Source organism: Pseudomonas sp. NBRC 111124 (genome assembly GCF_001320245.1).
Classification (GTDB): domain Bacteria; phylum Pseudomonadota; class Gammaproteobacteria; order Pseudomonadales; family Pseudomonadaceae; genus Aquipseudomonas.
The window spans coordinates 1-115,343 of record NZ_BCBA01000043.1 but is presented as its reverse complement, the minus strand read 5'-3'; the positions used below and the strand labels follow the sequence as shown (position 1 = coordinate 115,343).

88 protein-coding genes and 1 pseudogene (1 of these 89 running past the window's edge) are annotated in these 115,343 nt (G+C 59.8%); 45 read left to right on the top strand and 44 right to left on the bottom strand.

Annotated elements, in window-relative coordinates:
• Nucleotides 1-554 carry the 5' end (the start) of a cationic peptide resistance protein CprA gene (gene cprA, locus APH28_RS17985; RefSeq protein WP_060511663.1) on the bottom strand. It extends 595 nt beyond the left edge of the window, so 554 of the gene's 1,149 nt are visible here — the first part of the coding sequence; its start codon is at nt 552-554; the stop codon falls past the left edge of the window.
• A 498-nt stretch (nt 555-1,052) separates the two neighbouring features.
• Here cprA and APH28_RS17980 point away from each other — a divergent pair, with 498 nt between their 5' ends.
• Nucleotides 1,053-1,424, top strand: coding sequence for a hypothetical protein (locus tag APH28_RS17980; RefSeq protein ID WP_156340915.1), 372 nt, complete (start codon nt 1,053-1,055; stop codon nt 1,422-1,424).
• Between the two features lie 45 nt (nt 1,425-1,469).
• On the opposite strand, the gene APH28_RS17975 is transcribed toward APH28_RS17980, so the two are convergent.
• Together APH28_RS17975 and APH28_RS17970 are read right to left on the bottom strand one after the other, a co-directional pair.
• A complete protein-coding gene (locus APH28_RS17975) occupies nt 1,470-2,657 on the bottom strand; it encodes an MFS transporter (RefSeq protein WP_060511659.1) in 1,188 nt (395 codons plus the stop codon).
• Between the two features lie 124 nt (nt 2,658-2,781).
• Entirely contained in the window at nt 2,782-4,161 is a 1,380-nt protein-coding gene (locus APH28_RS17970) for an APC family permease (RefSeq protein ID WP_060511657.1), read from the bottom strand.
• Nucleotides 4,162-4,476: 315 nt separating this feature from the next.
• Here APH28_RS17970 and APH28_RS17965 point away from each other — a divergent pair, with 315 nt between their 5' ends.
• Nucleotides 4,477-5,970: an aldehyde dehydrogenase gene (locus tag APH28_RS17965; protein ID WP_060511656.1), complete on the top strand. Its 1,494-nt coding sequence runs from the start codon at nt 4,477-4,479 to the stop codon at nt 5,968-5,970.
• 71 nt (nt 5,971-6,041) lie between these two features.
• Nucleotides 6,042-6,542, top strand: coding sequence for a peroxiredoxin (locus APH28_RS17960; protein WP_060511654.1), 501 nt, complete (start codon nt 6,042-6,044; stop codon nt 6,540-6,542).
• Between the two features lie 49 nt (nt 6,543-6,591).
• Here APH28_RS17960 and APH28_RS17955 read toward each other — a convergent pair whose 3' ends face one another.
• From APH28_RS17955 to APH28_RS17945, 3 genes are read right to left on the bottom strand one after another with little or no spacing between them, the layout of a single operon-like run.
• The gene (locus APH28_RS17955; RefSeq protein WP_060511652.1) at nt 6,592-8,157 is read right to left on the bottom strand and encodes a DHA2 family efflux MFS transporter permease subunit; all 1,566 of its coding nucleotides are present in this window, start codon (nt 8,155-8,157) and stop codon (nt 6,592-6,594) included.
• Complete coding sequence (locus tag APH28_RS17950) at nt 8,154-9,290, bottom strand: HlyD family secretion protein (protein WP_060511650.1); 1,137 nt, start codon at nt 9,288-9,290, stop codon at nt 8,154-8,156. Before APH28_RS17950 ends, APH28_RS17955 begins: the two co-directional genes overlap by 4 nt.
• Before the next feature lie 44 nt (nt 9,291-9,334).
• Complete coding sequence (locus tag APH28_RS17945) at nt 9,335-10,126, bottom strand: SDR family oxidoreductase (RefSeq protein ID WP_060511648.1); 792 nt, start codon at nt 10,124-10,126, stop codon at nt 9,335-9,337.
• A 119-nt stretch (nt 10,127-10,245) separates the two neighbouring features.
• Between APH28_RS17945 and APH28_RS17940 the strand changes: the two genes are divergently transcribed.
• On the top strand, nt 10,246-11,187 hold the full coding sequence (locus APH28_RS17940; RefSeq protein WP_060511646.1) for a GlxA family transcriptional regulator: 942 nt from the start codon (nt 10,246-10,248) through the stop codon (nt 11,185-11,187).
• A 79-nt stretch (nt 11,188-11,266) separates the two neighbouring features.
• Here APH28_RS17940 and APH28_RS17935 read toward each other — a convergent pair whose 3' ends face one another.
• Nucleotides 11,267-13,807 (bottom strand): HWE histidine kinase domain-containing protein, encoded by a 2,541-nt coding sequence (locus APH28_RS17935; RefSeq protein WP_060511645.1) that lies wholly within the window; start codon nt 13,805-13,807, stop codon nt 11,267-11,269.
• Between the two features lie 63 nt (nt 13,808-13,870).
• Nucleotides 13,871-14,794 (bottom strand): LysR family transcriptional regulator, encoded by a 924-nt coding sequence (locus APH28_RS17930; RefSeq protein WP_060511643.1) that lies wholly within the window; start codon nt 14,792-14,794, stop codon nt 13,871-13,873.
• A gap of 103 nt (nt 14,795-14,897) precedes the next feature.
• Between APH28_RS17930 and APH28_RS17925 the strand changes: the two genes are divergently transcribed.
• The 3 genes from APH28_RS17925 to APH28_RS17915 all read left to right on the top strand — a co-directional run bounded on the left by APH28_RS17925 (nt 14,898) and on the right by APH28_RS17915 (nt 18,278).
• The gene (locus APH28_RS17925) at nt 14,898-15,650 is read left to right on the top strand and encodes an SDR family NAD(P)-dependent oxidoreductase (protein ID WP_060511641.1); all 753 of its coding nucleotides are present in this window, start codon (nt 14,898-14,900) and stop codon (nt 15,648-15,650) included.
• A 141-nt stretch (nt 15,651-15,791) separates the two neighbouring features.
• Nucleotides 15,792-16,430: a dTMP kinase gene (locus APH28_RS17920; RefSeq protein WP_060511639.1), complete on the top strand. Its 639-nt coding sequence runs from the start codon at nt 15,792-15,794 to the stop codon at nt 16,428-16,430.
• Between the two features lie 90 nt (nt 16,431-16,520).
• Nucleotides 16,521-18,278 carry an amidohydrolase gene (locus tag APH28_RS17915; protein ID WP_060511637.1) on the top strand — a complete coding sequence of 586 codons (1,758 nt, stop codon included), beginning with the start codon at nt 16,521-16,523 and terminating at the stop codon, nt 18,276-18,278.
• 294 nt (nt 18,279-18,572) lie between these two features.
• Here the strand turns inward: APH28_RS17915 and APH28_RS17910 are convergent, their stop codons facing one another.
• The 11 genes from APH28_RS17910 to APH28_RS17860 all read right to left on the bottom strand — a co-directional run bounded on the left by APH28_RS17910 (nt 18,573) and on the right by APH28_RS17860 (nt 34,488).
• On the bottom strand, nt 18,573-19,358 hold the full coding sequence (locus tag APH28_RS17910; RefSeq protein ID WP_060511750.1) for an ABC transporter ATP-binding protein: 786 nt from the start codon (nt 19,356-19,358) through the stop codon (nt 18,573-18,575).
• A gap of 11 nt (nt 19,359-19,369) precedes the next feature.
• Nucleotides 19,370-20,125 carry an ABC transporter permease gene (locus tag APH28_RS17905; RefSeq protein WP_060511635.1) on the bottom strand — a complete coding sequence of 252 codons (756 nt, stop codon included), beginning with the start codon at nt 20,123-20,125 and terminating at the stop codon, nt 19,370-19,372.
• A gap of 10 nt (nt 20,126-20,135) precedes the next feature.
• Nucleotides 20,136-20,888 (bottom strand): ABC transporter permease, encoded by a 753-nt coding sequence (locus tag APH28_RS17900; protein ID WP_060511633.1) that lies wholly within the window; start codon nt 20,886-20,888, stop codon nt 20,136-20,138.
• 197 nt (nt 20,889-21,085) lie between these two features.
• Complete coding sequence (locus APH28_RS17895) at nt 21,086-23,533, bottom strand: TonB-dependent siderophore receptor (protein WP_060511630.1); 2,448 nt, start codon at nt 23,531-23,533, stop codon at nt 21,086-21,088.
• A gap of 56 nt (nt 23,534-23,589) precedes the next feature.
• Nucleotides 23,590-25,833, bottom strand: a complete 2,244-nt coding sequence (locus APH28_RS17890; protein ID WP_060511628.1) for a TonB-dependent receptor — start codon at nt 25,831-25,833, stop codon at nt 23,590-23,592.
• Nucleotides 25,834-26,037: 204 nt separating this feature from the next.
• Entirely contained in the window at nt 26,038-27,096 is a 1,059-nt protein-coding gene (locus tag APH28_RS17885) for an ABC transporter substrate-binding protein (protein ID WP_060511626.1), read from the bottom strand.
• On the bottom strand, nt 27,093-28,157 hold the full coding sequence (locus tag APH28_RS17880) for an ABC transporter substrate-binding protein (protein WP_060511624.1): 1,065 nt from the start codon (nt 28,155-28,157) through the stop codon (nt 27,093-27,095). The genes APH28_RS17885 and APH28_RS17880 overlap by 4 nt, the downstream gene beginning before the upstream one ends.
• A 19-nt stretch (nt 28,158-28,176) precedes the next feature.
• Nucleotides 28,177-29,328 carry an LLM class flavin-dependent oxidoreductase gene (locus tag APH28_RS17875; RefSeq protein ID WP_060511622.1) on the bottom strand — a complete coding sequence of 384 codons (1,152 nt, stop codon included), beginning with the start codon at nt 29,326-29,328 and terminating at the stop codon, nt 28,177-28,179.
• Nucleotides 29,329-29,546: 218 nt separating this feature from the next.
• On the bottom strand, nt 29,547-31,397 hold the full coding sequence (locus tag APH28_RS17870) for an ABC transporter ATP-binding protein (RefSeq protein ID WP_060511620.1): 1,851 nt from the start codon (nt 31,395-31,397) through the stop codon (nt 29,547-29,549).
• Nucleotides 31,390-33,165, bottom strand: coding sequence for an ABC transporter ATP-binding protein (locus tag APH28_RS17865; protein WP_060511618.1), 1,776 nt, complete (start codon nt 33,163-33,165; stop codon nt 31,390-31,392). The genes APH28_RS17870 and APH28_RS17865 overlap by 8 nt, the downstream gene beginning before the upstream one ends.
• Before the next feature lie 90 nt (nt 33,166-33,255).
• Nucleotides 33,256-34,488 carry an acyl-CoA dehydrogenase family protein gene (locus tag APH28_RS17860; protein ID WP_060511616.1) on the bottom strand — a complete coding sequence of 411 codons (1,233 nt, stop codon included), beginning with the start codon at nt 34,486-34,488 and terminating at the stop codon, nt 33,256-33,258.
• Nucleotides 34,489-34,802: 314 nt separating this feature from the next.
• On the opposite strand from APH28_RS17860, the gene APH28_RS17855 reads away from it, so the two are divergent.
• The 7 genes from APH28_RS17855 to APH28_RS17825 all read left to right on the top strand — a co-directional run bounded on the left by APH28_RS17855 (nt 34,803) and on the right by APH28_RS17825 (nt 43,141).
• On the top strand, nt 34,803-35,864 hold the full coding sequence (locus tag APH28_RS17855) for an ABC transporter substrate-binding protein (RefSeq protein WP_060511614.1): 1,062 nt from the start codon (nt 34,803-34,805) through the stop codon (nt 35,862-35,864).
• A gap of 18 nt (nt 35,865-35,882) precedes the next feature.
• The gene (locus APH28_RS17850; protein ID WP_060511612.1) at nt 35,883-36,614 is read left to right on the top strand and encodes a class II aldolase/adducin family protein; all 732 of its coding nucleotides are present in this window, start codon (nt 35,883-35,885) and stop codon (nt 36,612-36,614) included.
• 84 nt (nt 36,615-36,698) lie between these two features.
• On the top strand, nt 36,699-37,886 hold the full coding sequence (locus tag APH28_RS17845; RefSeq protein ID WP_060511611.1) for an LLM class flavin-dependent oxidoreductase: 1,188 nt from the start codon (nt 36,699-36,701) through the stop codon (nt 37,884-37,886).
• A 10-nt stretch (nt 37,887-37,896) separates the two neighbouring features.
• Nucleotides 37,897-39,471, top strand: a complete 1,575-nt coding sequence (locus APH28_RS17840; protein ID WP_060511608.1) for an ABC transporter substrate-binding protein — start codon at nt 37,897-37,899, stop codon at nt 39,469-39,471.
• Nucleotides 39,464-40,540, top strand: a complete 1,077-nt coding sequence (locus tag APH28_RS17835; RefSeq protein ID WP_060511606.1) for an ABC transporter permease — start codon at nt 39,464-39,466, stop codon at nt 40,538-40,540. The genes APH28_RS17840 and APH28_RS17835 overlap by 8 nt, the downstream gene beginning before the upstream one ends.
• Nucleotides 40,533-41,360, top strand: a complete 828-nt coding sequence (locus APH28_RS17830) for an ABC transporter permease (RefSeq protein ID WP_060511604.1) — start codon at nt 40,533-40,535, stop codon at nt 41,358-41,360. Before APH28_RS17835 ends, APH28_RS17830 begins: the two co-directional genes overlap by 8 nt.
• Nucleotides 41,357-43,141 carry an ABC transporter ATP-binding protein gene (locus tag APH28_RS17825; RefSeq protein WP_060511602.1) on the top strand — a complete coding sequence of 595 codons (1,785 nt, stop codon included), beginning with the start codon at nt 41,357-41,359 and terminating at the stop codon, nt 43,139-43,141. The genes APH28_RS17830 and APH28_RS17825 overlap by 4 nt, the downstream gene beginning before the upstream one ends.
• A gap of 60 nt (nt 43,142-43,201) precedes the next feature.
• Here the strand turns inward: APH28_RS17825 and APH28_RS17820 are convergent, their stop codons facing one another.
• The 6 genes from APH28_RS17820 to APH28_RS17795 form a co-directional block, all read right to left on the bottom strand.
• Nucleotides 43,202-44,290 carry an LLM class flavin-dependent oxidoreductase gene (locus APH28_RS17820; RefSeq protein WP_060511600.1) on the bottom strand — a complete coding sequence of 363 codons (1,089 nt, stop codon included), beginning with the start codon at nt 44,288-44,290 and terminating at the stop codon, nt 43,202-43,204.
• Between the two features lie 26 nt (nt 44,291-44,316).
• Entirely contained in the window at nt 44,317-46,893 is a 2,577-nt protein-coding gene (locus APH28_RS17815; RefSeq protein WP_060511598.1) for a TonB-dependent siderophore receptor, read from the bottom strand.
• A gap of 184 nt (nt 46,894-47,077) precedes the next feature.
• Nucleotides 47,078-48,631 (bottom strand): ABC transporter substrate-binding protein, encoded by a 1,554-nt coding sequence (locus tag APH28_RS17810; protein ID WP_060511596.1) that lies wholly within the window; start codon nt 48,629-48,631, stop codon nt 47,078-47,080.
• Between the two features lie 4 nt (nt 48,632-48,635).
• Complete coding sequence (locus APH28_RS17805) at nt 48,636-49,835, bottom strand: LLM class flavin-dependent oxidoreductase (RefSeq protein WP_060511593.1); 1,200 nt, start codon at nt 49,833-49,835, stop codon at nt 48,636-48,638.
• Between the two features lie 12 nt (nt 49,836-49,847).
• Nucleotides 49,848-51,071 carry a lipase family protein gene (locus APH28_RS17800; protein WP_060511591.1) on the bottom strand — a complete coding sequence of 408 codons (1,224 nt, stop codon included), beginning with the start codon at nt 51,069-51,071 and terminating at the stop codon, nt 49,848-49,850.
• Nucleotides 51,072-51,082: 11 nt separating this feature from the next.
• On the bottom strand, nt 51,083-52,156 hold the full coding sequence (locus tag APH28_RS17795) for an ABC transporter substrate-binding protein (protein ID WP_060511588.1): 1,074 nt from the start codon (nt 52,154-52,156) through the stop codon (nt 51,083-51,085).
• 295 nt (nt 52,157-52,451) lie between these two features.
• Here APH28_RS17795 and APH28_RS17790 point away from each other — a divergent pair, with 295 nt between their 5' ends.
• Nucleotides 52,452-53,534 (top strand): sigma-54-dependent Fis family transcriptional regulator, encoded by a 1,083-nt coding sequence (locus tag APH28_RS17790; RefSeq protein WP_060511586.1) that lies wholly within the window; start codon nt 52,452-52,454, stop codon nt 53,532-53,534.
• 31 nt (nt 53,535-53,565) lie between these two features.
• Here the strand turns inward: APH28_RS17790 and APH28_RS17785 are convergent, their stop codons facing one another.
• Together APH28_RS17785 and APH28_RS17780 are read right to left on the bottom strand one after the other, a co-directional pair.
• Nucleotides 53,566-54,375, bottom strand: coding sequence for an alpha/beta fold hydrolase (locus APH28_RS17785; protein ID WP_060511585.1), 810 nt, complete (start codon nt 54,373-54,375; stop codon nt 53,566-53,568).
• Nucleotides 54,376-54,464: 89 nt separating this feature from the next.
• The gene (locus APH28_RS17780) at nt 54,465-55,364 is read right to left on the bottom strand and encodes a LysR family transcriptional regulator (RefSeq protein WP_060511583.1); all 900 of its coding nucleotides are present in this window, start codon (nt 55,362-55,364) and stop codon (nt 54,465-54,467) included.
• 107 nt (nt 55,365-55,471) lie between these two features.
• Here APH28_RS17780 and APH28_RS17775 point away from each other — a divergent pair, with 107 nt between their 5' ends.
• From APH28_RS17775 to APH28_RS17760, 4 genes and pseudogenes are all read left to right on the top strand, one after another.
• Entirely contained in the window at nt 55,472-56,134 is a 663-nt protein-coding gene (locus APH28_RS17775; protein WP_060511581.1) for an RraA family protein, read from the top strand.
• Nucleotide 56,135: 1 nt separating this feature from the next.
• Nucleotides 56,136-56,801 (top strand): RraA family protein, encoded by a 666-nt coding sequence (locus tag APH28_RS17770; RefSeq protein WP_060511579.1) that lies wholly within the window; start codon nt 56,136-56,138, stop codon nt 56,799-56,801.
• Nucleotides 56,798-57,427, top strand: a complete 630-nt coding sequence (locus tag APH28_RS17765) for an RraA family protein (protein ID WP_060511577.1) — start codon at nt 56,798-56,800, stop codon at nt 57,425-57,427. Before APH28_RS17770 ends, APH28_RS17765 begins: the two co-directional genes overlap by 4 nt.
• Nucleotides 57,424-58,631, top strand: a pseudogene (locus APH28_RS17760) (pyridoxal phosphate-dependent aminotransferase). The gene APH28_RS17765 and the pseudogene APH28_RS17760 overlap by 4 nt, the downstream one beginning before the upstream one ends.
• Here APH28_RS17760 and APH28_RS17755 read toward each other — a convergent pair.
• The 5 genes from APH28_RS17755 to APH28_RS17735 all read right to left on the bottom strand — a co-directional run bounded on the left by APH28_RS17755 (nt 58,628) and on the right by APH28_RS17735 (nt 67,735).
• Nucleotides 58,628-61,723: an efflux RND transporter permease subunit gene (locus APH28_RS17755; protein WP_060511575.1), complete on the bottom strand. Its 3,096-nt coding sequence runs from the start codon at nt 61,721-61,723 to the stop codon at nt 58,628-58,630. The pseudogene APH28_RS17760 and the gene APH28_RS17755 sit on opposite strands and share 4 nt — an antisense overlap.
• Entirely contained in the window at nt 61,720-62,838 is a 1,119-nt protein-coding gene (locus tag APH28_RS17750) for an efflux RND transporter periplasmic adaptor subunit (RefSeq protein ID WP_060511573.1), read from the bottom strand. The genes APH28_RS17755 and APH28_RS17750 overlap by 4 nt, the downstream gene beginning before the upstream one ends.
• Nucleotides 62,839-62,869: 31 nt before the next feature.
• Nucleotides 62,870-64,390, bottom strand: coding sequence for a TolC family protein (locus tag APH28_RS17745; RefSeq protein WP_082432326.1), 1,521 nt, complete (start codon nt 64,388-64,390; stop codon nt 62,870-62,872).
• A 117-nt stretch (nt 64,391-64,507) separates the two neighbouring features.
• Entirely contained in the window at nt 64,508-64,723 is a 216-nt protein-coding gene (locus APH28_RS17740; RefSeq protein ID WP_060511571.1) for a hypothetical protein, read from the bottom strand.
• A gap of 108 nt (nt 64,724-64,831) precedes the next feature.
• Nucleotides 64,832-67,735: an AAA family ATPase gene (locus APH28_RS17735; RefSeq protein ID WP_060511569.1), complete on the bottom strand. Its 2,904-nt coding sequence runs from the start codon at nt 67,733-67,735 to the stop codon at nt 64,832-64,834.
• A 168-nt stretch (nt 67,736-67,903) separates the two neighbouring features.
• Here APH28_RS17735 and APH28_RS17730 point away from each other — a divergent pair, with 168 nt between their 5' ends.
• The 7 genes from APH28_RS17730 (at nt 67,904) to APH28_RS17700 (ending at nt 76,571) form a co-directional block, all read left to right on the top strand.
• Nucleotides 67,904-69,562 (top strand): bifunctional 3-(3-hydroxy-phenyl)propionate/3-hydroxycinnamic acid hydroxylase, encoded by a 1,659-nt coding sequence (locus APH28_RS17730; RefSeq protein ID WP_060511568.1) that lies wholly within the window; start codon nt 67,904-67,906, stop codon nt 69,560-69,562.
• On the top strand, nt 69,562-70,209 hold the full coding sequence (locus APH28_RS17725) for a TetR/AcrR family transcriptional regulator (RefSeq protein ID WP_060511566.1): 648 nt from the start codon (nt 69,562-69,564) through the stop codon (nt 70,207-70,209). The genes APH28_RS17730 and APH28_RS17725 overlap by 1 nt, the downstream gene beginning before the upstream one ends.
• Before the next feature lie 154 nt (nt 70,210-70,363).
• Nucleotides 70,364-70,978: a TetR/AcrR family transcriptional regulator gene (locus tag APH28_RS17720; protein ID WP_060511564.1), complete on the top strand. Its 615-nt coding sequence runs from the start codon at nt 70,364-70,366 to the stop codon at nt 70,976-70,978.
• Nucleotides 70,979-71,066: 88 nt separating this feature from the next.
• Nucleotides 71,067-72,158 carry a 2,4,5-trihydroxytoluene oxygenase gene (locus tag APH28_RS17715; RefSeq protein WP_060511559.1) on the top strand — a complete coding sequence of 364 codons (1,092 nt, stop codon included), beginning with the start codon at nt 71,067-71,069 and terminating at the stop codon, nt 72,156-72,158.
• Nucleotides 72,159-72,251: 93 nt separating this feature from the next.
• Nucleotides 72,252-73,208, top strand: coding sequence for a fumarylacetoacetate hydrolase family protein (locus APH28_RS17710; RefSeq protein WP_060511557.1), 957 nt, complete (start codon nt 72,252-72,254; stop codon nt 73,206-73,208).
• A complete protein-coding gene (locus APH28_RS17705) occupies nt 73,208-75,109 on the top strand; it encodes an acyl-CoA synthetase (protein ID WP_060511555.1) in 1,902 nt (633 codons plus the stop codon). Before APH28_RS17710 ends, APH28_RS17705 begins: the two co-directional genes overlap by 1 nt.
• Nucleotides 75,110-75,254: 145 nt before the next feature.
• On the top strand, nt 75,255-76,571 hold the full coding sequence (locus APH28_RS17700) for an outer membrane protein transport protein (RefSeq protein ID WP_060511553.1): 1,317 nt from the start codon (nt 75,255-75,257) through the stop codon (nt 76,569-76,571).
• 76 nt (nt 76,572-76,647) lie between these two features.
• On the opposite strand, the gene APH28_RS17695 is transcribed toward APH28_RS17700, so the two are convergent.
• A complete protein-coding gene (locus APH28_RS17695) occupies nt 76,648-76,950 on the bottom strand; it encodes an IclR family transcriptional regulator C-terminal domain-containing protein (protein ID WP_060511551.1) in 303 nt (100 codons plus the stop codon).
• Between the two features lie 643 nt (nt 76,951-77,593).
• On the opposite strand from APH28_RS17695, the gene APH28_RS17690 reads away from it, so the two are divergent.
• The 4 genes from APH28_RS17690 (at nt 77,594) to APH28_RS17685 (ending at nt 84,581) form a co-directional block, all read left to right on the top strand.
• Entirely contained in the window at nt 77,594-81,244 is a 3,651-nt protein-coding gene (locus APH28_RS17690; RefSeq protein WP_156340913.1) for a hypothetical protein, read from the top strand.
• Between the two features lie 281 nt (nt 81,245-81,525).
• Nucleotides 81,526-81,864: a hypothetical protein gene (locus APH28_RS28680; RefSeq protein ID WP_156340912.1), complete on the top strand. Its 339-nt coding sequence runs from the start codon at nt 81,526-81,528 to the stop codon at nt 81,862-81,864.
• A gap of 72 nt (nt 81,865-81,936) precedes the next feature.
• Nucleotides 81,937-82,362, top strand: a complete 426-nt coding sequence (locus tag APH28_RS28675) for a hypothetical protein (RefSeq protein WP_156340911.1) — start codon at nt 81,937-81,939, stop codon at nt 82,360-82,362.
• On the top strand, nt 82,359-84,581 hold the full coding sequence (locus APH28_RS17685; RefSeq protein ID WP_156340910.1) for a UvrD-helicase domain-containing protein: 2,223 nt from the start codon (nt 82,359-82,361) through the stop codon (nt 84,579-84,581). Before APH28_RS28675 ends, APH28_RS17685 begins: the two co-directional genes overlap by 4 nt.
• Nucleotides 84,582-84,805: 224 nt before the next feature.
• Here the strand turns inward: APH28_RS17685 and APH28_RS17680 are convergent, their stop codons facing one another.
• Nucleotides 84,806-85,651 (bottom strand): YecA family protein, encoded by an 846-nt coding sequence (locus tag APH28_RS17680; protein WP_082432325.1) that lies wholly within the window; start codon nt 85,649-85,651, stop codon nt 84,806-84,808.
• Between the two features lie 495 nt (nt 85,652-86,146).
• Between APH28_RS17680 and APH28_RS29210 the strand changes: the two genes are divergently transcribed.
• Complete coding sequence (locus APH28_RS29210; RefSeq protein ID WP_060511543.1) at nt 86,147-86,356, top strand: hypothetical protein; 210 nt, start codon at nt 86,147-86,149, stop codon at nt 86,354-86,356.
• Nucleotides 86,357-86,629: 273 nt separating this feature from the next.
• Entirely contained in the window at nt 86,630-88,456 is a 1,827-nt protein-coding gene (locus tag APH28_RS17670; RefSeq protein ID WP_156340909.1) for a hypothetical protein, read from the top strand.
• Nucleotides 88,457-88,586: 130 nt separating this feature from the next.
• Here APH28_RS17670 and APH28_RS28875 read toward each other — a convergent pair whose 3' ends face one another.
• Genes APH28_RS28875 through APH28_RS17655 form a run of 5 tightly spaced genes read right to left on the bottom strand, consistent with a single transcriptional unit; the run spans nt 88,587 to nt 93,839 of the window.
• Nucleotides 88,587-88,949, bottom strand: a complete 363-nt coding sequence (locus tag APH28_RS28875) for a hypothetical protein (protein WP_256249847.1) — start codon at nt 88,947-88,949, stop codon at nt 88,587-88,589.
• 41 nt (nt 88,950-88,990) lie between these two features.
• Nucleotides 88,991-91,108, bottom strand: a complete 2,118-nt coding sequence (locus APH28_RS28195) for a hypothetical protein (protein WP_082432324.1) — start codon at nt 91,106-91,108, stop codon at nt 88,991-88,993.
• Entirely contained in the window at nt 91,095-92,216 is a 1,122-nt protein-coding gene (locus APH28_RS17660) for a tyrosine-type recombinase/integrase (protein WP_256249845.1), read from the bottom strand. The genes APH28_RS28195 and APH28_RS17660 overlap by 14 nt, the downstream gene beginning before the upstream one ends.
• Complete coding sequence (locus APH28_RS29205) at nt 92,191-92,574, bottom strand: hypothetical protein (protein WP_256249836.1); 384 nt, start codon at nt 92,572-92,574, stop codon at nt 92,191-92,193. Before APH28_RS29205 ends, APH28_RS17660 begins: the two co-directional genes overlap by 26 nt.
• Nucleotides 92,571-93,839: a site-specific integrase gene (locus tag APH28_RS17655; protein WP_060511536.1), complete on the bottom strand. Its 1,269-nt coding sequence runs from the start codon at nt 93,837-93,839 to the stop codon at nt 92,571-92,573. The genes APH28_RS29205 and APH28_RS17655 overlap by 4 nt, the downstream gene beginning before the upstream one ends.
• A gap of 1,029 nt (nt 93,840-94,868) precedes the next feature.
• On the opposite strand from APH28_RS17655, the gene APH28_RS17650 reads away from it, so the two are divergent.
• From APH28_RS17650 to APH28_RS17630, 6 genes are all read left to right on the top strand, one after another.
• The gene (locus APH28_RS17650; RefSeq protein ID WP_082432323.1) at nt 94,869-96,731 is read left to right on the top strand and encodes a Mu transposase C-terminal domain-containing protein; all 1,863 of its coding nucleotides are present in this window, start codon (nt 94,869-94,871) and stop codon (nt 96,729-96,731) included.
• Nucleotides 96,732-96,745: 14 nt separating this feature from the next.
• Nucleotides 96,746-97,633, top strand: a complete 888-nt coding sequence (locus APH28_RS17645) for an ATP-binding protein (RefSeq protein WP_060511532.1) — start codon at nt 96,746-96,748, stop codon at nt 97,631-97,633.
• Nucleotides 97,630-98,310: a hypothetical protein gene (locus APH28_RS17640; RefSeq protein WP_060511530.1), complete on the top strand. Its 681-nt coding sequence runs from the start codon at nt 97,630-97,632 to the stop codon at nt 98,308-98,310. The genes APH28_RS17645 and APH28_RS17640 overlap by 4 nt, the downstream gene beginning before the upstream one ends.
• A 188-nt stretch (nt 98,311-98,498) precedes the next feature.
• Nucleotides 98,499-99,326 (top strand): hypothetical protein, encoded by an 828-nt coding sequence (locus APH28_RS28670; protein ID WP_156340908.1) that lies wholly within the window; start codon nt 98,499-98,501, stop codon nt 99,324-99,326.
• Between the two features lie 771 nt (nt 99,327-100,097).
• Nucleotides 100,098-102,260 carry an ATP-dependent endonuclease gene (locus tag APH28_RS17635; protein WP_060511528.1) on the top strand — a complete coding sequence of 721 codons (2,163 nt, stop codon included), beginning with the start codon at nt 100,098-100,100 and terminating at the stop codon, nt 102,258-102,260.
• Nucleotides 102,261-102,322: 62 nt separating this feature from the next.
• The gene (locus APH28_RS17630) at nt 102,323-104,254 is read left to right on the top strand and encodes a UvrD-helicase domain-containing protein (protein WP_256249830.1); all 1,932 of its coding nucleotides are present in this window, start codon (nt 102,323-102,325) and stop codon (nt 104,252-104,254) included.
• 119 nt (nt 104,255-104,373) lie between these two features.
• On the opposite strand, the gene APH28_RS17625 is transcribed toward APH28_RS17630, so the two are convergent.
• The 4 genes from APH28_RS17625 to APH28_RS28665 all read right to left on the bottom strand — a co-directional run bounded on the left by APH28_RS17625 (nt 104,374) and on the right by APH28_RS28665 (nt 108,570).
• On the bottom strand, nt 104,374-105,321 hold the full coding sequence (locus APH28_RS17625) for an HNH endonuclease (protein ID WP_060511524.1): 948 nt from the start codon (nt 105,319-105,321) through the stop codon (nt 104,374-104,376).
• Between the two features lies 1 nt (nt 105,322).
• Entirely contained in the window at nt 105,323-107,644 is a 2,322-nt protein-coding gene (locus APH28_RS17620; RefSeq protein ID WP_060511523.1) for an AAA family ATPase, read from the bottom strand.
• Nucleotides 107,645-107,855: 211 nt separating this feature from the next.
• Entirely contained in the window at nt 107,856-108,149 is a 294-nt protein-coding gene (locus tag APH28_RS17615; protein WP_060511522.1) for a hypothetical protein, read from the bottom strand.
• A gap of 265 nt (nt 108,150-108,414) precedes the next feature.
• On the bottom strand, nt 108,415-108,570 hold the full coding sequence (locus tag APH28_RS28665; RefSeq protein WP_156340907.1) for a hypothetical protein: 156 nt from the start codon (nt 108,568-108,570) through the stop codon (nt 108,415-108,417).
• Here APH28_RS28665 and APH28_RS17610 point away from each other — a divergent pair.
• Complete coding sequence (locus APH28_RS17610) at nt 108,563-108,829, top strand: hypothetical protein (protein WP_156340906.1); 267 nt, start codon at nt 108,563-108,565, stop codon at nt 108,827-108,829. The genes APH28_RS28665 and APH28_RS17610 overlap by 8 nt on opposite strands.
• 142 nt (nt 108,830-108,971) lie before the next feature.
• On the opposite strand, the gene APH28_RS17605 is transcribed toward APH28_RS17610, so the two are convergent.
• The gene (locus APH28_RS17605; protein WP_060511519.1) at nt 108,972-109,601 is read right to left on the bottom strand and encodes a hypothetical protein; all 630 of its coding nucleotides are present in this window, start codon (nt 109,599-109,601) and stop codon (nt 108,972-108,974) included.
• Between the two features lie 497 nt (nt 109,602-110,098).
• Between APH28_RS17605 and APH28_RS29200 the strand changes: the two genes are divergently transcribed.
• The 6 genes from APH28_RS29200 to APH28_RS17570 form a co-directional block, all read left to right on the top strand.
• Nucleotides 110,099-110,344 carry a hypothetical protein gene (locus APH28_RS29200; RefSeq protein WP_256249822.1) on the top strand — a complete coding sequence of 82 codons (246 nt, stop codon included), beginning with the start codon at nt 110,099-110,101 and terminating at the stop codon, nt 110,342-110,344.
• Between the two features lie 129 nt (nt 110,345-110,473).
• Nucleotides 110,474-111,199, top strand: a complete 726-nt coding sequence (locus tag APH28_RS17595; RefSeq protein ID WP_060511515.1) for a metallophosphoesterase — start codon at nt 110,474-110,476, stop codon at nt 111,197-111,199.
• Nucleotides 111,199-111,555 carry a hypothetical protein gene (locus tag APH28_RS17590; RefSeq protein WP_060511513.1) on the top strand — a complete coding sequence of 119 codons (357 nt, stop codon included), beginning with the start codon at nt 111,199-111,201 and terminating at the stop codon, nt 111,553-111,555. Before APH28_RS17595 ends, APH28_RS17590 begins: the two co-directional genes overlap by 1 nt.
• Nucleotides 111,556-112,318: 763 nt before the next feature.
• Complete coding sequence (locus APH28_RS17580) at nt 112,319-112,744, top strand: hypothetical protein (RefSeq protein ID WP_060511509.1); 426 nt, start codon at nt 112,319-112,321, stop codon at nt 112,742-112,744.
• Nucleotides 112,745-112,782: 38 nt separating this feature from the next.
• Nucleotides 112,783-113,511, top strand: a complete 729-nt coding sequence (locus tag APH28_RS17575; protein WP_060511507.1) for a metallophosphoesterase family protein — start codon at nt 112,783-112,785, stop codon at nt 113,509-113,511.
• A gap of 264 nt (nt 113,512-113,775) precedes the next feature.
• A partial coding sequence (locus tag APH28_RS17570; RefSeq protein WP_218186520.1) for a KAP family NTPase occupies nt 113,776-115,343 on the top strand: 1,568 nt, incomplete at its 3' end.

Here is a 115,343-nt window from a genome sequence, read left to right as displayed (position 1 = left end):
CGTTCGATCTCGGCTTTGGAGGCGGTGTAGTCGACCAGTTGCTGCTCGGCGGCCGGGAAGTCCCACGACTCGCTGATCGGCGACTCGCGTTGTGGCCCGCAGCTCATCGCCGTGCCCACGTGCAGGAAGCGCTTGAGGCGCGTCGAGCGGCTCATCACTTCGGCAAAGGCGTAGGTGCCTTCGACATTGACCGGCCAGATGTTCGGGTTCTTCGAGAACGAAGCCACCGCCGCGCAGTTGATCACCCGGTCGATCTGCATCAGCCGCGGTGTGGCCTCGGCCAGCCAGCCGGTGTCGAGGAAGTCGCCGCAAATGATCTGGTCGGCGCGCAGGGCCAGGCAGTCGCGCTCGTCAACACCGTGTTGGCGCAGGTTGTCACGCAGGCGTTCCAGGCCTTGCTCACGGCTGTCGGCGCGTACCAGGAAACACAAGTTGGCGCTGCGGCCACTGGCAATCAATTGGGCCGTTACCGAACCACCGAGAAATCCGGTGGCGCCCGTCAATAGCAGATGTTCGTGAAGTTCGAAGTTGATGTGTGGGGCAGGCGCGTTCATAAACTTCCTCTGAAAAGTTTATTGGCTTATATCGAGGTTTGAGCTCGTGCCGGGAGCGCGCAGGGACTGGCGTTCAGCTCGGAGCGTGGCCGATTGTCAGGGCGTTGGGAGGGAAGTTGCAATTAACGAAATGCGGGTTTCATGTGAAACAAAAGTTAATGAAAGTTTGAGGCTTCATTAATTAAGTGATGCGCCATGCAACCATGACACAGCGGTTGTTATCAACCAGTGAGACAGATGTGAAAAATACCTTCGGTCAGCTGCGCCTGGGGCATGCGCGGCAGCTGCCACAGCACACCGACAAGCCGATGTCGGAGGTTGCCATTGCCAGCCGGTTTCCCGTTTCTCGTCATTCTAGCGGCGCGGCAGCGCCTCGGCCGAGGGCTACCCGCAAGCCCCCCCCGTAAGAATTTATTTTTCGCGTCGATGCCACTTTTTCGACATCACGACACTCCCACCCTTACGAGCTATCTCTTTCGCAGGGTAGGGGCCAGAAAAATGCCACTGACGTTTACGCCACAACAACAGCTGAGGGCCTGCGTAATGCAGGTGCTGTGCCCGCGGGCGGGTGAACTGTTCGCACGGATGAATGAAGCCTTGTCGGAAAACCCGGCGGCTTGCGAGCGTGAAGAACTTTCGGAAACCCTGTTGGCACGCATCGAAGACATGGTTGCCAAAAAGCCTCAGGCGACGGCCTTTTTTGCCTATCAGCTGCGCGCCTGGAGCAACGAGGGCTACCTGCCGCCGCACAGCGTCACGGCGATGTACATGATGGGCAAGGCATTGCACGGCAGTACGGGGGAGGCGGTGGAGCTGGCGCCCTCGACCAGGGTTTCGTTGCAGCGCTTGCTGGGTTGTGCCCAGCCTTGATCCCGGCCCCGTCGCGGCATGCCCGCGAAGAGGCCGAGCAAGCGGTCAGTGCCCGTCTTTCATGCGGCGTGCCACCAGGTAGATCACCAAGCCTGCCAGTGCGGTGGCCGCACCGATGTAACCGGTACTGGTCCAGCCCATACCGGCGCTGATGGCCATGCCGCCAAACCAGGGTCCCAGGGCATTGGCCAGGTTGAAGGCGGCGTGATTGGAAGCGGCCGCCAGGCTTGGCGCTTCATGGGCGATGTCCATCAGGCGGATCTGCAGCGGTGCCGCCAGGGCAATCATGGTACCGACCAGGCCGATCCCCAGCAGCACCGACCACAGCGCGTGGGCGGCGAAGCTGAAGAACAGCAGCACGGCCGCCGACCAGACCAGGACGATACCCACGGCGCGGAACTGCAGGCGGTCGAACAGCTTGCCGCCGGCAATGTTGCCGATGATGCCGCCAGCGCCGAACGCAGCCAGGCCGAAGGGGATCCACTCCGGCGACACCTGGGTCACTTGCAGCATGGTCGGTGCCAGGTAGCTGAACACGCAGAACATGCCGGCAAAACCGATCGCGGCAATGCTCAGCGCCATCCACACCTGCGGCAGGGTGAAGGCTTGCAGCTCCTTGCGGGGGTCACTGCGCGGTTCGTCATGGGGCTGCGGCACGTAGCGCCAGACCAGCGCAATGGTGCACAGGGCGATGGCACCAACCAGCAGGAATGCCGAACGCCAGCCGAAGAACTGGCCAAGGAACGTCGCTACCGGGTTGCCCAGCAGCATCGCCAGGGTCAGGCCCATCATCACCCGGGCCACGGCGCCGGCGCGCTGGTTGCTGGGCACCATGCTCGACGCCACCACGGCGGCAATCCCGAAGTAGGCACCATGGGGCAGGCCGCTGATGAAGCGGAAGGCGACCATGCTGGAAAACGATGGGGCAAAGGCAGTGGCCAGGTTGCCGATGGCATACAGCGCCATCAGCAACAGCAGCATGTGCTTGCGCAGCAGCTTGGCACCGAGGATGGCCAGGGTTGGGGCGCCGACCACCACGCCCAGCGCGTAGGCGCTGATGGCATGGCCGACTTGCGGCTCGCTCAAGTGCAGGTTGCTGGCGATATCGGGCATCAGGCCCATGATGGCGAATTCGCCGGTGCCGATGGCGAAGCTGCCCAGCGCCATGGCAGCTTCCATCTTGCCGACGTCGCCTTTGGATACGGCGAGCGGCGGTAATTCCTGAACAGACATTACGGTCCCTTTTTAAACACGTTGAAACATACTGAAACGTTTAACGAGGGATCATACCATTCAGAATTGCCACGTTGGGGCGGTTGGGCGGCGATGGGCATGCAGCCATCTCTGGCTCAACCGACTACTCGGCCATCTGCAGCTCGGGCAACTTCACCCGGAACGCCTTGGTCAGCCCCAGCAGGCAAAGGAAGCCCACGCCCATCCAGCACAGGCCAATGGTGAAGGACATGCTCGACAGGCTGGTCCACAACCAGATCGTGCTGAGGAACCCGAGCGCGGGAATGGCGCCATACATCAGGCAGTTGCGCATCCCTCGCAACTGTTGGTCCACCAGGTAGTGCTTGACCACCGCCAGGTTCACCGCCGAGAAGGCGAACAGGGCGCCGAAGCTGATCATGTTGGCCACGGTGTCCAGGGTGATGAACAGCGCCACCAGCGACAGCAGGCTGACCAGCATGATCGCTGTCGCCGGCACGCGCTTTTTCGTCACCAGTTGGCCAAACACCCGGGGCAGTGCGCCATCACGCCCCATGGCGAACAGCACCCGCGACACGCTGGCCTGGGACACCATTGCCGAAGCGAAGCAGCCGGCCACATAGGTCGCGGTGAAGGCCGTCACCAGCATCTCGCCGCCGACCCGGCGCATCACGTCCACCGAGGCCGAGTCCGGGTCGGCAAAGCTCGCCCAGTCGGGGAAGACCATCTGGGCAAAGTACGACACCACCAGGAACAACAGGCCACCGATCACCGAGACCGCCATGATCGCCTGCGGAATGCGCCGGGTCGGGTTGCTGGTTTCCTCGGCCATGGTCGACACCGCATCGAAGCCGAGGAACGACAGGCACAGCACTGCCGCCCCGGTCATGATCAGCGGCACGCTGAAGCCTTCGTGGTGGAACGGCGCCAGCAGCGAGACCGGCGCGGCCTGGCCGCTCATGTGGCGCACCGACAGGGCGACGAACACCACGATGAACACCAGTTGTGCCACCACCAGGATCCAGTTGACCCGGGTGATCGACTCGATGCCGATCAGGTTGAGGAAGGTCACCAGGGCAATCGACCCGGCCACCCACACCCAGGCATGGATGGCCGGGAAGTACTCGGACATGTAAATGCCGATCAGCAGGTAGCTGAGCAGCGGCAAGAAGATGTAGTCGAGCAGCAAGGTCCAGCCGGCGATGAAGCCGAAGTGGCTGCCGAACGCCTTGCGCGTGTAGGTGTACACGGAGCCGGAGTAGGGATGGGCCTGGACCATGCGGCCGTAGCTGTAGGCGGTCAGCAGCATGGCGGCGAGGGTGAGCAGGTAGGCGATGGGCAGGTGGCCCTTGGTCATCTGGGTGACCAGCCCGTAGGTGGTGAAGACGGCAAGCGGGACCATGTAGGCGAGGCCGAACAGCACCAGTGCGGTCATGCCCATGGACTTTCTGAAACGACCTGAAGTGTTGCCGGGGGGCGCAGGCTGATGGGGATGGGGCTGAGCTGTATTTGTTGTTGTATGCATGGCTGACTCCTGAAAGGGGATGCAGGAAGCTGCAGTAGGCGAGCGGGCTCGCTACTGGCGAAGGCATTGGGATGAGGCTTGGGAGGGCGCTTGGAATGGCGCGGCTCGAATGCTCCCACACTCGGGGAGGCCTCGAAATCACCCTTTGGGGGGACCATGCTGCGCCAGTCGCGTAATCCCTGGTGCGCGGCACTGGCGAGTATTTTCCTCTGCAAGGGGCAATAAAAAGCTGGTTTCGCCAGGTCCGCGGCTGGGCCAAGAATAGTTGCCAGACCCATAACAATCGGACCGCACGGACGGTCGTCAGGAGTGTGTATGTACGATCTCGGATACTGGCAACAGCGCGCGGCAGGCCTGAGTTTGCGAGACAAGGCCTTGATCGGCGGGCGCCAGGTCGGTGCCGCCAGGGGTGCAACGTTCGACGCCATCAACCCGGCAACCCATCAGGTGCTCGCCCGCGTCGCCGCCTGTGACCAGGCCGACGTCGACCTCGCCGTCAGCACGGCGCGCAAGGCATTCGAGCAAGGGCCGTGGCCGCGCATGGCGCCGGTGGAGCGCAAGAAGGTGCTGCTGCGCCTGGCCGAGCTGATCATGGCCCACCGCGAAGAGCTGGCGCTGCTGGACTCGCTGAACATGGGCAAGCCGGTCATGGACGCCTACAACATCGACGTACCGGGTTCGGCCCACGTCTTCGCCTGGTATGGCGAGGCGCTCGACAAGCTGTACGACCAGGTCGCACCGACCGCGGCCAACGCCTTGGCCACCATCACCCGCGAAGCGCTGGGCGTGGTTGCCGCAGTGGTACCGTGGAACTTCCCGCTCGACATGGCCGCCTGGAAGCTTGCCCCGGCACTGGCAGCGGGCAACAGCGTGGTGCTCAAGCCCGCCGAACAATCACCGTTCTCGGCCTTGCGCCTGGCCGAACTGGCGCTGGAAGCCGGCCTGCCGGAAGGCGTGCTCAACGTGGTCCCGGGCCTTGGCGAAACGGCGGGCCGCGAGCTGGGCCTGCACCCGGACGTCGACTGCCTGGTGTTCACCGGCTCCACCCAGGTCGGCAAGTACTTCATGCAGTACTCGGCACAGTCCAACCTCAAGCAAGTGTGGCTGGAATGCGGCGGCAAGAGCCCGAACCTGGTGTTCGCCGACTGCCAGGACCTGGACCTGGCGGCCGAGAAAGCCGCCTTTGGCATCTTCTTCAACCAGGGCGAAGTGTGCTCGGCCAACTCGCGGCTGTATGTGCAGCGCTCGATCCACGACGAATTCATCGAGCGGCTGCAGGCCAAGGCCCGCCAGTGGCAGCCTGGCAACCCGCTGGACCCGGCCAGTCGCGCGGGTGCCATCGTCGATGCCGAGCAGGCCACGCGCATTGCCCGGGCCATCGGCCAGGCCCGCGAGGAGGGTGCACGCCTGGTCTGTGGCGGGCAGCGCCTGACCATCGGGGCTTCGGACAACTTCATCGAGCCGACCATCTTCGCCGGCGTCGACAACCGCATGAGCCTGTCCCGGGAGGAAGTCTTCGGCCCGGTGCTGGCGGTCAGTGCATTCGATACCGAAGAAGAGGCGATCCGCCTGGCCAATGACAGCATCTATGGCCTGGCGGCGTCGGTGTGGAGCGATGACCTGAACCGTGCGCACCGGGTTGCCCGTGCACTCAAGGCCGGTACGGTGTCGGTCAACACGGTCGATGCGCTGGACGTGACCGTGCCGTTTGGCGGTGGCAAGCAGTCCGGGTTCGGTCGCGACCTGTCGTTGCATTCGTTTGACAAGTACTCGCAGCTGAAGACCACCTGGTATCAGCTGCGCGGCTGAGCATCATGTACCAGAGGGGGTGGGTTGCTGCATCATACCAGCCTCGACCCTTGCCTAATCAGGAGACAGCGATGATCAAGCCCGGCGACCGACTGCCCGACATCAAGCTCTACGAGTACAACCACGACGAAGGCACCTGCCCGATCGGCCCGAATGCCTTTTCGGTGCGTGAACGCTGCAAGCAGAAGAAAGTAGTGATTTTCGCTTTGCCAGGCGCGTTCACGCCCACCTGTTCCGAGCGTCACGTCCCAGGTTATGTCGCCGCGGCGCCAGAGCTGTTCGCGGCGGGCGTTGACGAGATTCTCTGCGTTTCGGTCAACGATGCCTTCGTCATGAGCGCCTGGGGCAACAGCCTGCAGGTGGGCGATGCGGTAAAAATGATCGGCGACGGCAATGGCGAGTTCAGCGAGGCGCTGGGGCTGAGCCAGGACCTTTCGGCCCGTGGCCTGGGGCGGCGTTCGCAGCGCTATGCCATGCTGGTCGACGATGGCGTGGTCAAGCACCTGGCCGTCGAAGCACCTGGCAAGTTCGAGGTCAGCGATGCGCAGAGCCTGCTGGCCGTGGTGCGCTGATTCAGCCCACCAGGCCTTCGCCACCCGCCTGACAGATGCCCAGGCGCGATCAATGGGCGTCAGCCGACGGTTGCCGCGGTGGCTGGACCTTGCGCATCAACGGTACCAGTAACGTGGCGATCGCGAAGCACACCATGATCACCAGGAAGGCGTCGGCGTAGGTCAGCGTCTGCGCTTCACGCCAGGTCAGTGCCAAGAGCTGATGCAGCGCAGTCTGGCCAGCATCCAGACTGTTCTGGCCCAGTGCCTGGGCATCGCCACGCCATTGCTCGAGCCAGGTGTTCATGGTTTCGTTGCGCACGTTCAGGTGCTCAGCCAGGCGCAGAAAATGCAGGTTGGTGCGGTCGTTGAGTATCGTGGCGCAGGCCGCGATGCCCAGCGCGCCGCCCAGGTTGCGCATCAGGTTGAACAGGCCCGAGGCGAGTTTCAGCCGTGCCGGCGACAGCGCACCCAGGGTCAGCGTGACTGTCGGCGGCACCGCCATCTGCTGAGCGAAACCCCGAATGGCCTGGGGCAACAGCAGCTCCCTGGCGCCCCAGTCATGGGTAATCGGCGAAAAGTCCCACATCGAGATGCCGAACAGCGCCAGGCCCAGCATCAGTATCCAGCGCAAGTCCACACGGTTGGCGAGAAAGGCGTAAACCGGGATGGCCAGTAGCTGGAACACGCCGGTAGAGAACACTGCCAGGCCGATATCCAGGGCACCGTAGCCGCGCACACGGCCGAGGAACAAGGGCGTCAGGTAGATGGTGGCGAAGATGCCAATGCCCGTGATGAACGAAAACAGGCAGCCCAGGGCAAAGTTGCGATCGCGCAAAGCATGCAGGTCGACGATGGGTTCTGCGACCCTCAGGCTGCGCCAGACGAACAGTACGCCACACAGGCCTGCCAGCCAGGCCGTGGTGGCTATCGTACGGTCGCTGAACCAGTTCCAGCGCGGGCCTTCTTCCAGGGTGTACTCCAGGCAACCGAGAAACACCGCCATCAAGCCCATCCCCAGGTAATCGGCACCTTTGAGCAACCCCAGGTTGGGCTGGTCGACCCTAACCAACAGGGGGACGGCGACGGTGACGAAAATGCCGGGCGCCAGGTTGATGTAGAACAACCAGTGCCAGGAAGAAACATCGGTGATCCAGCCGCCGACTGCGGGGCCGAGCGTGGGCGCGAGCGAGGCGATGGCGCCAATCACCGAGGCGGCGATCACCCGTTGCGGGCCGCTGAAGTAGATGAATGCCGTGGTGAACACCAGCGGGATCATCGAACCACCCAGAAAACCTTGCAGTGCGCGGAACGCGATCATGCTCTGGATGTTCCAGGCCACTGCGCAGAGCAGGCTGGTCAGGGTAAAGCCGGCGGCCGAGGCGGCAAACAACCAGCGCGTGCTCATCACCCGCGATAGCCAGCCAGACAACGGGATCACGATGATCTCGGCAATCAGGTAGGCCGTTTGCACCCAGGCGGTGTCATCCGCCCCCGCAGAAAGCCCACCGCCGATGTCCTTGAGCGACGCCGAGACAATCTGGATATCGATCAGGGCAATGAACATCCCCACACACATGCAGGCGAAGGCCATTACCTTCTGGCGGGAGGTAAGGGCTGGCCGTGCACTGTTCATGGCCGGCCTGCCATGGCAACGTCCGCTGGCGGCGCCGGCAAGGCCCTGGTATCGACTTCGGCAAGCACCGAAAGGCCAGGGCGCAGGGCGCCGAAGTCGGCATCGGTCTCTGCCAGGCGGACACGCACCGGCACGCGCTGCACGATCTTGGTGAAGTTGCCGGTGGCGTTCTCCGGCGGCAACACACTGAACTGCGCGCCGGTGGCTGGCGCAATGCTCTCGACGCGGCCATGGAAGGTACGGCCCGGCAGGATGTCGGCGGTAATGCTGACGGCCTGGCCCACTTGCATGCGTGCCAGCTGGTCTTCCTTGAAGTTGGCGTCGACCCACAACCCGTGGGCCGGTACCACCGAAATCAGTTGGCTGCCTGCCGCAGCATAGGCGCCGACCTTGGCTCGGCGATTGCCGACATAGCCGTCGACCGGCGCACGCAGTTCGGTGTACCCGACATTGAGCCGGGCCTGTTCCCGGTCGGCTTCGGCCTGGGCCAGTGCCGCCCGTGTCTGCTGGCGTTGGGTGTCGATCACCACCAGCTGCTGGCGTGCGGCCAGCAGGCCGGCTTGCGCGTGCACGCGGTCAGCTTGCGCGGTTTTCCAGGCCGTGTCGACGCGCTGGGCGCTTTGCACCGAGACCGCCTGGCTTTGCACCAGGCTTTGATAACGTGCCCTGTCGTCCATGGCCCGCTGGGCTTCGGCGCTGCGGGCGTCGATCTGGGCTTTGGCCTGGCTGATGACCGCCTGTTGCAGCAGTTCGACGGCGTCGAGATTGGCCAGGCGCGCACGCTGCGCTGCCACGGCGCCGTCGGCTTTGGCCAAGGCGGCGTTGTAGTCGCGCACGTCGATCCGCGCCAACAGGTCGCCGGCCTTGACGAACTGGTTGTCGACGACGGCGACTTCGCTGATGTAGCCGGGGACCTTGGCACTGATCACGGTCACCTCGGCGCCCACGTAGGCATCATCGGTGTCTTCGATGAAGCGGCCGCTGGCCCACCAGTGGCTGGCGTAGGCCATGCCGGCGACGATTGCCAGCGCCAGGGCGCCCAGACGCAGGCTGGTGGCTCGGCCAATGGGTTTGCCGAGCGCGGTGTCGCTGTGCTGGACCGCGCCGGGTTCAATATCCACCTGAGCGTTCATGACGGTCAGTCCTCTGTCTGCGCTGGGTCAGGAAGTGGATGGGCTCACACCCTGTAGCGCGCTGCAGGTACTCGCGACGACAGCTGCGGCAACAGCTTTTGCCGTGCGGCTTCATAGGCATCCAGGTCGGCAATGTCCGGTAGCGCCGGAACGGTGGCGAACTCGCCAAGGTCGAGGCCGACCAGGGCGGCATCGACCATGTCGGCCGCAGACATGACGATCGCGCTGGGCAGTTCTTCGACAGGTTTGCCGGATGTGGCCCAGAAGTCGGTGGCCGTCGCGCCAGGCAGCACCACTTGCACCTGCACGCCGAGGTCCTTGAGTTCGCTGCGCAGCGACTGGCTGAAGGCGTAGACATAGGCCTTCGAGGCCCCGTAAACGCCGTTCAGGACTTCCGGGGCGATGGCGACGATCGAAGCGATGTTGATCAAGGTACCGCCGCCGCGTGCCACCAGCCCGGGAATGGCTGCGTAGGTCAGGCGAGTGAGCGCCTGCACGTTGAGTGTGAGCAGGTCATCCAGGGTGTCGATGTCGGATTCGAGCAGTGGCTGGATGGCCCCCATGCCGGCGTTGTTGACCAGCATCGTGATGCTGGCATCGGTGCGCAGGATAGTTTCAACCCGCGACAGGCCGGCCTGGTTGCCAAGGTCTGCCACCACCACCTCGATGGACCGCCCGGTGGCGTCGGTCAGGCGCTTGGCCAGTGTATTGAGGGGCGCTTCGCTGCGGGCGACCAGGATCAGGTCGTAACCGCGGCGGCTGAGCCGATCGGCATAGATCGCCCCGATGCCGGAGGAAGCGCCGGTGATAAGTGCGGTGCCCATCTGCTTGTTCATGGCTGTCTCCAGGGGTTGCCCGTACACGGGTTGTGCGCCGGGTATGGAAGACATCCTATGGCCTTGTGATCATGCCTTAAATGTCATATAAGACACCTTTTAGGACATGGTGAATTGCGATGCACACCCTCGGTTTTGTGGTCCTTCCTGGCTTTCAGCTGATGGGGCTTACGGCGATCACGGCATTCGAGATCGCCAACCTGACCTTGGGCAAGCCTGCCTATGAAGTCACACTGCTGTCGGAGGAGGGCGGGCTGGTCATGTCTTCGGCGGGTTTTCGCGTTGACACCCGCGCTTTCGTCAGCGGTCAGGTGTTCGATACCGTGATGTTCGGCTCCGGGACATCGGTGATGCCGGTCACGGCCGGCCTTGCCAGTTTCGTGCGCGCGTCGATGCAGACCGCTCGCCGGGTTGCCGCGCCGTGTGTCGGCGCCTTCGTCCTCGCAGAAAGCGGTGTGCTCGATGGCCGGCGGGCAACCACCCATTGGCTGTTTGCCAAGCAACTGCAGGAGCGCTACCCCAAGGTCAAGGTCGAGCCGGACCGGATCTACATCATCGACGGCCCGGTGTGGACCTCAGCAGGCATGACCGCAAGCATCGACCTGGCGCTGGCCATGATCGAGAAGGACCATGGCCTGGAAACCGCCAGGGTCGTTGCGCGCAAACTGGTGGTTTATCACCGCCGCGCCGGCGGGCAGTCGCAGTTCTCGGTGCTGCTGGACCTCGAACCGAAGTCCGATCGTATCCAGAAGGCACTGGATTACGCCCGGCGCAACCTGAGGAGCACCTTGAGCGTAGAGGAGCTGGCCGAGGTCTCGCACCTGAGCCCCAGGCAGTTCAGCCGCGCATTCACCGCGGAAACGGGCCAGTCGCCGGCCAAGGCGGTGGAGCACTTGCGGGTCGAGGCGGCGCGGATGCTGCTCGAAGACAGCGGGCATTCTATTGAGGTTGTAGCCAGGGAGGCAGGCTTTGCCGACCGGGAACGGATGAGGCGGGCGTTCCTGCGTACGATTGGCCAGACCCCGCAAATGATCCGCCGCAGCGGAACGCCGTTGGGCTAAGCGGCTGCGCACACAGTGGGCCTGCGGCAGGCGCAGACTCGCCGCCAACCTGGCGTTCTCGGCGTTCATTGCCCGGTGATCAAGGCTGCAGCAGAGTGTGCAGGTTGGCCAGAATGGTATTGGCATCGTAGGGCTTGCGGATTACCGTCACCTGCTGCAGATGCTGCGCAATGTTGACGCCATCGCCATACCCGGTGGCGAACAGGAACGGAATACCGCGCCGCACCAGTTCATCGGCCACGCACATCGAAGTGCCGGTGCCCAGGTTGATATCCAGAATCGCGGCATCTGGCCTGCGGATACCCAGCAGCCTCATGGCTTCATCCTCGGAGCCGGCCGTGATGACATCGGTGACCCGGGCGTCGTTGAGTATCTGCTCCAGCCCCACGGCAATCACCAGTTGGTCCTCGAGAATCAGCACACAGGCATCCGTGCGCGCAGCCGGCAGGTTGCTCGGCTGCGCCAATGCCGTGGCAGGGCTTGGCGCTTCTGGCGCCGCAGCCACCGAGAGATGCCTGGCGGGGATTCTGAGCAAACCCCGAAGCCCCTCGGGCAGGTATTCGACGCAACTGGTGCCGCCCAGGTCGAAGGGGATGCTGCGGTCGATCAGCACCGTACCGAAGCCACTGCGGCTTGGCGGGCGAACCGTTGGTCCGTTGCTTTCGCGCCAGATGATGTCACAGGCATTGCCCGCGTCCACTGTCCAGCTCACGCAGAGCCTGCCGCTGGCCTGCGACAGCGCACCGTACTTGGCCGCGTTGGTGGCCAGTTCGTGCAGCACCAGGGCCATCACCGAATAGGCGCGGGCGTCGAGGATCACATTCGGCCCGGCCAGCTCGATGGCCTCGGCCGAGGTGCGATAGGGCGATAGCTCGGCTTCGAGCAACGTCGCAAGGCGACCGCCGCCGTCGCCGCGCACGACCTGGTCGTGGGCCAGGGACAGCGCGTGGATGCGGCCTTTGAGCGTGGTCACATAGTCCTTGAGCGTCTGGCTCTCGGACGTCGGGTGGGCCACCAGTGCACCGATCGGCGACAGGATGTTCTTGACCCGGTGGTTGAGCTCTTCATTGAGGATGCGCTGGCGCACTTCGGCCTTGGAGCGCTCGTTGGCCAGCAGTTCGCTGTTGTGCAAGGCCACTTCGACGATGGCTGTGCGAATGGCCTCGCCGAACTGCCGGTCCTGTTCGTTCCAGGGCAGTGACTGCTGGCGCACCGTCTCTTTCCAGATCGCGAAGCTCTTGCGCGGCGTCAGGCGGTCGCCCAGCGCGCCGCTGTCGTAGGTCTTGTTCGGGTCGCCGGCCCAGTCGAGTGTCTCGACCACTTCCTTACGGAACAGCATGAGGTAATCCCTGGGCTGCTGCGACATCGGGATGATCAGCACGCCGGAGACGTCGGTGGAGTAGTCCTTTGCCACCGGGTGCGCCATCGACAGCCGGTTGGACGCCCAGGTTTTGCCTTCGGTGACGCCTTGCGCCAGGCCCAGCAGGTCAGGGATGGCCATTTTTGGCGGGGTCAGACCGGTCGAGGTCCAGCGCCCCTGTATGGACATGCCGATGCCGTCGCAGGGGATCAGCGACTGGAATTCGCCCAGGCGCGAATGGAAGAACGCCTCGATGTCGGTGGCATGGCTGGCGTCGCGTAGCAGCGAGTCCAGTGCCTTGTGCACGTTGACGGCCGCTTCGAGGTTCTGCCGGGTTCGCAGGGTTTCGATGTGCAGCGAGAAGAACTCGCCGAACATTTGCGCGGCCACCCGCTGCCCCATGGCCAGGGTGCGCGGCGCGTAATGGTGGCAGGCGATCAGCCCCCACAGCGCGCCATCGACGATGACCGAGATCGACATCGAGGCGCCCACGCCCATGTTGGTCAGGTATTCGCAATGGATCGGCGAGACGCTGCGCAAGTGGGCGTAGGAGAGGTCCAGGGGTTCGCCTGACGGGTCCAGTACCGGGTCGATGGCGACGGTCTTGAACGTGGCGTCGGCAATGATCCGGATTGGGTTGCGCAGGTACAGGGCGCGGGCCTGCTGGGGGATGTCGGAGGCCGGGAAGTACTGGCCAAGGAAGCTTTCCAGGTCACCCCGCTTGGCTTCTGCCACGACCTTGCCGGCGCCGTCGCTACCCAGCTGGTAGATCATCACCCGGTCATAACCGAGCACCGCCCGCACGAAACGGGCGGCGTCGCGGAACAGCTTGTGGGGCTGGTCGACGTCGCGCAGCTGGGCGATCAGCGTGCGCGTCAGTTCGATGGGCTCGGCAATGCTGGCGCCGGCGGGCTCGAACTCGATGATTGCGCTGCCCTTGAACACATGGGCCGAGATATCGAATGCCTGGCCTGAAGGCAACTGCACGCTGAACGTCTGCGAGGGCCGCGAGCCTTCACGGGTACGGGCAAGGGCGTTGCGCAGGGTGTGCGCCACTTCATCACCCAGCATGGCGTGCAGCTTCTGGCCATTGATCTGGCCAGTCACGCCCAGCATCTCTGGCAGATTCACCGAATGGCGCAGCACCACAGTGGCTGACGCATCGCAGGCGAGCAGGCAGCCGTGGGGTTGAATGCTGCCTGGAACCTGGATCGGCTCGCGATCGCAGTTGGTCAGGTTTATTTCGGGGTGGGTGGTCATTGGGCCCGTGCCTGGGAAAGAGAGAGAAACACGTCGCGTACAGTACCGTAGAAAGCGCGGACGCTACCCGGACGGCTGCAATTGCCACTGCGGATTCGCCAACCGTTCGACGAAGAAGTCGGCCAGTGCCTGGACCTTGCGCGGCCGTGTGCGCGCGGAGGGGGTCACGAAGTACAGCCCGCCCTGGGTCATTCGCCATTCGGGCAGCAGCTGTGCAAGGCGGCCATCGGCCAGGTATTGGGCAGCGATGAATTCCGGTAATTCGGCAATCCCCATGCCTGCCAGCAAGGGCGCGATCAGCGCATCCGAGTTGGTCACCCGCAGCGGCCCATGGGGCACCACGTCGTGCTCGCTGCCATCAGCGTGGCTGAAGCGCCACACCTGGCTACGGGCGCGATAGGCGTAGCTCATGCAGGCGTGGTCGGCCAGCTCACGCGGGTGCGTGGGCTGGCCATGGCGGGCAAGGTAGGCGGGGGCCGCCACCAAGAACTGGCTAACCGGACAGATGCGCCGCGCCACCAGCGATGAATCGGGCAGGGCGGCGATGCGCAAGGCGGCATCGAAACCCTCCGCGACCAGGTCGACGGTAGCGTCGGACAGGTGCAAGTCGAGTTCCAGGCCGGGGTATTGCGCCAAGAGCTCGGGCAGCAGCGGCGCAACCCAGCGCAAGCCGAACGCCATCGGCACGGCCAGGCGCACCAGGCCACGTGGCTGCACCGACAGCTCCTGGGCCTCGCTTTCCATTTCTTCGGCCTGGCGATACAGCGCACCGGCTTGCTCGACCATGCGCTGGCCGAACTCGGTCAGGGCGAGCTGGCGCGAGGTGCGGTTGAACAGGCGTGCCCCCAGGCGCGCTTCAAGGCGCGCGACCGCACGCGAAACCGTGGGCACGGAAACGCCCATGGCCCGTGAGGCGGCGGCGTAGGAGCCTTCTTCGGCCACTTTGGCGAACATCGCCAAGCCTTCGAAATCCGGGATTCTTGGCATTTCATTTCTGCAATGATGGCTTTCAAATGATTCTATTTTGAAATCATCCGCCAGTCGATACGCTTCTCCCAACAGCCACTCACCCCCTCAACGGAGAAACACCATGAGCAAGAAACTCGAAGGCAAGATCGCACTGGTCACTGGCGGCACCACTGGCATCGGCCTGGCCACGGCAAAACGCTTTGCCGAGGAGGGTGCCCATGTCTTTATCACCGGGCGCCGTCAAGCTGAGCTGGACAAAGCCGTGGCGCTGGTTGGCAATGCCACCGGTATAGCGGTCGACTCCACCCGGCTGGAGCAGCTGGATGAACTGTATGCCCGCATCGGCAAGGAAAAGGGGCGCCTGGATGTGCTGTTCGCCAACGCTGGGGGTGGCTCCATGCTGCCTTTGGGCGACATCACCGAGGCCCACTATGACGACACCTTCGACCGTAACGTGAAGGGCGTGCTGTTCACGGTGCAGAAGGCACTGCCGCTGCTGGCGCAGAACGCCTCGATCATTCTGACCGGCTCCACGGCCGGCAGCTCCGGCACTGCGGCGTTCAGCGTGTATTCGGCGTCCAAGGCCGCCGTGCGGGCCTTTGCCCGTAGCTGGATCCTGGACCTGAAGGATCGGGCAATCCGGGTCAACACCCTCAGCCCAGGCGCAACGCGTACACCAGGGTTGGTCGACCTTGCCGGCCCGGATGCCGGGCAACAGCAGGGCCTGCTGGATTACCTGGCCGCTCAGGTGCCACTGGGACGGGTAGGCGAGCCGGTCGAGATCGCCAACGCGGCGGTGTTCCTGGCCAGCGATGACTCCAGTTTCGTCAACGGTGCCGAGCTGTTCGTGGATGGTGGCCAGGCGCAGGTCTGAGCATCATGACGGCCAAATACGGGTGGAGTACACATGTACTCCTGCCCGTAAACGGCCATTAAGCTGACGGGCGAGACCGTGGCCCTCTTTCCGTGCATCATGGTCGTCTCGATATCCAGTCAACGTGCAAGCAGTACTGAAATGAACCGTCCGCTATTTGTTGCGCTAGATGGCCCGAAGGGCACCGGCAAGACCACGCTGCTGGAGGCCGTTACCCACGCCTTGAGGGCAGACAACAAAAAGGTGATCCGGCTGTGCGAGAAAAAGAGCGACCCCTTCAGAGGGGAAACCATGGCACTGGTCAACCAGCTGGTGAGAAACCCCTGTCGGGATCTGGAGTTGAAGGTCTGTGCGCGCCTAGCCGATAGCCGCGCCTGGATTTCCCGCAATGTGCTGCCCAGGCAACCCGCGGACAGCATCATCCTGATCGATCGCTGGTACCCCTCCGATGCCGCGTTTCGCCGGTCAGTCCCGTTTGTCGACATTCTGCAGATGAACCACGAGCGCGACGTGCAAGTGCCAGACCTGCATGTCGGGGTGGTCACCTCGCCTGAAACGTCGTGGGCAAGGGCGGCGGCTCGTAACCGCGGGCTGGGCAGTACGGTCATCCACAAGCTGGCTGAGCAGATCGCCTGTACCCAAGCCTTCGAACGGGCGGTTGCCGATCACGGCTGGGTGCTGTGCCGCAATGAAGGCACAATCGCCGACGCGACGAGCCAGGTGGTCGGCGAAATCCAGCGCGTGCTTCAGCTGCTGCGCCCTTCGGCGATTCTTTCCTGATTGCAAAAAAAGTTGTGCCTGCCGCCCCGTTTAACCGGCCTGGCGGCTTGGCTAGGCTGCGCCTCGATCAAAACAAGAACGAGGCATCGAATGAACAAGCAGCTCCTGAGCATGGCGATCACTGCGGGACTCGCGTGCACCTCTCTACCCGGTTTGGCCGCAGTGGATGTGATCCTGCACAACGCCAAGGTCTATACCGCCGAGCCAGGCCAACCCTTGCAGCAGGCCGTCGCAGTGGAAGGCGAGAAGATTGTCGCAGTGGGCTCCAACCAGGACGTGCTGCGCCTGAAGACCAATGCCACCCAGGTGATCGACCTCGGCGGCAAGGTGCTGATGCCGGGCATGCTCGATTCCCATTCCCATGCCATCAAGGGTGGGCTGCAACTGGAGTTGGCCAACCTCGCGGGCGAGCAGATTCCGCTCGATGCACTGGAGCAGCGCCTGCGCGAGTGGCGCGACAACGGTAAAGCCCGGCGTGGCGAGTTCCTTTCTGTCGGGGGCCTGCCAGGCACCTACTGGGACGACATCGCCGCGCTCGAGCAACGCTTCAACCATGGCGAATGGGCCGATCAGCCGATCCTTTTCGCCGCCAACGACATGCACACCGGCTGGGCCAACCAGGCCATGCTCAAGCGCGCCGGGATCGATGCCAGCACCATTGCCGCGTTGCCGGCTGACGCGCGCAACACCATCGGCCAGCACCCCGACGGCACGCCCAACGGCTTTCTTGCCGATGCCAGTTACTACCCGGCCACCGACCTGCTGCCGCCCTTGAGCCATGAAGTGCTGATGACCGCAGGGCGCCTGGCGGTGAACTACTACAAGGCGCTGGGCATTACCGGCTGGATGGATCCGCTGGCCAACGAGCTGCCCGGGGCCGACGTGAAAAACGACTCGCTCGGCTTGCTGCCGGTGTACAAGGACCTTTCCGAGCGGGGCGAGCTGACCGTCCACGTCGCGGCGCTGCTGATGGCCAACGCCAAAGCGCGCCCGTCGGACCTGGATGAGCTGGACAAGGTACGCCAGCAATTTCTCGGCGTGCATAACCTCACGTTACCGGGCATCAAGGTATTTGCCGACGGCGTGGCCGAAGCCCCCGCGCAAACGGCAGCGATGCTCGAACCCTACAAGAATTCGGGCCTGCGCGGCGAGCTGCTGCTGGACCCGGCGACCTTCGGTGAACTGGTCAGCGCGGCCGACGCCCGTGGCTGGCTGGTGCACGTGCATGCCATCGGCAACCGTGCGGTGCGTGAAGCGCTCAATGGCATCGCCCAGGCCCGCCGTGACCGCAACAGCGGTATCGCGCACTCGATCACCCACCTGCAGATGGTCAGCCCGCAAGATTATCCACGCTTCAAAGCGTTGAACGTGATTGCAGCGATGCAGCTGTACTGGGCTGCGGCCGATGAATCGAACATGACGCTGGTCAAGCCTTATGTCGACGCCATGGCCTTCATGCATACCTACCCGGCGCGCTCGTTGCTCAAGCAGGGAGCGACCCTTTCGGGCGCGAGCGACTGGCCGATCACCACGCCGGAACCGTGGAAAGCCATTTACCAGGCGGTAACCCGCAAGGGGCCGAAGGGCGTGCTCAACGCGGGCGAAGCCATCGACCGTGAGCAGATGTTCCAGGCCTACACCCTCAACTCCGCCAAGGCCATGCGCCTGGACCAGCAGGTGGGCTCACTCAAGGTCGGCAAGCTGGCCGACATGATCGTTCTCGATCGCGATGTGTTGACCGTTCCACCCGAAGCACTGCGCGACACCCAGGTAGAGCAGACCTGGTTCGCGGGTAAGCAGATCTACGCCGGCCCGACTGGGCTGGCTGCCGCTGCCCTGATTCGCTGATTCGAGGCGCCCGGTTTGGAACAGGAATTGCTGTAAGCCTGCAAGACGCCACAACGTGGGTAACGCGGCCATGTTCATTGAAAGCCACTGCTTCCTGTTTCAGCTCGCCGTAACCGTGCAAGCCGTGGATGCAATGGCCATTGTCATGTTTCTGTGCAACAGCTCAGGGTGCCCAGGTTCGGGTTTACCGCACCCTATAACGGGTCAATGGAGAGGGCTGGGAAGCTGGGCCGGCGCAGTCGGTGGCACCGGTGGAACAGGAGGAAAAGCCAGGTGCGTGGAAGGGGTATCTATTCATTCACCGAGCAACTCTTTCAACAACCTCTGCTTGTAACCGCTCAACCGCTCACTCTCACGCTGGCGCGGGTGTGGAAGATCGATTCGCAGGTCCTCCCGAATCCGCCCTGGGTGTGCATCCATCACGATCACCCGGTCGCCAAGGTACAGCGCTTCCTCGATGTCATGGGTCACCATGATTACCGTGCAGCGCTCTTGCACCCAGATGCGCTGCAACTCCTGTTGCAGGCGAACCCGGGTCAGGGCATCCAGCGCCCCCAGCGGTTCGTCCAGCAACAGCACCTTGGGCTTGTTCACCAGCGCCCGGGCAATCGCCGCGCGTTGGGCCATGCCGCCCGAGAGCTGGTGCGGGTAGGCCTGCTCGTAGCCGTGCAGGCCTACCAGGGCGATATGTTCGGCCACCAGGCGGTACTTCTCGGCTGCTGGCAGCGCATGGTTCTTCAAGGCCAGGGCAATGTTCTGCTGCAGGGTCATCCATGGGAACAGGCGGTGGTCCTGGAACACGATACCGCGCTCAAGGCCTGGCCCGTGCACGGTTTCCTGGTCTAGCAGGATCTGCCCCTGGTAGTCCTGGTCCAGCCCGACGATCAAGCGCAGCAATGTCGATTTGCCGCAGCCGCTGGCGCCGACAATGCTGACAAATTCCCCCGGGCGGATGTCCAGGTCGATGCCCTCGAGCACCGTCACCGGCTTGCCCTTGAGCGGGTAGGCCTTGCGTAGGCCGCGAATGGTCACGGCGCCAGTGCTGGCGCTGGTGGTTGGAGCATGGGCGATGGCGTTCATGGTCGGGGCCTTCAACGGGTAGGGCGCCAGCGCAGCAGGCGGCGGGTCAGCAGGGAACATAACCACGACATCAGGTAGCCACACAGGCCAATGCACATCACGCAGACGACGATGATCTCCATGCGCGCAGCGGCTTCGGCGTTCATCATCAGGCTGCCAAGGCCAGCCCCGGCGGACAGGAACAGCTCGCTGCCCACCGAGGTCACCCAGGCGAAGGCCAGGGCTTGCAACACCCCGGCGGCAATGCCTGGCAATGCCGCCGGCAGCAGGATCAGCCACAGTGTCTGCCAACGGTTCAACATCAGGACTTGTGCGGCTTCACGGTGCTGGCTTGCCACCTGACGCAGGCTTTCGAAGGTGTTCAGGACCATCGGGTACAAAGCCGCCAGGCTGACGATCAACAGCTTGGCGCCTTCGCCGTTACCCAGCCACAAGGCAATCAGCGGGATCCAGCCCAGCATCGGCACCTGACGCAGCGCATGGAACAGCGGTGCAATAAGGCGATTGGCCGGTGTGGACAAGCCCATCAGCGCACCCAGCCCAATGCCGCAAACAATGCCAATGGCCAGGCCGCTGCAGGTTCGCAGCAGGCTCGCCCACAGGTTGATCAGCAACTCGCCGCTGCCCAGCAGTTCGGCCAGTGCCGTACCCACCTGTGCCAGCGGCACAAAAGCGTAGGCGCCGGTCGCGCCTTGACCAGAGGCGTATTCCCAGGCAGCGAGTAACAACAGCGGCAGTACCACACCACGCAAGTCGTGCAGTTTCATCACAACCTCCTTAGCGGCCTTGCCAGGCCGACAGGCGCCGCTCCAGGCGGCGCAGGGTGAAGTCCAGGGCAAAGCCGATCAGCCCGGTCAGCACCACGCCGACCATCACCACATCGATGCGCAGCATCTGCCGGCCCATCTCGATCATCTGGCCCAGGCCGCTGTCGGCGGCAAGCAGCTCGCAGGCCACCAGCACCACCCAGGCGCGGGTCAGGGCCACGCGTATCCCGGTGACGATCGCCGGCACTGCAGCGGGCAGGGCAATCTGGGTCACCAGCGTTGGCCAGCGCAGGCGGTATACCGCCGCCACTTCGAAATGGCTATGCGGGATGGCGCGGATGCCTTCGCAGGTGGCCAACGCCACCGGGAAGAAAGCAGTCTTGGCGACAATCACCACTTTGAACGTCTCATCGACGCCAAACAGCAGCACGAACATCGGGATCAGGGCGATGCTCGGCACCTGCCGCAGGGTATGGAACAGCGGGGCGCAGTAGGCCTCCACGGTCTTCGACAAGGCCAGCATCGCGCCAAACCCAAGGCCGGCCAGCGCGCCGCCGGTAAATCCCAGTGCCAGCCGCGACAGGCTGCTGGCCAGATGCTCCCCAAGTTCGCCGCTGGCCAGCAGGTCGTTAAAGCTGAGCCATACCTCTTGTGGCGGGATCAACAGGTTGGTCGGGAACAGCCCGGCGTTGGCCACCACGGCCCAGAGCGTGAGCAGGGCCAGGGGAGAGATGAACCAGGAAAGGGATGAGAGCACGCGCATGGCTGGCCTTGGGAAAACAGGGGTAGAGGAGGTATGGCAAGAGCTGTGCCAGGTGTGATCGGCCCCGGATTGCGGGCCCGGAGGAGAGCGGTGGTGCTGGAGCAGCAACGGGGTGCTGCTGGAGCAACAACCCGTCAGCAGAAGCGGCGCGGGCTTCTTCGCAGTTTTACCTGTGAAGAAACCCGCCTGTTTTCAGATCAGAAGTCGTAACTCACACTGGTGTAGTAGAACGCCCCCTGGGCCCCCTCCGGGCTGGTAATGGAATACTTCGGCACGCCATACAACTGCGCGCCCTCCAGCTTGTCCGGGTGGCTATCGAACAGGTTGATCGCCCCCGCCGACAGGGTCAGGCCCAGGTCGAAGCGGTATGACACGTCGAGGTCGGTCACCCACTGCGGGCTGAAGGTCTGGTCCAGCGCCGGGTTGGCCGCATTGCGGTTCTGCCACTCGCCATAGCGGCGCTGGGCCACGGTGACACGCCAGCCCTCATACAACCAGTTGGCGCTGAGGGTCAGTTTGTCCTTGGGTGTGCCGTCTTCGATCAGGCCCTGGGTGTTGCGGCCGATGATCTGGTTGCCAGGGATGCCGCCCACGTCGTCAAGCCCGGTGATTCGGGTGTTGTTGCGCGCATAGCCACCGTTCAAATCCAGCCGCCCCCAGCCGGCCAGGTCCAGTTGGTAGTGGCCGGCCAGTTCGAAGCCATCGGTACGGGTGTCGGCGATGTTGGTGTAGAACGCCGCGCTCTGGATGTTGGCGTAGGGCGTGCCGGCAAAGATCGGCCCGACCACTGCGGCGGGCAGCTGGTCGGACAGGGTGATGCGGTTGTCGATGTCGATGCGGTAGGCGTCGAGCGTGACCGAGGCATTGGGCAGCGGCTGCCACACCAGGCCCACGGAGAAGTTGGTCGACTCTTCAGGCTTCAACGCCTTGCCGCCCAGCAACGCGGCCTCCGGGCTGTCGGCACGCAGCGTACGTTGCTGCACTTCAACCCAGTTGCCGCTGCCTGGCGGCTGCTCCACCACTTGCACGCTGAACGACGACAGCCCGCTCTGCACCAGCGACGGTGCGCGGTAGCCGGTGCTGGCACTGGCCCGGGCGGCAATTTCGGGCGTGAAGTCGTAGCGCAGCGACAGTTTGCCGTTGGTGGTGTCGCCGAAGTCCGAGTAATGCTCGCTGCGCACTGCCACACCCGCCTGGAATTTCTCGGTCAGCTGGGCTTCGACGTCAAAGTAGGCGCCGATTACCCGGCGATCCAGCGATACCGCATCGACCTGGGTGATGCCCGAGTAGTAACCCGGAATGCGCCGGCGAGTGACGGGGTCGAGGGTGTTGAACAATGGCCCGTTGGACCAGCCGGCCGCGTCGCCTGCGCTGAGGTCATAGTTTTCCTGGCGCCAGGCCAGCCCGGCAGACACGGTCAAGGGCTTGAACAACCAGTCGTTGGCAAAGTCGCGGGTCCAATCCAGGGTCAGGTTGGTCTGGTCGGCCTCGCGGCGGCCGGTATAGATGGTCGACGGGCTGGCCGTGCCCCAGCTGGGGTTGATGGCATTGCGGTCGGTGGAGTCGACGCGGTTGTCGCCGTAGTTCAGTGCCAGGTCGAATTTGCCCAGCGTCTGGTCCTCGAAGCGCAGGCCGCCGGTGACGGCAAAGTCTTCCAGCCCGTAGCGGGTGACGGGCAGGCGGCCGTCCGGATAGCGCGCCAGCGCCACGCTGCCGTAGTTGCTGCGCAGCGTAGTGGGCGGGTCAAAGAAGTTCTCGGCGTCGGTATTCTTGTGCGCGTAGGTGGCGAAGCCGTAGGCACTCAGGCCTTCGCCCACGCCCATTTCGGCATTGGCGGTGAAGTTGTACTGGTCGGAGACATTGCCCGAGCCCCAGCGCCAGTTGCGGTAGCGGTTGTTTTGTTCGCGCGGGGTGTTGATGCTGGTGGAGCCGGGGTAGAACAGGCGGTTGTCGTCGCGGGTATCGCTGGCCGGGTCCTGGCTGCCGGCGTCGAAGGCCAGGGTCAGGAAGCCGTCGTTGGGCAGGGCAAAGCCCTTCCAGCCGCTGAGCTTGCGTTGCAGGCCATCACCTTTCTTGTAGCCACCGAAGCGGTAGCCGGCATTGCCGCCCTCGTCGCGTTCCTTGAGCACGATGTTGATCACCCCGGCAATGGCGTCCGAGCCGTACTGGGCCGCGGCGCCGTCGCGCAGGATTTCGACCCGTTCGATGGCCGACAGCGGGATCAGGCTGAGGTCTACCGCTGCCGCGCCCCGGGCGTTGACCAGGCCCTGGCGGGTGATGTTGGCGCTGGTGTGGCGGCGCTTGCCATTGACCAGCACCAGTACCTGGTCGGAGGCCAGGCCGCGCAGCGAGGCGCCTTGGGCGATGGAGCCGGCAAAGGCGCCTTGTGGCGATTGCGGGAAGCTGAACGAAGGTGACAGCGCGGTGAGCGCCGCCGATAGGTCGCTGGCACCGGTTTCCTGCAGTTTTTCACCGCTTAGCACATCGACCGGGACGGCACTTTGCAAGGCGGTGACGTCGCTTCGGTGGGTACCGACCACGACCACGGTGTCGAGCGGTTCGTTGGCCTCGGTGGCGAAGGCGGGCACGGCGATGCCGGCGATGGCCAGGGCGATGGCGCTGGCCAAGGGGGTGTGGTGGGGCATGGATATTCCTTATGGAAGGCGTAGGGCCTATGCGCCGCAAAGCGGCCGCAGCATGTTCAGAACCGACTGGTAACGCTAAGCCCGACGGTGCGCGGGTCGCCGTAGGTGATCACGTACTGCCCGGCGGTGCCGTTGGGCCGGCCGTGCACCTGGTAGCGGCGGTCGGTGAGGTTGTTGACGAAGCCGGTCACGCTCAGCTTGTCGTCGTGGCTGAACCAGCTCAGGCGCGCATTGGCCAGGGTGTAGTGGGGCTGGCTGAGTGTGGCGTCGGCGCTGCTCTGGCGGTCGGCGAGGAAGTACTCCTTGTCGCGGAAGCTCACGTCGCCGCCGGCCACCAGTTTGCCGCCCACTTCCAGCGGGATGGTGTAGTCGGCACCCAGCGACACCACGTTGCGCGGTGAGCGCACGAAACTGTTGCCGCTGTAGTCACCCGTCACCGCGCCGGTGGTGGGGTTGGTGTTCTTGAAATCGGTGTATTCGGTGTCGAGGAACGACACCGCCGCACGCAAGTGCAGGCGCTCGGTCGGCTGGCCTTCGATCTCCAGCTCGGCGCCCTTGACCTTGCCCTTGGCGCCGTTGGTCAGCGCGGTGGTGAGCACGCCGTTGTTCACCGTCAGCAGGTTCACCTGGATGTCGGAGTAGTCGTAGTAAAACACGTTGGCGTTGACGATCAGGCGGCGGTCGAACCACTCCGACTTCAGTCCGATTTCGTAGGCATCGAGTTTTTCCGGGTCGACCGTGGTCAGCTGCGCCAGGCTGGTCGACAGCCCGGTGTTGAAGCCCCCCGAGCGGAAGCCATGGGCGTAGCGGAAGAACACCCGCAGGTTGTCGTTGATGCGGTACTCGGGGGTCAGGTCGTAGGTCCAGGCTTCCCAGGTCTTGTCTTCCTGGCGATTGCCATTGCTGCCCACGCCGCCCAGCGGGATCAGCGGGCCGTTGGCCGTGGCACGGGTCAGTTGCACCAGGTCGAGGTCGATGTCCTTTTTCTCCTGGGTCCAGCGCAGCCCCCCGGTGACGCTGAAGTCGTCGGTAAAGTCGTAGGTCAGGTTACCGAATAGCGCATAACTGTTGGTGCGGTGGTCATAGCCTAGGTCGCGCAGCGCGGTGGTGCCCACCTGGTTGGAGCCGGTGCCATTGGGTGTTGGCCCGGGGGTGACGATGCGCTGCGCCGAGCTGTCGAGGTCTTCGTGGAAGTAGTGCGCGCCCAGCAGCCAGTGCAGCGGGCGGTCTTCCGGCGAGGCCAGGCGCAGCTCCTGCGACCACTGGCGGTAGCTGTTGTCGGTAATGGCTGCGCCGTTGACTTCATAGGGGGTGTAGTCGGCGTCGCTGGTGGAGCGGTTGCGGATGTAGTCGTAGGCGCTGATCGAAGTCAGCGTGTAGTCGCCCAGGTACCAATTGAAAGTCAGCGACGCGCCATCGTGGTCCAGGCGGTAGTCTTCGTTGACGTTCAACGAGATGTCACGGCCATTCGGGCGCTGATAGCCAACGTTGTAGTAGCGGCCCACCGGCAGCGAGCCGTTGCTGCCATCACCTTTGAACTGGCGGCTGTGCAGCTTGAGCAAGGCATCCAGGTCAGGGTTGAGCTGGGCCAGGAACTGCAGGCGGATGGCCTTCTTGTTCACGTCGCCGTAAGTGTTGCCGTCGAAGTCATTGTTCTGGAAGCCGTCACGCTCCTCCGAATACAGCGCCACCCGCCCGGCCAGTTTTTCATCGACCAAGGCGCCACCGATGGCGCCGGTGACGATGCGCTCGTTCTTGCTGCCGAAGCCGACGGTGCCGTAGCCGTCGGTATCGAAGGCCGGCTTTTTAGAGATCACATTGACCGCACCCGCCGTGGTGTTCTTGCCATACAGGGTGCCTTGCGGCCCGCGCAGGATCTCGATGCGCTCCAGGTCGAACAGCGGACCGCCGCCGGCGACCGGGGCGTTGAGGTAGACGTCATCGGCGTAGATGCCCACCGGATACACCGTGGCTGCGCCGGTGTCGCCGGTGCCCAGGCCACGGATGTACCAGCGCGGGCGGCCGTCGCCATCGGGGTTCTTGGCCGAGGCGTTGGGCACGAAGGTGGTGATGTCGCCCATGGCGCGCACGCCATCGGCGGTGATGCTGGTGCCCTTGATCGCTGACACGGCGACCGGCACCTCCTGCAGGGTCTGCTCGCGGTGCTGGGCGGTGACAGTGACGGTTTCCAGGGCCGCTTCGTTGTTGTTTTCTTCGTTGGCGGCAATGGCCTGGCTGCCGGTTCCGGTCAGCAGCAGCGCGAGGCTGATCTGCCGGGCGAGTGGATTGAGCTGGTGCATGGTGGATCTCCCCGTATGTAAAGCGTTGTTGGGGAGGGTTAGAGCAGGGACTGTGCCATGTTTGTAGGCTATTGATATTTATGGGTTTTATGGGTTTCTGAAGGGGTTGTTGCAGATTGCGCAGCAGTGGTGTGCTGGGCGGGTGCTGCTGGGGCAGCAGTGGGGTGGCTGAAACTGCTGGGGCCGCAAAGCGGCCCCAAAATCTCAAACGGCCAAACGCGAAGTCGAGCCTATCACCCGTTCCAGCACGCGAAAGTCAATCCACTCACGCACATCGAAGCGCCGTGGTATGAACCCCCAGCGGTACAGGAACTCGGTAAGGTCCTGCAACGCCTCGAGCGAGCGGCTGTCCAGGGTCGTGCGCAGGCGCCGGTGTGCATCTTCACCGTACGCCGCCGCCACCCAGTACTCGCTGGTGTTCAGCTCACGGGCGAGAAAACGTCGGGTCTCCTCAGGGTTGGCCCACGCCCATTGCTCGGTGCGCAACACCGTGTCGACCAGCGTGCAGCTGGCCTCGAAATGCTGCTCGAGCAGGTGGCGGTCCACGGTCAATGTGCGCGGCGTGCCGTTGTTGCTGCGGATCAGTGGGTCCGGGTGGCTGCCCGTGTCCACCACCACGCGCAGGCCGAATTCGTGGGCCAGATGCACGGCGTGCGCGCCCTTGAGAAAGATGGCATCGATGTCACCGCGCAGCAGGCCGATCAGCTCGTTGTTGCGGCGGCTGAAGCGGCTGGTGTCCAGGCTGACTTCGGCGCCATACAGGTGTTGTTTGGCATCATCGCTGTAGGTGCCGCCATAGGGGTAGTCGACCAGCTCGACATCGGCCACCGCCAGGCCTTCCAGCTTGAGGGCGTTTTCCAGCCCGCGCAGGGCCTGGGCGCGGGTGAAGTCGATCTGGACGTTGGCCCACTTGGGTAGGCCAAAGCGGCGGTTTTTCAGGTCGCGGATGCTGCGCACACCGCTTTCTTCGGTGGTGAGGATCAACTGAACCTCGTCGCTCCAGGACAGGCCCAGCACGCGGGTTTCGACGCCGCTGGCGTAGGCCCAGATTGCCGGGATGTTACCGCCGTGGCGCACCGAGTTCTGCAGGTGGTGATCGTAGTGAGCCTCGCGCACTTCACGTTCGCTGGACTCGCGAAGCGACTGGATATTGGTGCCGAACGGCGCAAAGGCTTCTGCCAGGCGCCCTGACTGCACGGCAATGCCGAGGCCGGTGGGCACCGGGCTGTGGGTGTACCAGAGGGTTTCCAGGGGCTTGGTCATGGGTTAACGGTCTTCCTGTCCATAGGCACGGCGGCCAGTAGTTGCTCCAGGGGTTGCTCGGCGATCCAGTCACGCACCTCAAAGCGGGCCGGGATGAAGCGCCAGCGTGTGAGAAACTCGACAAAGTCCTGCAAGGCATTGATGGCCTGGTCCTCCAGGCGGGTGCTTAAGCGTAGGTGGGCATCAATGCCATACGCCACTTGCACCCAATATTCGCTGCTGTTGGTTTCCCGCGCCAGGTAACGACGGGTTTCATAGGGGTGCTGGTGGGCCCAGCGCTCGGCGCGAAGCACCGAGCCGAGTAGGGCGTGCACCACCTGCGGGTGCTGCGTCAGCAGGTGGTTGTCCACGGCCAGGGTGCGCGGAGTGCCGTTGTTGCTGCGGATCAGCGGGTCGGGGTGGCTGCCCGTATCGATCACCGTGTGCAGGGCGAAGGCGTGGGCCAGTTGAACGGCACTGGCGCCCTTGAGGAAGATCGCGTCGACTTCGCCGCGCAGCAGGCCGGTCAGCTCCAGGTTGCGGCCTTCGGTCTGGGTACTGGACACTGGCGTGCCGGCCACGTTGCGCACCGGGCGGTCGCTGAAGGTGCCGTCGTAGCGGTAGTTGACCAGCTCCAGGTCACCCACCTGCAGCCCTTCGAGCTTGAGCGCGTTTTCCAGCCCGCGCAGGGCCTGGGCACGGGTGAAGTCGATCTGCGCCGCCGCCCAGTCGGGCAGGCCGAAGCGCCGGCCCTTGAGGTCCTTGACGGTATGGATGCCGCTGTCTGGGCGGGTCAGGATCAACTGTGCTTCATCCGCCCAGGACAGGCCTATCACACGGGTTTCGCGGCCCTGGGCGCGGGCCCAGATGGCCGGGATGCTGCCGCCGTGGCGCACCGAGTTGCGCAAACTGTGATCGAAGTGCGATTCGCGCACGGCCTGCTGGTCGGCTTCGCGCAGTGACTGCACCCGGGTGCCGAGGCTGGCCAGGTCATCCTGCAGCCAGCCTTGCTGCACGGCAATGCCCAGGCCGGTGGGTACCGGACAGCGGGTGTACCACAGGGTATCGAGGGGTTGGCTCATGTTCGGGCTCCGGTCGGGGTCAGGCGCTGGTCTTCAAAGGGGTCACGGTGGCTGCCTGCTGCACCAGTGGCAGCACCTCTTGGCCGATGCGCAGGGCCTCTTCGAGGTGCGGGTTGGCTGCCAGAATGAAGGTAGTGAAACCGGCATCGCGGTACTCGGCCAAGCGTTCGGCGATGTGCTGGTGGCTGCCCACCAGGCCGACCGTAGGGCCAGGCTTGGCCTTGGCGAAACCCGCCCACAGGTTGCGCGCCAGCACCAGCTCGTCGAAGCCTTGCAGGTGCTGGTGGTACGCCGCCTGACGCGCACCGCCAACCGAGTCGGAGCCGGTCACGAACTGCTTGGCGGTGGTGCTGGCCTTGCCTTCCAGTCGCTCGAACTGCTGGCGCAGCTCGCGCCATGCCTGCTCTTCGGTTTCACGGGCAAAAAGGTCGACGCGCAGGCCGAAGCGCACCGTGCGGCCTTGCTTGTCGGCCAGCTCGCGCACCCGTTCGATATGCGGCTTGAGCTTGTCGATCGGTTCGGCCCAGTTGAGGTAGACGTCGGCATGGCGCGCGGCGACTTCCAGCGCCGCATCGGAAAAGCCGGAAAAGTACACACCTGGCTTGCGTTCGTGCTGCAGGCCAGGCGGCAAGCTGCCGTTTTCCAGGCGGTAGACCTCGCCCTCGTAGCTGAACCTGTCCTGCGTCCAGAGACCTTGGATCACGTCCAGGAATTCGCCGGTGCGCTTGTAGCGCAGGTCATGCTCGAGGAAGTCGCCATTGGCGCGCTGGCTGGCCGGGTTGCCGCCGGTGATGATGTTCCAGTCCAGCCGGCCACCGCTGAGGTTCTGCAGGATGGCCGCCTGCTGGGCAGCGTAGGCGGGCAGGGTCCAGGTGGCCTGAAACGCGATCAGAAAGCGGATGCGCCGGGTTTCGCGAGCCAGCGCGGCGGCGGCAATCCAGGGTTCCGGGCCAGTGGGCAGCAGCGCGCCCTCGAAACCGGCCAGCTCGGCGGCCTTGGCCACCTGGGCGATGTAGTCGATGTAGGTGAAGCCATCGGCCTTGCCATCCGGCAGGCGGCCGGGGGCGATGTTGCCGGGACGGTGCACGGGGTTGCCGCGGTTGTGACGATCGGTCGACAGTTGCGGGCCGTCGGTGCCCAGTGGCAGGCGCCAGAAAAATTCGGTGGTCATGGGGGCTCCTGAAGGAGTGGATGTGCGTGTGAGGAGGGTGGTGCAACGGCTGTGCCATGGGGATGCAAGGCCCATGGGACGGGGGGCTGCGGGGTAAGGTGAAAGGGGGGTGCTGCTGTGGCAGCAATCGGGCAGCAATGGATGTTGGGGCAGCAGCAGGGTGTGGCGTGCTCCCGTTGCGGCCCTTTCGCGAGTGAACCCGCGAAAGGGCCGGCAAGTCAGGCTTCGGTATTGGCCGTTGTCGCCTGCCCGGCACTGCGCAGGTACGCTTCATAGAGTGCTGAATACGCCCCACCCCGGCTCATCAGCTCGGCATGCGCCCCTTGCTCCACCACCCGTCCGTGCTTGACCACGGCAATCCGGTCAGCATCGCGAATAGTCGCCAGGCGATGGGCAATGATGATCGCCGTACGCCCCTGGCACAGCCGGCGCAGGGCGCGCTGGATGCGCCGCTCGGTGTGCACGTCCACCGCCGAGGTGGCCTCGTCCAGCACCAACACCGCCGGGTCGGCCAGGTAGGCGCGCACCAGGCACACCAGCTGACGCTGGCCATGGCTCAGGTGTGCGCCCAAAGGTCCGACTTCGCTGTGGTAGCCCTGCGGCAGGCGTTCCAGCACCTCGTCGGCGCCCAGCTCGCGGGCGGCGGCGATCAGCTGGGCCTCGCTGGCAGCCGGGGCGGCCAGGCGCAGGTTGTCGAGGATGCTGCCGCTGAACAGCACGTTGTCCTGCAGCACCACGCCTACGTTGCGCCGCAGGTCATGCTGGGCCAGTGCGCGCAGGTCGATGCCGTCCAGCTTTACGGCGCCCTGCTGCACTTCGTAGAAGCGCGTCAGCAACTGCACCAGGGTGCTCTTGCCATGCCCGGAGGGGCCGACAATGGCCACTACCTCGCCGGCCCGGATGTGCAGGTCGAGCCCGTCGATCACCGGCCGTGGGCTGTTCGCTGCATAGGCAAAACCGACGCGATCGAATTCGACCTGGCCACGCGCCCTGGCCAGCCGTTGTGGCGCTGGCGGGTCGAGCACGTGCGGGCGGGTGTCGAGCAGCAGGAAGATACGTTGCGCCGAAGCGCTGCCGGTGGCGTAGCGTTCGAACAGGTCCGACAGTTCCTGCAGCGGGCCAAGGAACAGGAACACGTAGAACAGGCTCTCGGCCACCTGGCCCACGCTGACCTTGCCTTCGGCCAGGCCATGGGCGCCGACCAGCAACAGCACGGCCATGCCGGTGGTGCTCAGCAGCGCGGTGAACGGGGCAAACCAGCCGGCGCGCAGGCTGCCGTGGATCAGCGCCTGGTTGAAGTCTTCCAGCAGGCGCCGGTAGCGTGCCTGGTTGCGCTGTTGCTGCCCGCATTGCTGGATCAGCCGCACGCCACTGACGCTTTCCACCAGGTGTGCGGTGAACCGGCTGCGTTGCTCGGCCACCTTCGCCCAGTTACGCTGTGATACCCGCTTGAAGCGCCAGGTGGCAACGGCCAGCAGTGGCACGGTGGCGGCCAGGCTGTAAAAGAAGCCGGGTTCGATACGCCACAGCATCACCGCCGCCAGGCCGCAGCGCAGCAAGGCACCCAGCAACTCCGGCGGGCCTTGTACCAGCAGCGGCTCCAGCGCATCGACGTCGCGGTCGGCGCGGGAGATGATGCGCCCGGCCCGGGTCTGATCGAAGTAGCTCACCGACAGCGCCTGGACATGGGCGAACACCTTCACCCGCAAATCATTCAGCACACGGATCGCTGCGCGCCCGGCAATGAACTGCGATACCCCGGCTAGCAGGAAGCGCCCCAGCCAGCTCGCCGCCAGCCCCAGGCCCAGCCACAGCACCAGGCGCTCGTCGAGCAGCCAGTGCCCGGCACTGGGCACCAGGCCCTTGTCCAGTAGCTCGCGGACGAACCATGGCCGCAGGAACACGGTAAACACCAGCAGCACCTCAATGCCGATCACCGCCAGGATCTGCCGGCGAATCGGCCGTAACAGGGGTAGCAGACGCTGGAACATGCCGCGGTCCAGTGCCTGGCGGGCCAGGTGTTGTTCGATGGCGAGATCGCTGGCGGGGGTGTGCGGCACATCAGTCATGGTCGATCCCCAGCAGGTCGCGGTAATGAGTGTTGTTGGCGCTCAGCTCGGCATGGCTGCCACTGGCGCTGATGCGGCCGTTTTCCAGCATCAGCACGCGGTCGGCCAGCAGCAGGGTGGACAGCCGGCTAGTAATCAGCAGCAAGGTTGGGCCTTGGCCGCCTGCGCGGTGCAGGCGACGGATGTTGTGCAATACCTGGCGTTCGCCCAGCGCATCCAGGGCGCTGGTGGCGTCGTCCAGGCAGAGGATGTCGGGCGCGCCCAGCAGCGCCCGGGCCAGGCACAGGCGCTGGCGCTGGCCGCCAGACAGGGTCACGCCGCGGTCACCCAGTGGCGTATCGAGGCCGTGGGCCAGGCGTTCCAGCACATCCTCGGCGGCGGCCAGGCGCAGCGCTTCACGTAGCTGAGCGTCGCTGGCCTGTGGTGCGGCCAGGCGCAAGTTGGCGGCCAGGCTGTCGGAGAACAGAAAGCTTTCTTGCGGCAGCACCTGCACGCGGCGGCGCAGGTCGGCCAGGTCGAGGTCACGTACATCGTGCCAGCCGTTGGCATCGCTACCGACCTGCACGCTGCCGTGCTGCACATCTGCCAGGCGCGGTAAAAGGCTGGCCAGCAGGCTTTTGCCGGTGCCCGTGGCGCCGACCAGCGCTACGACTTCACCGGGCTGCAAGGTCAGAGAACAGCGCTGCAGGATAGGCCGAGCGCCGTCTGCTGCGCTGACCTCTACCTGATTCAACTTCAGCCCCAGGGGCCCCGCAGGCAGCGTACCAGGACCGCCGACGATGGCCGGGCGCTCGTCCAGCAGCTGCCAGATGCGTTCGGCGCTGGCACGGGCGTCGGCGAAGGTCTGCATCACCCGGCCAATGCCTTCGATGCGGAACACCAGCGTGGTGGCTACCAGCAGCGAAGTGACCAGCTCGCCGATACCCAGCGCCCCGGCAGCCACCCGGTGGGCACCATAGACCAGGATCCACACATGCCCCAGCGCAACCACGGCCTGTGGCAGCGGGATGCGCGAGCTGGCGTAGGCGAGGGCGGCACGGGCGTGGTCGGTGAAAACCTCGACCTGGCTGGCGAAGCGGGTGATGCGCTGGTTTTCCAGGCCGAAGGCCTTGATCACACGCACCCCGCCGATGCCTTCGGCGAGGTCCTGGCTGACCTGGTCGTAGGCCGCGCCCACTGCACGATCCAGGGTAACCAGGCGGTCAGTCTGCAGCACGAACAGCCACAGCCCGGCTCCGGTCAGCAGCAGCGGCACCAGGCCCAGCAGCGGGTCGTACCAGCTCAGCAGGCCGACGGCGGCGATCACCACCAGCGGGGTTTCGATGATCTGCCGCCAAAAGGTGATCAGTGCGTCGCGTACCTTGTCGGCATCGCGAGTGGTGCGGGTGACCAGTTCGCCCATGCCATGGCGCCAGTGGTAGCCCAGGTGCAAGCGCTGCACCTGGTCGAGGATACGTTCACGCAGGCGCGTGAGCAGGGCCTGGCTGAGTACCAGCGACAGCACGGCAGCGGCGTATTGCAGCAGGCCGCGGCCAAAGGCGATGGCCAGTAGCAGCCACAGCCAGTGCCATGCCAGGCTGGCGTCCAGGCTGCCGTCGGCCAGGCGCTGCACAGCGCGGCCGCTGCTGACGTCGTCGACGGCATGGCCGATCAGCCATTGTTGCCAGGCCAGGCCGAGGTTGCCGGCGACATACAGGGCCGTGACCAAGGCGAAGCGCCAGGGCATTTCGCGATAAATGGCCAAAGCCCGAAGAAGAGGGTGATTCATGTAAATGCTCGATCAGAATGCGCCTGCGCCCCTGTAGGCGCGGCCTTGTGTCGCGATAGGGGCGCAAAGCGCCCCCGTCCAACCCCCGTATCAACGGCGGGTAGCGCCTTGGTTTTCCTTGGCATTGAGTACTGCGGTGTACTCCCCCGGATCAGCCCCGTTCAGGTAGTAGTTGCCTACGTTGTGCAGCCGCCAGCGAATCGGGTCGTGGGTGGTGTGCACCCGGGCATTGCGCCAGAACCGATCCAGGTTCCACTTGCTCAGCGAAGCGCTGGCCCCCAGCAACGAGAACAGGTCGCTGGAAATCTTCAGCGACGCCGCATCGGAATGCGCCCGGGCGGTGGCCACCGACAAGATCAGCTCATCCTGCAAGGCTTTGTTCTCCGGGTCGTGCTCGTGTTCGTCGAACACCCGCGCCGCGTCACGCAGCACCGACTCGGCACCGCGCAATGCCACCGCGTACTCGCCAACCTGGCGAATCACATGGGGCTCGTCACTGGCGCGTTCGACGCCGCTCTCCACCCAGGCACGGGCGTGCTCGCGCAGGTACTCGACGGCGGCTTGCAAGGCGCCCGCAGCGATGCCGGTGTCGATAGCGGCGTGGAGAATTTGCGGAAAGGTCAGGCCAGTGCGTTTCATCGGCCCGCTGCGGCGGGTCAGGTAGCGCTCGTCAAGCACGATGTTGTCGAAGTTGACGGTGCCACTCACCGAGTTCTGCTGGCCGAAGGCCTGCCAGTCATCGACCAGGGTCAGCCCGGGGGTGTCACGGTGCAGCAGTACGCCGACGCCACCGTCCTCGCTGGCGGCGGTCAGCGAAATCCACTCGGCCAGGTAGGAGCCGGTGGAGTAGAACTTGCTGCCATTGAGCAACCACTGGCCATCGGCACCGCGCTCGACGCGGGTCTTGAGCGCGAACTTGTTCTTGCCGCCGACCTCGGCCAGGGCATTGCCGAAGCGCTTGCCCGCGAGCACGTCGGTGATCAGCCTGTCACGCACGTCGTCGGGGTAGCCGGTGAAAATGCCACGCAGCATCACATTGTGAATCTGCAGCAACTGGCCGACGCCGCCGTCGGCGGTGGAGATCAGGCGCACGGTTTCGACCACGGTCTGCACCGAAGCGCCGAGGCCGCCGAACTGGCGAGGGACAGCAATGGCGGTCAGGCCGCTGCTGGACAGCAGCTCGGCCTGGCGGCGCGGCAGTTGCCCATTGTTGCGCGGGTCGGCGGCCAGTTCGGCGATTTGCGCGGCGACCTGGCGGGCGGTTTCGATGGCTTCGGCTTCGCTGGTCAAGCGGCGGGCGGGGGAGGGTTCTATCGCGCTCATGAAGGAGTCTCGGTTGGTCTGAGGGCCAGTGCGCCTGCGTCGCGGGTAAACCTGCGGATGGCCACACCTCGGTCCAAAGCCCTTGAGCAATATCTTTGCCACTCCTCTTCAAGGCCCGTCCTGCGCGGTTTACACAACCTTTTGCTGCCCCAGCAGCAGCCGCCTTGCTGATCTGGCAACACCCCACCCGCAATCCTGCTCCCCGTTCAGCACCCGGCCCCTTGCCGATGCTGCCAATCCCACGGAATTCAAGGCCTCCAGCGGTTGGCACGCACACTGCAATGCTGCTTGCACGACGCCCAAGGAGCCACTTCATGACCTTCGCAACCGCTACCGCACAACGCTCGGCAGACGACTCGTCAGCCCTGGAGCGCATCTGGTTCACCCGCTGTCCGGTGCCCACCGCCTCGGGCATCGCCTACAAGCTCGGCTGGCTTGAGGAGGAATTCGCCAGCGATGGCCTGCCGGTCTCGACCTTGCAGGAGGCCCGTCAGTTGGGCCACCACCACTACGATCACCAACTGCCCGGGCTGTTCCGCGAAGGCGGCAACGTACCGGCGCTGGCCGCACGGGCGGCAGGCTCGCCCAGCCGGCTGATCGGCCTGACCTGGATCGAGGAATGGCAAACCATCCTGGTGCGCCCGGACTCCGGCATCCGCAGCGCTGCCGACCTGCGCGGCAAGCGCCTGGCGCTGCCGGCCTGGGGTGACAGCCGCCCCGGCAGCATTGCCCGCGCCATGAGCCTGCACGGCTACAAAGGCGCCTTGACATCGGCTGGGTTGCACCTGGATGACGTGCAGCTGGTGGAAGTGGCCCTGCTCGATCAGGGCGACGCGGCCACCCCGCAGCTGGGCCTGCAACGGCTGTGGTCGGGGCTGGACTACCTGGCCCGTGGCGAAGTCGATGCCGTGTACGTGAAAGGCGCGGCAGCGGCCGATGCGGCCCGCCGCCTGGGCCTGGTGGTCGGCGTCGACCTCGACCTGCTGGCCGATCCACGGCATCGCATCAACAACGGCACGCCGCGGCCGATCACCGTGCACCAGCGCCTGCTCGACGACCACTTCGACCTGGTGGTGCGCTTCCTCGCCCAGACCTTGCGTGCCGCCGAGTGGGCCGCCAGCAACCGCGACGCGCTGAACAGCATCCTCGAAGAAGAGACCCGCGCCGGCAGCCAGGGCGTGGCCGAGGCCTACCGTGGTGATTTCCACACCACCTTGGCGCCAGACCTGTCCGAACAACGCCTGGCATTCCTCTGGACGCAAAAAGACTTCCTTTACCTGCATGGCTTCCTCGAAGCCGATTTCGCCATCGCCGACTGGGTCGACCCGCGGCCTCTGCAAGCTGCCCACCAACTGCTGGCCCAGCGCCGCGCCTGATCTTCCTGGAGACTGACCATGACCGTACTGATCAACGAACGCCCCGTGACCGCCGAACTGCAAACCTTCGTCGACCAGGTAGTGGCCGAAGCCGAAGCCGCGTTCAGCGTGTTCCGCGAAACCAACACCATCACGGCCAACGGAACCGTCGGTTTCATCGAGCGCGTGCCCGGTGAAGAGCTGCTGGTGTCGGTGAACTACGGCGGCCCGTGGAACCACCGCAAGCCGCTGCAGGCCACCGTTACCGATTTTTCCGGCAACGTCATCGTCGGCAAGGGCAAAGGTGGCCTGGGCCGCTACACCAAGCTGTTCCAGACCCACGCCGACATCACCACCGTGTCACACGTGCACAGCCCGTACCTCGGCGCCTGGGCACAGACCCATCGCACCTTGCCGTTCCATTATGTGCCGGTGCAGCGCTACCAGCTGGCGCGCGAGCTGCCGGTGTACATCGACCGGCGCCAGGCCGAGGTCGATTTCATCCTCGACAAGATCGCCGAGAACCCCTTCAACCTGGCCATTCTCGAAGCCAACGGCGGCGCCACCGTGTGGGGCAAGCAAGGGCTGCGGGCTACGGCGGAGTTCATTCTGTTGCTGGAGGAGGGCGCGCAGATCCAGTTGCTGGCAGATGCCCTTGGTGGGTCGCGGCCTTATGGCCCGGGGGTGCTGACCCAGCAGTGGAAGATGAGCGGGCTGTATGAGCGGGCGAACGAGCTGGGCCTGGTCCCAGGCATCGACCGGCGTAGCTGAGCCGATCACCGGGGGGCGCTGGCGCCCCTTTCGCCAAACAAGGCCACAACCCACGTACATCGCTCATGAACTGGACATTTCCCCATGGCAGTCAAAATCCTCTGGTACCTCACCACCCCTGATGGCCCCCACCCTTGGGAGCCCGAGGGCCGCTGGCACACCGATTTCGAACACCTCAAGCAACTGGCTATCGCCGCTGACCGCCTGGGTTTCTACGGCTCGCTGCTCGGCTCGAGCCCCAACGAAAGCCTGGCGGTATCGGCTGCACTGATCGATGCTACCTCGCGCTTGCGCTTCCTGGTCGCGCAACACCCGGGCGAACTGTCGCCGGCGGTACTGGCCAAGTGGGCGCTCACTTTCGACCAGTTTTCCAACGGTCGCCTGCTGTTTAACGTGGTCAACGGCAACGATGCTGGCCTGGCCACCCTGGGCGTGCATTACCCGCACGATGAACGCTATGACTTCAGCCTGGAATACTGGCGCGCTTTCCAAAGCTTCTATGCCGGTGAAACCGCTGGCTATGACGGCCGCTACATCAAGCTTTCGCCGCGCTCGCCAGCCGCTGCCAGCCACCCGCTGGGCGGCTGGCATCCCCCGCAGCAAAAGCCTGGCATCCCGCTGTGGGGCGCCGGCACGTCGGCACCCGGCGTTGCGCACTCGGTGCAATTGCTGGACGTCTACCTGAGCTTCGCCGACACCCCGCAAAAGCTTGGCGACAAGTTCCGCCGAGTAGCGGCCGAGGCGGCGAAGATTGGCCGCGAACTGACCTATGGCACCCGCCTGCAGGTCATTGTGCGCGAAACCGAGGAAGAAGCCTGGGCCCACGCCGAGCGCCTGTTGCAGCGCACCTCGCTGGCCACTGCACGCGCTGCCATCGAGCGCCAGCTGCCACGGGGACAAACGCTGGAAAGCTACGTCAGCGATGACCCGCGCATCCAGCGCAACCTCGACAGCATCCGGGCCGGGCGGCTGCCCACGGCGCGTGAACTGGAGATCTACCCCAACGTTTGGCTGGGCCCCAGCCTGTTCGGCTTCAACCTCCTCGGCCCGGCCGCCGGCACCTATCTGGTCGGCAGCGCCGAACAGGTAGCTGAGCGCATCCGCGAGTACGAAGCCCAGGGCACCTCTGCGTTCATCCTCTCGGGCTTCCCGCTGATCGACGAAGCGCACCGGGTGGCCGACCTGCTGTTCCCGCTGCTGGACCTGGACCACGGTTTCGACGTGCCGCAGCTAGGCGCGGCGAGCAAGCCGCGCGTGGCGCAACCGGCGTAAGGAGAGGGCAATGAGCGAGCTGTTTTCGCGCCGGGTGTTTCTCGGCAACAGCCTGGCCGTGGGTGGCAGCCTGCTGCTCGGCGGCGGGCTGCTCAGTGGCTGTGACGCCAGCGCGCCGGCCGCCGCCAGCGCGCAGCTGCCGGGCACGCCCGTGCGTGGTGGGCGCCTGCGGGTGGGTATTATCGATGGCGACCAGGCCGGCAACCTCGATGCACATAAGCCGGTTGGCGGCGGGATCATCCGCGGCTGGGCGCTGTACGCCAAGTTCTGGGAATGGAACGCCGATGTCAGCACACGCCTGGCCCTGGCCGAATTTGCCGAGCCGAACGCCGATGCCAGCGCCTGGACCATCCGCCTGAAGCCTGGGCTGGAGTTCCACCATGGCAAAACCATCGGCGCCGACGACATGCTGTTCTCGATCCTGCGCCTGACCGACCCGCAACTGGCCTCGCCGTTCGCCGGGCTGGTCGGCGCCATCGACCGGCAGGCGTTGCGCAAGCTGGATGAGCGCACCATCGAAATCCGTTTCAAGCAGGGGCAGAGTTTCTACCCGCTGGATGAAACGCTGATCAGTTTCGGCGGCATCGTGCCTACCGACTACCACCCGCTGACCAACCCGGTCGGTGCCGGGCCTTACCGGCTGAAAAGCTTCATTCCCGGCCAGCGCTCGCTCTACAGCCGCTTCGAAAACTACTACAAGCCCAACCGGCCCTATGCCGATGAGCTGGAAATCATCGAGTTCAAGGACCAGGTGTCGCGGGCAGCAGCCCTGCGCGCCGGGCAGATCGACGTGGCCAGTGGCGTGCAGGCCGAGCACAGCGCGCTGCTCAAGGCCGACCCACGGTTGCGCCTGTATGCCTCGCCCACCACGTCGTTCACCGGCTTCAACCTGAACGTGGCCAAGGCGCCGTTCCAGGATGTGCGCGTGCGCCAGGCGTTTCGCCTGCTCGCCGACCGCCAGGAACTGATAGCGCGTGGGTTGAACGGCTTTGGCCGCGTCGCCAACGACCTGTATTCGCCGCATGACCCTACCTACAACCACAGCATCGCCCAGCGCCCGTACGACCTGGACCAGGCCCGTTCGCTGCTGCGCCAGGCCGGGCACAGCGACCTGCGCGTCGAGCTCACCACCCCACCCGGGCCGGGTGTCAACGCCGCGCTGGTCTTCGCCCAGCAGGCCTTGAAAGCCGGGGTGCAGGTGAAGGTCAATCAGGTCGATGGCTCGGTGTTCAATGGGCCGCAACGCGAGCAATGGCAGTTGTCGCCGGGCTCGACCCCAGCACGCGGCTTTCTGGCCTCGGCGCTGCATAACGACGCGCCGCAGGCCATCTACAACCGCAGCAATTTCCATGACCCGCGCTTTACCGAACTGTTCCAGCAGGCCTTGGCCCAGCCCGACCTTGCGCAGCGCAAGGCCTTGGTGCACGAAGCCCAGGCCATCCAGCACGAACGTGGCGGGTTGCTGATCTGGGGCTTCTCCGACGTGCTCGACGCAGCGTCCGCCAAGGTCGGCGGGTTCGCCCCGGAACAGACCACTTTCGCCTCCTGGCGCTTTGACGAACTCTGGTTGAACCCCAATGCCTGACACTCAGCACACCCCCCGCACGCCGGCCTGGCTGGCCTGGTTCCTCGGGCGCCTCGGTTACGGGGTGCTCACCGCCTGGGTGATCAGCCTGGTGGTGTTCATCGCCACCCAGGCGCTGCCATCGGACCCGGCACGGGTGATTCTTGGCCCGGATGCGCCACTGGAAAGCATCCTCACCCTGCAACGGCAACTGGGCCTCGACCAGCCGATCCTGCTGCAGTACCTGCGTTGGCTGGGCGCGGCCTTGCGCGGCGACCTGGGTGTTTCGCTGGACTCCCAGCTGCCGGTGGCGCAGCTGCTGTTCGGCCGCCTCGGCCATACCCTGGCCTTGCTGGCCGGGGTGCTGGCGCTGGTGGTGCCATTGGCGCTGCTGCTGGGGGTGAGCCTGGCCCTGCGCCGCGACAGCCGGCTGGACCGCTGGGGGCTGTCGGCGTTGATCCTGCTCAAGGCCACCCCGGGTTTTCTGCTGGCCATCGGCCTGGTGATGCTGTTTTCCATGCCGGGCATGGGCTGGCTGCCGGCGGTGTCGATCCTTGACCCGCAATTGCCGTTGTGGCGCCAGTGGCCGTCGCTGGTGCTGCCGGTGGTGGCGCTGAGCCTGTCGGCGCTGCCGTACCTCACGCGCATGGTGCGGGCGTCGATGATCGAGGCGCTGGAGTCCGACTTTGTAATAGCCGCGCGCCTGCGTGGCATTCCCGAGCGGCGCATCATCTGGCGGCACACTTTGCCCAATGCCCTGACCCCGGCGATCCAGGGTGTAGCCCTGACCCTGCGCACCTTGGTCGGTGGCGCGTTGCTGGCCGAGGTGATTTTCAGTTACCCGGGCATCGGCACCGCACTGAACGCGGCGATCCAGATGCGCGACCTGCCGATGATCCAGGGCGTGGTGCTGGTCATCACCCTGGCGGTGGTGCTGATCAACCTGCTGGCCGACCTGCTGACCGTATTGCTGACCCCCAAACTGCGTACCGCCCGCCGCGTGCGGATGATCCGCCGTATCCGCCGCGGCATCCGCCCGTGGTGGCGACGTGTGCGCAGCACCCCTGCCCAGGAGGCAACCCATGACTGATTCCCGTTGGCTGGCCGAGCCGCAGATCCGCCGTGGCGCGGTGATTACCGTGCTGGTGGCGCTGCTGGCGGTGCTGGGCCCCTGGCTGGCGCCGCATGCGCCCACGGCCATGGTCGGGCCTGTGTATGGCCCGCCGGCTGCCGGGGCGCCGCTGGGGCATGATTTTCTCGGCCATGACCTGCTGTCGCGGCTGCTCAGTGGTGGCCTGTCGGTACTGTGGATGTCCGTGGCGGCAGCCACCCTGGCCTTGCTGGCAGGCGGTAGCCTGGGCCTGCTGGCCGGGTTCTCGCGGCGGCGCCTGGACCAGGCAATCAGCTGGGCGGCGGATGTGTCGCTGGCGTTTCCTGACCTGATTCTGGTGCTGCTGATCGTGTCCATGCTCGGCCGGGCGCCGTGGCTGATCGTGCTGACGGTGGCCATTGCCTTCACCCCCGGGGTGATTCGCCTGGCCCGGGGCAGCGCGGTGGCGGTGGCCGGGCAGGAGTTTGTCGAGGCGGCACAGATGATGGGGTACCCGCGCTGGCGCATTCTGTTCCTGGAGATCCTGCCGAACATCCTCACGCCGTTGCTGGTGCACTTCGGCAACATGCTGACCTGGGCGGTAGGCATGTTGTCGGGCTTGAGTTTTCTCGGTTACGGGGTGGCGCCACCGGCTGCCGACTGGGGCTTGATGATCAATGAAAACCAGGCCGGGCTGCTGGTGCAGCCGTGGGCCGTGCTGGCGCCGGCGCTGCTGATCGGGGTGTTTGCCTATGGCACCAACATCCTGGCCGAGGGCATTGGCCGGGCCAGTGCGCGGATTGGGGAGAAAGCGTCATGAATGCACCGCTGAATGCCGTGAGTGAAGTGTTGCGGGTCAGTGACCTGCGGGTAGAGCTGGCCGGGCAGGTCGATGTGTTGGCCGGGGTTTCCTTCAGCCTGGCAGCTGGCGAGATTGTCGGCCTGGTCGGTGAGTCCGGTTCGGGCAAGACCACCTTGGCCACGGCATTGCTGCGCCATGCCCGGCAGGGTGCACACATTGTTGGCGGGCACGTGGTGGTGACCGGGCAATCGCTGCTCGAACTCGAGGGCGAGGCCTTGCGCCTGGCCCGTGGCGGGCTGGTCGGCTATGTGGCCCAGGACCCGGCCACCGCACTGAACCCGGCGTTGCGTCTGGGGCCCTTGCTGCGTGAAGCGCTGTTGGCGCACCAGCCCGCGCTGTCGCGTGATGCGGTGCGCCAGCGCATCGGCCAAACCCTGCTGGAGGTTGGGCTGCCCGATGACGACGCCTTCCTGCGGCGGTTCCCGCATCAACTGTCTGGCGGGCAGCAACAGCGCATGATGCTCGCGCTTGCGTTCGTCTTGCGGCCCCGACTTATCGTGCTCGATGAGCCCACCACTGCACTGGACGTGACCACCCAGGCCCATGTGCTGCAGACCCTCAAGCGCCTGTGCCGTGACCAAGGTGTAGCGGCACTGTACGTTACCCATGACCTGGCGGTGGTACGTGACCTGGTTGACCGGGTGATGGTGATGTACGCCGGGCGCCTGGTGGAAGTGGCGGGGCGCGAGGCGATGTTTCGCGCACCGCGGCACCCCTACACGCGCGCATTGCTTGCGGCCATTCCCGACATCGCCCGGCGCCAGCCGTTGCAGGCGATTGCCGGGCACGCCCCGGCACCGGGGCAGCGCCCGGCCGGCTGTGCCTTTGCGCCGCGCTGCGGCAGGCGTCGCGCAGAGTGTTCAGTGATCGAGCCGTCGTTGCAGGCACACGACGGCGGGCATCAGGTGGCGTGCCTGGTGCCGCACCGCGAGCCGCTGCCCATTGGAGGTGTGGCTATCGAGGCGGCTGCTGCGCCGGGCGAAGCGATGTTGCTGGAAGTTCGGGGCCTGGATGTCGCCTACGATCGCCAGGTGCTGTTCGATGTTTCCCTGCGGGTTGGGCAAGGCGAGTGCCTGGCGCTGGTGGGCGAGTCGGGTTCGGGCAAGACCAGCCTGGCCCGGGCCATTGCCGGGCTCGGCGACAACGTTCAAGGGCAAATGAGCTACGCCGGCGAGCCTCTGGCGTTTGCCGCGCGCGAACGTGATGCCCGGCTGCGTCACCAGATCCAGTATGTGTTCCAGAACCCGTACCGGGCCCTGAACCCAAGACAGACAGTCGGGCAAACCCTCAGCGCGCCGTTGGCGCACTTTTTCGGGGTGCGTGGTGCTGAAGCACGTCAGCGGGTCGAGGCCGTGCTGGAGCGGGTGTCGCTGCCGGCACGCGTAGCCGATTTGTACCCGCATAGCTTGTCGGGCGGTGAGCGCCAGCGGGTGGCGATTGCCCGAGCGTTGATCTGCGAGCCGAAGTTGCTGGTGTGTGACGAAATCACCTCGGCGCTGGATGTGTCGGTGCAAGCATCGATTCTGGCGTTGCTGCAGCGGCTGCAGCAAGAGGGGCTGACCTTGCTATTCGTCACCCATGACCTCGGTGTGGTGCGGGCAATTGCCGACCGGGTATTGGTACTGCGTCAGGGGCGGGTGGTGGAGCAGGGCGCTGCCGGGCAGGTGCTTGGGCAACCGGTTGACGCGTATACCCGCACGCTGGTGGAGCATTCGCCCAGGTTGCGTGTCGGCCTCTAAATGCATGCCTTGGGGTTGCACCTGGCAACCCAGATGCAACCCCAAGGCTTTACCGCACCCTCAGTCCACGAACCGGGCCTGCCGCCGCCGTACTTCCTCACGCACCGCGGGAATTACCCAGCGGCCATAATCCACCGTGTCATACAGCGGGTCATAGCCTCGGTTGAGAAAAGTAGTCACTCCCAGGTCGACATAATCGAGCAATGCCTGGGCCACGGTTTCCGGCGTGCCTACCAACGCGGTGGTATCGCCATAGGCCCCCACCGCAGTCGCCGTCGGCATCCACAGCGCCCGATCATGCCGGTCGGCGCGGGCGGCGGCGGCGAGCAAACGTTCGGAACCGGTGCCCTTGATGCGCTTCTGCCAAGGGCTATCTGCGGCAAACTGTGGGTTGGCCTTGATCTGCGCGAGGATCTGTTCGGCACGCTGCCAGGCCTGGTCCTCGGTGGCCGCCAAAATCAGCCGCACCGACAAACTGACCCTTGGCGCTGCCACGCCCGCAGCGTGCGCAGCAGCCTTGAGTTTGCCGATCTGTTCGGCAACGCCGCTCAGCGGCTCACCCCACAGGGCATACAGATCCGCATGCTTGACGGCAATCTGGTAGGCGATGTCGGACGAGCCGCCGAAGGAAATCGGTATATGCGGCTGCTGCAGCGGCTTCACCGGTGAAAAGGCGTCTTTGATGTTGAAGTAGCGGCCCTCGAAGTCGAACGGTTCTTCGGCAGTCCAGGTACGACGGACAATCTCAAGGTACTCGTCGGCACGCCGGTAGCGCTCGGTCTTGTCGAGCAGGGTGTCCCCCTCTTGCGGTTCGGCGGTGATTCCGGTGATCGCATGCAGGCGGATGCGCCCACCGCCGGTGGTGTGGTCGAGGGTGGCGAATGCCCGTGCAGCCACCGTCGGCGCGGTCAGGGCCGGGCGGTGGGCGATCATGAAACCAAGGCGTTCGGTGTGCGCCGCAGCGTAAGCGGCAATCTGCAGGCTGTCGGCGCTGCCGGGGCCGCTGGCAATCAGTACGCGGTCGAAGCCGGCATGCTCATGGGCACGGGCGTGGTGACGGATGAACGGCAGGTCGAAGTCCGGCGTGCGTACGCCACGGGTTTCGGACCATTGGCGGGGGAAGATCATGCCGACAAATTCAATGGACATGGCAAAGGCCTTTCAGGTTGAGGGGGTCAGAACTGGTAATCGACCTGGGCCAGCAGCGTGCGGCCCGGCATCGGTTGCAGGAAGGTATTGGTGGAACCTGCCAGGCCACTGACAAAATTCAGCTCGTCGGTGACGTTGAGCATGCGCACCGTCACGCCCCACTGCGGCTGGCGGTAATACACGGCAAGGTCAAGGTTGTATTCGTCTGGCACTTTCACCGTCTTGCTCAGGTTCAGGTACCAACTGCTGGTCCACCAGCCGGAAAGCTCGACGCCAAACCCTGAGTCAAAGCGGTAGTCGACATACCCACCGGCGTTGTACTCGGGGATCTGCACGGCATCGAACTTGCCCGACGGGCGCTGGTTGAGGCTGTTGTTGTCGCCGAAAACGGTGCCGTTGTCAGGGACGAAGCCGGCCGAGGCGAACCCGGACTGGCTGGTGAACTCGTTGTACGCGCTGATGCGGCTGAGGTTGAGGCCACTGCGCAGGTTCTGGTCCTGATAGCGCAAGGTCGCTTCCCAGCCTTTGACGATCAACCGGGCAATGTTGTTGTTGCTGTCCGGTGCCTGGTCGCGGGCTTGGCGGTAGGCCGCCAGGGTCAGGAACAGCTGGTCGGGCACGGCTTCCACTTTCACGCCCACTTCATGCAGCACGCTCAGGCTCTCGAAGGCCAGCGGGTTGAGCAGGTTGGCCCCCGTGCCGCTACCCCAGCCCAGGCCGTTGGTGAAAAAACCAGTGTTCACCGCCAGAGAGCGGTCGAAGGTGTAGTACAGGGTGCTGTTTTCGGTGGGTTTGACGTAGGGACTGACCTGCACCGAGAACAACCGGTAGTTGTTCGAGTCCTTGCGCGGGTTGCCGCCCGGCAGCACGAAGGGGTTCTCGATACGCGCGTCGATCCAGCTGCGGCTCGCGCCGATGTTCAGGCCCACATGCTCGCCAAGGCGCAGGTTGTGCTGGCTGAACAGGGTTTTGGTGGTCCAGGTGCTGTCGGCGGTGTACGGCGCCACCGATTCGGCGTACAGGCCATGGCCGGCCGGGTACATGGCAGGCAGGTTGAGCCAGCCGTAGTAGCTGGAAAATTGCGGCACGCCGGGTTGGCCGATCCACGCAGCGTTGCCGCCGGCCGGGTTGCGCCCGGCCAGGCCAAGGAGGTCGCCAGGGTTTTTCAAGGTCGGGTCGAGGGTCAGGTCATAGGCGTTGATGGTGCTGCCGAAGTTGTTGTTGGCAGCGATCGATTCGTTGCGCTCGCGGCGGTAGATCAGCCCGCTGTTGCTATCGTCGACCAAGGCCAGGTCGCCCAGCTGCCACTGACCGCGGGCGCGGAACTCGAAGCGGTTGTCGAAGATGTCGTCTTTGCCTTGCACCTGGAACGCGCCCACCGCATCGGTGGTGTCGGTGGAGTGCTGGAAGAAGGTGCTGTTGGCCAGGGTGATCGACGGGCTCAGGTCGCCTTCGACGCGCAGTTGCGTGGTAAAGCGCCGCGAGCGGTTTTCATCCTGCGCGCGCTGGCCGGTCTGTGACGACAGCGAGGTCTGGCCGTTGCCCGCCAGTGACGGGTCGTAGACCCAGCCACGCAGGCTGCCGGGGTTGGCCTGGGTGTTGGGCGAAGCGCCCTGGAAACTGCCATCGACCACCGCGTACTGGCCCTGGGCATTGCGCTGGCGTTGCACCCAGCCCAGCACCTGCGCGTCGGCGGCACCGGAGGACAGCACCGGCGACCACAGCGTGTTGCCGTTCTGAATGATCGGCGTGGCGCGCCCGGCAGCGTACTTGCCGTGGTCGACCAGGTCCTGTGTAGCGCGGTTCCAGCCATGGGTGATGTTGTAGTCGTAGTAGTCGTCATAGGCGGCGTTCCAGTCCACCCGCAGGTTGTCGTTGCGCCAGGCGAGGGCGCCATAGAAGGCATCGAAATTGTTCTCGACGTTATCGTAGAAGTCCTCCTGGCGCTGGCGGGTGATGCTCACCCGGTAGGCCAGGTTGTCGCTCAGCGGGCCGGTGTTGTCGATGCTGAACTTGCGGGCATCGCGCGATTCGCCGTCGGGGATCCAGCTGCCGATCTCCCCACTGAGTTTGGTCCGGAAGCGGTTGAAATCGGGTTTCTTGCTCAGGTAGTTGATGTAGCCGCCGCTGCCACTGACCGAGCCGTAGGTGACCGACGATGGCCCCGCGACGATGTCGGCGCCCTCGTAGGCATTGAAGTTGGCCGGGTGGCGTACGCCATAGGCGCGCTGGCCGTCCTGGAACACTTCGCTGTTCTGCCCGCGCATCTGCGGGGCGATGCCGGCGTTCTGGCCGCCGCCACGGGTAATGCCGGGGGCGTACTTGACCAGGTCATCGGAACTGCGGATCGGGTCACGGGCCAGTTGCTCGGCGTTGATCTGCGTGACCGAGCGTGGGGTGTCGAGCACCTTGGCTTCCAGGCCTCCGTAGATCGAGGCGGGTGGGCGCGTGGGCAGGGCGTCGTCGTCGGCCTGTTCGGCTTGCACGGTGACGGTTTGCAGCTGGGTGTCTTCGGCCTGCGCCAGCGGTGCGCTGGCGGTGAGGATGGCCAGCGCCAGGGCGCTGGGCTGGAATTTGGGGTGCAGCAAGGTAACGCGGGGCATTGGCTGGGCCTCGTTGGATAAGGTATTGGGGAGAAGCGAGGGCGCAGCCGCGCCTGCGGTTATGGGTTGCTGGGCCCCTGTGGGAGCGGGCGTGCCCGCGAAGAATCCACCGCGGTAGGTGGCCAGGGCTTCGCCCTGGTTCGCGGGCGTGCCCGCTCCCACAGAAGAGTGTGTTGGCCCGCGGTCAGCTCTTTAGCCACAAGCTCTCGAACCGCCAGGTACTGAACAGTGACTGCTCGGCCTGCGCGCCACCCACGCGGGTGCTGACGCTGTCGAGCAGGTCGGCAAAACCCCAGATCAACATGCCGCCCCGTTCGTACTGGATACGTTGCGCGCGGTGCACCAGCGCCTTGCGTTGTTTCAGGTCCGGCTGGGCCATGGCGCCAAGGAAGGCCTCGCTGAATTCGCGGTCGTGGAAGTGGGTCTTGTTGGCCACGGCAAACGGCGCGTCGGTATGGATGGCACTGGCCAGGAACGGTGCACCGATGCTGCCACCGGTACTCAAGGTCCAGTCGTCGCGCTGCGGGCCCTGGAAGGTCGCCAGGTCGACCTGGCGCACGTTGAGGGTGACACCGATGCGCCGCGCCTGTTCGGCCAGCACCAGCGCTGAAGCCAGCCCCGGCCCTGGCGTGGTCACCAGTTCCACCTGCAACTGCGCGTGGCCGGCGTCGCGCAGCAACTGCGCAGCGCGCTGCGGGTCATGCGGGCGCGGGCCGATGCTGTGGTCGAAGGTGGGGTCGAACGGTGCATACAGGTCGTTGGCCACCCGGCCCTGGCCGTTCAGCGCACGGCGCACCAGCTGGTCACGGTCGGCCAGCAGGCGCAATGCCTGACGCACCCGTGGGTCGTCGAACGGCGGCTTGGCCGTGTTCATGTCGAACGACAACCAGTTACCGCTTACCGACTTCAGCAGGCGCAAACGTGGGTCGGCCTGCAGCACCTGCAGGTGTTCGGTGGACATCACGTTGGCCATGTCGATCTGCCCGGCACGCAATGCCGCCAGGCGGCCGGTCTGGTCCTTGAAATCGATGATCTCCAGTTCATCGGCGTAGGGTTTGCCGGGCTTGTAGTAGTTGTCAAAGCGGGTGAACAGCGAACGCTGGCCGGGGGTAAAGCTCTTCATTTTGTAAGGCCCGGCACCGACCGGGTTGGTCACCGGGTGGTAGTCCACTGGCACGATCCCGCCGAAGTTGACCCAGGTTTCCGGCAGGGGCAGGTAGCTGCGCCCTTCACGGAAGCCCAGGCGCACGGTGCGCTCATCGAGCTTGACCAGGTTGTCGCGGTCGACCCAGTGCAGCAGCGCCGCGTAGGGCGAGGCCAGTTGCGGGTCGGTCAGGCGGCGGATGGAGAAGATCAGGTCGTCGGCGTCGATGGTCTTGCCATGGTGGAACTCAAGGCCTGGCTTGAGCCGCAGCGTCCAACTGCTGGCATCGGCATTGGGCTCGGCGAACTCGGCCAAGGCCAGACGCGGTTGCATCTGCTCGTCCCATTCCCACAGTTTGCTGTACAGGGCAAAGCCACGGACGATGCCGCTACCGACGGGTTTGTGAGCATCGAGGTTGCCGCTCTGGTTACCGTCGATGATGCCCAGCCGCAGGCGCCCGCCATGGCGCGGCTGGTCGGCTGCGCCAGGGTTCGGGCTGTCGGCCGGGCCGCAGCCGACCAGCGCAGCGCCAGCCAGTACGCCCGCGTGGCCGAGGAAGCTGCGCCGGCTCAATGGGTATCCGTCCCAGGCCATGGCGTCAGGCTCCGTTGCTGGCGTGCAGTTGCACAGGTGCTACGGGCTGACGGGCAAGGGGGGCACGCTGCTCGCGGAAGTGCGGCAGGATGTGTTCGCCAATGCGGTAGGCCTCTTCCAGGTGTGGGTAGCCGGCCAGGAAGAACAGGTCGACACCGACGCCCTGGTACTCGCGGATGCGCGCAACCACATTGGCGTAGCTGCCCACCAGCGCACAGCCCGGCGGGATGCCGATGTAGCCGAAACCGGTCCACACGTTGGGGTGGATGAAGAAATCGTCGAAGGCCTTCGCCTCGTTCTGGTCGCCGTAGCCGTGCTCGTAGCTCAGCTTGCGCGCCGTGCGCAGGCCGGCGTGGGCGGCGCGGGCCTTGACCGTACCTTTGGCCACGCCTTCGTCGAAGAAACGCTTGGCCTCGGCCAGCGCCGCCTCTTCGCTGTCGCGGGTGATCACGTCGATGGACAGGCCAAAGCGGATATCGCTGCGCCCCCACTTCAGCGCGCGGGCACGGATGTCGGCGATCAACGCAGCGATCTCGTCCGGGTGTTCGGCGCGCATCAGGTAATAGTCGGCATGCTTGGCGGCAAACTCGCGCGCCGCCACCGACGAGCCGGCCGTGCAGATCAGCGGCAACTCGGCCTTTTTCAGCGGGCCACGCAGGCCGCCGCCTTCGGCCCGGTAATAGGCGCCTTCATAGTGGAACTGCTCGTTGTCCCAATAGCCGCGCACCACGTCCATGAACTCGGTGGCGCGTGCGTAGCGCTGGTCGTGGTCTTCAAAGTCGCCGACCTGGCGCTGGAGGGCATCCGAGCCGCCATTGATGATGTTCCACACCAGGCGGTTGCCGGTGGCGCGCTGGTAGGTCGCGGCTTGCTGCACGGCCACCCAGGGCGTGTAGTGGTAGGGCTGGAAGGCGGTGACGAACTTCAGCGTGCGGGTTTCCCGGGCCAGCAGCGAGCATACAGTCCAGGGCTCTTCGCCGGTGGGCGCGTTGACCATCAGCGCGCCGCCGAAGCCGTTGATTTCAGCAGCACGGGCGATTTGCCCGAGGTAGTCGATGTAGGTGAAATGATCGCCGACGGCAAAGCCTGATACGGCGCCGGTACTGGGGCCACCGGCGTGCCAGTCGCCACGGTTGCGCGGGTCGCCGGGAAGGAACTGGGTTTCGCCGTGCAGGGGCAGGCGGGTGAAGAATTCGATGCTCATGGCCTGTGCTCCTTACTGAACGCTAGGGCTGCAATTGGGGGTGACCGGCTGGCCGCTGATGACCTGGCGGGCGAAGGGGATGGAGTCCTTGAGTGAGGCATTCACCGTTTCGCTGTGGCCCAGGCCCTTGTACAGGTGGCCCTGTACCACCGAGCCGGCCTTGCAGGCGTCCTGCATCAGCGCTACCTGGGTGGCGGCAGCGGGGGTCTTGTCCTCGGCTCCGGTGCCGATGAAGATCGGCTGGGCCAGTTTCAGGGTCGGGTACGAAACCTGCGCCAGCCATGGCTTGAGCTGGTCGCCCTGGTAGTCTTTCTTGGCGTTGGCCGGGGTCAGGCCGGTACCGACCACATCGCTGACCAGCGCCGACAGGCAGCTGCTGCGCGCCTGCTCGAACAGCGGCAGGGCCTTGTCGGTGTAGAAGTCGCGTGGGTCGATGCTCGGGTCGTACTGTTGAGCCGCGAGCAGGGTGTAGAAGCCGTAGGCGAGGGCGGGGTCGACCTTGTCCTGATCCTGTTCGCCAACGTTCTTTGAACCCACGGTGTAGATCACCCCAGTGCCGATGCTGCCCTTGACCCCGAGTTTTGGTGCATACGTGGCCGCATAGGCCCCGGCGGCGAAGGCGCCGGCACCGCCCTGGGACTGGCCGATGATCAGCACCTTGTCGGCCAGCCCCGGTATGCCGGCGACCACGGCCTTGGCGGCATCGAGAATGCCGTAGGCGGCCATGCGGTTGTTCAGTAGCGGGTGACCGCCCGGCACACCCAGGCCCTGGTAATCGGTGGCGACAATGGCATAGCCCTCGTCCAGCCAGCGGTTGAGGTACTGCACATCGCGGTAGCTGCGCCCGGCCCACGACGGTGCGCAGATGTCTGCCACGCCGACGGTGCCATGGCCCCAGCTGGCGACCGGCCAGCCGCCTGCCGGCGCCTTGCCTTTGGGGATGAACAGCGCGCCGGAGACCACGATCGGCGTCTTGCCGTCGATGCCATCCAGCGAGGTGTAGAGGATGCGTTGCGCACTGGCCGCGTTGGGCAGGCTCAGCGCCTGCTCCAGCGGTTCGCTGCGCAGCAGCTTGCCGGGCGTGGCGGGGATGGCCTTGCTCCAGGTGTAGAAGGCCGAGACGCGGCCATCGCCTTGTTGCGGATCGGGCTTGGGGGCATAGGTTTCGGCAGCCAGGGCGCCGATGGACAGGGCCAGGGCGCTGATGCCGAAGACGAGCGAAGCAGGCAGTTTCATGGGTAAGGCTCTCAAGGTTGTTGGCTGATCTGGGCGTCGAGGGACGGCCAGTAGTGGGTCAGTTGCAGGTCGATCAGCGCCTGGCGGGTAAAGCCGGTGGCCAGGTCATGGGTGATGTCGTAGGGCGTGCGTATCAGCCGATTGGCCAGGGCGTACTGGGCGAGGGCGGCGTAGTGGGCCTTGAGCTGGGCATCGCTTTTCGGCGCCCAGCGCGCCTGCCACGCCACCGGGTCGTCCTGATCGTCACGGCGCAGTACGCTCTCGCTGACGCCGGCACGCGATGACAGCGCGTAGTAGGCGTCGCGGTGCTGTTCCTGGGAAATCCACCAGGCCGCGCGCACCCAGGCGGTTGCTACCAGTTGCGTGAGGTCGGCGTGCTGTTGCACGAAGCGGTCGGTGCCCCACAGGTCTGAAACCAGCCGCCAGTCGTTGGCGCCCTGTTTGCTCGACCAGAGAATGCGCGCCACACCCTTGTCTTCAAGGGCATAGGCTTCGTTGAGCAGCACGGCGGCATCGACTTTGCCGGCGGACACTGCGGCTGCGCCCACTTGCGGGTTGAGGTTGGCGATCTTGAAATCGCTCAGCTGCAGGCCCTGGCTTTGCAGGAAGTTGCTGAAGGCGAACTCCCATGGCCGGCCACGGTGAATGGCCAGGCGCTTGCCCTTGAGGTCGTGGATGCTGCGCACGCTGGAGTCACTGGGCACGACCAGGTAGATGTTGTTGCCGCTGCCGCCCGGCACCACCAGCTTGCCCGGCACCTGGCCGGCGCCGGCGATGACCGAGGGCAGGTCGCCGCGCACGGCAAAGTCCAGGCTGTCGTTGCTGAAGCCTTCGTTGATCTGCGGCCCTGCCCCGGCATGCGGCAGGGCGGTCCACTGCAGTTTCACGCCGCGGGCGGCCAGTTGCTGTTCCAGCCAGCCTTCTTCGATCACCCGCCCGGGAATGCCGCCGAACACCGGGGCACCGCCCTGGGTGAAGGCGACGATGGCGATGCGCACCGCCGCCGGTGGCTCGGCTGCCAGTGCAGCCAGGCTGAGGAACAGGCCGCCCAGCAGGGCGAGGGCATGACGCCAGGGATTGTTCATGTGCAGCTCCAGGCAAAGGTTTGTCAGGCCAGGAGCGAAATGCATGCCAGCCCGGTGAAAACTGGCTGCACGCCATGATTGGCGGGGCTTTCGGTCAGCTGTGGCAAGGGCGAGACCCGATAGGCCTGCTGATAGGCGGGCAGGTGAGTGCTGACGGGTTGCTGCTCCAGCAGCACTCGGTTGCTGAAAAGATCAGATATTCATAAATAGAATATATAAAGATTAATTAATAATTATTTGATCTAATTTGTTTCATGCACTATTGGCCAGCGCGTCAACTGCCAGGAATGCCCCTATGTCGCTGATCACCCACCCCAACGCCCGCGAGCTGACCAAGTCGGTGCGTGCCACCGTGCTCGTGTTCAAGGACCCGCGCTCGCAGGAACTGCTTAGCCGTATCGAGCGCTTGGCGCCCAGCGAGGCCAACACACTGATCATTGGCGAAACCGGCACCGGCAAGGAACTGGTCGCCCGGCATATCCATCACCTTAGCCGTCGTGGGCGTGAGCCATTCGTGGCGGTCAACTGCGGTGCCTTTGCCGAAACCCTGGTGGAGAGCGAGCTGTTCGGCCACGAAAAAGGTGCCTTCACCGGCGCAACGGCAAACAAGGCCGGCTGGTTCGAGGCGGCCAATGGCGGCACGCTGTTCCTCGACGAGATTGGTGATTTGCCGCTGAACATGCAGGTGAAGTTGTTGCGAGTACTGCAGGAACGCGAAGTCGTGCGCCTGGGGTCACGCACACCGATCCCGATCAACGTGCGGCTGGTGGCGGCGACCAACGTCAACCTGGCCGATGCGGTGGTGGCAGGGCATTTTCGTGAAGACCTGTTCTACCGCCTGCACGTTGCAACCATCCGCCTGCCGCCGCTGCGCGAGCGGCCGGGGGATATCCTGCCATTGGCGGAGTTCTTCATTGAGGAGCATTGCCGGCGCCTGGGTTACGAGCGTGCGTCGCTGAGCCCGGATGCTGAGCGCAAGTTGCTGGCGCACAGTTGGCCGGGCAACATCCGTGAGCTGGAAAATGCCATTCACCATGCATTGCTGGTGTGTCGCCAACAAAAGGTCGCACCTCAAGACTTGCATCTGGTGGACATGCGGCCACAGAGTTCGGCGGCCTTGGCAGTGTCGCAGCCTGGCCTGACATCGCCTGTCAATACAGCGCCCAGCTTGGAAAGTGCGTTATTGGCGTTGTTTGAACAGAATCTTCCCAACCTGTTTGATCACATCGAGGAAGTCGTTTTTCGAGAAGCGTATCGCTACTGTCACGGCAACCAACTGCAAACGGGACGATTGCTGGACATCAGTCGAAACATCGTCAGGGCACGACTGGAGAAGATCGGCGAATTGTCTAGTTCTGTACGAAATCCTGAGAACTGAACAGATCCCCCCCGGAAGCTGAAATTCCGTATCAGGTGCGGTCTTGCAATGCCTTGATGTGCTGCCACATCAGCGCCGGATTGGAATACATCGGGAAGTGGCCGCAATCGGGGATGCAAGCCAGTTGCACCCCTTGGGCCGCGATGTCGTCCAGATAGGAAAGGTGTGAGTTGGTGACGCCGTACATGTACTGGCGCGGGCAAGGCAGCGCCAGGAATTTCTCCATCAGCCCGCCGTTATCCGACAGCTCGACCATGGACTCGAAGATGCCGCGGACCGCCCCGGTGCGCACCTTGTGCGCCAGGCTGGCCGCATACAGCGCGCTGGCAGGATCAGCAGCAAGCCGGGTGCGTTCGACGAAGTCGCGGAAGAAGCGTGCATCATCCTCGCGTTGGTGATTATGGATCTGTCGGCTGAGGAAGCAATCCTCGGGCGCGATATTGCCCTCGATGTCGACGAAACTCAGCACGCGCTCTGGAGCTGCGTCAGCAAGCATCAGCCCGGTCAGGCCCCCCATGGAGTGACCGACCAGATGGAATCTGTCGACGCCGAAATGTGCCAGTACGGCCTGGGCTGTTTTCACCAGCAAGGGGATATTGATGCGAGAGAGATCGCTGCACTCGGTTTCACCGCAACCAGGCGCATCGTAGGCAATGAAGGGGTGGCCTTCGAATGCAGGCTGCAGGGTGATGTCGGCATAGTCTTCTTTGGTCGAACCGAACCCGTGCAGGAACAGAATAGGGGTTTTAGGACCGGATCGATGGATCACTGCCAGATCCAGCAACACGCCGTCGATGTTCAACGGCCATTTCTCGTGAGTGAAACGAGCAGGGTTTGCCACGGTGGGAACTCCTTCTACAGAGGCCTCAATGTCGGCCCAGCGCCGCCTTTTGTAAAATACGAAGCCGCGAACCCAGCCATATGCCCAGCCTATGATGGAAACATCTGTTTGGCCTGGTCGATCAGCGCATCCACCAGTGGATTACGGTTGACCCCATGCCATGCCATGGCGGTGGTGACAACCTTCACTTCCGGCTGCAAAGGCCGCACCAGCACATTCTCCGGCGCCAGTTTGTCCATGGACGTTGGCACCAGGGCGATGCCCTGGCCACAACTGACGAACGCTACCTGCGACGAGACCGAGCGGACCTGATGCACGATGCGTGGCGCGAAGCCGCTGGTTTTGCATAGCCCTACCAGATAATCGAAATAGACTGGGCTTACGTCTCGTGACGCCATCACCAGCGTTTCATCGGCAAGCGCTTTCAGATCGATGGCTTCACGGGCGACCAGAGGGTGGTCCTTGGGCATGGCGACGGCCAGGCGGTCCTCTGACAGAGGCATCGACTGCAGGTGTCGGCCGAGGCTGCCTTCGAGGCGCGCGAACGCAATGTCGATGTCGCCGGCCTCAAGCGCCGGAATCGCTTCCGCGCTGTCGATTTCTCGAACCGAAACCGTGATCAACGGATGGTCTTGCTTGAATCGCGAAATAAGCGGGGGCAGCACATCGATCATGGCCGATGTGATCGCCCCGAGGGTCAGCACACCGGCGTGACCGGTCACCGCCTCGTGGACCGCCAACTCCAGACGCTCCAACTGATCCGCGAACTTTCGGACCGCAGGGAGGATGGCAGCCCCGGCGGGGGTCAGTTGAGCGCCCCGACGAGAGCGGGTGAACAGTTGAACGCGAAGGGACTGTTCGAGGGCCTGGATCTGCTCGGTCAAGGGTGGCTGGGACATGCCCAGTCGCTTGGCCGCACGGCTGAAATTCTGGTCCTCGGCAACTGCCAGGAACAGCCAGAGATGGCGTATCAAGCGAAAGTTGATCACGGCGCTCTTCCATAGGTTTGGAGTATGACAAGCTTAGCTTCTTCGTAATATACGTATCAAACCTCGGCGCAGATACTCAAGCCTCACCTACAAGAGGCCTGCAACCGATGAGCTTGAAAGCCCCACTTGATCGCCTGGCTGCGTTCGATACCAACACGGTGTCGGACGCGCTGGACTTCCTCCAGCTGCCTGGCGCCACCAACGGCCTGATGCCGCTGTGGAATTGCCCGAAAATCGTTGGCCGTGCCAGCACTGTGCAGCTGGGGCCAAAGCAGGACGTGGCGCCCACCGTTCACCTGATTACCCCGGTCGTGGAGCAGGTCACCACTGATGACCGCGTGCTGGTGATCGCCGGTGGCGTCGACGGCATCTCCAGCTGGGGCGACATTCTGGCCAACGCAGCCCAGCGCAAAGGCATTCGGGGCTCGATCATCGATGGCTTCAGTCGTGACATCCGCGGCAGCGCCGATATCGGCTATCCGGTTTTCGGCCGCGGCGTGACCATGATCAGCGCACGTAACCGGCTCATCCAGCTCGACGCGGCCGTGAAAGTTCGCATGGCCGGCGTTGAGGTGGAGGAGGGCGACTACGTGATCGCCGATGAATGCGGCACCGTTTTCGTTCCAGCCCACGCTATCGAAAAGGTGCTCGACCTGGCAGAGCGTATCGATCGCCGCCAGGCCGGCATGGTCGATGCCGTCCGTGCGGGCCGCTCGGTCGAGGAAGTGATGCACGACAGCCAATTCGAAGCCATCAAGGTGGAGCACTGATATGAGCCTTACCGACAAAGAGATCGTTGCTTTGTTCGAGGGCCTGGATACCCCTGGTGTGTCCGATGCGATGGACAAGCTGGGCCTTCCAGGCCAGGCCTTCGGTATCGCGCCACTGGCTAACTACAGCCAGGTGGTGGTCGGTCCGGCCTTTACGGTTCAGTACGTCAGTGCGAGCACGCCACCCGGCACTGTGGGTGATTTCATTGATGAAGTAGCCCCCGGTGACGTTGTGGTCATTGCCAACGAAGGCCGTACCGATTGCACGGTGTGGGGCGACATCATGACCCAGTACGCGCTGGCTCGCGGTATCGCCGGCACGGTCATTGATGGCGTCTGTCGCGATGTGAACAAGGCACTGGGCGAGGGCTACCCGCTATTCAGCAAGGGCCGCTTCATGCGTACCGGCAAGGACCGTGTTGAAGTCATGGCCGTCAACCAGCCGGTATCGGTTGGCCAAGCCCGTGTTTGTGCCCGCGACATCGTCGTCGCTGACGCCAATGGCGTCGTCATCGTCCCGCGTGATCGTGCCCGGGAAGTCGCTGAAACGGCACGTCGTATCGAACACGTCGAAGCGCAGATCCGCGAACAGATCGCCACTGGCAAGCGCCTGAAAGAAGCCCGCGCCGCCCTCGGTTACCACGCCCTGCAGAGTAAACAGCCATGAGCCTTCCACACGACTATCAGAACATCGCAAGAGTCCTCGGCAGTTCCACTCTGTACGAGGCCTCTGGGCTACCGTGCGCGGTCGATCGCGAAATTCGCGCAGTCTGGAAAGGCGCGTTCATCGCGGCATCCGCCTACCCGCTGCAATGCTCGCCAGGTGACAACCTGGGCCTGCACCTGGCGGTGGCGAAAGCGCCGCGCGGTAGCGTACTGGTTTGTGACACTGCCGATTTCGTTGCCGGCTACTGGGGTGAAGTGCTCACTGTGGCGGCTGAGGCCGCAGGCATTGTCGGCCTGGTGATCAACGGCGGCGTGCGCGATATCGCCGCGCTCGAAGCCCACGGCTTCCCGGTGTTTGCGCGAGGCATCTCGGTCAAAGGTACCGTCAAGGCGACCACGCCTTCGGTGGGCAAGCCATTCGACTTCAGCGGTGCGCACGTCAGCGTCGGCGACCTGGTAGTCGCGGACGAGGACGGCGTCATCATCATCCCGGCCGATGCCGTTGAAAGCACATTGCGCGAAGGCCAGAAGCGCGCCGACAAAGAGGCCGTGTTCATGGCCAGGCTGCGTGAAGGTAAAACCACCATGGACCTGATGGGCCTTTCCCTCCCGGAGGCGCACGCGTGAGCCTGGAAACACTGAATCGCCGACTGGAGGCTGCCAAGCCTTCGGCAACCTACAAGATCATCGACCGCGTCGCTGCGCGCCGCGCAGAAGGGGCGACGATCATTTCGCTCTGTGCGGGTGAGCCCGACTTCGATACGCCGGAGCACATCCGTGCTGCGGCCATCAGTGCGATCAACAATGGCCACACTCGCTACACCCAGGTGGCTGGCCTTCGGGCGTTGCGTGAAGCGATTGCCCGCAAGTATCAGCGTGAAAATGGTCTGGATGTCAGCTGGCAGGACACGCTGGTGTGCAGCGGTGGCAAGCAGGTCATCTTCAATGCTTTGGCCGCGACCCTGAACGAAGGCGACGAAGTGGTGATTCCGGCGCCGTACTGGGTCAGCTATCCAGAAATGGTCGAGCTGTGCGGTGGCGAGTCGCGCATTGTTGCCTGTGGCGCCGCGTCCAGCTTCAAGCTCACCCCGCAAGCGTTGGCCGAGGCCATCGGGCCGAGAACCCGCTGGCTGATCCTGAATTCGCCGTCCAACCCCACGGGCGCCGTGTACGACGCCGACGAGCTGCTGGCGCTGGCGGAGGTGTTGCTGGCCCATCCGCAGGTACTGATTCTGGCGGACGACATCTATGAGCACCTGATCTTCGACGGTCGCGAGTTCCTCACGCTTGCCCAGGTCGAACCACGACTGGCTGCACGTACACTCACCATGAACGGCGTATCGAAGGCCTACGCCATGACCGGCTGGCGCATCGGGTTCGCCACGGGCCCTCGCTGGCTGCTCGACGCCATGGAAAAGCTTCAAGGTCAGCAGACCTCGGGCGCCTGTTCCATCTCGCAGCACGCTGCAATCGCTGCCCTGGACGGTCCGAAAGACTTCATCGTGCACAGCCGCGAAGTATTCCAGCGGCGCCGCGATTTCATGGTCGAATTGCTCGACCAGGCGCCGGGTTCAGCTGCGAAGTCCCGGGCGGTGCCTTCTACGCCTTCGCTGACTGTTCTGGCCTGATTGGCAAGCGTTCGCCAGGCGGCCGTGATCTGGTTGACGACGAGGCGGTTGCGATGGCATTGCTTGAAGAAGCCAACGTGGCCGTTGTGCAAGGCAGTGCGTTTGGCCTGCCGGGCTACTTGCGAATCGCCTATGCGCTCGATGATGAGTCGCTTCGCGCTGCATGCCAGGCGATTCACAGCTTCTGCAAAAGCACTTGTTAGCCAGAGACCTGATTAATCTCGCCGGTCTGCGAATGACTGACACCTGGTTCAATGCGTTCTACCTTGAACCAGGCTGCGTAAAGAGCGGGAACGAAGAAAATCGTCAGTACCGTCGCCACGGTAAGCCCACCCATGATCGCGATCGCCATCGGCCCCCAGAAAACACTGCGTGTCAGGGGAATCATCGCGAGCACTGTCGCCAGCGCTGTGAGCATCACCGGGCGCGCCCGGTGAATGGCCGCATCAAGCACTGCGCTCCAGGGATCGCGCCCCTGTTCAATCTCTGTTTGAACCTGATCGATCAAGATCACCGAGTTACGCATGATCATCCCACCCAAGGCGATGATTCCCAGAATTGCAACGAAGCCCAGTGGCGACTGGAAAACCAGCAGTGCGGGCACGACACCGATCAGGCCGAGGGGGGCGGTGAGCACCACCATCCACATGCGCGAGAAATTCTGAAGCTGCAACATCAGCAGCAACAGGATGCTGACAAGCATCAGCGGCGCGACCGCCAGCAGGGCCTTGTTGGCCTTGTCGCTTTCTTCGACAGCCCCCCCGACGTCGATCCGGTAGCCCGACGGCAGCTTTGCTTGAATGTCGGTCAACAACGGCTGGAGTTCCTGGGTCACGGATACTCCCTGCTCACCATCCTTCACATCTGCACGCACGGTGATTGCCATGTCCCGGTTGCGTCGCCACAGCACGGGCTCCTCCAGTTCGGTGCGCACCTTTGCCACCTGGGACAGCGGCACGACGGTGCCCTCACGCGTGTACAGATTGATGTACTTCAGTGTGTCGAGCGTCAGGCGCTCTGCAGGGACGGCGCGGGCCACGATATCGATCAGGTCCTCACGTTCGCGCAGCTGCGACAAGGTGGCCCCGTTGGTGACGGTCTGGGTGGCCAGTGCTACATCTGCCGGGGTCAAACCCAGCAGGTTCGCCTTGTCCTGGTCCAGTTCGAGCTTCAAGGTGCGCACCGGGTCGTTCCAGTCGAGTTGCACATCACGCACTTTCGCGTTGGCGGCGACCACCTTCTCCACTTGCCGAGCGATCTGCCGTACCACCTGGGTATCCGGGCCTACGATGCGAAACTGCACCGGGTAGCCCACGGGTGGACCCAGCTCCAGGCGGGTCACGCGGACCCAGGCCTCGGGGAACGCCTGGTCGACCATGCCCATCAGCTTGCTCCGGACACGTTCACGCGCCTGCAGGTCTTTGGTCATCACGACGAACTGCGCGAAGCCGGGGTTGGGCAATTCCGGGTTGAGCGAGAGGTAGAAACGTGGAGCGCCAGCACCGGTGTAGGCGGTATAGAAACGCACATCGGTGTCTTTCGCCAGGATCGCCTCCATGCGTTTGACCTGTTCGGTCGTCTCGGCAAACGAGGCCCCTTCCTTTACCCGCAGGTCGATGACCAGTTCGGGCCGGGAACTGCTCGGGAAGAATTGTTGTGGCACAAACTTCATACAGGCAAGCGCCAGGGCCAAGCCACCCATCGTGGCGCCGATCACTCTCCAGCGATGCTCAATGGCTGCGTCGATCAGACGGCGCAGGCTCCGGTAGAACCGGGAGTCATACGCGTCCCCCTGGTGGTGTCCGGCAAAATCGCCGGGTAACATCTTCACCGCCAGGTACGGGGTGAAGATGCCGGAGCAGATCCACGAGAACAGCACCGCAGCACCGACGATCCAGAAGATGCCGCCGGCATATTCCCCTGTGGTGGATTGCGACAGACCGATCGGCAGAAAACCTGCGACCGTGATCAATGCGCCGGTAAGGCGTGGCATCGCCGTAGCGCTGTAGGAAAAGGCGGCCGCCTCGATTCTATTCATGCCAGTTTCCATTTTCGCCACCATCATCTCGATGGCGATGATGGCGTCATCCACCAGCAGGCCCAAGGCGATGATCAGCGACCCCAGCGAGATGCGTTCCAGGTTCCAGCCCATCGCCAGCATCACCAGTGCTACACCGCCCAACACCAGCGGTACCGTCGCTGCGACCACCAGGCCCGCCCGCCAGCCCAGGCTGGCCAGGCTCACCGCGATGACAATGACCAGCGCCTCGGCCAATGCACGCCCGAAGTCCAGGATGGCATCTTTAACCGTGGTCGGCTGGTCAGCCACGAGCTCCAGTTCGACACCATGAGGAAGTTCTGACTGAATCTGCGCGACGCTCGCGTCCATGGCCTTGCCGAGGTCGACAATGTTGCCATCGCGGGTCATGGTGATACCAAGCATCAGCACAGGCTGGCCGTTGTGGCGTACCGTGTAGGTCGGTGGTTCCTCGAAGCCACGGGTGATGGTTGCAATATCGCCGAGTTTGATTTGCCTTCCGCCGACCGAAAGCGGCAGATCCCGAATGGCATCTGCACTTTCGAACTGCCCACTCACGCGGACCATGACCCGGTCCCCGTCCGTATCGAACTGACCCGCAGGCAGCATCGCATTGCGGCTTTTCAGGCTGTCAGCAATCGTCAGAGGGGATATTCCGAGCGCGGCCAGGCGTTCGTGCGAGAACTCCACATAGACCCGTTTGGCCTGCTTGCCAATGACATCCACCTTTTTGACCATCGGTACCTTGAGCATGCGGCGCTTGATATCTTCAGCGATGTCGGCAAGCTCGCCCTGGCCGATGCCGTCACTCTTGACGGCGTACATCAGGCCATAGACGTCGCCATACTCATCGTTGACGATCGGCCCGATAACGCCATCGGGCATCTCGAGGCTGAGGTCCTTGAGTTTCTTGCGCGCCTGATACCACGCCTCGTTCTGGTCCGCTTTGGCGGTGCCTCCGCGCACGGTGAGGGTCATGCCTGCGTAACCCTGACGGGCGTAGGTCACCACTTTCTCGAAGTGGTCTATCTGCTCGAACTTTTTCTCCATACGGTTGAGCACCTGGTCCTGCAACTGCTGAGCCGTGGCGCCTGGCCAGACAACGATGGCGGTCATCGAGGGTACCGAGAAGTTCGGGTCTTCGAGCTGACCGAGCCTGGTGAAGCTGAACAGGCCGGCCAGGGCGACGACAATCAGCATGAACAAGACCATGGCGCGATGGCGCAGCGCCCAGCCGGTCAGATTGAAAGCGTTCATCGGGAGGCCTGCTGTGTGGAGGTTGAGTGAACGATCGCTGAGTCCGGCAGGCTGACACTGAGCCCCGAGGCCATCTTTTGTACCCCGGCGGTTACCACCAGTGCCCCCGCCTGCGGGCCGGAGATCAGTACCTCATTTTTGCGGTAGCCCCACACTTGTACGGGCACCGGTTCGGCGTTGCCTGCATGGTCCTTGCCGGTAGGCGTGACGACCCATACCACCGGGTTGCCAGCCTGTTGGGTCAATGCCGTGGCGGGTACCACTGCCACTGACAAGCCTGTCGTCACACGCTCGGCCATGACGGTCGCGGTGGCCCCCAAGGGCAGCGCGAGGAGGGTTTTCGGCTTCAGTCGCGCACGGAAGGTACGGGTCTGTGAAGCGGCCTGCGGTGATAGCTCACGTATGACAGCTTCGAAGCTGTTGTCCGGGGCGCTGGCAAGCGAAACGACAAAGTGTGCGTCATTGAAGGACGCCAGATGATCTTCCGGGACATCGACCACGATCTCCGGCTCTCCTGGGTCTGCAATCGACACCGCTGGCTGGCCTTGCGCCACCACCTGGCCGACCTCAACACGCACGGCAGTGACGACACCAGAGCGGGTTGCCCGCAGTATGGTGTATTCGAGTGTGTTGCGTGCGATTTCCAGTTTGCGCGCTTCGGCCTGGGCGGTGGCCTGTGCGGTCTGCGCAAGGGTGCTGGCGCGCTCATCGTCGGCCGCACTGACCGAGCCATCGGCTTTCAACGCCTGGAGGCGTTGGTGGTCGGACTGTGCAAAGCGCATCTGCTCGACAGCCACTTTCCACTGCTGCTGCGCTGCCTGCTCGGCGAGCCGATAGTCGCTGTCGTCCAACACGGCCAGGATCTCGCCTTCACGCACACGTTGGCCGACATCAACCTTGCGCTGGATGACTTTGCCGGCAACCCGGAACGCTTGCTCGACTTCATGCCGCGATTGCACGCTGCCGACGTACCGATGCGTCTCACGCACGCTGTCATAGTTGATTTCGGTGACTCGGACCGGGCGCGGTGATTGTGTGGTTGGCGCTTGCGGGCTGCACGCGCACAGCAACAGAGCAGCCGCCAGGACGCTGGCTGCAGGGAGTGTGTTTTTCAAGACGTTTCCTCGTTGGGGTGCGACCGCATGCTCAGGAGAGCGGCGCCCGGTCGGTATCAATGGCGGCAGCAGGTGCGGAGGAGGGCTGGTCAAAGACTTGCCAGCCGCCTCCCAAGGCTTTGTAGAGCTGCACACTGTCGAGCAGCAGGCGAGTGTTGCTTTCGTTGGCGTTCAGACGCGCTGCCAAGCGTGCCCGCTGCGAGTCCAGCAGCGGCAACAGGTCGATCTGGCCACGGTTGTAGAGTGACTGCGCACGGTTTTGCGCAGCTTCAGCAGAGGCGGCAGCCAATTGCAGCGTCCCCGCACGGCGGCGTTCCTGCGCCTGTGTCACAAGGGCGTTCTCCACATCTTCCAGCGCGCGTGCAATGCCGTCTTCAGCACGCAGTAACGCTTCCCTCTGCGCGCTTTCGGCGACCTCATTGATGGCCTGGGTGCGTCCGGCATTGAATATCGGCATTGCCAACAGGCCCGCGACATTGGTGAAACGCGCTGCGCCAAGGTCGACGCCATTGAGCGCCAGGCCCTGACGGCCAAATGAGGCGCCCAGGAACAGCTGCGGGAACCATTCGGCGGCAGCCTGGCGACGGCGCGCATTGGCGGCGTCCAGCTGGGCCATCAACGCCAGCACGTCAGGCCGGCGCTGCAACAATGCAGCAGGTTGGCCTGGTTTGGCCTCGGGCACGCTCAACCCGTCGCCATCCGAAGACGCCAGGTCCGCAGTGGTGAACGACGGTTCGCCGATCAGTACGGCAATCCGGTGTCGCGATACCGCTGCCAGCGTTTCCAGCGGCGGTATCTGCGCCCGTGCAGACAGCGCATCGGTCTGCGCCCGCTCCACATCGAAGGCCGATGCCAGCCCTGCCTGGTGGCGAGCGGCGACCAGACGAAGCGTTTCGTCCTGCATGGCGGAAATGGCACGCAACGTCGCAACCTGGCGTTGCGTACCTGTCAGCGTGAAATAGTTGCTGACCACATCGCTTATTACCAGCAGCCGGACGCCGCGCAGGGTGTGTTGCGTGGCCATTGCTTCAGCTTCGGACGCTGCTGCCCCGGCGCGCAAGCGGCCGCTCAAGTCCACTTCCCACGAGACGTCCAGGCCCACGCTGCCGGTTCGCGTATCGGGATAGCCCTGTTTTGTGCTTGAGCTGTAACCGCTACTGCGGTCGCTTCCGGAAACGGCGGCCCCGACGGCAGGCAGCAGCCAGGACTGGCTGATCGTTTCGCCGGCGCGTGCCGCACGCAAACGCTCGGCAGCGATCCTGACATCGCGGTTGCGCAGCGCGGCGCGGCGTACCAGATCCGTCAATACGGGGTCGTGATAGACCTCCCACCACGCGGCTTCGGGCTCTGGCTCGGCGCTTGTGTCTGCGGCGAAATGACTCGGTAGCTCGACAGCAGGTGCTAGAACAGGCGTCGAGCAGCCGCCCAGCACGAGCGTGATCGACGTAGCGAGCGCGCCCCCGGCAGCCAGCCCCACGGGGCGGATGGCGCGCAGCAGGACGATGCGCAGGCGGGGCAGTAAATCGGAAAGTGAAGTTGGCGATCGCGGCATGGGATGGATTCGTGCAAATGTGAAGTGGCTTCAGGTTAAGGCGCAGTGCCGTCGGAGTTGTCAGCGAGGCGTCGCCACTCGGTCGCCATTGCGGGACGTTTGACGTTCACAACCTGGTCAGTCTGCCTGTGGCGCGTGCTCGTGCAGGCCATGCGCCGTTGCAAGTTCCAGGGCGAGCGACTGCAGCAGTTCTTCGGCAGAGGAAAACGCGTGTTGACGGCCGGTCACCAGGCTCTCGAGCCGGCCTGCCAGGTTCCCCGGCGTCGCGTCGTCACGCAGTTTCAGCACATAGGTACGGCGCGTCGGGTATTTGGATTTATCGTTGAGGGTCATCGCACACCACGGGTGGGAAAGTTGCCCGACAGCCTAGGGAGCTGCGACCCGCAAGTGGTCAGCGAAAGGTCGCGTTTGCGTCTGAACGCGCCCGCTTTGCTTGCACCGTCACTTGAGCAAACGGGCTTTGGCGCCTGCAATATGCCGCGCCCGCGTGATCAGCGCGGTGCCGTCCGCCTCGGGCAATGCCATGGTCAGCATGAGCAACGCGTCGTGCTCGGCAGGCGTCGCATCGTGGTACTCGCACAGCTCCACCATCACCTGAAGCTCCAGCCACGCCGCTTGTTGGGCACGGGCTTCAGCCATGGCCCTGCGCACTGCCGCAGCGCCCCGGTCGAAACGACCAAGCTTGCGCGCAATAGCGGCCTCCAGCAGCAAGAGCTGAGGCAGGTAGACGCGTTCGCCCAGCGCCTCTCCCATCCGCAGTGCTTCCTGCAATTGGGTCTGCGCTGCCTCGCAATCGCCCGCCAGCAACAACGCTTCAGCCGCATAGCCCAGCACCTCACTCGCCCCCGAGCGCATTCCCAGGGCAATGTGATGCTCAAAGGCTTCGCGTATGTGCCGGTAGCCATCGATGGCGGCACCGCTACGTGCCTGGGCCCAGCCACGCCACCAACGACAAGCGCTACGCCCCAGGGCCAGGGAAAATTCGTCAACCAGCGCCTGCATGTCGCTCGCGAGCGTTGCCACCTGCAAGTGATTTCCCATCCTCACCGCCATCAGCACCTGGTGCCAGGTACAAACCAGGCGTGTCATGGGGTGGCTTGACGCCTGGGCACGCACGCGTGCGAGTTCGATGTGCGCCTGTGCCTGTTTACACAAGCCAGAGCGCAACAGTTCGATGGCGAGCATGCCGTGCAGCATGACCTGCGGGTCTGCGGCGAAAACGTCGTTCGCACCCACTTTCAAGGTTTGTGCAATGGCCAGCGCGCGCTCCAGCCAGGCCCGGGCCGACTGGGTGCGGCCTTGCAAGTGGTGGATCTCGCCGTGAACGATACAGGCCGCCAGCATAAGCATTGAATCGCCGTTGGCGCGGGAGAGGGCTTCGGCACGCTCCGCTACCGCCAGGGCCATCGGATAATCGCCGCGTAAACTCAGCAAGTAGCCGAAGCCATGCAACAGGCGGGCGCGCACGGGGTGCATCGGCACCTTGTCGAGCAATCGGTATGCATGCTCGAAGGCCGCTTTGGCGTCGTCGCCAACGCCCGATGAATGGAAGGCCGCAACGCCTTGCAGCGTGGCAAGGGTGAATCCGAGGGCATCGGACTCGGGGTCTTGCGCAGACAGCGCAAGCAACGCCCGCGCCCGTTCGGCAAGGCCCAGGCACAGTTCGGGAGAGAAATGCAGCAATGCAGCTTGCGCCGCCTCGGCATAGTATTGCACTGCAGTCATGGGCAGATGAGCCCGATCGAAATGCATCGCCAGTTCCGAGGGCGCCACCGCGATACCTGCCGAACGCTCGCGCTCGAGCGCTTCACCCACCTGGCGGTGGAGCGTGGCGCGCAGCGACCGTGGGGTGCGCTCGTAGAGCACCTGGCGAAACAGCGCATGCCTGAAAGTGTAGGGCGGCTCGCTGGCCTCGTTCTCTGCTCTGAGCGGTGATTGAGCAAGCCATAGCTGCTCACGCATCAACGCCTCGCACTGGCGCGAGACCAACGTCAGATCGAGGTTCAGCGCCAGCGAAACCGTCTCTACCCTGAAACTGGTTCCACAAACTGCCGCCATCGACAGGAGGGTGCGTTGCTCTGGCTCAAGCTTGGCAATGTAGTGGTGGATAATGGCAGCCAAGCTCTCGGGGACCGCCATTTGCGCCAGCCTGGTCTCGGTATGCGCTGCATTTTCAGCGGGGACCATGAGTTCAGTGAACATTGACGACACGAACAAAGGAACCCCGTCGGTTCGCGTGTGCAGTGCACGGACGAATGTTTCATCCCGTGCCAACGACGCGCAGCGGCGCGCAACAAAGGCTGCCACCTCGGTTTCCGAAAACGGATCCAGCAGCACCTCCTCACAAAGGCGCTGCAGACGAAGTTCATGACGAATCGAGTTGAGCGGATGGTCCAGCGCCACCACCTCGGCAAGGCGAAAGCTCGAAAGCCACATCAGCCGGGTTCTGCCGCGGCGACGGGCGATGTAGTTGATGAGCTGGACCGTCGATCGATCCGCCCAGTGCAAGTCTTCGGTTACCAGCAGCAAGGGACGCTGTTCGGTATAGCGGTCCAGCAGTTCGCCCATTTCCCGCAGCATCCGTTGCGGACCGTTGCCGGCTACTTCATGTCGTAAGGCCTCGCGTTGCTCGGCATTGCTCAACCACGGTAGCTGCAAAAGCCAGGTCGGTGCCACGTCGCGAAGCAGTGCGGGTAACGCCGTATCGCCCCGGCACAATTCTGCCAAAGCCTCCAGCACAGGAAGGTAGGGCTCGCCTGTTCCGTAGTGCTCCACGCATTGGCCACGGGCGCACGCCACATCGCCCAGGCTTGCCAGAAATTGCTCGATCAGGGTCGTCTTGCCGATCCCGGGTTCTCCGGCGAGCCAGACCACTGCACGCTCGCCAGCATGTGCGCGTCTCCAGGCCTGCTCCAAGCTGGCCATTTCAGCGGTACGACCGATGAAGGAGGGGGCCGGGCCCAGGCAGTTCTGAACCGCCAGGTTCGCTACAGCGGGTAGCGCCGATGCACGGGGTGGCGCAGCCAGGAAGCGATAGCCGCGCCGCGATACTGTCTCAATGAAGCGAGGGCGGCGAGGATCATCGGCCAATACCTTGCGCACATCGCTGACAGCCGTTTTCAGAACCGATTCGCTGACAAACCGGTGCCCCCAGACAGCATCCAGCAACGCATTTTTCGTGACCAGCGAACCGGTCTGACGCGCAAGTTCGCACAACAGCGAAAAGGGGGTCGGCGCTAGCGAAACGGCCTCGCCATCGCGCCACAAGCTGGCATTGGCTTCATCTAGCTCGAACTCGGCGAAGCGGAGCCGGACCGGTGCCGGCTGAGACTGCTGGCGTGCCACGATTCATACCTACGGCGCAAAAGGGGAGTGGATGCGGGAAGGGCATGATCGCAGAAAACAGTGACAAAAACATCAATATTGAAAACTCTCTCAATTTTGCATACCTTCATCTTGCCTGACGATGAGGCCGGTGCGCCTTCATGACCCCAATCACAACAAGGGCTCGAGATGAACAAGAACAACAATGAGATCGAATTGCTTCCCGCTGACGTAGACGTACTGGTGGTCGGCTACGGCCCGGTAGGTGCGACCATTGCAGCGCTGCTGGGCCGATACGGCGTGTCTACCCTGGTGCTGGACAAGGCACACGAGGTGATGTTGATGCCCAGGGCGATCGCCCTGGACAACGAGGCTTTACGGATTCTGCAATTGGCCGGCCTTGCCGAAGATGCCTTCGCCAAGATCGTTATTCCTCAGGTCAAGATGCATTCACCGGTGCTTGGGCAGTTTGGCCGTGCCGATACGCAGGGATGCATCGATGGCCATCCCAAGCTCGTGACGTTCTACCAACCTGACCTGGAGCATGCGCTGCGCAACCAGGTTTCCCGCCTGAAGTCGGTGACCAGCCTGGGTGGCTTCACGCTTGAGCACCTGGCCTACGAAAAGGACTGCGTGGTCGCTACGGTCCGTGACCAAGGAGGGCAGGCCCAGACTGTTCGCTCCCGCTACCTGGTCGGTGCGGATGGCGCCAGTTCAAGGGTCAGGGCATTGATCGGTCAGGAGTTCGAGGGCCAGACCTATGCCGAGGACTGGCTGATCGTGGATGTCAAGAATCGTCATGCCTCGGCTATCGACCACGTTGAATTCATTTGCGACCCGCAGCGCCCCACGCCGCATATGCCTGCCCCCGGCGGCAGGGAACGTTGGGAGTTCATGCTGCGCCCGGGTGAGTCTCGCGAGTCGCTGGAAAGCGAGCAGAGCATTGCCCGGCTGATCGCCCCCTGGATCGACCCCAAGGAACTGGAAATCGAACGCAAGGCGGTTTACCGCTTCCACGCCCGCTGCTGCACACGGTTCAGCAAGGGGCGGGTGTTTCTGGCGGGCGATGCAGCACATATCACCCCGCCATTCGTCGGCCAGGGCCTGGTGGCCGGCTTGCGGGACGCAGCCAACCTTGCCTGGAAGCTGGCCTGGGTGCTGCGCGGTCAAGCAGCGCCCGCCATTCTCGACACCTATGACGTCGAGCGTCGCCCCCATGCACAGGCCATGATCAATCTGGCCAAACTCATGGGGCGACTGGTCATGCCCAAGAACAAGATTGCCGCCTTCGCGACCCATGGTCTGATGCGCCTGCTGGCACTGACACCCGCCACCAGACGGTACTTCGAGCAACTCGATATCAAACCTAAGAACACGTTCAGGCACGGGCTGTTCATGGCGCCTGTCAGGGGTGAAAAGCTGGTGCAGGGTGGCCTGTTTCCACAGGTGTGGGTGCGGAACATGCAAAAACATGTCGTGCTTAGCGATGATGCCTTGCGAAACAACCTTACCCTGGTTGGCTTCGGTGTGAATCCAAAGTCGTTACTGAGCAGCGAGCAAGTTGCTGCGTGGGTCAGTCACGGTGGGCAATTTCTGCAGATCAGCGCCCGCGGCCAGGTTTCTGAGGGCACATGCGACTTCATTGAAGACCTGAACCATGAGATTCTTCCCTTGGCCGAAAAGGGAACCATCGTCGCAGTGCGCCCAGACCGCGTTATCATGGGCCATGCACCGGGTGCAGCAGCGCAACGCCTGCTTCGAGATTGCCGGACGTTGCTGTTCGGCGAATGGTCTCCCTCGGCGAGCGAGTCCTTTAGCCTGAAAGATCCTGTCGGCCTACGAGTTTGATGATGCTACCGCCACTTCCGCTTCCAGATACTGCCACGCCGCCTCTGACGAGGGGCCATAAAAAGCGTGAACGCACCCGCCGTGGCCTGGTGGACGCGGCATTGAGGCTTATCGCGCGCAAGGAAGTCGGAGAAATCGCCCTGCTGGAAGTCGCCACGGAGGCGGCGGTTTCCAACGGTACGATCTACAACTACTTTCGCACGCGAGAGGAAGTCCTGGAGGCCGTGGGCATTGCCATGGCCGCCGAGTTCTCCGATGCCATTTCCGACCTGAGTGCCGATGTCAGCTGCGGCGCGCAGCGGCTTGCCATCGGTGTGCGCATGTTCCTTTGCCGCGCCGCAGTTGACCATCAGTGGGCCAACGCCTTGCTGCGGATCATCCACTTCGATCAGGCCATGCGCTCACGGCTGGCCACACATGTTCTGGGCGATCTGCGTGAAGGTCTTCGCTCGGGCATGTTCTGCTACGAGGATGAAGGCGTTGCCTTGGACCTGGTGCTCTCTTGCACAACCGGTGCGATGCGCTCGATTGTCGATGGTCGAGCGGTGGAAGGGCACGATGTGCAGGTCACCAAAATGGTTCTTCGGGCGCTCGGTGTATCGCTTGCCAAAGCCAGCAAGATTGCCGCAAAACCTCTGCCTGTCTGAGTCGCCTGCTTTGTCACCACTGCTGCACTGGGGGAGCCTCCAGTCGGTGGTGGATTGTCGTCTGGCATTGAACATGTGTGTTCAATAAGAAATCCGTTGACGAATATTGAACACAAGTGTTCAATCCTAATTCAGATGAGTCTGGAGATTTTTTGTGCATAGCCTGAATCCAGTACAGCGGCGAATCCATCAAGCGGCCGTCCGCTTATTCACTCAACGCGGTTCGGTCGACGTCAGCATCAGCGATCTCGCGCAGGAGGCCGGCGTTGCGCGCGGCACCATCTACAGCCATGTGCAGAGCACCGAGCAACTGTTCAGCGCCGTGGCGGCCCAGCTGAGTGCAGAAATGCACGGGCGAGTGGAAAAAAGTTTCGCGGACCTTGCCGACCCGGCTCAGCGGCTGGCGAATGGCATCCGCTTCTTCATACGGCGTGCCCATGAGGACGCACAGTGGGGAGCGTTCATCCACAAGTTCTCCATGCACAACGCCTCGCTACGCGAAATGTTTACCAGCCAGGCGACAACCGACCTGCTGAACGGCCTTGCCGCTGGCCGCTACAGCTTTCGTCAGGATCAGCTGCTAAGCGTGCTCGGCCTGATCTCGAGCAGCGTGCTCGGTGCCATGTTCCTGGTCCTCGAGGGGCACCGGACCTGGCGCGAAGCGGGGGCTGACACCGCCGAACTGGTGCTCCGCGCATTGGGTGTACCTGCGCAAGAAGCCGCGCAGCTGTCGACCCGGGAATTGCCGGTACTGCCACCTCTGGACTAAACGCAGTCGCGTTGTTTGAAGATTCTCGACCCCTGTTCATTCCGGGGTCCGGGAGCGCTCAGCCTCAAGAAACTGGAAAACAACAACAATGAATCAGCACAACGAGACACTCCGGTTGGCCACGCCGCAGCCGTCACGCCATCTGCATCCCACCGTCAAGGCCAAGGCGCTGACCCACCTGATCTTCCAACGGCCCGACCTGGACAAGGCATCGGGGTTTCTGGTGGACTTCGGCCTGATCGTCAGTCAGCGCAGCGCCGATACGCTGTATCTGCGCGCAACCGAACCCAGCCCCTACTGTTACCGAATCCACCAGGCGGACGAAGCCCGCTTCGTCGGGTTTGGCCTGGCCGTGCAATCGCGTGCGGACCTGGAAAAACTTGCGCAAATCCCTGGCGCGTCCGCGGTACACCCTGCGCCCCATCCGGGTGGCGGGTATTTCGTCAGCCTGTCCGACCCCTCGGGCTTCATTGTCGAGGCGGTGTACGGACAGCGTCCCAGCCAGGCATTGCCGAGCAGGGCTCCGCTTTCGTGGAACCTGGCCACTGCGCAGCAGCGAATCAACGCCACGCAACGCCCATCCATCGCGCCTCCCGAGGTGCTGAAGCTGGGCCATATCGTGCTTGAGGTGGCCGCCTACCAAGCGACTTGCGCCTGGTACACGCAGCATTTCGGTTTTATCCCAAGCGATATCCAGGTGTTGCCTGACGGCTCACCCATTGTCGCCTTCATGCGTCTGGACCTCGGTGACATTCCGGCCGATCATCATACCCTGGCCATCGCACAAGGCTTCATGGCCACCTACAGCCACAGCGCCTATGAAGTGGTTGATGCCGATGCGGTAGGCATGGGGCAGCGCGTTATGCGCGATCGCGGCTGGACGCATTCCTGGGGGATCGGCCGGCACATCCTCGGCAGTCAGATCTTCGATTACTGGCAGGACCCTTGGGGCGACAAGCACGAGCATTACTGCGACGGCGATATCTTCACCGCCACATATGCTACCGGCATCCATCCCGTAAGCCCCCAAGCGATGGCCCAATGGGGCCAGCGCATGCCCAGGAGCTTTACCAAGCCCAGGCTCAGCCTGCCCAACCTGGTCACACTATTGCGCAACCTTCGGCGCACCCCTGACCTGACGCTACGCAAATTGATCACGCTCATGCGGATGTTCGGGTAGTTGATTCATAGCCTGGCCAACGCTTCATTGGAACAACACCAAAGTGCTCGCGCCACTGAGCCCGGGACAAACGCTGCTTCAGGAGTACCATCCATGTCTGTCGTGCACGTAGTTCGTTTTGAGTTCGAGAACGGTATCCATTGGGGCGTGATCCGCCGAGGACGTATCACGCCTGTGCCAGGCACGTTCGCTACCACGGGCGATTTCATCAGCAACAATAGCGTCGAGGCGCTTGCACAGCTCAAAGGCCAGGAGCTGGACGAGAATAAGGTGAAGCTGTTATCGCCTCTCACCCGTAACCAGCAGTTCGTTTGCCAAGGGGCAAATTACCGGCAGCACATGATCGAGTCGGGCATGGACCCTGACGCAAAAAAGTACAACATGATCTTCACCAAGGCGACCAGCTGCCTGGTGCCAGTAGACAGCCTCCTCATAAAGCCGAAATCGGTGCGCTTCCTGGATTACGAAATCGAACTGGGCCTGGTCATGAAACGTGCTATCACCGGCGCGGTTTCTGTTACCGAGGCCAATCTGCACGCGTTCATTGCTGGGGTCGTCATCGTCAACGATTACTCGGCTCGAGACATCCAGATCCCGCAGATGCAGTTCTACAAAGGCAAGAGTTTCCGCACGTTCGGGCCGGTCGGCCCTTACCTTTGCCTGCTGGGGCCCGAGGACATGCATTACCTCAAGGCACTGAACCTGCGCCTTACGGTGAATGACGAAGTGCGCCAGAGTGACAGCACTGCCAACCTGGTATATGGCCCCGCTGAAACATTGACCGAGCTGTCTGGCGTGCAGGACCTGGCTCCAGGCGACCTGATTGCCACGGGCACGCCGGCGGGCTGCGCCTTGTCGATCCCATCCCCCGCCAAGCAGCGTATCGCTGCACTGATGCCCGAAGCCACGAAGTGGAAACTCTTCCTCAAGGCGCAAGAGGGCCGCACCCAGTACCTCAAGCACGGTGATGTGGTCGAAGCGCGCATTCGCAGTGCCGATGGCGTGATTGACCTCGGCGTACAGCGCAACCGTGTGGTGGGGGAAGCGTGATGCGGGTCCGGTCCCTGCAGGACGTCGTCGACCTCGAACAGGTTCCGTTAGCGGAACGGGGATTGGCTGCGAGTACGTATGAAGCGTTGCGCCTCGCCGCTGAGCGCAGGCCCCAGGCCCCGGCGCTCAGCTTCTTGCCCGACGTGGCTCACTTGTCGGGCACCCGCCAATGGAGCTACGCCCAGCTCTTCGCGGAGGTTACCCGTGCAGCCAACGCATTTCATGACCTTGGCGTAAAACCCGATGATGTGATCGCCTTTCTGCTCCCCAACCTACCCGAAACCCACTTCACGATCTGGGGCGCCGAGGCAGCAGGCATCGTCATGGCGGTCAATCCGCTGCTGGAGGCCAGGCAGGTTGCCGGGTTGTTGAACGCGGCGAACGCTTGCGTGGTCGTTACCCTGGCGCCCACCGGCGACGACCTGTGGCCGAAGCTTGCATCGCAACTGGAGCACCTGCATTCGCTTAAATTCGTCGTGTGGGTCAGCATGGACCACTATTCCAGCGAACCCATGCGCGCTCCACTTGATGCGGTGACGCTGCAGCAGCGGGCGGGCCACGGCAACATCGCGATTCATGAATGGCACGCGCTCATGGACGGGCAGCCCGCCACACACTTGAAAAGCGGGCGGCAAATCCGCCCGGAGGACCTGTCTTCCTACATCTGCACGGGGGGGACCACCGGCCTGCCCAAGATCGCCGCGCGAACCCATGGCTCGGAAGTGTTCAATGCCTGGGCGGCAGCGGCACATCTGCAACCGCATCATGAAGGCGATGTCTTCTTCTGCGGCCTTCCGCTGTTTCACGTGAACGCTCAGATGGTCACCGGGCTGATGCCCTGGACCCAGGGTGGGCATGTGATCCTCGGTACACCGAACGGCTATCGTGGCGAGGGCGTGATCGCGCGATTCTGGGAATTGGTGGAGCGCTTCGGCATCAACTTCTTTTCATGCGTTCCAACGGTGTGTGCGGCCCTGCTGCAACATGAATCGAAGGGGCGCGACCTTTCTACGCTGCGCTATGCCGTGTGTGGTGCCGCCCCCATGCCGGCGGAACTGTTCCGTGAGTTTGAACGTAGCACCGGCGTGAAGATACTCGAGGGGTATGGGCTCACCGAGGGCACCTGCATTTCCTCGGTCAACCCGCCCCATGGTGAACGCCGTATCGGCTCCATCGGCATTCGGATCGCTCATCAGCAAATGCGCTCGGTGCTGCTTGATGAGGCGGGGCAGTACCTGCGTGATGCCAATGTAGACGAGGTTGGCGTCATTTCGCTGTCAGGCCCGAATGTCTTCAACGGATACCTCGAAAAAGGCCACAACCGGGGCTTGTGGATCGAGATCGAGGGGCAACGATGGCTTAACACCGGGGATCTGGGCCGCCAGGACGCCGAGGGCTACTTCTGGCTGACGGGGCGCAAGAAGGAACTGATCATTCGCGGGGGCCACAACATCGATCCGAAACAGATCGAGGAAGCCTTGCAGGCACATCCTGCCGTGGCACTGGCTGCAGCGATCGGCAGCCCGGATGCCTATTCCGGTGAGGTGCCGGTGGCCTTTGTCCAGTTGCGCCCTGGTCACTGCTGCGATGCCAAGACGCTTGAAGCATTTGCCCAGCTGAACATCAGCGAGCGGGCGGCAATACCCAAGCGCATTGAAATACTCGAGACCATGCCGTTGACGGCGGTCGGGAAAATCTTCAAGCCGGCTTTGCATCAGCGAGAAATCAGCAGGGTGATCGGGCGTGAAGTGGTTCATGCGGGGCTCGGGCCTGTCGCCGTTGAAGTCATCCAGGACGAGCGGCGTGGGCTGGTCGCGCATATTCAAGCCGGTGAACACAAGGAAACCCTGGCGCAACTTCTCGGTCGTTACAACTTCCAGGTGGAGTGGCTTAGCCATTAAAAGCGCCACCTGAACGCTCAGCGGTTCGCGGGCAGAAAAAAGATCGTATCTCTATGCAGATGTAATCACTTGCCCCGGGCGGAACTCGTCCTGGTAGGCGAAGCCTTGTCTGCGTGCAACAAAAACAATAACAAAGAGGTGGAAAATGAAGCTGGAAAACCGTTCAGTCCTTATCGGTGGCCATGCGTTATTGAGCTTTTCGATCAAGCGCTTCGGTACGTTACTGATACTGGGTGCCTCTGGCGTTGCAAGCGCCAATGGCATTGCGCTTAACGAGCAAAGCGCCAGCAGTGCCGGAACAGCGTACGCAGGCAGGTCATCTTCTGCACTGGATGCAAGTACCATCTATGGGAACCCTGCCGGGTTGACGGAACTGAAGCGCAGTGAACTTTCCGCTGGATTCGCCTCACTGGCAGTGAGCGATGATATCAGCCATGCCCGGAGCAATGCCTCAGGGACAAATAAAGGCGATTCTGTACCTCTGGCGGTTATCCCCTTCGGCTATGCATCCACACCCTTGAGTGAGCGGTTATCGATTGGCCTGGGTTTTTATGCGCCCAGTGGGCTGGTCAACGATTATGAACGTTCCTTTCAAGGGCGTTACCACGGCAGCTACAGCACCACCAAGGAAATGACCCTGCAACCGACCATCGCCTATCGCATCAATGACGTCTTATCGGTGGGTGGCGGACCGACGATCAATCGGTTCAATGCCAAGCTTGAGAACTATCTGGCTACAGGCCCCTTGAACAATGGCCAGGACACGCGGGTGACCATCAAAGGCGATGATATGGCGATTGGTTATAACGTCGGGGCGCTTGTCGACTTCAACGCATCGACGCGTTGGGGGGTGACGTATCATTCAAAAGTGAGTTATCACCTCGAAGGACATACCGAAGTATCCGGGGCGCCTGCTTCACTGCCGCTGAACGGAAAGTATGCCGCCTCGGTGGATCTCACCATGCCAGAGTCGCTGGATACCTCCATTACCCACACATTCAACAGCCGTTGGACCGGATACCTGGGCACCACTTGGACCCGTTGGAGCCGCCTTCAGAAATTCGAGGCGGTCAACAGCGGCGTGTCGTCTACCGGCCAACTGCTCGGTTTCGGGAGGGTGGGTGAGGCGCTGAATTGGCATGACACATGGTCCGCGGCGATAGGGGTGTCCAATCAATTGACGCCTCGGTGGGTATTGAGGGCTGGCTATGCTTATGACCCTTCCCCAGTAGGGAACAATGATCACGGCGTGCGGATTCCGGTCGGAGATCGTCAAGCTGTGACAGTGGGCGGCGCCTACACACCCACCACTGACCTGACCATTGATTTTGCCTACGGTTACCTGTGGGATGCCAAGGTTTCTGTAAGGCAGGAAAACAAGAGCGGATTACAGCCTGAATACTCGGCTGAATATGAAAACCACGCACATGGAGCATCCGTTCAGGCAACGTATCGTTTTTGATGGTTGTGCGCAGTTTTGACGGAGTGAAGGGTGCCCCTGATGGTGGCCGGCCAGGCCGGCTTCTCAAACACCGTGTTCAGACCACGGCTGGCTTCAAAATTGGCGCCAGCACCAGGCCCTTGAGGATTTCGTCGCGGGCCGAAGGGGAGAGGGCGCAGAGGATCGCCTTGCCCTGGCCGGTGCAGTACACCGGCTTGCCGTGGCCAAGGCTGGCGGCCGAGCGCTGGGTGTGGGCGCCTTCGCAGCGCTCCAGCGACAGTACCTGGTTGCCATCGAGCACCGCCAGGCAGGAGGTTTCGCCGGTCAGGTCGCGCAGGTCTCGCAGCTCGGCGCTGGCGGCGGCCACCAGGTCCGGCTCCAGATAGGCATTGCGGACCATCTCCAGTAGTTGAAGCCCAAGCGGTAGACCTTGCGTGTGGGGTCGCGACGAATCATGCCGCGCTTCACCAGGGCGGCGATCCAAAGTTCATGCAAATTTCCAGAGTTGCTCGAGGAAGGAAAGCGGGTGCTCGACGAGCCGCCAGTGTTCAAAAGCTTTGAATCGTTTCATGTTCGCCTCACCTGTTACTTCTAGATTTAACAAGTGGGCGATGTCGAATGTTCATAAACGCCTCAAAGCCCTCTGTTACTAGCTCAGTGCTCCTGAAATGGAATCTTTTGTTCATCGATAGGTGTTCATAGATCTAGCTCTCCCGTTCATTTCGTCGCCCGTCCCTCCAGGCATGGTTCAGCTGGGTCCACCTCAGCAAGAGGTGCGCTTACGTGGTGTTTCGTGACCGAATGTGGCATATAGCCTTTATGGATTTGTTGCAGCGTCAAAGCTGCATCGACTGGACTATTAGCGGTCATTCCCTGCTCAGCGGGACACGGAAGGCCATTGCATGAGATCGGGGTAGATGCTGGCAGCTAGCAAAAGTCGTCTAGGCGTGGCGTGGAAAGCACTTGTTTTTGGAGGGAGAGCTGCATGGAGGGTGCTTTCTACCCGTCACCGGGGGGACAACGTTGACCCCTTCTTTGAGCCCTTGACTCCCGTAATTGTGACGGATGGCCGATCGGCCCGGTATGAGCGCGAGCTGCTTCATGCACTGGAAAACCCCGATGTTCTGAACATCGCGCTCACAGGTAGCTATGGCGCGGGTAAGAGCAGCGTGTTGAAGACGTTCTTCAGCAATCATCCACAGTTCAACCACACCTATGTGTCCCTAGCGACCTTCAGCAAACCCACCTCGGGTTTGACACCTCAGCCGAGTGGTCAACCTTCCGACCCTGACTCAGAACCTGAGGGCCCGGCTGCTACTGGGGCCGAGCACACACAAACCGATGTCGATTTGGTCAATCGCATTGAAGAGACCATCGTCCAGCAACTGCTCTACGCGGTGCCCGCAGCGAAAGTACCCAAGACTCGCCTGAAGCGGATAGCCCAAGCCTCAACCTTCAGTATCTGCATGCGCACCCTCGGGTTTACTCTGCTTTCCGTCTGCACCATGAGGCTCTATGTACCCAAGCTTGCGATGATAAAAACCGTGTCGCTGGAATGGCTGATCCAGGGATTGATGGTTCTTCCCGAGTCTGCGGCATTGGCTGGCGTGGCCGTTGGTGCTGTCTATCTGTTGTATTCGGGGTTGAAGTTCATGTCCCTGTTCACCATCGATGGCCTGACCCTCAAGGGGGGCAAGCTTGAGGCGACTCATCATGGATCTGTGCTTCATAAAAACGTCGATGAGATCCTCTATTGCTTCGAGCGCAGTGATATCAGCGTAGTGGTCATCGAAGATCTGGATCGTTTCGACATCCAGGACATCTTCTTCAGGCTGCGAGAGATCAATTTCATCATCCAGCGATCACCTCAGGTTAGGCGTTCTGTCCATTTCGTCTACGCCATCCGTGATGAGCTGTTCACGGTCACTGACAAGACGAAATTCTTCGACCTCATCATCCCCATCATCCCTGTGATCAACTCCGAGAACTCCAGGGAAAAGCTGGTCGAGCTCATGAAGGCGCGCCAGGTGGCCGGCAAACCGCTTGATGATGGATTGAATCTCAAACTCATAGAGGCGGTGTGCTACTACATCGACGAAATGCGGCTGATCAAGAATATCGTCAACGAGTATGACGTCTACGCGAATGTACTGGCCAACGACGGTCTGGAGCTGGATCCCAACAAGCTGTTTGCCATGGTTGCGATTCGAAACCTGCACCCTAGTGCCTATGCGGACTTGGTCAAGCGGCGGGGCGCGATCTACGGCGTCGTTGATGGCTACGCAAAGTGGGTAAAAGCTCAAACAGAATTGCTCGATGCGGAAGCTCAAGCGCTAAAGGATCAGCGTGCAGTACGTGAAGACGAGGTGGCCGATAGTGTGGAGCACTTGCGAATGTCGGTCTGGTTTGAGATTTTGAAACTTGGGAGTAAGCCAACTGCAAACCACGTTCGGCTAGATGGCGGGACTACCTTCACGCTGTTGGACTTCGTATCTGATTCTGTGTTCGCCCAGGTAGTAGCATGCCGAAGCGTGCAACCTATGGTGATTTCACACTGGCAGGATGGCGGACAACCCGTCCTATCTAAAAAGGCTCTGCAAGCAGCTCGTTACGATGAGCGCCTGGAGCGTTTCCAGACCTCGCTTGATGAGCTGGATGAGCAGTTCGACACGAATCGACGCAAGGTGCAGCGTCTCAAGACGGCAGGCTTCCGACAGATTGTATCCATGGGGTACGGCAATGAAGTTGCCAAACGTCTGAAGGGGTTGGAACTCATCGTCTTCCTGGTTCACCGCGGCTTCTTCGACACTGACTATGTCGATTACCTCGGCTATTTCTACGAAAGCTCACTCACCCAGTCGGACAAGAACCTCATAATGGGAATGGTTCGGGGTGAGGAGTACGATGTAACCACCCCGATACATAATCCGGAGCTTGTGGTCAGAAAGCTGGATCTGGAGTCGGTAGATTGCGGGCGCGGTATCATGGTTGATCTCATCCATGAGCTACTGCACACGAACAAGGATGACGCGGCTGCCAGGAAGGACAAGCTCCGCTTAATCCTTCGAAGTGGTCATGATTACACAGAGCGTTTCGCCGAGGCTGTTGCATCGATTATCCCTCGGTTGCAGGCCACGGCGCTCATAAGAGCCACTTATGACGCAGACCGCGACCTCATCCCTTTACTCCTTAACCATGATCGGTTTAAAGCACCTACCTTGAGGCAGCAGTTCCTCGTTGCGCTTCTGGATGTTCTGACACCCAAGGAGATGCAAATACTCGACGATAAGCCTCGCGGGCTACGGAAGGCCATCAGTGAGCTTCGTGAGGCATCGGTTATCGCCGCGAAGATTGCGAGCAACCAGAGCGGATGGAGGTGGGTCAGGGAGCTGCCGGCACAATTCTCGAACCTTGATTCGAGTGCCACGGCTGCAGATCTGCGGCAAATGGTGGAGTGGGGGTGTTTGGCACTGAACCTCAAAATGCTGCAATTGCTCTGCCAGACACTGGATCCGGGTAATCAGAGCGATAGGGTAACGTACCAACGGCTCAGCAAGCTTGAAATTACTGGCCTGGACAGCATGATCGAGGAGGATCCGGACGGTTTCGTGGCGCAGCTCGTAAGCCAAGAGGGGGTGCTCGAAGAGACACCGGAATCGCTCGTGGCCTTGTTCGGACTTTGTCAGAGCGAACCCTACACACTGGAGGTATTGCTCGAAAAGACAACCTGCAACGTGGCTGACCTTGACGCGGTACCGACCTCGCTATGGGCGAAGATCCTGACGGCGGGACGTGTTCACCCTTTTGGTGGTGCGGCTTGGACGTATTTCAATCGGGCGCTTGTAGCTGATAAAGAATCCGAAGACTTCGTCGATTTGGGTGAGTCGGCACTGGCTACATTCGTTGATTTCCTCCAGCACAACGCTCAAGCCCTGGCTGAAGAATTATGGCAGGACGCGAATCGCAACGATGGCTTGCAGACGTTCCTCATTCGCGCGCCGCAAGTCGACAATGCAACCCTTCGCACGCTTTTCTCGAAGGTCGTGTTGAGCCCAGGCGTTGTCATGGATACCGCGGCGCCGGGCAATCGTTGGGCGGTGTTCGCCAACGGTGACATGGTCGAGTACAGAGAGGAGATTCGGGCATTCATTACCGATCACGCTTTCTCTTACCTAGGGGCTTACCTCATCCACCAGTGGGGCGTCGCCCGTAACCAGATGGACATGTCAGCGTTACCGGTGTCGCTGGCCCTTGAGCTCAGCAATGCAGAGGTGTGCTCGACAGCTGAAGCCATCGAGATCTGGTCGGGCATTCCCGGCGATGCCTATGACACATGCGAAGGTGCCGTTGAAGCATTGGCTGGGGTGTGTGATCGCGCAACACGTGATGGATTGCGATTCCCGATGGCCTACCTTCCGACGATACTGAGGCGGCTTCCGACTGGCGCGCTTTCTAGAGAGCAGCGGATCAACCTACTGATTCATGCTCTCTCAATGGGCTGCAGTTGGCTAGAAGTGGCTGAAGTGTTGCCACTCGCGGGTGAAGAGTATCAGGCTTTACTCAAAAAGAGGCGCGTGAATTTCCCGGTTCATGATGTGGATCGCCGACTGATCGATGCACTTGCTACAAGGGGTTTTGTGGGGGCCGTCAAACCTGAAGCCAAGCGGATTGTGGTTTGGAGCAAACGTAATTGAGCCGTTATTTATGGCTTTTCCGTGCACCTTCAAATAAGCCTGGAGTTCGCCCAGCCTGTGAGGCTTGGAGTGTCTACGAAACCTGGCACGATTCAGGTAAAGCATATGCGATGAAACCCTACAGCTGAGACTTTATTGATGATGGCGTTGAGCCATGATTGCTGCTATAAGTAGATTCATATAGACGTTTGCTCGGCCGGTAGCTACTTGGCAATGGCGCAAAGTCTAGCAGAGCTTAAGAGCTATCATATAGATTTCGGTATGCAGTAACTGGAGATGGAATGGAAGCAATCTATAGTATGCCTTCTTACGACACGCCTATCCGACAAGGTGATGTTATAAAGAAAGTAAGTCGAGGTGGGAATGTTTATGGCTTGGTTATTACCGCGGACTGTGATATTGCGCGTGGGAAACACGGAAATCATTATACTTGGATTGAAATTATCCCTTCTGCGAAGTATATAGACGAAAAGTGGTTGCCAAGTGAGATAAAAAAAATCTTGTCTAAGCAAGTTAAGTCTGTTCTTGAATATGTAAATAGTAAGCTGAGGGCAAAAGGTTTAGGTGAGCTTTCTGAAAGCCGATTGATTGCATGGGTCACGGATATTGGCGCGAACTAATTTCTCCTTAAGATCTCTGAACAAGAGCCGCCGGCTGAAATTTTATCGAAGCTAGAAGGGCTGATAATTTTGATGGATCCAGAAAATCAATCTGCACTTGACAGGGTGAAGAAGTCCGCAAGTTTTTTTAAAATCAATGTCGAAACTTTAATTGATGGTGCTAAAAAACACCTTGTCAAATTCGATGATGGTTTTCCTGACTTTTTTTATATTCCTAAACTTCCCGACGAGCTTTCCGGGGGTTGTGCTGCGCTCCTCAGAAATATTTATTCGATTCAGGATGAAGAGATTTTCTTAAGTGAGTCTGATGCGCGAATAAATGACTGTCCACATGGTTTTTTTAGAGTGTGTCGCCTTACAGATCGTGTTAAATACTCAGTAGTACAAAAAACTACTTTCCTGTTTTCCAGAATCGGCATGACGCCGGAATTCGAAGCGCTTACCTCTGAAAGTGCAGAGAATAGCTCTAGAGCTACATTTGGAGTGGTGGGTGTATGAAACCAGAATCTATAGTGATTGAACAGTCGGCTCTTGCAATTCTTGATGCGGCCATTATTGAAGATGACTGGTTTTCTGAGTTTTTAGTGCCTACACAAAGCACGGAACTAAAGAGAGTTGTGCATAATGGCGTGGTATATATATTTACCGCTGATGCAGATGAAAGCAGTGGCCTACTGGTCGTCAATACGAATGATGACGGGATATTTAGCTCATCTTTAAGGCCTGCTCAGGTTTTTGAGCGGGTAGTCAGGGTCGCGCTGCGTCAGTTTGATCGGGGCATTTCAATTCCAGTGCAATGGTCACCATTTAATGATGGTGCTCTTCTTAGTATTTACGCCACGAACCTTTCACGGCGCAGCAATATAAGGATCTGCTTCGACAGATCACCGGACTCATCGAGTAATATATATGCTTATGGTGTTACCAATGGACCTAGCGCCCTCACGATTGACTCGAATGATCTGAATATATATCGCAGGGCCATTGATGGCTATCTAGATGCTATCTTGACGGAAGATGCCTCGGCCCAGAATAATGCGGGTAATGCGGGTAATTACGGTATTGTATTGAGCAAGCCAATTGGTAGTCATTTGGCTCGTCCTGGCAATTTAAGCGACTGGATTGAGCGGATTCTAACAGAAGAGCAGTTGGCTTTTGTGAATAGCGATGTTAACTCACCTATTCGACTACGAGGGGCTGCTGGTACGGGTAAGACGCAAGCCATGGTTATCAAGTGCCTGCGAGAGCTGTACCAAGATCATGATCGCGGGGGCGATAAAACTTTCCTGTTCCTTACGCATAGCTCCGGTCTCGCCCACAATATCGTTCGCGGAATGCTATACGCTTTAGATCCTAGTGGAAGATGGAATGAGCTAGTAAACTCCGAAGGAGTAAATAAACTCACTATCGGTACACTCTATGAAGTGGCGCAAGAAAAACTCAGCTATCAAAAGAAAGGGCTGCGACCGATATCCATTGATGGCTCTGATGGCCGAGAACTACAAAAAGGGCTAATTCAAGATATTCTGCGAGAAGTCAAGAATGACCCCTATTTAAATATTGAGCTTTTGGAGCACTGTTACCCGCTAAAGAAGCGGATTCATGAAGAAAAATATCATGCTGAGCTGATTGACGAGCTCGTGAATGAGTTTGCTTGTACCTTCGATGTTGAGAATATACGTAAAGGTAGTAAGGAAGCCGCGCAGTATATAACTGGTGCGCGGGATAAATGGCAAATGTGTTTAGAGTCACCTGTTGAGCGGCGAGTTGTTCTTGAACTGTACGAGATGTATCGGGCTAAGTTGAAGCAAGAGCAGCTATTTAGTTTGGATCAAATGACTGTTGATTTTTGCAAGTATCTTAATACCTATGGCTGGGAACAGCTTAAAGATCGAGATGGTTTTGATCAGATTTACGTGGATGAGTATCATTTCTTTACAAAAATTGAAGCGATGACATTTCAGCCTATGTTTAAGCCGCGGGCATGCATTGATGGGCGGTGGCCGATAATAATGGCGTATGATTTGAAGCAGAGCACGACAGATGCGCCTTTCTCGGGTGGAATTAGTCGTTTTGTTAATCCTGGTGTTGGTGCCTCTATCGCGATGGAGCTAAATCAGGTTTTCCGATATACACCACAAATCGCGGCATTTCTTTCTGATATTGATGGCTCTTTCCCAGCAATGGATTTGGAAGGAGAATACATTAATTATTCTGCAACCTCACAAGAGGCGAATGGTCCTGTTCCTAGTCTCAGGATTTATAATACGGACAAGGATCTGATTGATGATGTATTTCAGTGCGCTCAGAGATTGGCGGCAAGTATCCCTGAAGGGGGATTGCAGGTGGCGGTTCTGTGTCTGAATACAGAGTTGTACGAGAGGTACTTGGAAGTAGGGAGAATTAGGAAGTATCATGTTCCTATTCAGTCTCGAGAAGATTTTAAAGACCTAAGGTATGCAAGGAACAAGTGTATATTCAGCATGCCTGAATACGTTGCTGGTCTACAATTTGAGTATGTTTTCCTCATTCATGCAGATGAAGCGGATATAACCAGTGAATACCTGAGTGAAGGAGCTAAGCGCAGATACCTATCGCGAGTTTACGGTGGCGCAGGCCGAGCAATCACCAATTTAAAAGTGGCTTCTTCTAAGGAGAGAGGAGGGGCTAGCTCAGTACTGTCTACTCCGTTGAGTAATGGCTCTCTGGTGATGTAGCCCTAATCAGCGCCGCAGCCATGTGCGAAGACATGGCTGCTCTTTCCTTGCATTGTAGTGATTGGGCAATTGGTATTTTTCATATATCCTGAAAGGCACCAATCTTTATTAGCGCTTAGTAGTAGAGGCTAGGGATCAAGATGAATTGAATCAATGGACGCAGGAGCGGATAGGTTCAGTGACGCTCAGCTCATAAAAAATCTATCTTACCTTCGATTGAGTAATTAAAAATATTCTCTCATTTTAATTTCGTATCCATTCAGATATGTTTTTCCATCTCTAATTTCTGGCTTGGGCGGCCATAGCTTTAACGATGTTTCGAGCCTGGCGAATTCAAAGATAGTGAGCAACAGCAATAGTGAATTTTGTTTTGTAGCGAAATCGTTATCCACGCCGTGCATAACCGAGTTTCGGTGGATTGAGGCATCAGTAGGTTTCCCTGTCATCAGCTTATTAAGAAATTTTGTAAAGTAAGATGTTGCAGATATGTCAGCGTAAAGCATGGTGTTTTCATAAGGTTCAAGATCGAATTTGTAGTTCGCTCCTTGATTCTCCTCAAATGAAACATTGTTATACTCCCTGAAAAGCCCTTCAATCACCATGAATGAGGCAGGGATAGCTGTTTCATACATCTCATTGAAGTGGTTATTTATGATCTGAGATATTGTATTCGTTCTTTTTTTCAAAAGGGGGCTTATGTTTGATGAGTTCTCAAGCATTCTATTAAAGTATTCGGCGTCGTTCGTTTTTTCCCACGCCTCGAACAGCAACTCAATCACTGATGATGGTTCCACCGCAAAGGCATCAGCGATTACTTGAAATTGATCTATTGTTATGCTTCTGAAGTAGTAAATACCGCTTTCAATGCATACTTCGTGCAGTGGGATATCCCCCTGCCGTGAAAGGTGCATAAGTGAGTTTAAAAATTCACGCCCCTCTAAATTCATGTTGAAAATGTTTCTATTGGGGAGCTCAGGCTTGGTAGTATCAATTGCATAGTGGCAGAATTTGTACTTGGTTCCGGAGCCGCAAGGGCACGGCTTGTTTCGCCCAGGTTTAGTATCACGCATAAAAATCCCTTCAGACTTTGATTGAGCTGTAGACTGTTAATTAAGATGTGGAGCAAGGAGCGTGTATTTTTTCGAAAAAAAACTTGTTCGTCAATGCTGATTGAAGAATTTGGCGGATAATTGTGTGAGCATTTTTACCAGTCGGCTAGATTCATCGATCTAAACATTACGCCAATCAAACCAGGACGACGAAGTATCCCTGAAATCGAAAATGCATTTAAGCATGCCATTTCACTCTAGGAAGGGTGTGAACGAGAAGCTTGATTAAATGTAAACCCTGTGGGGGCAATCGGTGGTCGACCGAGACTTTAGGTGAGTCGGTACATTAAATTGAGCTATGCTCTCCTAGGCAGCCGATTCGCCGTGATGCTGATTACGGGCTGCTCGTAATGAGTATCACCACCACCACGATATGAGCTCAAAGACTATTGGTATAGAATCTGGCGTTTTGAAGCTTCTGATTTTATCTACATACTCAGACCGTGGATTTCCAAAATGACAAGGGATCTCAACAGTATTTTGCTTCCTGATCATCCGATGTACACCGATGCTATAGAGGCTATGAAGCGGTTTTACCAGGCGCAAGCAAAGGGTGCCAGTGACGCGGAGCTCAAGCGCCTACGTCTGTTGGCTGAACACCGGTTCCAGGCAGTTACTGATTATCAGCTTCACGCCCTTGGAGGCCCAGCCGAGCCCAGCCAATAGCAAGAAAACTGACCGCCATACCGTTTGTTTCTCCAGCGCTGGCTCTCGGACCTATACAGATGTGACCTAAAGGGCAGGGGCGATCAATACCTCCAACCCTTGGCCAAAGTGACTATTGCAGTACGGCGGCGGGTTCAGCGAAGAGAGCTATTCTTCACTTATCCCTACGGGGTGCAATCGACGGTCGAGTCGCACAGCCTCCTGCCCTTCGAGACCGCCAACCTTATGAGCTCGAGAGCCCTTCATACCGCTCTCGGGGATTGGGTGACTGCCATGAGCCAGCAAAAAAAAACCGGCGCCGCGCCGGTGAATCCAGATTTTTCCCCGATGCAAGTGGCCAATATGGCCTTTCTCATTGACCGTCTTCATCAGGATTGCTCCAACTTACAGTTTCTGCGGGAGCTCACGTGTAATGCTATCGAAAGCCTTCTGCGTGGCGGAGGCGAGGGTGTGATCAGGTGGACTGTAGAGGAAAATCTAGAAGCCCTAGCGGGTGAGCAGAAGCTTTGCATCATCGACACTGGAGTCGGCATGACTGGGGAGGAGATGGTGAAGTATATTAACCATCTGAGCTCATCCATTAGTGAGCAATCGACTTCAGGAAATTTTGGTGTAGGTGCCAAGATTTCCGCGGCCCCTGCGAACCCCGAAGGTTTGATCTACATGAGTTGGGTCGATGGGCATGGCTACATGATCCATCTACATAAAGACGCTAATGGTCAATATGGCTTGAAACGTTACCCCAGTGGCGAATTTTGGTCACAAATCACGGAAAAGCCCAAACCTGACATCATCAAAAAGCATGGCACCATGGTGATATTGCTGGGAAAGCATTCCGCTCATAACACAATTGAACCACCAGAAAACGTCCGCATGCCACGTAAATGGATTTTGCGGTATCTAAATGCAAGGTTCTACAGATTTCCCGAAGGCGTAGTGGTGTCTGCCATCGAGGGCTGGGAGAATCCTCCTCGTGATCAACATCGCTTCTTGCGCACCGTAACTGGGATGGCTCCCTGGTTGGAGGGTCACAGCCAGGTGCTCGGGACTATCAAATTGTCTCGTACCGACGCAACGGCTTTTTGGTACATCGTAAAGGATTCCGTCGACCTAAACAGTGGGCATTACACACCGCCTGGCCATGTTGCCGCATTGTATCAAGATGAGCTGTATGAGGTTGTAATGAGCAATGCAGGCTACGCTCGCCTCCAATCGTTCGGCGTTATTTTTGGTTGTGAACGAGTTGTGATTTACGTCAAACCTGACAACAGTTTTGCGGTGACCGCTAATACTGCACGCACCGCGCTTCTCATCGGTGGCGAGCAATTAGATTGGGCTGCTTATGCAGCTGAATTCAGAGAAAACATGCCACAGGAGTTGGTCGCCTTCCAAGATCAGATTGGCCACAATGCGAAGAGCAGTGACCACCGAGCCGCAATCCGCGAGAGACTGAAGACAATTCAGGACTTGTTTAGGTTTGGTCGATACCGCCCAAATCCTAAAGGTACGCACGCGATCGCTCTAGGCAGCAACAATGTCGGTGGAGAGCCAGAGCACATAGGAGACAAAACAAGCACCGGGTCTGGCAAGTCAGGTAGTAAAGGTGGCCGACAAGGTGATCTTTACGCGCTTTTCACAGCTGAAGAGGGCACGCCGGCCGAGTTCATCGACCAACATATGGAACCTCAAGTGGCATGGGTAAGCATTGAAGATGGTTCACGAGCCAAGGAGGAGATGGATGATCGTGCTGCAAACTATATTTTTGACAGTAATCTAATTAAGGTAAATGCCGACTTTCGAGTTGTCACCGATATGGTTGAACGTTGGGAGCAACGGTATTCCAACGTACCCGGCGCTGGAGGCCCAGGTGGAGCAATTGAACAGGTCGTTCGCGAATGGTTTGAGCAACAGCTGATTGAAACAGTCATGAGCGCTCATGCGCTGAGAAAAGGCGGTAAGTGGAGTACAGAGGAAGTATGCAAGCTGTGGGACGAAAATGCACTGACGGCTGCAGTGTTACCCAGATATCACATCGATATTAGTATTAAACGCACGCTTGGACAAAAACTAGGAACTCTAAAGTCTCAAGTAGAGCGCTAGCCGCAAAACCAAACACTAAGAATCGAAACCCGGCTTCCCCAAAGTCGGGTTTCCATTAACAGCACTCGATGCGCTAGCGGTTAGGCGATAATGTTTTCCCACTGCGTCACCCAGCTGCCATGAAACCTTACTATTTCTTACGTAAGGGAGCCAGAATGTTCTCGACATCCAGTCCTTTCAGCAAACAGCTATGTGTAATTGTCGACAGCGCTTCATAGAGCTGGTCTCGCTGCTTTATTAAGTCGGCATTCTCTGCTTGTAAATTAGCAATACGATCTTCAAGGCTTCTTCGCCGGCGGGCGCTGTCCGGATCTCTACCACTTTCCTTCAGCTGTGTAATTCGGGCAGCCTCGATTCTCAAGCCCCGATCTCCCACCAAGGTCGAGCGACTCGCCAGGCCCAATCGACGCTGAACTTCGGTCCGGGAAATAGGCGCGAGCTCCTGCCCTGAGCTAATCATTTGGGCGAGGAGGGCGTCGACCGCCTCATCCAACGTGCTACCCCTCAAGGTTTGCCGTCGAGCCATGGTCACCTCTAATCATCTGAAACCGAGCTATGTCGCTTTTCCGTGTCCGTTACCGTCATGGGATGACCATGTGGAAACACGCGTTGTACTCCTATACTGGTCTTGCGTGCGAGGACAGACTTTAGATTGCTGAGCTTGACCTCTTGGTCCGCCAGCCACACATCGCTGCCTGCCTCGCCTGCGCCGGCATCGCGCAGGATGGTAATTGCCTTCGTTAGATTATCGGCTTGTTTCTCAAGGTTGGCTCGTTCTGATGGAGTACCCATGAGATGGAGATGCGAGCAGCCATTCCAACACTGTAGATGCTTGGGGCAGGGCGCTTGGGAGAAATCGTGTATGCAACCTCCGAAGGGGGTCACGTGTAGTGCTGTTGCGTGCACGGTAAGGAATGCTTCTGCAGTCGTCGCGCCTTTGTCTGATAGTAACTCATGGTAACTGTCTGTCAGCGGACCCTGAATACGTTTTTCTCTTATGCCTCTATGCAGAAAGTCGATGCGTTCGTGGTGGCTATTGAACGCCAAAAAATCGTGATGCGCAGCAGTGGTGTCTTCAATGCTCGTGTGCTGGTAGTAGACATTCTGATCAATGCGTTTTCGCCCTAGGGCCAATGCTTGCTGAACATCACTCATACCGGTCAGGTGATAAATGGTGTTCCGCCAGTGTCTAGGTTGGTGACTTGTTAACCTAATTGGAGTTCCATCGGATTCTGTTAATGAACGACGCGAAAAGATAGATGTATACTTTTCATCGTGACCTAACGCGCGATTGATATCCACAATGGTAACCCGACGCGGTACTGCACGAAACACATTTGCCTCACGTCCGCCGAAACGAAACTGGCCGTCGAAAGCGATAGCAAGGGTTTCGCTGGTTCGAAGTAAGATGCGAAGCTCTTGCCCGACATGCTCCGTTAGTACTGCGTGGCCACGGAGTTTCGGGATGATCAGTCGTTCAATATCACCCGCGAGGTAGCGTCGCTTTAATGACCGTCCTCGTCTCTCTTCTGGCTCATGATCGAACGGATGAACTCCGTTGCGCGTGAGGTACAGGTAAAGATTTCTGTTTGCGTTCCTAGTTTCGCTAAAGCCTAGCCAATCCAAAACCATTGCCTCATCGATGACCGATTGAGGAGAAAAATGCCAAATACGTCCAGGGTGGAGTTCTTGCCATGCGGCAATCTCTCGCTGCTCTATGGTTAGCGCCTTTAATCGCTCTACTGCTCGCCTGGCTAATGGAACGTCGCCTTCAGCCAGCCAATGAACACGAGATTGAAAATGCTTTTCCGCAAAATACCTAATCCCACATTCGACCAGAGGATTGCCGTTTATATCTACAGTCAATTCTCCTGTAGTGGCTTTGATCTGTCTTTCGACCCAGCAGTCATAAGGAATTACAGCTATTTCATTACCTCGCTGCCCAGTTGCGATCAATAAATCGATCACACGCAGCAAAATCTCCTCACCCTCACTGAATGGGTTATTTGAACAAAGGGCATACGCTTCCATCGCCTCGCGAGAAGGCAGTCGGTCATTAGATTTTCGCTCTTTTACCGCACGATCGGGATCATGCAATGAAATATAATCGTGGCGCCGCTTCTCTGGTCTTGCATCATGCTCAAAATGGATAGCCATCCCGGTTAACTGCAGGCTATCAATCGTATCCGCAATTACTTGTAGATGAGAGATTGCATCATAAATATTCTTATAGCCACTTTCCCGGAGAAAGACTATGACGCGATCGAAATCGCCCCGTGTCAAAAGTGTAGGGTCAAATACGCCACGTTCAAACATCGGGTTATAGAGTCGGCGTACGGCAATATTGTATGCAACTACCATCGAAAACCTAAGATTTCGGGTACGTTGCAGATACACAATTAGGGCCTTGCTAAATTCTTGGTATACGAATGGAAGTGGGCCTTTGCTCGGGGCAGGATAACCAGTCTTCTCAAGGAGTTGTCGGTGCGTTTCGAAGGTCAGTGTATGTTTATTTGGATCCCTTTGTGGTAACCAGTTTTCAACTCTCCAAAATGCTTCCGACCATGGGGTTGAAATCGGTAGCAACCGAAAGATAGCCTGTTCTTGTTTAATAAAGCTTTCTAGATTTTGCTTCGCCTTAAACAGCTCCATCTGCGGCATCCTCTGTGTGCTGCCGACAGCGCTCAATCGTAGCGCTTACCGCCAGGATGGTTATCTGATGCTGAGCGAGTGGCCGATTATGAGTAAGATCTCCGGCCTGTTCTGCCGTATCAATAAATCGCTGAGCTTCTCGTTGCAGCGCCTCTCTCACTTCCTCATGACGCCCATCTGCAAAAGGGTGAAACTTTTTGCAGGTGTAGCAGGCATAGATAGGATTGTAAGGGCAGTGCGTATGAACTGGGAGAGAGCACGCACCGATGTCTCCGATGTATTGCGTATCGATGACGCCGCGGATCGCGCTTTCGGGAGCAGTATCACTGCGTTGCGAGACATCCCCGGTTAACAAAGACCGCATAATGCGCTGATAGGAAGGGCTTTTACCGAGCGCTTTCTCTTTGATTCGAGCAATATTGGGAGTCGCTGTCACATAAGCACGCGCTGCAACGGTGCTATTGTGTCCTAGTAGATCTGCGATCAGATCTGCTGGAGTTCCCTGATCCGCCAATCCCTGTCCGAGATGATGACGAAGTAACATGCTCACCTGGTTCGGCTTTTCTACCCCGGCTTCAAGAAGCTCATACTTGAGGCCTAAACGGATTTTTTGAACCGAGAGGCGCTTTCCACGACGGCTAACAAATAATGGTTTGCAGTCTGGACCAAATCGTTTTTGAACCTCTTCAACGTGCCGTGAGATTTTCTCACCCAGACGGGTGGTAATTTTGCGGGGGCGTCGCTCAGGTCTGCGCTGACCGACCTTCTTAGCCATTGGTAGCCAAAGGGTGTAGTATTTCTCGTGACCAGCGCTTTTAATGAACTCAAAATCCGCAATGTCTAGTGAGTGAAATTGAATCGATCTTGGTGCGAGTTCAAACCCCAAGTGAAGAACTATGTTAAACTGAAGTTCTTCCCAATAATCGGGTGATATCTCTCGATCGATTCGTTTAAGCAGTCGAATTTCCTCATCAATTTCCAGGCCTGATTGAGAGAGAAAAATTCGTGCATACGGGTCAATTCGTTCCGATTTGATTCCTTTGATTTTTAGATAAGTATCTGATTCAAAGCCTTTAATCCGTCTATCGACTGCCCAGCGATAAACCATTTAATTCCGTGACTAAATCTTGACCACCCCAAGGAAAGGTACGGGCAAGCGCAGTGTTTGACATATAGACAATGGACCTTGCAAACATAAAGGCTGTCTGAGGGGCATATTTCTCCAGTGCATATGCAACGAAGCCTTTAGCTACTTCTTTGAGCTCTGGGGATAAGTCAAGCGAGGCCCAGTCAATCTTCAATGCGACCCCTCCGTCGTACCACGTCCACACCGGCAAACGGGTATCGACGTACTTTGGCTGATCATTGGTGCGCGTCCGAATCCCAACCAGAGCCGGGCCCTCGAACACGTAGGCCGGTAGAGAGGAGGAGGGTGATGCCTGTTCGTAATCTGCCGATTTAGTCACGACGAACCTCCTAAACTGTCAAGTCGTCCCCAAGCTGCCGAGGCACGCTGTGCGTTATGGCGGTTGGCGGACTCAGCCAGATAACGACTTGCATAACGACGTGGCATCGCCGAAGTCTCAGCCCAACCGCAGACTCGCCGGAGTTCGTCCGTGGCGCGCTCCAGGTCGTGCCCACGCTGCTCGACCAGGTAAGCCAAGAAACGGTCGGCGAAGGTGTGGCGAAAGTCATGCGCAGAAAGAGTAGGCAACAGCCCCGGATGCGCCAGTTCAATGGTCAGAAACACCCGATCGAGGACATTAGACAGTGCGCGAATCGATAGCGGGCGGCCTCTGTCAGATATGAACAGATAGCGGTACGGCAATTTCATCGGTTTGCCTTCACGTAGAGGGCGCCGTTCGCTCTGAATATAGTGCTCGTAGACCTCATACAGCTGCATGGAGACACCTACGGTTCGCCCGTATGTTTTCAGTGCAGGCTCTTCAGCGCGCGGGTCGCCGGGGTCATTTTCGCGATCGTTGATACTGACGTAGGCGTGCTGAGAGCCCTGATTAATGTCCGTGGTGTAGAGCTTCAGAAGCTCTCCGCGACGAATTCCGGTTTCCAGCAACAATTCAATCATTAGCCAATTGCGCATCTGCAATCGCCTCGGGAAGGGATTTTCAAGAGCTCCCGGGCGAATCATTGTGCGGATGATCTGGAGTTGCGTATCTGTCAGGCTGCGGTAACGAGCATGGTCGGGACGAATATTGATGATATGGCTCTCAAAGCGTCGCTCAATGACGTCAGCGACATCTACAAATGCCACCTCGATGTTAGCCATAGTGGTTGAGTTCTGACGAGCGCGCGGAATGTAACGGGCGACGCACCAAGATAGGTACTGCTTCAGCAACCGCAGGTATTGGTCACGAGTGCGCGAATCGATCCGTGGAAGAAATGCCATTGCAGAGGCACCGATTTGGGCGACCAGATTATCGGCTTGGCGGCCACTTTGGAGCCAGATGGCGTAACCGTCCAGTAGCGCCAGAATCGCTTCGAAATGGCACGCCACGATGGCCTCATCGACATCTAGGTTTCGAGTTTCAGCATAGCTGTAGAAAGCCTGAATCGCGCGTAGATGCGCCGCAGCAGTGCTGTAAGCGCGGTGCCTGAGCTTGAGTTGGACGTAGATGAATGGAATGAGTTTGGGCAACGGCGCGGCGTTGCCAGCTTGCACGAGCAGCGGTACACGCTGACCTGTAGAGAAACGGCACTGAATCAGCTTCATCGTTAGTCACCTCATCCAATGACTCGCCATGAACACAAAGGACATGGCCCGTTGAGAGAGTGGACGTGTAAACGTTGAAATAAAATCGGACGCCCACAATCCCTTTTAAAAACAATATGTTAACCCTTCCTGTCGCTATATCGGCGGAAAAACGAAGTCTTTTTTCCGGGCTTATCCCGCATAAGAGTCTGTCTTCCGGTCTTATGTCACACGGGTTCGATGTACTCCTGAGCCCGCAGTGTGATTCCAGGTGCGCAGGTGTTTCATGGATTGGTTGGATAGCCTAATGGGCGCAATACCGATAAAACTCTACGATCCAAGACGTCTTTCTCAGGGGATCCCATTGCACTCGAAAGCCCGTGAACCGGGAGGAAAGTGGTGATGTGTATGGCGCCAACACCAGATAAGCCGTTGAAGATTGTTAGCGCTTGGTAGCCCGCAAGCCCTGAAACCTGGGACGTAACCGAAATGACAAGGTGTGCGCCTTCTACTCGCCCAGCACGGTGCGTTCAAGAATGAACAACAAGAACGCAGTACCTACACCAGATTCGTCACAACTCTTCCCTCGTTCCGCCCACCGCAGGTAGCTACCAGGAACCAATCGTCGTCCCAAGCCGAGAAACACACCGGCCCCAACGGCAGATCCACAAGCGCACTTTTATGCGTATGTCGCAATACGACAGGTATGGGAAATGCCATTCCCGTCCAAGATCTGCTCCAACGACCGAATATTTACGTTCGGAGGTTAGACGGTTTAGGAATGAAAAAGGCGAGCTTTATGTTCAGGACTTAATCATTCGGGTTAAATATATATTGAATGTGCGTGAATTTCGTGATTTTTAACTTGATGATCTCTATAAGCTTTTTTTAGTTGGAATTTTTTTGTAATTTCTGAAGAAATGTCAATATATCTAATACTCAACTTCCTCCTGGCCTTGCCACCGCTTGGAAGCTGCCTAGCCGAAATTTGCGTGCATCTACCACTCCACTATCCTCACCTGTCAAATCATCGGATTAGTACCGGATAAGATGGATAAAGAACTCAACCTGCCTGCAGCGCCTAGCGATTCGGAAGAAAAAGCAAAGGTAAGAGTACCCAGAGACTGGAAAGAGTCAGGAGTACCTCCTGGAGGTGAGTACATTCCCTACCAGGAAAGAACTTATGACGCGCGCGAGCAAGAAGTGGCTAAAGAGCGCGCATCCGTTTTTGATCAGGTCATTGAGCGGTTTAACGGGATGACCGTCAAGCGAGGCATGGAAGTTCTTGGCCTCGGCCACTCTCAATTTTATAACTTGCTGCGCAAGCACAGAAAAGAAGAAAGTATCCAGCGAAACAAGAAAGGCAGGGTTATAGGAAGTTGCTGGGCCAGTGATGCACAAATCGCTGCTCTTGAAGAAGCCTACGAGAAGAAATTTGAAGGCCCCAAGGCATCCCTCAGTAAGCTCCACCAGTGGGCGCGGGAGTACTTCAAGGGAGAGGGTGAAAATGTCACGCGCTATAGGGCCAGGCAATTCTTAATGTCCAAGCCGGAAAGAGAGGTTTATTTCAAGCGGTACGGGAAAGAAAAGACGGATCATAAATATGGATTCAAGCCTCACAAGTTTGTGATCGATGGGCTTTTGCACAGAGTATCGATGGATCACACGATGGTCGACATCTTGTTGGTCGATGAGCAGAACAGAAATATTATCATCGGTAGGCCATGGGTAACGATGTTAATCTGCGATAAGTCGAGAGTGATCTTAGGTTTTTTTCTTAGTCTAGATCCCCCTAACCTTGATACCGTCGCTGCCGCCCTTGCTTTTGCAGTGATGAACAAAGATTTTCATCTATTCCGCTTCTTGACTAATCCGAATGAGTATCCATTCTTTGGTATTCCATTTGTTATATTTACCGACAATGCCGCTGAGTTTACAAGTGAAAAGTTCATTGAGCAGTGCAAGGCGTGGGGTATGGATTGGGAACACCGCCCTATAGGGAAAAAATGGTATGGAGGCATTATAGAACGCTTGATTGGCACGTTTATGACGACAGAAGTCCACTTCCTTCCCGGCGCAACCGGGAGTAACGTCGTTCAGCGAGAGGACTTCAATAGCGAATATAATGCAACGATGGATTATGAGCAGTTCGCTGTATGGTTCCTAAATCAAGTAACTGTTTATCATGGCAAAATCCACTCGTCGCTAAAATGCACTCCGCGTGAAGCTTGGAATCATTACGTTAATCAAGGTCTTTATGATCATGATCGTGTCATTGCATCAAACGATCAAATGAGGTTTTTGATTGATTTCTCACCGACAAGCTTCGATCACAAGGTGCATCCCTACGGAATAAATTTTGCTGGCCGTAGATACGCATGTTACGAGCTTGCCCCCTACGTGGGTCAGCGTTTTGATATCAAGTACCTTCGGCACGATCTGAGCTACGTCTGGGTCAAGCTCCCAGGCAAATTTCTGAAAGTTCCTTGTAGTTATAATCGGGTGGGGCTAGCTAACACTTGGGATTCCTACTCGAACCATAAACAACTTTCGAAGCGTAAAGCACTACTCAAAGACCTGCCCCCTGGCACTGTCGACGATGAGTTCGCGCACGCTGCTCTTGCCAATCAGACAGTGATCGTTCAAGAGGCCGTTGACCTTAAAACTGCTTTCATGGCCAATCTACCGCCTAAAGGTCTGCCCGCTCCACAGAGCACTCTAATCCCTGCAACCGAAGCAGTAACCAATGAACCCGTTGAGGACTGGCTTATCGAAGACACGCAAGACTTTATCCCGACAATCTTAACCCAGGACGAAAACGCTCACGATGTTTTTGTGCCGCGCATCATAAGAGAGCATTCAGATCAGCCTGATTTTCTTCCTGTAATTATAGTTGATAAGCATAAAGACTAACTTGGAGAGCTATGATGGCTTACGAACATATCAAGCACGATCTTAGAAATAACGCTGATCTGCCTGCGAAGGAGCGAATTAAGATATGTCGACATGATATATGGATTGATACGCCTCGCTACGCGCCTCTTTTCGAAAGCTTGAGGAACATGCTCTATACCGATAACCAGATCCAGTCCGCTAGCATTTTCATCCATGGGGATGGAGGCGACGGTAAAACGGCCTTATTCAACCGGCTTAAGGCTCTCGGTGAGCTTGAAGGTAAAAGGTTCGTGTTTATTACACTTACCGAAAACGTTAACCGTTTTAAATTACACGATGCATTGTGCGATGTCTTCGATGTTCCGATTGGCAAGCGTGGCACTGCGGTCAATCGTGTTAAGCTCATCATACAGAAGATAAAGGCCCTTGGAATCGGCGCGATCGTTGTTGATGAGTTGTCTGATTGCATGCTCGAAGCGTATTCCCATAAAAAATCTATATTGTCGCTGCTTCGTGGACTCGCAGAGGGTGATGGTAAGCTCTGTGTTATTGCGTTCGGGAACTCAGTTGCGAGTGAAATCATCTCACTGGATCGAATAATTGATCGGCGATTCGTGCCGTGGCATCTGAAGCCTTGGAAACTTGATCAGGATTTTGTGGATTTCATTGCTACATACGAGACCTACCTTCCACTCAAATTGCCCTCTAACCTTGCAAGCCCTAAGCTGCGAACGCTTATTCATGTGAACTCACACGGGATCCTTGACAATATCGTCAAAATTATCAAGTCCACTGCTATGGATGCAATCAAGCATGGGACGGAGCAGATTACGCCAAGTCAGTTCCAGAATCTTGAACCGATGACCAGGCTCTATGGTTACAAACTGCACCATCCCAAGGATAAGGAGGTTTCAGAATGACATTGGCGCCTTTCCAAGCCGTTGCTGTGAAAAGTGTAGTTTCTGCGCTGAAGGACGGTAGCGTGGTATGCCATTTGATGTCTGATCCTGGCAATGGTCTGACCACCTGCACCAATGCCGTTCTGAGCCAAATTACCGGCTCTACAGTCTTTGTTGGGGATCACGTAGACCTTGCGGGACTGGATTTGCTGGGTCAGTTCTATGAAGAGATACACGTTGATTTTGAGTTTCAGCCACAGTCGGGTGTTCCTGCATTGGTTACTGAGCTTTGCGCCATGAAAGGAGATCCGACCATATTCATCCACGACTTCGAAAAATTTGCCCTCACGGCGCTTGCCAAAGAAAAGTCATTGAAGCAACTGGGATGGCTGCTGAAGGCGCTTCCTGATAGTAGTTTTGTCATCGTCAGCAGTCCTGACTATCAGGCTGAGATGGTCGGACTGTGTCGAGCTCACGAGCGTGCCTACTCGCCTGTTGAGTTAGGGTCATTCGCGGATCGGACAGAGTTTACAGCCTTTTTTGAAGCATTGATTGATCAGAAGTCAGGACTGGGACGAGCAGCTGACAAGCTGTTGCTGCATGACATTTATCATCGACGAAACGGCAATTTGGCGTGGACGATGCTGGAGCTCTTCCATCCAGGCTATCGCAGTCAACGGGAGTCATCCCTTCAATGAATGCTCCTGATGTCCCCATTTTTGATGGTGAGGCTTTCTCTTGCTGGGTTTACAGGCAAAGCCTATGTTCCCAGCATACATTGCTCGATAGGAGCAGGCTTGCGGAGCTTTGGCATGCGTGCGTACAGTCAGAAGACTTTGACCCTGACTTTACGCACGATGCCAAATTCTCACGAGCGGCGTGCGAAATGCTGGATATTCCAAGGGAGGAGCAGGCAAAGATCTTCCAGCCGAATAGTCAATGGGTTATACCTCGATACTTCAGACGCAGCTTTTGCTACAGCTGCATGAAGGAGCACATTGCGAATTTTTCACTCCCTTCATACAGGAAAGAGTGGTGCTCTGTTGGTGTGGTCGTATGTCAAATTCACAAGTGTTCCCTGCTCGATGCAAGTGGTATTGTTGCTTCAAGTCCGAGTATGGCCATGCGCATCCTCAAGGCATATTCCGAGGATCCTTCTCAATGCGTTGCTGCGTCTCGTAGCCATGATGCTGACGAACAATTTACTGCGCTTTATAAGACTCAACTATTTTTTCAAACCTTGGAAGCTTCTCAGCAGCAAGCTGATCAAAACGGAATGTGGTCATGCAGTGAGCCGCATACGGGACTGCCACGCCTTTTGCTGTCAATTTTTTTGTATCCACGATTTGGCTTGGTGAATCGTTTTATAGCTCCTCGAAGCTCATATCGTATTACTACCCTATTTCAACAGACTCTTAACGCTGGGCCATTGGTTGCAGGAATAGCTCAAAGATGGGCTGGCATGCTGATGCTCGGGTGGCTATTTGAGCTATTTACACCCCGCGAGAGCACTGATGTTGAATCGTTCATCGAGCGCGCAGGTGCTATAGCAGGATTTCATGATGCACGCAGCTTGGGAGCAGCATGTAATGTGTTCAATAGCCTGCACAGTGACGTTATAGCTAGACGACTGCGCGAGTGGATGCCAAATCCTAGTCCTGCTCTGTTGCAACAATTCATCGAAGGATTTTCTGAGGTATCTATTCGGTCGTGAGTATAGAATGTTTGGGAGCTGTCATGCCAGTAAAATACTCCTATATAGGGAATGTGACACTACCTTTGGGTGTTGTCGGTGTTGGAGTTGGTGGTTTGAATCATGAGGCTTGGCTTTCGTGTACCATTTCCCTGCCAACGATACACGTCTTCCAGTACTCGATACATTGGGGCTCAAAGGCTGCGCGGGCTGAAGTCCTTCACAAAGCATGTACAGCTATTGGGTTGATCCCAGCAGTTAAACATAGCGGTTCAAACTGGCTATTGAATCGTCAGGATATCTACTCACCCTGGCCAGCCGGTGAAGCATATCGTTCAATAAGAGAATTTTCGGATTTCATTCTCTTTGAGTTCTATCAATGGGGGCCAGGTATGTTTGGCTCTCGCGCAGCGTTCTATCAGGCAAGCATACATAAAATTCACCTGAGGGTCGCTGCGGCTCTCGCGAAATCTCATGGTATCCGAATGGGAGCTAGTTAGAGCATAGTGTCAATCGATTAATCAATCACTTGGCTTCAAGCAACATCCCAGTGCGCAACAGCGGGTAGACTTACGAGACCAGCGTTTGGCGGTCACACGCTTTGATTCCACACATTCCAGTCGAACAGACGTTTATCGCGAGAGATAGCGTCTCGCCCCCAGTCTGTGGCATATAGCCAGTAACATTGCGTTTGGCCAGGACTCCACCAAGCCAACACTGGCCAAAAGAGGCCAGAAGAAGCGAGAAGTGGCCAATAGCGCCGACAGAAGCCAGGCTTAGGGAGAAGTGGGGATGTACCTTTCAGCGCTGTCGATCCGTAATTTCCGCCAGTTTGGCGATCTGGCTCCGGGTTTCACCATCCACTTCAACGAGGGCGTCACTGCGCTTGTAGGCGAGAATGATGCCGGAAAGACTGCGGTGATCGACGCCATCCGGCATGTCCTGCAAACCCGGGATTCAGACTTCCTGCGACTAGAGCTCGAGGACTTCCATGTCGGGAGTGACGGCGAGCCTGCGACCGACATTACTATGGTTTGCACGCTGGCAGGGCTGACCACACTGGAACTTGGAGCCTTCGCCGAATACGTCACGTTTTCACGCGGGGAGGGGCTGCTTCATGTGCACTGGTCGGCGCGTCGACTCGCGATGCCGACAGCGTCGCGTCGCTGGGTGGACATCCAGGTTCGCTGTGGTGAGCGGGGAGAAGGGCCTGCCTTGGACGTCGGCGCGCGCCAGTTGCTGGCAACCGCATACCTGAAGCCATTGCGAGATGCCGAACGGGAGATGTCACCGGGTCGCAACTCGCGCTTGTCCCAAGTCCTGTCGAGCTTCCCGGGTATAGACGCCGGTGAGTCCTATGTCGATATCGCTCCACCGGCGTCGGCAGCTGAAGCCACTGGCCTGAGCATTGCGGGCATGGGTGATTACATGCGCGAGCTGGTCAGAGGACATCAAGCCATCAAGGTTGCCCAGGCGACAATCAACGACCGATATCTGGAGCCTCTCTCTTTAGCAGGACAGCCGCTTCATAGCCATCTTGGCTTCGGCGATACCGGCAGTGAAACCACAAAGCTCAAGCAGATCCTTGAGCGCCTGGAGTTGGGTTTGCTGGACAAGGGATCGGGGAATGCGAGGGGGAGCTATGGTCTGGGCTCGAATAACCTGCTGTTCATGGCCTGCGAGCTCTTACTGCTCGGCAAGGAACCGGATGGGCTGCCGCTGCTGCTGATCGAGGAGCCGGAGGCGCATCTTCACCCGCAGCGCCAACTTAGACTGATGGAGTTCCTCGAGCGCGCATCGCAGCCTCGCCCCCAACAGCAAAATCAAACCCAACAGCAAGATCAAACCCAGCAGCAAGATCAAACACAACAGCAAGATCAAACACAACAGCCAGATCAAGCCCAAGCGGAACCAGCGCATACACGTCCCGTGCAGGTGATCCTCACCACACACAGTCCCAACCTGAGCTCTAAGATTGCCTTGGAGAATCTGGTGCTCATTCATGGCCAGCGTGCCTTCTCCATGGCACAGGGGCGAACCAGGCTGTCCGCTGACGACTATCGCTTCCTGAGTCGTTTTCTGGATGTCACCAAGGCCAGCCTGTTCTTTGCGAAAGGGCTGCTCATCGTTGAAGGGGATGCAGAGGCGATCCTGCTGCCGGCACTGGCCAGGCTGCTTGGGTGTGACTTGACCGAGCATGGTGTGTCAATCGTCAATGTGGGTGGCGTTGGCTTACGCCGTTACGCACACATCATGCAGCGAGCTGATGCGACAGAGGGAATAATCCAGATCCCAACGGCCTGCATCACCGACATGGATGTGATGCCGGATTGCGCGCCGGCCATCATGGGGCTGGATCCGCACAAGCTCAACGCCAAGGGTAAACCGGCGCGTCGTCAATGGCGGATGCTCAGTGACTTTGGCGCTACCGAGATTGAGCGCGAACCGAAGCTTGCGGCTCATCGTCAGAAACGGACACGTGGCGATGGCCAAAACGTGAAGACCTTCGTGGCCGATCATTGGACGCTCGAGTATGACCTGGCTGTCGAAGGGCTTATGGACTGGGTACACCGTGCCGCCACGTTGGCCTTACATGATGTAAAAATGAACGAAAAAAAGCTGACGCGACAGAAAGTCCTCGAGAGGGCGACGAAGGCGCTGGCGGCACTTAAGTCTCAGTATCTCACCAATGAAGAGCGTGCCACCGAGGTTTACCGGCAGGTTGATTCGGGCTCCAAGTCGATTACTGCACAGCATCTGGTCGACCTGCTGCAGTCGGCATTTGATGAAGGTGAACTCGACCGGGCAAGCTTGCGTGCAGCGTTACCGGCCTACGTGGTTGAAGCGATCGAATACGCCACAAGAGGCCGGATCATGCCTTCGGCGCCGGAGCAGCCGGCCACAAACACCGCGGAGACGCCGCTAGAGGCGCTTGAAGCAGGGGAGTTGGCGTAATGCGGCTCCAGGATCTTGTGCCTCCAGTCACGGATGCAGACATCGAGTGGGTGAGCGCGCTTATGTCGTTGCGCGACCTGGATGAACCTCGGAGGGAGTTCCTCAAGCGTCTCGATACGCTCGATGTAGCGGCCTGCCCGGGGAGCGGTAAGACCACCCTCGTGGTTGCCAAGCTGGCCATTCTTGGTCGTCATTGGCGTAGTCGAACGCAGGGGATCTGCGTGCTATCGCACACCAATGCAGCGCGTGAGGAAATTGAGAGCCGGCTGGGCGCCACAGAGATTGGCCAGAGGCTGCTGCGCTACCCACATTTCATCGATACCATCCACGGTTTTGTCATGCGGTTTCTTGCGTCGCCCTGGCTGCGCTCGAATGGCCACCCGCTGACGGTGGTGGATGACGAGGCAACCGGGCGAGCAAGGGGAAGGGCGCTGGGAAAAGATCGTTGGGGTGTAGAGTACTTTCTCGATCAAAAAGAAAAGACGCTCGCTGATCTTCGACTGCCCTCGGTCGATTTTTCTACCCCTCTTCAAGGTAAGCATTACATTTGCTCGCCAGATGCACCTACTCATGGAAAGTTATGCAGAGCCATGGGCGCTGCCGCTTCGGAAGGCTACTTCTGCTATGACGAGGTTTTCACGCTTGGCCAGGCCATGATTGAGCAAGAACCGAATGTTGCTCAATCGCTGCAAGCCCGGTTCCCCTGTGTACTCATCGACGAAATGCAAGACACGGACTTGGAGCAGAATCGCCTTTTGAACCACGTATTTCCGCGCGATGCAGCGAATACAGTGGTGATCAGGGTGGGCGATCCCAATCAGCAGATATTCGAGGGTGACGGAGAGTCTGATGGGGCATTCCCGCATGGCGGGACAATCGAGATCTCCACAAGCTTTCGATTCAACCAGGCCATTGCCACGCTGGCAAACAGCTTTGCAGTCGCTCCCATTACGGGCGGATTGGTCGGTCGGGCCAGAACGGGTGAAGACTGTCCCAACACCCTTTTTGTCTTTCCAGACGACGATACGAGCGGTGTGCTTGGCGCATTTGCAGAGCTTGTGTCACGGCATGTACCCATCACCCAGCGCAAGGATGGGGTGCATGCGCTCGGTGCTGTTCACCGACTGAGGAAGTACAAGGACAACCAATTCCCGAAGGCCCTGGAGCACTATTGGAGCGCCTACCGCTCAGACGCTAATGGCTCGACGTATGCGCCCAAGACATTCATTGACGGTGTTCGCAGGGCCAGAGCCCACCTGGCGATCAGCGGTCACGCGCACGAAAGCGTTGAGATGATCGCGAGGTGCCTGCTCCATCTCGCTGAGCGTGCTGGGTTGAGGAAGCCAGTCCAGATCAGAACAAGGCTACACCGCTACATCGAGCGAAGCTTGGCAGCTAACGCGAAGCTTCTCAAAGCCTACCAGCGAGGTATCTACCTCTACTTGTTCTATCCGCATCCACTACGAGAGAAGCGGTGGGTTGAGACCCACGTTGGGCTCCTCAAGCGGCTGATCCAGGAGCTGCATCCTGGGGAGGAGGTTTCAATGACTACCGATGTGGAAGCCTATCTGGCGTGGGCAGAACCAGGCGATACGGTCGAGGTCGAGTCGCAGGTGCCCCGCAAAACCATTAACACATACCGATGGGAGGCCGGGGGGCACGAGCCTGTCGACGTTCAGCTGGCGTCCATGCACTCCGTCAAAGGGAAGACGCATTCGGCGACGCTGATCTTGGAAACGTTCAGTGGACAGCACTTTCTGGAAATGATGTTGCCCTGGCTTGAAGGAAAGCCCTTGGTTAAGAAAGAACATCAGGTGACTTACCGGAAAAACAGGATGCTCATGTATGTCGGCATGACTCGGCCTACGCATCTGCTTTGTCTGGCGATTCGAAGCAGCGCGCTGGGTGAGGGGGAGGCGAGAGTTGAGCGAAGGGCGGCCCTGCAGGCACAGGGCTGGGTGATCAATGAGTTGGATGCGAGAGCGGCAAGCTGACCCACGGTTGATATGCCCGGTAAAACCCGGAGACATTGTCATCATCGTTGATCTCACGGGAAGGCATGGTGAAGCGATCGGGTGGAAAAATTCCCACCCGTTTCGCTTCGTCTGGCCTATTAGCTCTGCACCAGCTCGAACGTGCGACCCGATAGGGCACCATGCAGGCTTTTCAAGGCGCTCTCCAGTTCACTGCCTTCCTCAACCTCGAACTGCTCAATGGTTTCCAGCGAGCTTTTGAGGTCGGCGTTCGCGTTCACAATCACTTCCTTACCCGCGATTTTGTTCAGCAGATCCTCACACAGCTTCTGCCCTTGCGGCGTGATGCCTCGGTATAGCGTGACGCTGTGATCATTGGTTTGCACCCGAATGAAGCGAACATGATCGTCGAAGCGATGGAAGCGAGGGTGGAACATTTCCGTGAAAGAATTGGGCGCAGGGTACGCCTCCAAGCCCTGTTTGGTGGGGCTGGCCCAGTCGTCGTCAGTCTTCAAACTGTTGCAGTCAACGCAGGCGACCGACAGGTTCCAGAAGTGGAAGGAATATTGTTCGTAGCTTTCGCGTGGAAGGATGTGCTCGATTGGCTTCGAGTAACCGCTGTTGAATAACCACCGCCGGCAGTAGCAGCAACGGTTACCTTGCTGCTTAGCGATGTACTGCCTGAAAGCCCCCTTGATGTCACTGACGGTCGGCTTCGCTGGGCCTCGCTTGCGCTTGGGCGTCTCAGCAGGTGCAGGGGAACCTGCAGCTCCCGCCTCAGGTGAGCCAGGTGCAGCGATCGTGCCGGGTGCAGCGACCGTGCCAGGGGCGGCGATCGCGCCAGGCGCTGCGGCCACTGTAGCTGCAGGCACCGGCTTTTTAGGATTCGAAAATTCGTTCCAGAGGTTTCGCTTCTTGATTGCTTCGCCAGCCTGTCTTGCCTTGAATCGCTGCAGAGCCATCACGTGGAAACGGTGAATGTTGAACATTACGACCTTATGGAAGCGCTCCTCGGCATGGCACTGCGCCTTGTACTCGTCGTAGGCAGGCTTCATGTCGGCATCTTTCAGCACATAGTAATCCGCCACGCTACACCTGAGCCTCGTCGGTACGTTTGCTTGCCGCTTCCTGGTCGACCAGTAGCAACTCAATCGCGGTGTAGGCCTTCTTGATCAGGTCGATGTCCTCTTCCTGACCTGGAGGTACGTATGCTCCAGGTTGAGTCGGCATCTTCTTGAGCATGTCATTCAGCTCTTTGAGAGGTGAGGGCTGGTCAGCTCGAAGCTTGCCTTTTGTTTCAATCGTTTTGGCAACGATACGAGCGCAGGCCTCATGCACCGCGCGGTTGTGAGGGGTGTAGGTACCGAAGCCTTCCAGAATGATCGACTCAACGGAGTACCGCTCCTTGTCAGTCAGCTTCGGCAATTTGCCCGTGTCGAGCAAGAAGCTGTGACTGCCTTGGTCGTTCGCATTGGTGATGAGGGTCGGAGCATGGGTTGCGACGACGAATGAGCAACCGAAGCGGCGGGAGAGCAGGTGGAACACCCTTGGAAGTGTCTGCTGCCATTTCAGATGCAAGCTGATTTCTGGCTCGTCTACCAGAAAGACCGTCCCTGGTTCGGCTGACGTGATGATGTTGAGCAGCAACTGGTTGATGTTTTGCTCTCCAGAACTCAGCGATGAGTAGGAGACAATCCGCTCCTTTTGATCGTCAATCGCTGGGCGCACGACGCCGAACTCGTATTTGGCCAGCCCGTCAGGAACATGGTTATCCGCAGCGTGATCTGACATCCTCAAGGTGCGAATTTCATTAGGGGCATTGTCCAGTGCCATTTCTGGCCGAAGCATGAAGTAGAAGCGTGGGGCGAAGCCCAGGCACGTTTGGCACTCTTTCAAGGCCTCAAGCATGTGCTGATCGACGAAGACCCTGGCCGCCAAGGCGGTTACGGCTTTGGTCAACCTGGAGGGTGAGATGGCATCTGCACTGGTGCGGGCACCGCGATACTCAAAACGTTTGTATTGTTGGCTGCGTCCGAGCGGGAAACGATCATGTACCCCTGTCGAGATGCCAACAGTTCTGCGATCAAGCTCACCGACCCTGTCGATGAGTTCACACAGCAACTGGGTCTTCCCTGCACCGTTGTTACCAATGATATAGATGCAGGCAGGCTCAGTCGGATCGCTCAAAAGCTTGAGAATGTCTTGTGGGTTGGCCGCAAGGTTGAAAACACTTCCCTGAAGCTGATTGGTTCGGATGAAGTTTTTGGGCGAATAGATTTTCCAGGCTTCCTGATGCTCGCTTTTGTCCTCGATACACAGCCCCTTTACATCCTTGAAACCATCTGAAAACTGTGCATTCAAGATAGTTTCGACCTTCGGAGGAATGCTCCTGGGCAGGTCGTCGATGTTGCGTGATTCATGGATGTTAAAGATATGACCGGCTAGGATCGCGCGTTCTTCAAGATCCAGCCGCTCCAGGGATTTATTAGCGTTTGAGACGTCGATGTACAGCGCTGGCTTGCGCATCAAGTGAATATGCTGGCTAAAAATCAGCAGGACTTGGTCATGCGCGGCGGCTGTCGCTTCGCTGGAGCTAAAACAGATAGCAGCGTCTAACCGCAGACCGTTGAAGATCGCCGGTGCAAGCTCTTTACGTAGTCCGCCGTACTTCGCTTTGCTGGCTGGCAGTACAAGCATGAATCGCGCAGGTTGAGGGTACTGTAAGGCAAATGCGGCGAGGTTGATGAGTCCCGTCACGGCAGTGAATTTGAATTGCGGGCCAGCGTCAACGAGGTAGCTCGGCTGACTGTCGGCGACCCTGTCAGGAACGTGACGATGAATAAAGTCAGGGTAGATCTGGTTGATGATGAGTTTTAAGGAAATCAGCGCCTTCAAACCAGCAGAGGTCGGGGACAGCATCGGGAAAGAACTGCTGTCTATTTCAGAGGACTTTCCAATAGACAGCTCAGCCGTCGTCGGCGCAATCTCGACAATAGGCGAGTACAAGGTGGAATGAATACTTCCGACCAAGGCTGCGACCACCATTGGATGGCTCGGGGCAATCTTGTAGAACTCAAAGATGAAGAGATCAATGAGATGTGTCGCCGTTTTTACCCTGACCTCCCGATCCATCGTGTCACTAGACACCGCTCGGATGTGCAGCAGCTTTTCGTTGAACGCTGCCCTGACGTCTGTATCATCGAATTCGTTTAGCTTCATCAGCTCGGTTACATGTACCCTGGCATCCTCAAAACTGCTTCGGTACCTGTCTTCCAGGATCAGCCCCTTCGTCAGGTGCAACGCGGCGAGGAGATTGATTTTCTCTGATGAAATGTTTGGGAAGCTACGTCCTACGTTAAGCATTTCTTCAGCGATCAGGCGAGTGATCTCCCGGCCTTCGTCGTATTCCATGTGACGCTCTCATTTTCCAATGTGTTAAGGGATGGTGGCTGTTTGGCATGATCCGACAGCCTGAGTCCGCAGGCAAGCGGGTCTCTAATGGAGAAGGAGCGAGCCGCTATATGGCGCGCAAAAGTGCTATGCAGGGAAGAGATTTGCGTGGACGAGACTGGGAGCAGATCCTTGCGGCAGCCCCCAGTTTTTGAAGGCGTTAGTGCATGGGTTATTCGCCGATGGTCTGGCCAAGCTTGCTGGTTAACAGCTCGTAGAACTTCTCGCGACTACGAGGATTTTTGAGTTCGGCACAGGCTTCGTCCAGCGCCTGAATTGCCTCGTCGTGGGTGATCTCGTCATCATCGATCAAAGGCTTGAGCTTCGTCTTGTAGATGTAGCTCAACTCGTTGTAATCCTCACACTGAGCGCACGACACCAGTGAGGCGTCTCGCTTACCGCCTGGGTTCTCATCCTTGTAGCTGTATTTGGCGTTGATGTCGCTGATGGTCTTAGCCTTGGCCATGTCTTACGTTCCTGAGCCGGGCGATCCTGGGAAATCCTTATCGCATCCGGTAAGCCAGACGTGGTGGCTATCTGCTGGTATTCAAGTCGCAGACACAAACGATTACCACTGTGACGGTTTGATGTCTGGCCAAGCCTACGTAACAGGCAATGAGAGCATTGCTCTGTACCGTGATTTTGGAGGGCCTGTTTTGGCGTGCATAGCAGGATTTAGCGTGTGAGTATGAATGCCCCTCGGCTTTGTACGAAAAGTGCCTGCGCGCCGATCATGCTGCGTTGAAAACAGGCTCGGAATGCTCATTTGCCACCAGCAAAGTCGAGCGCGACTCCGACCGTTCCTCGCCTGTTTTCGCCTTGCCTGATCGCCGCTCGGCGACTTTTCGTACAAACCCTAGCATCGCTAACAGGAGCAGCATGACCATGAAAGCCATCCATAACCGCATTATCGAAAACCGTCTGGCCAAGCGACTTGTGGCCTGGGCCTTGATTCCGCTATGTCTCATCCAGGCGGGAGACAAATCTCGTAACCTCATACGCATAACGTACGGCCTGACGGTTGAGCAGGGGGTTGCTGAAACACTTCCCTACATTGTCTGCTGCGCATTGGTAGTAGCGATCACTGCACAAGCTAAGAAGGTAGCGCGAGCGCTGCGTGGACAGCACCGGCTGCTTGGCCGCTGACTGGCTTCACATGCGACTGAATGCAGGCGCATCGTCTGGATAGCTGAGGCGTCGATCGTGAAGGTTCAGGCAGGGTGGGATCTGTTGACCCCACTCCGGTTACAGAGTGAGGTCTGGGAAGCCCCCTACCATTGGGAGAGGTTTAGTGAGGGCGTGGGTACCAGTTACTGTCGCCAGGACGGATATGGCCTGGGCAGTACCCATATCTGATTCTGAGTTCGGCTTTCTGCTCCTGGTACATGCCCCCCAGGGTATCCTGGATCATGGAAACATAAGCTTCGAAAGACGGGTGCTTGCGCCAGTAGTTACCATAGATCGCATGGGCGAGGGAGCGGTCATACCAACCACGCACAAGCAGTAGCACGCCTTCGATCCGTGCCTCCAAGCCCTGATCCGAGAAAGCCTGTTTACTTCCCCTGTCTTTCATCTGCTCGCGCAGCACAAAATTTGCTGGGCAATAGCCCATCGCCTCGCTTGCCTCATGAAATTGCTCATGCACTTCACGGTGAGATTCGCGATCTTCTTTGAGGTCGAAGGCGAAGCTGTAATCGCAGAGGGAACACTTGCTAACGCCATGAGGGTCAGGAGAGACGTGCACATGGAGCATGATCCACTTGTCATAAAGGCGGATCGCCTCATGGTAATTTCTGACGCCTAATTCCTGGACTGCAGCTTTGTCTTGACGCTGACCCAGCTTTAGCCAGGGGTAGGTGTCTTTCAATTCCTTGGCGACACGTTTGACTTGCTTGATGTGGCTGGAGGTGACTTGCATTTTTTCAGCTCTCGGGAGGGCTGGCCTGGCGTCCACTACGAGGCAACCTGATTGATGTCAGGTCGGGTAATTCAACTGTCACGATAGTGCTAGAGCTTCGCTGGTGTGGACTGCAGGCACCTACCGAGTACCTGGCCGCGGAGACTAGCACTGGTGTGGCTGCTTGACAATCCGTTGTGCCGCCCTGGTGTCCAGAAGCAATGACTGCTGGGTGGTGGTGTTTGCCGTAATTACCAATGCCTCGCCACCGTCTGTTTGGAAACGCCTAGCTCCCGAGCCACCTCAGCCTTGGTCAGCCCTTGGCCCCTCAGGCGTTGAACCTCTTCCCGGCGCTCATTGGCCGCTGCCACCCGGGAGTGTGTCCTGGACTCTGGCTTGATCGCGAGCGGGGCTATCGACCCACCCAGGGTAGCCACCTCTTTAGACACCTGCTTCAACAGTTCCGTAGGGCGAACGACCTCATCAGCGCCGTATGCCAGTGCGAGAAGGGTGAGGGGATGCACACCAAGCTGTCGCGCGATCGCATCGAGCTTTTCCACCGTAACCCCACGCTCACTGCGCTCGACGCGACTGAGGTGGGCGGCGGTTACGCCTTCCTCAAGATCGGTCAGCAGTATTTGCTGTTGCTGGCGAACGTGGGTCAGCGCTGCGGCGATCGCTTGCCTGAGCATTCGGGCGTATCCCTAAAATCCGACTGTATGCCCGGTTTGCGCAGTTCCACTCAATGTCGTATAGTCAAATGAGTGGAACTGTCGCGATTTGCTGCGCGTGCGGAAGACCAGATCGGCCTGTCCACACGCAAGCCAGGGGCGATTTCAATATATCGCTTAATCGAAATTACGGGACTGAAAGTCAGTCCTGCGGGTAGCTGCATGAAAATTTTGGTGTATTCCGATTTACATACCGAATTCGAAGATTTCACGCCGCCGGCGACGGGTGCTGATGTGGTTATTTTGGCAGGGGACATCGGTGTGAAAACTCGGGGCGTGCAGTGGGCAAACGCTGCGTTCGGTTGTCCTGTCATTTACGTCTGCGGTAACCACGAATTTTACGATGGCCACCTCGAAAGAACGCTTGAGGAGATGAAGGCGGTCGCAGCGTCGCATGTACATGTCTTGGAAAACGAGTGTTGGATTTGGAATCAAACCCGGTTTCTGTGCGCCACTGCCTGGACTGACTTTTCATTGACGGGTTCGGCAGACATTGCCATGCGCAGGGCTGCTGAACGGATGAATGATTTTCGGGTGATTCGGACTGGAGCAGACAATCGCCGCTTGCGACCTGAAGATGTGGCTGTACGTAACCTGGCGTCACGCACTTGGCTTTCCCAGGAGCTCAGCAAACCCTTTGCAGGACTTACCGCAGTGGTAACTCACCATGCTCCGTTGGTCGGTGTTTTGAATGGCCCTCGTGACCACCTTGATGCGGCGTATGCCAATCACTGGCCGGATCTCGTTCACCAGGCAGATCTTTGGGTTTTCGGCCATACGCATTGTCCGGTCGACCTCATGGAGCGTGACTGCCGTGTGGTGTCGAACCCAAGAGGCTATCCGGGGGAGCGACTGCAGTTTCGCTCTGATTTTGAGGTTGAGATCTAATGACTGCAGGCACCGATCTGGGTTACCTGATCAAGACGTTTGGCGCCACAAAGGCAGACGTTACCTTCAATCGGCTTCCTAAAGTTATCCAGGCCGCCAGGGAGGTGATATCCGATGACGAAGTCGTTGGCTATCTGATGTGCGCGCTGGACAAGCCGCCGCAGATGACCGGCCTGATCTTTTGCGACTATCGCCATGACTTCCCAGAGGGGCTGCCGATGTGGACGCCCCCAGTGGTAGAGCGTCTCTATCGGGGAGGTTACCTGGTTGTGCGAGCACAGGGCGGCGGGCTGTATGTGATTGCCCATTGGTATTACGAAAACGGCGGTTTACGTCCGTTCTTTGAGGTGCATTGAGATGGATGACCAATGGGACGAGCCAGGTCGGCAGCGCGCAGCCGCAGCCTGTGGCGAGCCTGAGTGCGTTACTCGGGCGCGCGCTACCGGATTTGCATCATTGGTCACGGGGTACCTGTACCACACCGCGATTGATCTGCATCTAGGCTGCTTGGTTGGCATCGTTTACGGCGAGCGTCGAGGCCGCTTTGAGGATAGCGCCGTCATCCGAAGTTCTCGGTTAGAGGGTGGTTGGGAGCAGGAGGGATTTCGGCTTTATCGCACCGTGAACGGGAGCCTCTATTTCGTCTGTGACTGGGCCTCTGTGGAGCTCAACTCACGTTTCGCAACATTCAGTTGTTGAGCGTAGCGGTGCTTGAATCGGTTCATAGGGGCTAGAAGGTCGACTGAAGAGGAGAGGGAGGTGACGGCATTCCTGTAATCGTTGAAGACCGTCTCATGCGTTGACGGAAGGGTGTCGGCGCCGCCATCTGAGGTTATCGACCGGCCTGGTTATCGAGCCGCAAAAACAGCTGCGGCATCCGTACACGCGTGGGTAGCGATTCAACAGACAGCAGGTGGCGTCAGTTTAATGATGCGAATCTGACAACGCTCGCTATCACACCAGATTCTCAAGACACGAGCTGCTGGCCTGAGCGTCGATGGGGCGTTGAGAAGCTTGCAAACAAATTTACTCGGCGGCGAGGGTAACCCTTGTTAGCCGACTGCGATAGAGGCGACTAAGCATTCAGTCGTCGGGCCTGATGATGAGAAAGGTGGGACGGTGGAAGCAGCACAGTTGGCGTACTTTTTACTCCACGGCGCAGAGCACGTAGAAGGACTGGCATCTTCGGACGATCAGTTGATTGAATTAGCAAAGACCCGTTCGGGAGACAAGCCTTACTGCGTGATCAGGAGTTGGATTTTGCTTGATGTGATGGTGTCTCACACCGACGAGAAGACTCTGCAGGCGCAAGGTCTTCAACCTACCGTGTTATTGGGACGGGAAATCATTTTCGACAGTCGCACCCAGTGCTCACGGCCAGGCGGGCTGAGATCCAGCTTTCTTTACTCGCAGGTAGGGTCGGTGTTCGAAAGCAAAGACACGCTGTATTACCTGGCGGGGCCCGGCTTTCGCAATCACACCAGTCTCACAGCTGTACTGACGCTCGATAACGTTGGGTGGCGGGTGACCCTGGACGCAATGTGAAGCGACGACCTGATACTAACGACACGGAGCCTGGGTAATTGAAGATAGCGATCTACTCTGATTTGCATCTGGAATTTTCTGAGTTCGAGCCTCCTCCGGTCGAGGCTGATGTGGTTGTACTCGCGGGCGACATTTCGGTGCGAAGCCTCGGAGTGACGTGGGCAAATCAGACATTCAAATGCCAGGTGATCTACGTCTGCGGCAACCACGAGTTTTACAAGGGGCACATTGATCGAACGCTTACCAAGATGCGAGACGCAGCCGAGCCGCATGTGCGCATCCTGGACAACCAGAGCCTCGTCATCGGGGGCACTCGGTTTCTGGTGGCGACTGGTTGGACAGACTTCACCTCGACCGGGGACTACAGAGCAGCGATGAGGGAATGTGCGCAATGGATGAACGACTTCAAACGAATCCGCATCGGGGACGGTTATCGCAAGCTCAGACCCGCCGACCTCATTGCCCGGAACATCGCTACCCGCGAGTATCTCGCCTGCGAACTCGCTAAGCCGTTTGACGGCAAGACGGTAGTTGTTACACACCACTGCCCGATAGCTGAGGTCGCCGGGGATGGCCATGAAGGCCACCTAGCGGCGGCTTACTCCAACCAATGGCACGATTTGCTTGAGCTCGCGGATGCATGGATCTTTGGTCACACGCACCATGCTGTTGATACAAGTGTCTCCGGCTGCAGACTCGTCTCAAATCCGAGGGGATATCCTGGTGAGCGAACAGGATTTGCCGCAGATTTCATGATGGAGATCTGACTCTGAGTGGCCTGGTCGACATCCGCCATGGTGACATAACGTTAAGCCAAGGTGAGTGTGAAGCCGCCAGGACGGTTGTCGCCCAGCTTCATTAGTTGTTTTAGCCTAGCTAGCCAGGCTCATCTATGGCATATAGCCGCTATCGGAGCGTGAGCACCCTTGAGCTGGTGCGCATGCAGATGGAGGCTAGGTAATCCGCTCGCAGCGCGACACGGAAGGCCGGGATCGGGATCAAGGTAGATGGTTGAGTATCGGAAAGGCCGTGTGAAGCGTTTATGGGACGCGCTAGCGGCGCGGATCTGCGAAATGGGCGAGGGGTATAACACGTCTCAGACGCTTTCGAGTAAAGAGAAGTTCTTTGAGCCGTTGACCCCCGTGCTATTGAAGGAACATGTCTCAAGCAGGTACGAGCGTGAGCTGAGGCACGCTCTGGAAAATCCCGAGATTCTGAACATAGCCATCACGGGCAGCTATGGCGCTGGCAAGAGCAGCGTTCTGAAGACTTTTTTTGAGAACCACCGATCCTACAAACACACCTTCATATCCTTGGCGACTTTCACCAAGCCCGATCTTGTCGGTGAATCTGGGACTAAGCCCAAGGTGGACACGTCATCTCAGACGCCTGCAGAAAAAGGCGCTGATGCTGCCGGGCCCAAGGTGGATAAGGACATCACGGTTGAAAAAGCGGACAAGGACGTCCTGATCAATCGCATCGAAGAGACGATTGTTCAGCAGTTGCTCTATGCAGTGCCTGCCAGCAAGGTTCCCAAGTCCCGCCTGAAGCGGATCACACAGACTTCGAGCTTTCACTTGTCGCTTCGTACCGGTGCGATGACAGCAATCGCTGTCTGCGCATTGAGGTTGTACAGCCCTACGATAGCCAATAACTCGAGCGTCGCTTCAAGCTGGCTGCTTGAGAAGCTCTTGTTGATTTCCGAGCCTTTGGCCCTGCTCGTCCTGGCTGCTGGAGGTATCTGGTTGCTTCACACCGCTTTGAAGCTCCTGTCGTTATTCAGCATCGATGGGTTAACGCTCAAGGGGGGCAAGCTTGAGGCTACCCAGCATGGCTCGGTGCTTCACAAAAATGTGGATGAGATCATCTACTGCTTTGAGCGCAGCGACGTCGATGTGGTGGTGATCGAGGATCTGGACAGGTTCGATGTTCAGGAAATCTTTTTCCGGCTGAGGGAAATCAATTTCATCATCCGTAACTCTCCTCAGGTGAAGCGGCCTGTCCGATTTGTGTACGCCATTCGGGATGAAATGTTTGGGGTGGGTGACAAGACCAAGTTTTTCGACCTCATCATTCCGATCATCCCAGTCGTTCATGGGGATAACGCCAACGAGCTGCTTTCCAAGCTGCTTGGCGAAAGGGTTTCAAGCGATCGGCTGCCCCATCGGCTACATGAGCGGCTCATAGACAATGTCGGCTACTACATTGATGACATGCGTCTGATCAAAAATCTCGTCAACGAATACTCTATCTACGAGAGCCTGCTTGTCTGCGGTGAAGTGAAACTCGACCTGAACAAGCTCTTTGCCATGGTTGCGATTCGAAATCTCTACCCCCGTGCCTTTGCAGACCTGGCGAAACGACGAGGAACACTCTATTCAATTTTCGAAGAATACCCGGCGTGGGTGGCTTCCCAGTTCCAGTCCAAAGAGGATGAGCTTTCTGCCCTTCAGGCGCGCCGTATAGCCCGTCAGCACGAACAGGCGACGGATGTTGTAGAACTGCGCGCCCGCGTCTGGTACGAGATAATGAGGCGCGACCAAGCGTGGGAGGCAACCTCACTGCAGCTAGATGACGGCTCCTACATTTCACTGAAGGT

What these genes read in the sequence shown, in the direction of transcription:
- APH28_RS17875 (WP_060511622.1), bottom strand. Translation starts at nt 29,328, where the DNA reads ATGACCACCGAATTTTTCTGGCGCCTGCCACTGGGCACCGACGGCCCG.
- APH28_RS17930 (WP_060511643.1), bottom strand. Translation starts at nt 14,794, where the DNA reads ATGCCAAGAATCCCGGATTTCGAAGGCTTGGCGATGTTCGCCAAAGTG.
- APH28_RS17655 (WP_060511536.1), bottom strand. Translation starts at nt 93,839, where the DNA reads ATGAAGCTGATTCAGTGCCGTTTCTCTACAGGTCAGCGTGTACCGCTG.
- APH28_RS17605 (WP_060511519.1), bottom strand. Translation starts at nt 109,601, where the DNA reads ATGCAAGTCACCTCCAGCCACATCAAGCAAGTCAAACGTGTCGCCAAG.
- APH28_RS17830 (WP_060511604.1), top strand. Translation starts at nt 40,533, where the DNA reads ATGACTGATTCCCGTTGGCTGGCCGAGCCGCAGATCCGCCGTGGCGCG.
- APH28_RS17590 (WP_060511513.1), top strand. Translation starts at nt 111,199, where the DNA reads ATGACTGCAGGCACCGATCTGGGTTACCTGATCAAGACGTTTGGCGCC.
- APH28_RS17710 (WP_060511557.1), top strand. Translation starts at nt 72,252, where the DNA reads ATGTCTGTCGTGCACGTAGTTCGTTTTGAGTTCGAGAACGGTATCCAT.
- APH28_RS17650 (WP_082432323.1), top strand. Translation starts at nt 94,869, where the DNA reads ATGGATAAAGAACTCAACCTGCCTGCAGCGCCTAGCGATTCGGAAGAA.
- APH28_RS17905 (WP_060511635.1), bottom strand. Translation starts at nt 20,125, where the DNA reads ATGAAACTGCACGACTTGCGTGGTGTGGTACTGCCGCTGTTGTTACTC.
- APH28_RS17900 (WP_060511633.1), bottom strand. Translation starts at nt 20,888, where the DNA reads ATGCGCGTGCTCTCATCCCTTTCCTGGTTCATCTCTCCCCTGGCCCTG.
- APH28_RS17955 (WP_060511652.1), bottom strand. Translation starts at nt 8,157, where the DNA reads ATGAACAGTGCACGGCCAGCCCTTACCTCCCGCCAGAAGGTAATGGCC.
- APH28_RS17915 (WP_060511637.1), top strand. Translation starts at nt 16,521, where the DNA reads ATGAACAAGCAGCTCCTGAGCATGGCGATCACTGCGGGACTCGCGTGC.
- APH28_RS17770 (WP_060511579.1), top strand. Translation starts at nt 56,136, where the DNA reads ATGAGCCTTACCGACAAAGAGATCGTTGCTTTGTTCGAGGGCCTGGAT.
- APH28_RS17975 (WP_060511659.1), bottom strand. Translation starts at nt 2,657, where the DNA reads ATGTCTGTTCAGGAATTACCGCCGCTCGCCGTATCCAAAGGCGACGTC.
- APH28_RS17810 (WP_060511596.1), bottom strand. Translation starts at nt 48,631, where the DNA reads ATGGCCTGGGACGGATACCCATTGAGCCGGCGCAGCTTCCTCGGCCAC.
- APH28_RS17960 (WP_060511654.1), top strand. Translation starts at nt 6,042, where the DNA reads ATGATCAAGCCCGGCGACCGACTGCCCGACATCAAGCTCTACGAGTAC.
- APH28_RS17880 (WP_060511624.1), bottom strand. Translation starts at nt 28,157, where the DNA reads ATGAGCCAACCCCTCGATACCCTGTGGTACACCCGCTGTCCGGTACCC.
- APH28_RS17805 (WP_060511593.1), bottom strand. Translation starts at nt 49,835, where the DNA reads ATGAGCATCGAATTCTTCACCCGCCTGCCCCTGCACGGCGAAACCCAG.
- APH28_RS17825 (WP_060511602.1), top strand. Translation starts at nt 41,357, where the DNA reads ATGAATGCACCGCTGAATGCCGTGAGTGAAGTGTTGCGGGTCAGTGAC.
- APH28_RS17925 (WP_060511641.1), top strand. Translation starts at nt 14,898, where the DNA reads ATGAGCAAGAAACTCGAAGGCAAGATCGCACTGGTCACTGGCGGCACC.
- APH28_RS28675 (WP_156340911.1), top strand. Translation starts at nt 81,937, where the DNA reads ATGGATCCAGAAAATCAATCTGCACTTGACAGGGTGAAGAAGTCCGCA.
- APH28_RS17670 (WP_156340909.1), top strand. Translation starts at nt 86,630, where the DNA reads ATGAGCCAGCAAAAAAAAACCGGCGCCGCGCCGGTGAATCCAGATTTT.
- APH28_RS17800 (WP_060511591.1), bottom strand. Translation starts at nt 51,071, where the DNA reads ATGAAACTGCCTGCTTCGCTCGTCTTCGGCATCAGCGCCCTGGCCCTG.
- APH28_RS17745 (WP_082432326.1), bottom strand. Translation starts at nt 64,390, where the DNA reads ATGCCGCGATCGCCAACTTCACTTTCCGATTTACTGCCCCGCCTGCGC.
- APH28_RS17645 (WP_060511532.1), top strand. Translation starts at nt 96,746, where the DNA reads ATGGCTTACGAACATATCAAGCACGATCTTAGAAATAACGCTGATCTG.
- APH28_RS17725 (WP_060511566.1), top strand. Translation starts at nt 69,562, where the DNA reads ATGATGCTACCGCCACTTCCGCTTCCAGATACTGCCACGCCGCCTCTG.
- APH28_RS28680 (WP_156340912.1), top strand. Translation starts at nt 81,526, where the DNA reads ATGGAAGCAATCTATAGTATGCCTTCTTACGACACGCCTATCCGACAA.
- APH28_RS17845 (WP_060511611.1), top strand. Translation starts at nt 36,699, where the DNA reads ATGGCAGTCAAAATCCTCTGGTACCTCACCACCCCTGATGGCCCCCAC.
- APH28_RS28665 (WP_156340907.1), bottom strand. Translation starts at nt 108,570, where the DNA reads ATGGTCATGCTGCTCCTGTTAGCGATGCTAGGGTTTGTACGAAAAGTC.
- APH28_RS17965 (WP_060511656.1), top strand. Translation starts at nt 4,477, where the DNA reads ATGTACGATCTCGGATACTGGCAACAGCGCGCGGCAGGCCTGAGTTTG.
- APH28_RS17895 (WP_060511630.1), bottom strand. Translation starts at nt 23,533, where the DNA reads ATGCCCCACCACACCCCCTTGGCCAGCGCCATCGCCCTGGCCATCGCC.
- APH28_RS28670 (WP_156340908.1), top strand. Translation starts at nt 98,499, where the DNA reads ATGCTGGATATTCCAAGGGAGGAGCAGGCAAAGATCTTCCAGCCGAAT.
- APH28_RS17860 (WP_060511616.1), bottom strand. Translation starts at nt 34,488, where the DNA reads ATGAGCGCGATAGAACCCTCCCCCGCCCGCCGCTTGACCAGCGAAGCC.
- APH28_RS29210 (WP_060511543.1), top strand. Translation starts at nt 86,147, where the DNA reads ATGACAAGGGATCTCAACAGTATTTTGCTTCCTGATCATCCGATGTAC.
- APH28_RS17950 (WP_060511650.1), bottom strand. Translation starts at nt 9,290, where the DNA reads ATGAACGCTCAGGTGGATATTGAACCCGGCGCGGTCCAGCACAGCGAC.
- APH28_RS17850 (WP_060511612.1), top strand. Translation starts at nt 35,883, where the DNA reads ATGACCGTACTGATCAACGAACGCCCCGTGACCGCCGAACTGCAAACC.
- APH28_RS17730 (WP_060511568.1), top strand. Translation starts at nt 67,904, where the DNA reads ATGAACAAGAACAACAATGAGATCGAATTGCTTCCCGCTGACGTAGAC.
- APH28_RS17970 (WP_060511657.1), bottom strand. Translation starts at nt 4,161, where the DNA reads ATGCATACAACAACAAATACAGCTCAGCCCCATCCCCATCAGCCTGCG.
- APH28_RS17620 (WP_060511523.1), bottom strand. Translation starts at nt 107,644, where the DNA reads ATGGAATACGACGAAGGCCGGGAGATCACTCGCCTGATCGCTGAAGAA.
- APH28_RS17890 (WP_060511628.1), bottom strand. Translation starts at nt 25,833, where the DNA reads ATGCACCAGCTCAATCCACTCGCCCGGCAGATCAGCCTCGCGCTGCTG.
- APH28_RS17700 (WP_060511553.1), top strand. Translation starts at nt 75,255, where the DNA reads ATGAAGCTGGAAAACCGTTCAGTCCTTATCGGTGGCCATGCGTTATTG.
- APH28_RS17920 (WP_060511639.1), top strand. Translation starts at nt 15,792, where the DNA reads ATGAACCGTCCGCTATTTGTTGCGCTAGATGGCCCGAAGGGCACCGGC.
- APH28_RS17945 (WP_060511648.1), bottom strand. Translation starts at nt 10,126, where the DNA reads ATGAACAAGCAGATGGGCACCGCACTTATCACCGGCGCTTCCTCCGGC.
- APH28_RS17855 (WP_060511614.1), top strand. Translation starts at nt 34,803, where the DNA reads ATGACCTTCGCAACCGCTACCGCACAACGCTCGGCAGACGACTCGTCA.
- APH28_RS17910 (WP_060511750.1), bottom strand. Translation starts at nt 19,358, where the DNA reads ATGAACGCCATCGCCCATGCTCCAACCACCAGCGCCAGCACTGGCGCC.
- APH28_RS17715 (WP_060511559.1), top strand. Translation starts at nt 71,067, where the DNA reads ATGAATCAGCACAACGAGACACTCCGGTTGGCCACGCCGCAGCCGTCA.
- APH28_RS17935 (WP_060511645.1), bottom strand. Translation starts at nt 13,807, where the DNA reads ATGACCACCCACCCCGAAATAAACCTGACCAACTGCGATCGCGAGCCG.
- APH28_RS28195 (WP_082432324.1), bottom strand. Translation starts at nt 91,108, where the DNA reads ATGGAGCTGTTTAAGGCGAAGCAAAATCTAGAAAGCTTTATTAAACAA.
- APH28_RS17835 (WP_060511606.1), top strand. Translation starts at nt 39,464, where the DNA reads ATGCCTGACACTCAGCACACCCCCCGCACGCCGGCCTGGCTGGCCTGG.
- APH28_RS17820 (WP_060511600.1), bottom strand. Translation starts at nt 44,290, where the DNA reads ATGTCCATTGAATTTGTCGGCATGATCTTCCCCCGCCAATGGTCCGAA.
- APH28_RS17775 (WP_060511581.1), top strand. Translation starts at nt 55,472, where the DNA reads ATGAGCTTGAAAGCCCCACTTGATCGCCTGGCTGCGTTCGATACCAAC.
- APH28_RS17790 (WP_060511586.1), top strand. Translation starts at nt 52,452, where the DNA reads ATGTCGCTGATCACCCACCCCAACGCCCGCGAGCTGACCAAGTCGGTG.
- APH28_RS17595 (WP_060511515.1), top strand. Translation starts at nt 110,474, where the DNA reads ATGAAAATTTTGGTGTATTCCGATTTACATACCGAATTCGAAGATTTC.
- APH28_RS17660 (WP_256249845.1), bottom strand. Translation starts at nt 92,216, where the DNA reads ATGGTTTATCGCTGGGCAGTCGATAGACGGATTAAAGGCTTTGAATCA.
- APH28_RS17630 (WP_256249830.1), top strand. Translation starts at nt 102,323, where the DNA reads ATGTCGTTGCGCGACCTGGATGAACCTCGGAGGGAGTTCCTCAAGCGT.
- APH28_RS17755 (WP_060511575.1), bottom strand. Translation starts at nt 61,723, where the DNA reads ATGAACGCTTTCAATCTGACCGGCTGGGCGCTGCGCCATCGCGCCATG.
- APH28_RS17635 (WP_060511528.1), top strand. Translation starts at nt 100,098, where the DNA reads ATGTACCTTTCAGCGCTGTCGATCCGTAATTTCCGCCAGTTTGGCGAT.
- APH28_RS17680 (WP_082432325.1), bottom strand. Translation starts at nt 85,651, where the DNA reads ATGCGTGATACTAAACCTGGGCGAAACAAGCCGTGCCCTTGCGGCTCC.
- APH28_RS17815 (WP_060511598.1), bottom strand. Translation starts at nt 46,893, where the DNA reads ATGCCCCGCGTTACCTTGCTGCACCCCAAATTCCAGCCCAGCGCCCTG.
- APH28_RS17640 (WP_060511530.1), top strand. Translation starts at nt 97,630, where the DNA reads ATGACATTGGCGCCTTTCCAAGCCGTTGCTGTGAAAAGTGTAGTTTCT.
- APH28_RS17870 (WP_060511620.1), bottom strand. Translation starts at nt 31,397, where the DNA reads ATGACTGATGTGCCGCACACCCCCGCCAGCGATCTCGCCATCGAACAA.
- APH28_RS17615 (WP_060511522.1), bottom strand. Translation starts at nt 108,149, where the DNA reads ATGGCCAAGGCTAAGACCATCAGCGACATCAACGCCAAATACAGCTAC.
- APH28_RS17705 (WP_060511555.1), top strand. Translation starts at nt 73,208, where the DNA reads ATGCGGGTCCGGTCCCTGCAGGACGTCGTCGACCTCGAACAGGTTCCG.
- APH28_RS17795 (WP_060511588.1), bottom strand. Translation starts at nt 52,156, where the DNA reads ATGAACAATCCCTGGCGTCATGCCCTCGCCCTGCTGGGCGGCCTGTTC.
- APH28_RS17685 (WP_156340910.1), top strand. Translation starts at nt 82,359, where the DNA reads ATGAAACCAGAATCTATAGTGATTGAACAGTCGGCTCTTGCAATTCTT.
- APH28_RS17980 (WP_156340915.1), top strand. Translation starts at nt 1,053, where the DNA reads ATGCCACTGACGTTTACGCCACAACAACAGCTGAGGGCCTGCGTAATG.
- APH28_RS17940 (WP_060511646.1), top strand. Translation starts at nt 10,246, where the DNA reads ATGCACACCCTCGGTTTTGTGGTCCTTCCTGGCTTTCAGCTGATGGGG.
- APH28_RS17885 (WP_060511626.1), bottom strand. Translation starts at nt 27,096, where the DNA reads ATGACCAAGCCCCTGGAAACCCTCTGGTACACCCACAGCCCGGTGCCC.
- APH28_RS17695 (WP_060511551.1), bottom strand. Translation starts at nt 76,950, where the DNA reads ATGGTCCGCAATGCCTATCTGGAGCCGGACCTGGTGGCCGCCGCCAGC.
- APH28_RS17865 (WP_060511618.1), bottom strand. Translation starts at nt 33,165, where the DNA reads ATGAATCACCCTCTTCTTCGGGCTTTGGCCATTTATCGCGAAATGCCC.
- APH28_RS17765 (WP_060511577.1), top strand. Translation starts at nt 56,798, where the DNA reads ATGAGCCTTCCACACGACTATCAGAACATCGCAAGAGTCCTCGGCAGT.
- APH28_RS29200 (WP_256249822.1), top strand. Translation starts at nt 110,099, where the DNA reads ATGCACACCAAGCTGTCGCGCGATCGCATCGAGCTTTTCCACCGTAAC.
- APH28_RS17840 (WP_060511608.1), top strand. Translation starts at nt 37,897, where the DNA reads ATGAGCGAGCTGTTTTCGCGCCGGGTGTTTCTCGGCAACAGCCTGGCC.
- APH28_RS17610 (WP_156340906.1), top strand. Translation starts at nt 108,563, where the DNA reads ATGACCATGAAAGCCATCCATAACCGCATTATCGAAAACCGTCTGGCC.
- APH28_RS17740 (WP_060511571.1), bottom strand. Translation starts at nt 64,723, where the DNA reads ATGACCCTCAACGATAAATCCAAATACCCGACGCGCCGTACCTATGTG.